The 115,343-nt window shown below is 42.1% G+C and carries 90 protein-coding genes and 1 pseudogene (2 of these 91 cut by a window edge); 62 read left to right on the top strand and 29 right to left on the bottom strand.

The window, feature by feature from the left end; translation table 11 throughout:
• A protein-coding gene (locus R2Q66_RS10370) for a SusC/RagA family TonB-linked outer membrane protein (protein ID WP_316748549.1) crosses the window boundary here: on the top strand, window positions 1-1,675 show its 3' portion. 1,484 nt of this gene lie to the left of the window's left edge; the window shows 1,675 of its 3,159 coding nt (coding positions 1,485-3,159); its start codon lies off the left edge, out of view; its stop codon occupies window positions 1,673-1,675.
• A gap of 18 nt (window positions 1,676-1,693) precedes the next feature.
• On the top strand, window positions 1,694-3,181 hold the full coding sequence (locus tag R2Q66_RS10365; RefSeq protein ID WP_316748548.1) for a RagB/SusD family nutrient uptake outer membrane protein: 1,488 nt from the start codon (window positions 1,694-1,696) through the stop codon (window positions 3,179-3,181).
• Window positions 3,182-3,394: 213 nt separating this feature from the next.
• Here the strand turns inward: R2Q66_RS10365 and R2Q66_RS10360 are convergent, their stop codons facing one another.
• Genes R2Q66_RS10360 through R2Q66_RS10350 form a run of 3 tightly spaced genes read right to left on the bottom strand, consistent with a single transcriptional unit; the run spans window position 3,395 to window position 9,141 of the window.
• A complete protein-coding gene (locus tag R2Q66_RS10360) occupies window positions 3,395-4,786 on the bottom strand; it encodes an efflux transporter outer membrane subunit (RefSeq protein ID WP_316748547.1) in 1,392 nt (463 codons plus the stop codon).
• A gap of 27 nt (window positions 4,787-4,813) precedes the next feature.
• Window positions 4,814-7,975, bottom strand: coding sequence for an efflux RND transporter permease subunit (locus tag R2Q66_RS10355; protein ID WP_316748545.1), 3,162 nt, complete (start codon window positions 7,973-7,975; stop codon window positions 4,814-4,816).
• Window positions 7,976-7,980: 5 nt separating this feature from the next.
• Window positions 7,981-9,141, bottom strand: a complete 1,161-nt coding sequence (locus R2Q66_RS10350; protein ID WP_316748544.1) for an efflux RND transporter periplasmic adaptor subunit — start codon at window positions 9,139-9,141, stop codon at window positions 7,981-7,983.
• 390 nt (window positions 9,142-9,531) lie between these two features.
• On the opposite strand from R2Q66_RS10350, the gene R2Q66_RS10345 reads away from it, so the two are divergent.
• From R2Q66_RS10345 to R2Q66_RS10335, 3 genes are all read left to right on the top strand, one after another.
• The gene (locus R2Q66_RS10345) at window positions 9,532-10,149 is read left to right on the top strand and encodes a metalloregulator ArsR/SmtB family transcription factor (protein WP_316748542.1); all 618 of its coding nucleotides are present in this window, start codon (window positions 9,532-9,534) and stop codon (window positions 10,147-10,149) included.
• Between the two features lie 109 nt (window positions 10,150-10,258).
• Complete coding sequence (locus R2Q66_RS10340) at window positions 10,259-10,537, top strand: hypothetical protein (protein WP_316748540.1); 279 nt, start codon at window positions 10,259-10,261, stop codon at window positions 10,535-10,537.
• A 1-nt stretch (window position 10,538) separates the two neighbouring features.
• Complete coding sequence (locus tag R2Q66_RS10335) at window positions 10,539-10,829, top strand: hypothetical protein (protein WP_316748538.1); 291 nt, start codon at window positions 10,539-10,541, stop codon at window positions 10,827-10,829.
• 15 nt (window positions 10,830-10,844) lie between these two features.
• On the opposite strand, the gene R2Q66_RS10330 is transcribed toward R2Q66_RS10335, so the two are convergent.
• Window positions 10,845-11,858, bottom strand: a complete 1,014-nt coding sequence (locus tag R2Q66_RS10330) for a LacI family DNA-binding transcriptional regulator (RefSeq protein WP_316748536.1) — start codon at window positions 11,856-11,858, stop codon at window positions 10,845-10,847.
• 253 nt (window positions 11,859-12,111) lie between these two features.
• Between R2Q66_RS10330 and R2Q66_RS10325 the strand changes: the two genes are divergently transcribed.
• From R2Q66_RS10325 to R2Q66_RS10235, 19 genes are all read left to right on the top strand, one after another.
• Window positions 12,112-15,342, top strand: a complete 3,231-nt coding sequence (locus R2Q66_RS10325; protein WP_316748535.1) for a TonB-dependent receptor — start codon at window positions 12,112-12,114, stop codon at window positions 15,340-15,342.
• A gap of 18 nt (window positions 15,343-15,360) precedes the next feature.
• Window positions 15,361-17,208: a RagB/SusD family nutrient uptake outer membrane protein gene (locus tag R2Q66_RS10320; protein ID WP_316748533.1), complete on the top strand. Its 1,848-nt coding sequence runs from the start codon at window positions 15,361-15,363 to the stop codon at window positions 17,206-17,208.
• A gap of 12 nt (window positions 17,209-17,220) precedes the next feature.
• Complete coding sequence (locus R2Q66_RS10315) at window positions 17,221-18,828, top strand: DUF4957 domain-containing protein (protein ID WP_316748532.1); 1,608 nt, start codon at window positions 17,221-17,223, stop codon at window positions 18,826-18,828.
• A 9-nt stretch (window positions 18,829-18,837) separates the two neighbouring features.
• On the top strand, window positions 18,838-19,593 hold the full coding sequence (locus tag R2Q66_RS10310) for a rhamnogalacturonan acetylesterase (RefSeq protein WP_316748530.1): 756 nt from the start codon (window positions 18,838-18,840) through the stop codon (window positions 19,591-19,593).
• Window positions 19,594-19,606: 13 nt separating this feature from the next.
• A complete protein-coding gene (locus R2Q66_RS10305) occupies window positions 19,607-20,389 on the top strand; it encodes a rhamnogalacturonan acetylesterase (RefSeq protein WP_316748528.1) in 783 nt (260 codons plus the stop codon).
• Window positions 20,389-21,405, top strand: coding sequence for a pectinesterase family protein (locus R2Q66_RS10300; protein ID WP_316748527.1), 1,017 nt, complete (start codon window positions 20,389-20,391; stop codon window positions 21,403-21,405). The genes R2Q66_RS10305 and R2Q66_RS10300 overlap by 1 nt, the downstream gene beginning before the upstream one ends.
• Window positions 21,384-22,346, top strand: coding sequence for a pectinesterase family protein (locus tag R2Q66_RS10295; RefSeq protein ID WP_316748525.1), 963 nt, complete (start codon window positions 21,384-21,386; stop codon window positions 22,344-22,346). Before R2Q66_RS10300 ends, R2Q66_RS10295 begins: the two co-directional genes overlap by 22 nt.
• Window positions 22,328-24,058 carry a glycoside hydrolase 43 family protein gene (locus tag R2Q66_RS10290; protein ID WP_316748523.1) on the top strand — a complete coding sequence of 577 codons (1,731 nt, stop codon included), beginning with the start codon at window positions 22,328-22,330 and terminating at the stop codon, window positions 24,056-24,058. The genes R2Q66_RS10295 and R2Q66_RS10290 overlap by 19 nt, the downstream gene beginning before the upstream one ends.
• 161 nt (window positions 24,059-24,219) lie before the next feature.
• Window positions 24,220-25,905 (top strand): glycoside hydrolase family 28 protein, encoded by a 1,686-nt coding sequence (locus R2Q66_RS10285; protein WP_316748521.1) that lies wholly within the window; start codon window positions 24,220-24,222, stop codon window positions 25,903-25,905.
• 48 nt (window positions 25,906-25,953) lie between these two features.
• Complete coding sequence (locus tag R2Q66_RS10280; protein ID WP_316748520.1) at window positions 25,954-27,897, top strand: glycoside hydrolase family 88 protein; 1,944 nt, start codon at window positions 25,954-25,956, stop codon at window positions 27,895-27,897.
• Between the two features lie 52 nt (window positions 27,898-27,949).
• Window positions 27,950-28,990 (top strand): pectate lyase, encoded by a 1,041-nt coding sequence (gene pelA / locus R2Q66_RS10275; RefSeq protein WP_316748518.1) that lies wholly within the window; start codon window positions 27,950-27,952, stop codon window positions 28,988-28,990.
• Complete coding sequence (locus R2Q66_RS10270; protein WP_316748517.1) at window positions 28,972-31,002, top strand: alpha/beta hydrolase family protein; 2,031 nt, start codon at window positions 28,972-28,974, stop codon at window positions 31,000-31,002. The genes pelA and R2Q66_RS10270 overlap by 19 nt, the downstream gene beginning before the upstream one ends.
• A gap of 139 nt (window positions 31,003-31,141) precedes the next feature.
• The gene (locus tag R2Q66_RS10265; protein WP_316748516.1) at window positions 31,142-32,674 is read left to right on the top strand and encodes a tagaturonate reductase; all 1,533 of its coding nucleotides are present in this window, start codon (window positions 31,142-31,144) and stop codon (window positions 32,672-32,674) included.
• On the top strand, window positions 32,674-34,326 hold the full coding sequence (locus R2Q66_RS10260) for an altronate dehydratase family protein (RefSeq protein ID WP_316748514.1): 1,653 nt from the start codon (window positions 32,674-32,676) through the stop codon (window positions 34,324-34,326). Before R2Q66_RS10265 ends, R2Q66_RS10260 begins: the two co-directional genes overlap by 1 nt.
• Before the next feature lie 26 nt (window positions 34,327-34,352).
• The gene (gene uxaC, locus R2Q66_RS10255) at window positions 34,353-35,753 is read left to right on the top strand and encodes a glucuronate isomerase (protein WP_316748512.1); all 1,401 of its coding nucleotides are present in this window, start codon (window positions 34,353-34,355) and stop codon (window positions 35,751-35,753) included.
• 5 nt (window positions 35,754-35,758) lie between these two features.
• Window positions 35,759-36,808: a PfkB family carbohydrate kinase gene (locus R2Q66_RS10250; RefSeq protein ID WP_316748510.1), complete on the top strand. Its 1,050-nt coding sequence runs from the start codon at window positions 35,759-35,761 to the stop codon at window positions 36,806-36,808.
• A 46-nt stretch (window positions 36,809-36,854) separates the two neighbouring features.
• Entirely contained in the window at window positions 36,855-37,514 is a 660-nt protein-coding gene (locus R2Q66_RS10245; protein ID WP_316748508.1) for a bifunctional 4-hydroxy-2-oxoglutarate aldolase/2-dehydro-3-deoxy-phosphogluconate aldolase, read from the top strand.
• A gap of 44 nt (window positions 37,515-37,558) precedes the next feature.
• Window positions 37,559-38,926, top strand: coding sequence for an MFS transporter (locus R2Q66_RS10240; protein ID WP_316748506.1), 1,368 nt, complete (start codon window positions 37,559-37,561; stop codon window positions 38,924-38,926).
• Window positions 38,927-38,958: 32 nt separating this feature from the next.
• On the top strand, window positions 38,959-40,584 hold the full coding sequence (locus R2Q66_RS10235; RefSeq protein ID WP_316748504.1) for an NADP-dependent glyceraldehyde-3-phosphate dehydrogenase: 1,626 nt from the start codon (window positions 38,959-38,961) through the stop codon (window positions 40,582-40,584).
• Window positions 40,585-40,653: 69 nt separating this feature from the next.
• Here the strand turns inward: R2Q66_RS10235 and R2Q66_RS10230 are convergent, their stop codons facing one another.
• On the bottom strand, window positions 40,654-41,403 hold the full coding sequence (locus tag R2Q66_RS10230; RefSeq protein WP_316748502.1) for a DeoR/GlpR family DNA-binding transcription regulator: 750 nt from the start codon (window positions 41,401-41,403) through the stop codon (window positions 40,654-40,656).
• Between the two features lie 91 nt (window positions 41,404-41,494).
• Here R2Q66_RS10230 and R2Q66_RS10225 point away from each other — a divergent pair, with 91 nt between their 5' ends.
• Window positions 41,495-42,070, top strand: coding sequence for a 5' nucleotidase, NT5C type (locus R2Q66_RS10225; RefSeq protein WP_316748500.1), 576 nt, complete (start codon window positions 41,495-41,497; stop codon window positions 42,068-42,070).
• A gap of 77 nt (window positions 42,071-42,147) precedes the next feature.
• Here R2Q66_RS10225 and R2Q66_RS10220 read toward each other — a convergent pair whose 3' ends face one another.
• Window positions 42,148-42,543 (bottom strand): hypothetical protein, encoded by a 396-nt coding sequence (locus tag R2Q66_RS10220; protein ID WP_316748498.1) that lies wholly within the window; start codon window positions 42,541-42,543, stop codon window positions 42,148-42,150.
• A 161-nt stretch (window positions 42,544-42,704) separates the two neighbouring features.
• Here R2Q66_RS10220 and R2Q66_RS10215 point away from each other — a divergent pair, with 161 nt between their 5' ends.
• The 7 genes from R2Q66_RS10215 (at window position 42,705) to R2Q66_RS10185 (ending at window position 53,196) form a co-directional block, all read left to right on the top strand.
• Window positions 42,705-43,289, top strand: coding sequence for an O-methyltransferase (locus R2Q66_RS10215; RefSeq protein ID WP_316748496.1), 585 nt, complete (start codon window positions 42,705-42,707; stop codon window positions 43,287-43,289).
• Between the two features lie 47 nt (window positions 43,290-43,336).
• Window positions 43,337-46,699 (top strand): DEAD/DEAH box helicase, encoded by a 3,363-nt coding sequence (locus tag R2Q66_RS10210; protein WP_316748493.1) that lies wholly within the window; start codon window positions 43,337-43,339, stop codon window positions 46,697-46,699.
• Between the two features lie 106 nt (window positions 46,700-46,805).
• A complete protein-coding gene (locus R2Q66_RS10205; protein ID WP_316748491.1) occupies window positions 46,806-48,101 on the top strand; it encodes an FN3 domain-containing metallophosphoesterase family protein in 1,296 nt (431 codons plus the stop codon).
• Between the two features lie 359 nt (window positions 48,102-48,460).
• Window positions 48,461-49,657, top strand: coding sequence for a hypothetical protein (locus R2Q66_RS10200; RefSeq protein WP_316748489.1), 1,197 nt, complete (start codon window positions 48,461-48,463; stop codon window positions 49,655-49,657).
• 37 nt (window positions 49,658-49,694) lie between these two features.
• Complete coding sequence (locus R2Q66_RS10195; protein WP_316748486.1) at window positions 49,695-50,897, top strand: SGNH/GDSL hydrolase family protein; 1,203 nt, start codon at window positions 49,695-49,697, stop codon at window positions 50,895-50,897.
• A 73-nt stretch (window positions 50,898-50,970) separates the two neighbouring features.
• Entirely contained in the window at window positions 50,971-51,468 is a 498-nt protein-coding gene (locus R2Q66_RS10190; protein ID WP_316748484.1) for a gluconate 2-dehydrogenase subunit 3 family protein, read from the top strand.
• A 12-nt stretch (window positions 51,469-51,480) separates the two neighbouring features.
• The gene (locus tag R2Q66_RS10185) at window positions 51,481-53,196 is read left to right on the top strand and encodes a GMC family oxidoreductase (protein ID WP_316748482.1); all 1,716 of its coding nucleotides are present in this window, start codon (window positions 51,481-51,483) and stop codon (window positions 53,194-53,196) included.
• Here R2Q66_RS10185 and R2Q66_RS10180 read toward each other — a convergent pair.
• Window positions 53,141-54,220: an aminoglycoside phosphotransferase family protein gene (locus tag R2Q66_RS10180; RefSeq protein ID WP_316748480.1), complete on the bottom strand. Its 1,080-nt coding sequence runs from the start codon at window positions 54,218-54,220 to the stop codon at window positions 53,141-53,143. The two genes, R2Q66_RS10185 and R2Q66_RS10180, sit on opposite strands and share 56 nt — an antisense overlap.
• A gap of 79 nt (window positions 54,221-54,299) precedes the next feature.
• Window positions 54,300-55,319 carry a LacI family DNA-binding transcriptional regulator gene (locus R2Q66_RS10175; RefSeq protein WP_265843981.1) on the bottom strand — a complete coding sequence of 340 codons (1,020 nt, stop codon included), beginning with the start codon at window positions 55,317-55,319 and terminating at the stop codon, window positions 54,300-54,302.
• 446 nt (window positions 55,320-55,765) lie between these two features.
• Between R2Q66_RS10175 and R2Q66_RS10170 the strand changes: the two genes are divergently transcribed.
• The 7 genes from R2Q66_RS10170 (at window position 55,766) to uxuA (ending at window position 64,421) form a co-directional block, all read left to right on the top strand.
• Window positions 55,766-57,118, top strand: a complete 1,353-nt coding sequence (locus R2Q66_RS10170) for a Gfo/Idh/MocA family protein (RefSeq protein ID WP_316748477.1) — start codon at window positions 55,766-55,768, stop codon at window positions 57,116-57,118.
• 663 nt (window positions 57,119-57,781) lie between these two features.
• Complete coding sequence (locus tag R2Q66_RS10165; RefSeq protein WP_062548871.1) at window positions 57,782-58,120, top strand: helix-turn-helix domain-containing protein; 339 nt, start codon at window positions 57,782-57,784, stop codon at window positions 58,118-58,120.
• A 178-nt stretch (window positions 58,121-58,298) separates the two neighbouring features.
• Window positions 58,299-60,272 carry an LTA synthase family protein gene (locus tag R2Q66_RS10160; protein ID WP_316748473.1) on the top strand — a complete coding sequence of 658 codons (1,974 nt, stop codon included), beginning with the start codon at window positions 58,299-58,301 and terminating at the stop codon, window positions 60,270-60,272.
• A 39-nt stretch (window positions 60,273-60,311) separates the two neighbouring features.
• Window positions 60,312-60,989, top strand: a complete 678-nt coding sequence (locus R2Q66_RS10155; RefSeq protein ID WP_316748471.1) for a response regulator transcription factor — start codon at window positions 60,312-60,314, stop codon at window positions 60,987-60,989.
• Window positions 60,986-62,239 (top strand): HAMP domain-containing sensor histidine kinase, encoded by a 1,254-nt coding sequence (locus tag R2Q66_RS10150; RefSeq protein ID WP_316748469.1) that lies wholly within the window; start codon window positions 60,986-60,988, stop codon window positions 62,237-62,239. The genes R2Q66_RS10155 and R2Q66_RS10150 overlap by 4 nt, the downstream gene beginning before the upstream one ends.
• Window positions 62,240-62,419: 180 nt before the next feature.
• Window positions 62,420-63,241 carry an SDR family oxidoreductase gene (locus R2Q66_RS10145; protein WP_316748467.1) on the top strand — a complete coding sequence of 274 codons (822 nt, stop codon included), beginning with the start codon at window positions 62,420-62,422 and terminating at the stop codon, window positions 63,239-63,241.
• Between the two features lie 4 nt (window positions 63,242-63,245).
• Entirely contained in the window at window positions 63,246-64,421 is a 1,176-nt protein-coding gene (gene uxuA / locus R2Q66_RS10140; RefSeq protein ID WP_316748465.1) for a mannonate dehydratase, read from the top strand.
• Between the two features lie 51 nt (window positions 64,422-64,472).
• Here uxuA and R2Q66_RS10135 read toward each other — a convergent pair whose 3' ends face one another.
• A complete protein-coding gene (locus R2Q66_RS10135; RefSeq protein WP_316748463.1) occupies window positions 64,473-65,516 on the bottom strand; it encodes a LacI family DNA-binding transcriptional regulator in 1,044 nt (347 codons plus the stop codon).
• 185 nt (window positions 65,517-65,701) lie between these two features.
• Between R2Q66_RS10135 and R2Q66_RS10130 the strand changes: the two genes are divergently transcribed.
• The 13 genes from R2Q66_RS10130 to R2Q66_RS10070 all read left to right on the top strand — a co-directional run bounded on the left by R2Q66_RS10130 (window position 65,702) and on the right by R2Q66_RS10070 (window position 84,955).
• On the top strand, window positions 65,702-66,379 hold the full coding sequence (locus tag R2Q66_RS10130; protein WP_316748461.1) for a hypothetical protein: 678 nt from the start codon (window positions 65,702-65,704) through the stop codon (window positions 66,377-66,379).
• 64 nt (window positions 66,380-66,443) lie between these two features.
• Window positions 66,444-68,528 (top strand): hypothetical protein, encoded by a 2,085-nt coding sequence (locus tag R2Q66_RS10125; protein ID WP_316748459.1) that lies wholly within the window; start codon window positions 66,444-66,446, stop codon window positions 68,526-68,528.
• 10 nt (window positions 68,529-68,538) lie between these two features.
• Complete coding sequence (locus R2Q66_RS10120; protein ID WP_316748457.1) at window positions 68,539-69,945, top strand: hypothetical protein; 1,407 nt, start codon at window positions 68,539-68,541, stop codon at window positions 69,943-69,945.
• 226 nt (window positions 69,946-70,171) lie between these two features.
• Window positions 70,172-70,771, top strand: coding sequence for a TetR/AcrR family transcriptional regulator (locus R2Q66_RS10115; RefSeq protein ID WP_316748455.1), 600 nt, complete (start codon window positions 70,172-70,174; stop codon window positions 70,769-70,771).
• Window positions 70,772-71,251: 480 nt separating this feature from the next.
• The gene (locus R2Q66_RS10110; RefSeq protein ID WP_316748453.1) at window positions 71,252-72,388 is read left to right on the top strand and encodes an efflux RND transporter periplasmic adaptor subunit; all 1,137 of its coding nucleotides are present in this window, start codon (window positions 71,252-71,254) and stop codon (window positions 72,386-72,388) included.
• A gap of 8 nt (window positions 72,389-72,396) precedes the next feature.
• Complete coding sequence (locus R2Q66_RS10105) at window positions 72,397-75,588, top strand: efflux RND transporter permease subunit (protein ID WP_316748451.1); 3,192 nt, start codon at window positions 72,397-72,399, stop codon at window positions 75,586-75,588.
• A gap of 23 nt (window positions 75,589-75,611) precedes the next feature.
• Window positions 75,612-77,021 (top strand): efflux transporter outer membrane subunit, encoded by a 1,410-nt coding sequence (locus R2Q66_RS10100; RefSeq protein WP_316748448.1) that lies wholly within the window; start codon window positions 75,612-75,614, stop codon window positions 77,019-77,021.
• Between the two features lie 102 nt (window positions 77,022-77,123).
• Window positions 77,124-77,717 carry an RNA polymerase sigma-70 factor gene (locus tag R2Q66_RS10095; protein WP_316748446.1) on the top strand — a complete coding sequence of 198 codons (594 nt, stop codon included), beginning with the start codon at window positions 77,124-77,126 and terminating at the stop codon, window positions 77,715-77,717.
• Between the two features lie 56 nt (window positions 77,718-77,773).
• Entirely contained in the window at window positions 77,774-78,973 is a 1,200-nt protein-coding gene (locus tag R2Q66_RS10090) for a FecR family protein (RefSeq protein WP_316748444.1), read from the top strand.
• Between the two features lie 7 nt (window positions 78,974-78,980).
• On the top strand, window positions 78,981-80,030 hold the full coding sequence (locus tag R2Q66_RS10085; protein WP_316748442.1) for a PLP-dependent cysteine synthase family protein: 1,050 nt from the start codon (window positions 78,981-78,983) through the stop codon (window positions 80,028-80,030).
• A 75-nt stretch (window positions 80,031-80,105) separates the two neighbouring features.
• Window positions 80,106-80,552: a protein-disulfide reductase DsbD N-terminal domain-containing protein gene (locus R2Q66_RS10080; RefSeq protein ID WP_316748441.1), complete on the top strand. Its 447-nt coding sequence runs from the start codon at window positions 80,106-80,108 to the stop codon at window positions 80,550-80,552.
• 7 nt (window positions 80,553-80,559) lie between these two features.
• A complete protein-coding gene (locus R2Q66_RS10075; protein ID WP_316748440.1) occupies window positions 80,560-82,263 on the top strand; it encodes a protein-disulfide reductase DsbD family protein in 1,704 nt (567 codons plus the stop codon).
• 175 nt (window positions 82,264-82,438) lie between these two features.
• A complete protein-coding gene (locus R2Q66_RS10070) occupies window positions 82,439-84,955 on the top strand; it encodes a zinc-dependent metalloprotease (RefSeq protein ID WP_316748439.1) in 2,517 nt (838 codons plus the stop codon).
• Window positions 84,956-85,081: 126 nt separating this feature from the next.
• Here R2Q66_RS10070 and R2Q66_RS10065 read toward each other — a convergent pair whose 3' ends face one another.
• Window positions 85,082-85,528, bottom strand: a complete 447-nt coding sequence (locus R2Q66_RS10065; protein WP_316748438.1) for a carboxymuconolactone decarboxylase family protein — start codon at window positions 85,526-85,528, stop codon at window positions 85,082-85,084.
• 129 nt (window positions 85,529-85,657) lie between these two features.
• Window positions 85,658-86,467 (bottom strand): murein L,D-transpeptidase catalytic domain family protein, encoded by an 810-nt coding sequence (locus R2Q66_RS10060; protein ID WP_316748436.1) that lies wholly within the window; start codon window positions 86,465-86,467, stop codon window positions 85,658-85,660.
• A gap of 328 nt (window positions 86,468-86,795) precedes the next feature.
• Between R2Q66_RS10060 and R2Q66_RS10055 the strand changes: the two genes are divergently transcribed.
• Window positions 86,796-89,594, top strand: coding sequence for a thiopeptide-type bacteriocin biosynthesis protein (locus tag R2Q66_RS10055; RefSeq protein WP_316748433.1), 2,799 nt, complete (start codon window positions 86,796-86,798; stop codon window positions 89,592-89,594).
• Here R2Q66_RS10055 and R2Q66_RS10050 read toward each other — a convergent pair.
• Window positions 89,580-90,602, bottom strand: coding sequence for a sensor histidine kinase (locus tag R2Q66_RS10050; RefSeq protein WP_316748431.1), 1,023 nt, complete (start codon window positions 90,600-90,602; stop codon window positions 89,580-89,582). The two genes, R2Q66_RS10055 and R2Q66_RS10050, sit on opposite strands and share 15 nt — an antisense overlap.
• A 176-nt stretch (window positions 90,603-90,778) precedes the next feature.
• On the opposite strand from R2Q66_RS10050, the gene R2Q66_RS10045 reads away from it, so the two are divergent.
• The gene (locus tag R2Q66_RS10045; protein WP_316748429.1) at window positions 90,779-90,943 is read left to right on the top strand and encodes a hypothetical protein; all 165 of its coding nucleotides are present in this window, start codon (window positions 90,779-90,781) and stop codon (window positions 90,941-90,943) included.
• Window positions 90,944-90,964: 21 nt separating this feature from the next.
• On the opposite strand, the gene R2Q66_RS10040 is transcribed toward R2Q66_RS10045, so the two are convergent.
• Window positions 90,965-91,711, bottom strand: a complete 747-nt coding sequence (locus R2Q66_RS10040) for a LytTR family DNA-binding domain-containing protein (protein WP_316748427.1) — start codon at window positions 91,709-91,711, stop codon at window positions 90,965-90,967.
• Window positions 91,712-92,214: 503 nt separating this feature from the next.
• Here R2Q66_RS10040 and R2Q66_RS10035 point away from each other — a divergent pair.
• Window positions 92,215-92,556 carry a cupin domain-containing protein gene (locus R2Q66_RS10035; protein WP_410479405.1) on the top strand — a complete coding sequence of 114 codons (342 nt, stop codon included), beginning with the start codon at window positions 92,215-92,217 and terminating at the stop codon, window positions 92,554-92,556.
• Here R2Q66_RS10035 and R2Q66_RS10030 read toward each other — a convergent pair.
• Window positions 92,525-93,766, bottom strand: coding sequence for an MFS transporter (locus R2Q66_RS10030; protein ID WP_316748425.1), 1,242 nt, complete (start codon window positions 93,764-93,766; stop codon window positions 92,525-92,527). The genes R2Q66_RS10035 and R2Q66_RS10030 overlap by 32 nt on opposite strands.
• Before the next feature lie 3 nt (window positions 93,767-93,769).
• Window positions 93,770-94,492 carry a methyltransferase domain-containing protein gene (locus R2Q66_RS10025; protein ID WP_316748423.1) on the bottom strand — a complete coding sequence of 241 codons (723 nt, stop codon included), beginning with the start codon at window positions 94,490-94,492 and terminating at the stop codon, window positions 93,770-93,772.
• A gap of 89 nt (window positions 94,493-94,581) precedes the next feature.
• On the opposite strand from R2Q66_RS10025, the gene R2Q66_RS10020 reads away from it, so the two are divergent.
• Window positions 94,582-95,157, top strand: a complete 576-nt coding sequence (locus R2Q66_RS10020; RefSeq protein ID WP_316748420.1) for a TerD family protein — start codon at window positions 94,582-94,584, stop codon at window positions 95,155-95,157.
• A gap of 15 nt (window positions 95,158-95,172) precedes the next feature.
• On the opposite strand, the gene R2Q66_RS10015 is transcribed toward R2Q66_RS10020, so the two are convergent.
• From R2Q66_RS10015 to R2Q66_RS09970, 10 genes are all read right to left on the bottom strand, one after another.
• Window positions 95,173-97,788 (bottom strand): PAS domain-containing protein, encoded by a 2,616-nt coding sequence (locus R2Q66_RS10015; RefSeq protein ID WP_316748418.1) that lies wholly within the window; start codon window positions 97,786-97,788, stop codon window positions 95,173-95,175.
• Between the two features lie 130 nt (window positions 97,789-97,918).
• Window positions 97,919-98,500, bottom strand: a complete 582-nt coding sequence (locus R2Q66_RS10010; protein WP_316748416.1) for a DUF4136 domain-containing protein — start codon at window positions 98,498-98,500, stop codon at window positions 97,919-97,921.
• A gap of 197 nt (window positions 98,501-98,697) precedes the next feature.
• Window positions 98,698-99,306 carry a hypothetical protein gene (locus R2Q66_RS10005; RefSeq protein WP_316748413.1) on the bottom strand — a complete coding sequence of 203 codons (609 nt, stop codon included), beginning with the start codon at window positions 99,304-99,306 and terminating at the stop codon, window positions 98,698-98,700.
• A complete protein-coding gene (locus tag R2Q66_RS10000; RefSeq protein WP_316748411.1) occupies window positions 99,287-100,087 on the bottom strand; it encodes a metallophosphoesterase in 801 nt (266 codons plus the stop codon). Before R2Q66_RS10000 ends, R2Q66_RS10005 begins: the two co-directional genes overlap by 20 nt.
• 126 nt (window positions 100,088-100,213) lie before the next feature.
• A complete protein-coding gene (locus tag R2Q66_RS09995) occupies window positions 100,214-100,660 on the bottom strand; it encodes a hypothetical protein (protein ID WP_316748409.1) in 447 nt (148 codons plus the stop codon).
• Window positions 100,661-100,772: 112 nt separating this feature from the next.
• Complete coding sequence (locus R2Q66_RS09990; RefSeq protein ID WP_265843941.1) at window positions 100,773-101,084, bottom strand: hypothetical protein; 312 nt, start codon at window positions 101,082-101,084, stop codon at window positions 100,773-100,775.
• Window positions 101,085-101,272: 188 nt separating this feature from the next.
• Window positions 101,273-101,851, bottom strand: a complete 579-nt coding sequence (locus R2Q66_RS09985; protein ID WP_316748404.1) for an NAD(P)H-dependent oxidoreductase — start codon at window positions 101,849-101,851, stop codon at window positions 101,273-101,275.
• A gap of 68 nt (window positions 101,852-101,919) precedes the next feature.
• A complete protein-coding gene (locus tag R2Q66_RS09980) occupies window positions 101,920-102,483 on the bottom strand; it encodes a Crp/Fnr family transcriptional regulator (protein WP_316748402.1) in 564 nt (187 codons plus the stop codon).
• Window positions 102,484-102,674: 191 nt separating this feature from the next.
• Window positions 102,675-102,989 (bottom strand): hypothetical protein, encoded by a 315-nt coding sequence (locus R2Q66_RS09975; protein ID WP_316748401.1) that lies wholly within the window; start codon window positions 102,987-102,989, stop codon window positions 102,675-102,677.
• 540 nt (window positions 102,990-103,529) lie between these two features.
• Complete coding sequence (locus R2Q66_RS09970; RefSeq protein WP_316748399.1) at window positions 103,530-104,111, bottom strand: hypothetical protein; 582 nt, start codon at window positions 104,109-104,111, stop codon at window positions 103,530-103,532.
• 199 nt (window positions 104,112-104,310) lie between these two features.
• Here R2Q66_RS09970 and R2Q66_RS09965 point away from each other — a divergent pair, with 199 nt between their 5' ends.
• The 3 genes and pseudogenes from R2Q66_RS09965 to ribB all read left to right on the top strand — a co-directional run.
• Complete coding sequence (locus R2Q66_RS09965) at window positions 104,311-104,808, top strand: hypothetical protein (RefSeq protein WP_316748398.1); 498 nt, start codon at window positions 104,311-104,313, stop codon at window positions 104,806-104,808.
• A gap of 12 nt (window positions 104,809-104,820) precedes the next feature.
• A complete protein-coding gene (locus R2Q66_RS09960; RefSeq protein ID WP_316748395.1) occupies window positions 104,821-105,681 on the top strand; it encodes a helix-turn-helix transcriptional regulator in 861 nt (286 codons plus the stop codon).
• A gap of 97 nt (window positions 105,682-105,778) precedes the next feature.
• Window positions 105,779-106,381 (top strand): annotated as a pseudogene (ribB, locus tag R2Q66_RS09955) (3,4-dihydroxy-2-butanone-4-phosphate synthase); the annotation flags it as partial.
• Window positions 106,382-106,395: 14 nt separating this feature from the next.
• Here the strand turns inward: ribB and R2Q66_RS09950 are convergent.
• Window positions 106,396-107,667 (bottom strand): prephenate dehydrogenase, encoded by a 1,272-nt coding sequence (locus R2Q66_RS09950; RefSeq protein ID WP_316748393.1) that lies wholly within the window; start codon window positions 107,665-107,667, stop codon window positions 106,396-106,398.
• A 79-nt stretch (window positions 107,668-107,746) separates the two neighbouring features.
• The gene (locus R2Q66_RS09945) at window positions 107,747-110,011 is read right to left on the bottom strand and encodes a family 20 glycosylhydrolase (protein WP_316748391.1); all 2,265 of its coding nucleotides are present in this window, start codon (window positions 110,009-110,011) and stop codon (window positions 107,747-107,749) included.
• Window positions 110,012-110,162: 151 nt separating this feature from the next.
• Between R2Q66_RS09945 and R2Q66_RS09940 the strand changes: the two genes are divergently transcribed.
• Both R2Q66_RS09940 and R2Q66_RS09935 read left to right on the top strand, forming a co-directional pair.
• On the top strand, window positions 110,163-111,050 hold the full coding sequence (locus R2Q66_RS09940; RefSeq protein ID WP_316748389.1) for a DUF2314 domain-containing protein: 888 nt from the start codon (window positions 110,163-110,165) through the stop codon (window positions 111,048-111,050).
• A gap of 381 nt (window positions 111,051-111,431) precedes the next feature.
• On the top strand, window positions 111,432-112,121 hold the full coding sequence (locus R2Q66_RS09935; protein ID WP_316748386.1) for a transporter substrate-binding domain-containing protein: 690 nt from the start codon (window positions 111,432-111,434) through the stop codon (window positions 112,119-112,121).
• Here R2Q66_RS09935 and R2Q66_RS09930 read toward each other — a convergent pair.
• On the bottom strand, window positions 112,118-112,936 hold the full coding sequence (locus tag R2Q66_RS09930; protein WP_316748384.1) for an ion transporter: 819 nt from the start codon (window positions 112,934-112,936) through the stop codon (window positions 112,118-112,120). The two genes, R2Q66_RS09935 and R2Q66_RS09930, sit on opposite strands and share 4 nt — an antisense overlap.
• A 21-nt stretch (window positions 112,937-112,957) precedes the next feature.
• Window positions 112,958-113,662, bottom strand: coding sequence for a FadR/GntR family transcriptional regulator (locus tag R2Q66_RS09925; RefSeq protein ID WP_316748382.1), 705 nt, complete (start codon window positions 113,660-113,662; stop codon window positions 112,958-112,960).
• A gap of 168 nt (window positions 113,663-113,830) precedes the next feature.
• Between R2Q66_RS09925 and R2Q66_RS09920 the strand changes: the two genes are divergently transcribed.
• Window positions 113,831-115,343: the 5' portion of a TonB-dependent receptor gene (locus R2Q66_RS09920; protein ID WP_316748380.1), read on the top strand. 1,814 nt of this gene lie beyond the right edge of the window; 1,513 of the gene's 3,327 nt are visible here — the first part of the coding sequence; the start codon lies at window positions 113,831-113,833; its stop codon lies off the right edge, out of view.

Genomic DNA, 115,343 nt, shown 5'->3' with positions numbered 1-115,343 from the left:
CCTGCAGTTCTTAAATCCTGTACAAGGAGATGGCTATACACCTGGCGGACAGGCCTACAACAATACGGCAAGGCGGAATAACTGGAATCTGATCAATATGCTGCAATTTAACAAGTCCTTTAAGGGGGTTCATCACCTGAATGTAACGCTGGGTTCTGATGTTCAGAAAACAAGAACGGTAAACTGGGGTGCGGTACGTTCCGGACTCGGGGATCCAACTTTCTTTGATCAGTTTCAGGGAACTTATGTCACGAATACACCTGGTGGAAATGGTATCAATCAGATTGCTTTTGAGGCCTATCTGGCCAGTGCAAGTTACAACTACCTAGGGAAATATTTCTTAAGTGGTAACTTTAGAAGAGACGGTAACTCGGGGTTAGCCAGAGGCGGACAGTGGGGTAACTTTGGGGGTGGATCCATTGGATGGTCTATTTCGGAAGAGAATTTCTTCAAAGCTTCGTCATTGGGGAGTTTTGTGAACAGCCTGAGATTAAGGGCAAGTTATGGTAAGGTAGGTAACGGTAATGTGGGTGCTTACAATGAATACACCACTTACGGGCCGGCTTTGTATGGTGCGATTCCTTTTGCCTGGATTTATGCTAATGCAGGGAATAAAGACCTGACCTGGGAAACCAGTACACAAACCGATATCGGATTGAACGTAGGGATGTTTGGAGATCGCTTAACCCTGGAGGCTGATTATTTCTATAAGAATATTGATGGTTTGATTCTGGCCGTTCCTCAGGCACCTTCTAAAGGGATTCCCGGGGGTAGTATTCTGGCCAACGTTGGTGCGATGTATAACAAAGGTTTTGAGTTAGGCATCGGCGGTATTCCGGTAAAAACAGACAAGTTTAGCTGGAAAGTAAATTTTAACCTGACTACGATTAAAAATGAAGTGACCGCATTAGATCCCAATGTGACTCAGATTGTGGGTTCAACAGGGGGATTGGAATCCGCCAATGTGACCAAAGCAGGGTATTCGGTAGCTAGTATTTTTGCGGTTAAAACCAATGGCGTGAATCCTGAAAACGGGAGAAGGATTTTTATCAATGCCGCTGGTCGCGAGGTGCAATATTTACATCAGGGAGGTGCCAATTCCTGGACTTACCTGGATGGAACCAGAGCGCCTGGTCCGGCCGGGGATGCTCAGGTGATTGGAAATACCTTGCCAAAATGGTATGGCGGTTTTAACAATACCTTCAACTATGGCGACTTCGACCTGAATATTCTGTTTACCTATTCCGGAGGAAATTACATCTACAACGGTTCCCGTGCGGGTTTATTAGATCAGCGTTTCTGGAACAACTCTACAGAGGTTTTAGATGCCTGGACTACACCAGGGCAGGTGACCCCGGTTCCAAGAACGGTGTATTCTGATAACGTGTCTAACGGTTCTTCTTTTGCCATCAGCGACAATGTCGAGAAGGGTGATTTCCTGCGTTTGCAATCCGCAACGCTGGGCTATACCTTGCCAAAGAACCTTTTTGCTAAGGCAGGAATCAACCGGATCAGGGTTTACGCTTCGGTAAATAATGCCTTTATCATTACGAACTATTCGGGGGTAGACCCGGAGATTTCTACCAATGGTAACTCCAATCTTGCCAGTGGGGTAGAACGTAATACGATTCCTCAGGGAAGGGCCTTCACCTTTGGTCTTAGTTTAGGATTATAACACTTAACGATAACATTCATGAAAACTTTTCATATAAATACCTCTAAATTGAAGCTAGTCATAGTGGCTATGTTTTTAATTCCTCTGGTGACCAGCATTTCTTCCTGTAAAAAGGATTTCTTAACCGCGGCACCAGAGCTTTCCTTACCCGAAGCGGATGCTTTTACCAATCCGACAAGGGTTCTGGCTCAGGTCAACGGCTTATATGTTTCCGCGAAATCCGGAGCTTTATTTGGCGGCCGTTATTCGATCTACAATGACATCCGGGCAGAAGAATATACCAACCGTACCAGTAATGGCGTGACGGGATATACGGTTTATCAGGGTACAAATGTGGCCTCTGATACTTATGTGAGCAACTTTTGGTCGGTAGGCTATTTAACCATCAACTCGGTTAATCTATTTCTGAAAGGACTGGCGGATAATGGAGGAGCACTCCCGCCTGCGCTCAGTAGCAATTATGCAGGAGAAGCGAAATTCATCAGAGCATTGTGCTATTTCTCCCTGATTCAGATTTTTGCCAGGCCTTATGCCGCAGACAACGGGGCTTCCAGAGGAATGCCTTTACGCCTTGTTCCGGAAACTTCTCTGGCCAATAATGCCTTAAAAAGTAGTACCGTTGCCGCAATTTATGCCCAGGTGTTAAAAGACCTGGATGAAGCCGAAGCAGGCTTGCCCAATGGCTATGAGGGAGCGCTGTCCAATACCACCAGAGCACATAAAAACACCGCGATTGCCTTAAAAGCAAGGGTGTATTTAGTGATGGGTAATTATGCGAAAGCATTGGAAGAAGGAAATAAACTGGTTCCTCAGGCGGCACCTTTTGTCAATACCGCCAGAACTCCACATGCTTTACAAGCAAGTCTGGTGACTGTGTTTGCGGCACCTTATACCACTTCAGAATCTATCTTTTCTTTCCCTTTTGCGGATACAAATTCGCCGGGTACTCAAAATCAGATCGGTTATTATTTTGGTGTTGGTAATGGTAATCTCGAGTATGGATTTAACAGAACTGGTGCCGGAATTTATGCAGATCCTGCATGGCCGGCTACAGACGTCAGGAAATCGGCCTTAACCGGAAGTGCCAGCGTTGGTGGAACCATCTATAGTTTTCCAAAGAAAATGAGCAACGTGGCTCCCTTTATTGATTTCGTGCCGATCATCAGGTATGCCGAAGTGCTGCTGATTGTTGCAGAAGCAGAGGCGATGAGACCTGGAGGTGACCTGGTTCGTTCCAGAACCTTGCTGGATGCAATTCGTCACCGTTCCGATCCGGCATATAATTTTGGTGTCCTTGCCAGTTCGGAAGCATTGCTGGCTGCAATTCTAAAAGAAAGAAGAATTGAGTTGGTCGCAGAAGGTTTCAGGTACAATGACCTGGCGAGAAAAGTAGCGCCACTGCCATCATTTGGCGCAGGAGCTTCTATTCCGGTGTCAGATCCGCGCTATACTTTCCCAATTCCGGTATCAGAATTAAATACCAATTCGGAAGTGAATAACTTTTAGTTTAATTTAGTAACTTGATGCCTTAGTGCTGTGGCTATATTGCGTTTGAGGACAAATGCTATAGTGGTGCTGGTTGATGAAGGCCTGGCGGAGGGTAGATGAGGAGTTGCTCAGGGATATACCCTAACCAAGCCTCCTGAACCCTCCGCCAACTCTTGTTCAACCCTTCATCAACCAGCACTAGTATAGTAGTACTATAGCCTGCTTATCGCATTACTTCCAGCCGCCACCCAAGGCGCGGTACAGATTTACTACGGCATGTAACTTCTGACTCTGGTCGGTAATTCCCTTCAATTCTGCGCTCAGTAGATTTTGTTCCGCAGCCAGTACATCCGTATAATTGGTGTTCTTACTGTTGTTTAACAATTCCTTATTAAACTCCACTGCAAGAGTTAATGCTTTAAGCTGTTTTGCGCGTTTTTCTTCTTTTTGTGCAGCTGCCTGATAACCGGAAAGCGCATCTGATACTTCCTGACTCGCTTTTAAGAGCGATAGCTCAAAACCATGTAACGCTTCCTGTTGCTTAGACAAGGCGATAGCTAAACCCGCTTTGTTTTGTCCCTTGTTAAAGATGGGCTGAGTGATTGCTCCTGCAATATTACCGAATAAACTCCCATGGCTAAACCAGTCTTTCAGACTGAAACTTGAAAACCCGCCCATGGCCGTAATGTTTAATCCCGGATAGAATTGCGTTCTGGCGATATTGCTGTTTTCAAATGATGCACGAAACAGGTATTCTGCCTGCTGTACATCCGGGCGATTTGCCAGTAATTGTGCGGGGATGCCGGGTTTCAAATCATAAACCAATTGCTGTTGCTTCAGGGAGTTTCGTTGGATAGCTCCGGGAGCCCGCGCTAGTAGTAGGGACAACGCATTTTCTTTGGTTCGGATCTCTTGTTCCAGGTCTGGAATGGACAGTTCGGCTTCATAAGCGTTTGCCTCACTCTGTACCACTGCCACACCGTTTAAGATGGAGTTTTCAAACAACAGTTTGATGGTCGCTGCGTCCTGAGCTCTGTTGAGAGCTGTTTTTCTGCTGACCTGTAATTGTTCATCCAGGGTCAGTAAATCGTAGTAATGGTTGGCAATATCAGCAATTAGCTGGGTTTGTATGGCTCTTTTGGCGGCATCACTGGCGAGGAGTTCTGCCATCGCCCCGCGTTTTGCACTGCCTAATTTGCCCCAGATATCTAACTCCCAGTTGCTGCTGATCCCGAAATCGTACTGCGTGGTGCTGCTAAAAAGACCAAATCCCTGTGGGTAGGCTAGTTTAGATTCTTTTAAGCCGATATTTCCCTTCAAATCGGGAAGGTAGGCCGCTTTGCTTCTTCTAAACAAGGCCTTGGACTGGTTGATGCGTTCTACTGCAATTTTCAGATCCAGATTGGCAGCTAATCCTTCGCGGATTAGCTGTTGTAAAATGGGATCCGTAAACACCGCAGACCATTCCATAGCGGCCATATTTAAAGTATCCTTTTGCTGGGCATCGCGGTACGTAGCCTGATTTTCCGTATTGGGTTGCTGGTAAGTTTTTGTGACTTTACAAGAGGTGCTTATTGCTGCCAGAAACAGCAGCAATAAGGTTTTATGTGGAAGTAATTTCATAAGTTTTCAATGAATTGATTTCTGGAATTAAGCGTTGATTTCTGGAATTGGACGCGGAGGGTGATTTGGTGTAGGCGCACCGGAGATCTTCTCCTGTAAGGATTGGAAAATCACAAACAATACAGGGATCACGAATACGCCAAATAAGGTTCCGATCAGCATGCCGCCAACGGCAGCAGTACCAATAGATTTATTGCTCAATGCACCTGCTCCTGTGGCCAGCATCAAGGGAATCAAGCCGAAAATGAAGGCGAAGGACGTCATCAGGATTGGTCGTAATCTTGCTTTTGCACCTAATAAAGCGGCTTGGACGATACTTCTGCCACTTAACCTATGCATCAAGGCGAATTCTACAATCAGGATGGCGTTTTTGGCGAGTAAGCCAATCAACATGATCAGACTGATTTGAAGGAAGATGTTATTGTCGATGCCAAACAGGTTGGCGAAGATAAAGGCACCAGCCAGACCTATTGGTAAGGATAACAATACCGAGAAGGGCAGGATATAACTCTTATACTGGGCACTCAGCAGGAAGTAAATGAAGACCAGACATAGGGCAAAAATCATGACCGTCTGACTGCCGCTGGAAAGTTCTTCTCTGGTTAAGCCTGAAAACTCGTAAGTGTAGCCGCGACTTAAAGTCTGGGCAGCAACTTCTTCAATCGCCTTAATGGCATCACCGGAACTGTATCCTTTATTGGGAACACCAGTCACCATGGTGGAAGTAAACAGATTGAACCTGTTGATGAATTCCGGGCCATAAGTTTTCTTTAAGGTCACAAATTCTGAAATCGGTGCCATCAGGCCTTTGTCGGTTTTAACGAATACCTTGTTCAGGTCGCTTTCTTTTTCTCTGAAATCCGGATGACTTTGCATCATGACCCGGTATTGCTTACCGAACTTGTTGAAATCGGAAGCGTAAACTCCTCCGAAATAACCTTGAAGCGTGTTCAATACCGTGTTTACGGATACGCCTGCATCTTTACAACGGGCCACATTGACATTCACTTCCAGTTCCGGAAAACCAATATTGAATGGACTTGTGGCATACATAATTTCCGGACGCTGGTTGATGCCAGCCATGAATTTCCCGATAGATTTCGCAAAGGCTTCATAATTGCCACCGGTTTTATCCTGTAACTGTACTTCGAAACCATTGCTGTTTCCGAAACCCTGTAAGGTTGGCGCAGCGAAAAAGATAACTTTTGCCCCTTTGATATGTGCGGTTTTCGCGAAGAGTTGGTTTACAATGCTGCCCACGTCCTGTTGTGCTCCTTTGCGTTCGTTCCATGGTTTTAAACGGATAAAAAGGGCGCCATAAGAACCGCCAAAACCATTGATCAGGTCCATTCCTGCTAGTCTGGAAGAAAGTTCTACCTCCGGAATGCTTCTGGCAATACTGTCTACCAGATTGGTGATTTCTTCGGTACGTTCTAAGGTTGCCGCAGGAGGGAGGATGACATCTCCATAAATGGCACCACCATCTTCGTTGGGCACAAAACCGGTAGGCGTAGTTTTCAATAAGGCGTAAAATATCATACCGAAAAGGGCAATGCCCATTACAGAAACCCATTTCCTACGAATCAGAAACCTGACTGCCGACATATATTTACCAGTTAAGGATTCAAATGAAGCATTAAATCCGGCATAGAAGCGCGGCATAAATCCTTGTTTCGGATGGTCTTTGTCGGGGTTATGGGGTTTTAAGAGGATCGCACAGAGTGCCGGACTTAAAGTAAGGGCGTTAACGGCCGAGATCACAATCGCTACCGCCAAGGTTAATCCGAACTGCTTGTAAAATACACCCGCTGATCCGGTGATAAAAGTAACCGGTACAAAGACTGCCGACATGATCAAGGTGATCGAAACAATCGCTCCGCTGATTTCACTCATCGCATGGATGGTTGCTTTTTTCGCAGATTTGGCCCCCTGATCCAGTTTCGCGTGGACGGCCTCGACCACTACAATCGCGTCGTCTACTACAATCCCGATGGCGAGTACCAGCGCAAAAAGTGTCAGTAAGTTAATGGTAAAGCCGAAAAGCTTTAAGAAGAAAAAGGTACCGATGATGGCTACGGGAACGGCAATGGCAGGAATCAAAGTAGACCTGAAATCCTGTAGGAAGATGAACACGACAATAAACACCAGGATAAAAGCTTCTATAATGGTATAGATTACCTTTTCAATAGAAGCATCCAGAAATTCGTTGGCATTTAAGAAGGTTTGATACTCGACTCCCGGCGGGAAATCTTTCGAGGCTTCTTTCAAAATGTTTTCACAGGCAATGATCAATTCCCTGGCATTAGAGCCGGAGGACTGGCTAACGGCGCCGCCAGAGGATACTTTCCCCTGAGTCACCAGACTAGTGGTATAGTCTAATGCGCCAAACTCTACACTGGCCACATCTTTTAAGCGGACCAATCCGCCTTGTTGTGCACTGCGAAGGATGATGTTTTCGAATTGGGCCGGCTCTTCTAAACGGCCGGTATATTTTAAGGCATATTGGACAGATTGCCTGCTGTTTTCTCCGATTTTACCGGGTGCTGCTTCTATGTTTTGTTCTTTTAAAGCGGCGGTAATATCATCCGGCACCAGGTGGTAACTGGCCATGGCATCGGGTTTTAGCCAGATCCTCATCGAGTATTCCTGATTTCCGTAAATGATGGCTTCGCCTACACCTTCCACTCGTTTCATCTGGGGCATGATGTTTATCCGCAGGTAATTGTCGAGAAATTTCTGGTCGTAAGCGCCATCTTTACTGAATAACAGAAAGCTAAAAGCGGTACTACTTAGTTTTTTACTGGTCGTGATTCCGGCTTTAATTACCTCGTTGGGCAATAAGCTGGTGGCTTTGGTGACGCGGTTTTGCACGTTTACCGCGGCCTGATCGGGGTCTGTGCCTTGTTTAAAGAAAATCGTAATGGTGGCACTTCCGTTGTTACTTGCGGTGGAAGTCATGTAAGTCATGTTTTCTACCCCATTGATTTGTTCTTCGAGCGGCACGATGACGCTTTTCATGACCACATCTGCATTGGCACCCTGATAAGCAGCAGAAACGGCCACGGTAGGCGGGGCGATTTCCGGATATTGAGAAATAGGAAGGGAAAGCAGGCCTAAGAGACCAAGTATGACGATAATTACCGATATGACTGTAGACAGTACCGGGTTTTCTATGAATTTTCTTAACATCTCTTTTATAATTGTGCAGCCGCAGTGGATAATTTAGTAACCGGCTTTGCCGCTTTGATTTTCATACCGTCTTTGAGCTTGTCGAGCCCTTCAGTTACGATCTGATCTCCGGACTTTAAGCCCTTGCTTACGATGAAATCTTTCTCTGTTCCGGCATCCATCACTTCAATTGCGGTATGATGAACGGTCTGGTTGGGATCAATGGTAAATACAAAGTGCTTGCCTTGCAGTTCGAAAGTGGCACTTTTAGGCACCATTAAAGCTTGGTTAAGTAGGGTTGGGATGCGCAATTGGGCACTGGAACCGCTCCACAGTTTCCCTTCGGGATTAGGAAATACGGCTTTGAAATTTGCGGCTCCGGTACTGGCATTCAATACGCCACTCAGGGTTTCTATTTTCCCTTTTGTAGGGTAGGTACTGCCATCCGCCAGGATTAAAGAAACCTCCGGCATGTTTTTAAACTTATCAGTAGTCTTGTTGCCAGCATACTTGTTTAAAAAATCAGCGAGTTGTTGCTGACTCAGCGAGAAAAACGCATAAATCTTTGCGGTGTTGGCAATGCTGGTTAGTGGTGTTTCGGAAGTACTGCTGACTAAACTTCCTGTCTTATAAGGAAGGCTACCCACAACGCCATGGATCGGACTTAGAATATGGGTAAAGGCAAGGTTAGAATTGGCGGCAGAAAGATTGGCTTTTGCCTGGAGTAAGGCGGCTTTTTTAACGCGTACAATGTTTTTCGCCGCAGTATGTTCAAAATCGTTGATGATCTTTTTATCGACCAGGGCTTTGGTTCTTTCGGCCTGGATAGTGGCCGTTTCCAGGTCTGCTTCAGCGGCAAGTACCGCAGCTTGCTTACTATTTCTGTCCTGCTGAAAACTGTTGGCATCAATTTTAAAGAGCGGCTGTCCTTTGCTGACGCGACTTCCTTCGGTGACATATACTTTTTCGATATAGCCATCTACTTTAGACCTGATTTCTACGGTTTCCTCGCCCTGGAGGATGGCCGGGTATTCTACGGCAACTGTAGTTTTTGTAGGTTCAATCAGCAGGCCTGTAAATTCAGGAAGATCCTGTGCCTGCTGTTGTTGCCGGGCCGGGGAACAGGCACTGAAAAGTGCGGTTATTAACAGCGGATAAGCGAGTAGTTTTGTAGGGTTAATGTTCATTAGATGATGTTGTTTTTTTGAATGTGTAAAAGGTGTTGTTATAAAAAATTGGGCATAGGGATTCCTGCTCCTGATATCCGGAGGCTCAGAAGTGAATGGTTACGCGGGGACTACCGCGCTAAACAGGAATGTTTTTTTTCTTACTTAAAGAGCACGTTCCAGTAGGGAACGATAGGAACAAGCAGTAAGTCGGCTGTTGTAAAAGGAGCAGTCAGGGTATTTGTTTGTAGCTGAATTGGCATAATCCTGTTGGTTTAATCATTGAATAATTGCTCATCTGCTGCTTACCTGATCGGACAAAGGCCATTATTATCGGGTTTAAGGCTTGATAAGTTCGGCAAAGTTAGTACTTTTGTTAATATAACAAGTAATTACTTGGTTTATTAGATTATGAAGACAAACAGATTTTTAATGTTGCTGAAAACCAGGGGAGCTTTGACTTCAGCTTCGATAGCGAAGGAGCTGGGTATCACCAATGAAGGCGCAAGATTACAGTTGTTGAAATATACAGAAGAGGGTTTGGTGAGTTCATTTAATGAATCTACCGGAGTGGGGAGGCCAAAACAATTTTTCAATCTCACGGATGCTGGTCATGCGAAGTTTCCGGATACGCATGCCGAATTAACGGTAAAGCTGATTGCCGGAATGCGGGATGCTTTGGGAGATGAAGCCTTGCAGAAAGTGATTGATGTAACTGAGCAGGCTGGAAAACAACGTTATTTCGAGGAACTGGAACCGCTTGTGGATTTAGAAGATCGCATTGCGAAATTGGCGGAGATCAGAACCAGAGAAGGGTACATGGCCGAATACAGTAAAGATGAAGCCGGTTACCTGTTGGTAGAAAACCATTGTCCGATTTGTGCGGCAGCTAAAACCTGTCAGGGCTTTTGTACCGCAGAACTGAATGTTTTTAAGCATGTTTTAGGGGAGGGCGTAAGTATCCATCGTCTTGATCACATTGTAAGTGGCGATAGAAGATGTGCTTATCGGATTGCTAAAATCGGGTAATACGCAGCGTGCTTTATGGTGATCTTATTTTACAAATAATTAATAATTATTTATAATAGAAATATATGCGATAATATTTGTTATATTTGAATTGTTAAAAAATATTATCATGAAAAACAAGAAAATCAGAAGGCATCCAAATGTTGAGGATAAAATATATGCTGTATTAAGTAATAAATCATCAAATAGATGGCAATGTATTGTTAAAGTCTCGGCTGATGCTGGCCTGAGATATGAGGATGTAATCCAGGTTCTCAATGAGTCGGGCAAATTCGTATTATCGTATGGAAGAAAACAAATGCCTGTCATTGCCACAAGAGAAAGGTATAGAAAAGAAGAGCCCTTCTTAAGGAAATTGCTTGATGCTTTTAACAACAAAATAGTTTAATATGAACGAAGGTATTATGCTCTCTATCCTGGGAGGGGTTGGAATTCAACTATTTTCTTTAATTGAATTACACAAAACTCCAAAAAAGCAAAGGCCAGATTTTAAAGATATATTTTATTATCTCCCCTGGATTATTAATCCATTCTTTTCCTGGCTAATTGGTTATGCTTATTTTAGTGGACTACAAGATGTTAATAAGTTACTAGCTATTCATATAGGCGCATCTGCACCACTAATATTTAATACACTAACAGCTAGTAGCCCGAAAGAAGTATTAACCAAAATTGAGTAAAGCCAGCCGGGGGCTTTAGGCCCGGATCACCAGCTCGGTATCTAATACGCGGTTCTCAAATTCTGTAACTGGATATTTGCTTTCAATCAGTTTGATCAGCATTTCTGTAGCCATGCATCCCATTTCATAAGCAGGTTGTCTGACGGAGCTTAATGGCGATTTAAATAAGTCCAGCACATCAGAATTACTAAATCCGGAGATTGAGATTTCTTCGGGCACGGAAATATTGAATTTCTTCAACACGGTTAAACAGCCGATGCTCAGGCGGTCTCCGGCAACAAAAATAGCATCAGGTTTATCTGTTAAGGACATCAGTTCCCGGATAGCTTGTTCGGTTTCTTCTTGAAACATGCCACCATGCGGACAGTGTTTAATATATTCGGGCTGTACCGGAATCCCATATTTAGTTAATGCAGCAGTATAACCTGCTAGTCGTTCGATACTGATAGAAAGGTGGTCTGAACTGGTCAGGTGTGCGATTTTACGACGTCCCGATTCCAGCAACTGAATGGTGGCATCATAAGCACCCTGCTCGTTGTTGGCACTGATTTTATGGGTTTCAATGTCTTTAGCTACCCGGTCGAAAAACACCATCGGTAAGCCCCTGTCATGTAAAAGACTCAAATGATTGGTATCACTGGTCTCCGCAGATAGGGAAACCAATAAGCCATCTACACCTCTGGAGGCTAAATGCTGAATATTGATCTTTTCTCTTTCGTAAGATTCGTGGGTTTGTGTAATGATAACATGATAACCTCTGTCGTAAGCAATCGCTTCAATTCCTCCGATGGCCTGAGAGAAGTAATGGTTGGCCACTTCGCTCACCAAAACTCCGATAGATTTTGTGCGTCTTTCTTTTAAGCTTAACGCAATAGGATTCGGTTTGTAATTGATCTTTTCTGCGTAGGCTAATACTATCTTTTTCGTTTCTGAACTGATTTCGTGTGTATCTCTTAAAGCTCTGGAAACTGTGGAGGTGGATAAGCCTAAGGCCTTTGCGATGTCTTTTAAAGTAGTTGGTTCGAACATGAAAAAGAAGGAAAGTTTTAATAATCGGTCTATAAAGCCCAATGTAAGAATTTTCCTCCTAATTAAAAGTATCTGATTTTCAGACCGAGAACGTTGTCGGGAACGATTGCGCAAATTTATCTGGCCATGTCGAATCCTTTATCAAATAAAACAATGTAGAATTGTTAATGGAAGACTGAGCAGTTTCCATACTAACCAAATTAAACCGAAGCACCCCTTATCCCAAAAAAGGGGCGTATTAACCAAACCGAGTATGAAAAGAATTTTACTACTGTTTGCATTGTTGGCTATTGTAGTTTTCCAGGCGGATGCACAGAAGATTCGCCAGGTAACAGGTAAAGTGACCGACAAAGCAAGTAAGGAATCCATTCCTGGCGTAAGTATTTCGATCAAAGGTACCGCCATCGTGGTGAGTACAGATGATAAGGGCCAGTATAAGATTTCTGTTCCTGACCAGGGGGAAACCATTTTAATCGCCAGATATATCGGCTATATGCCTCAGGAAATTCCGGTAGGCAAGCAATCAAAAATCAATTTTGTTTTACAGGAAGATGTTTCTCAACTGAATGAGGTGATGATCAATATTGGTTATGGCTCCGTAAGGAAGGAAATGCTGACCGGTTCCGTATCGGTGTTGTCTGGTAAGGATGTGGCTGATTTTCCGGTAGGAACTTTAGCGCAGGCATTGGCAGGTAAAATGGCTGGTTTATCGGTAACGACTCCGGAGGGTAACCCCGGGGCAGATATCCAGGTTAAAGTGCGTGGTGGAAGTTCGCTAACCGGCGATAATTCTCCCTTATATATTGTAGACGGGATTCCGGTAGACAATGCGCTTTCTATTTTATCTCCGGGTGAGATTGAATCGATCAACTTGTTAAAAGATGTGGCTTCAACCGCTATTTATGGTTCCAGAGGTTCCAATGGCGTGATGATCATTACCACCAAATCGGGGAAATCCGGTAAAACCATCATTTCATTTGATGTTTTTGGAGGTGCCCGCCAGATTGTAAACAAACTCGATGTAATGGGGCCTTACGATTTTGTAACCTATCAATATGAATTGTACAATAACAATACTTCTCAACAGGTAAAAGACGATTTCACTAAAGCTTACGGGACTTTTGAAGATTTAGAGATTTATAAGAACATTGAAAAAGTAGACTGGCAGGATAAAGTTTTCGGTCGCCAGGCCTGGTCGGGAACTCAGATTTTGAATATCTCCGGCGGGACAGATAAAACCACGTTTAACTTCTCTTTGAACAATACCAAAGAAGATGGGATTATGCTGGAGTCTGCTTATAAAAGGACTTTTGCTTCTTTCCGCTTTGACCATAAGATTTCTGATAAATTACGTTTTGGATTAAATGCGAGGTATAGTCGCCAGCGTGTAGACGGTGTAGGAACCAGCAATACGCAATCGCAAAGTGCCAACCGTTTAAGAAATGCCGTGCGTTACCAGCCTTATCTGGGTGGTGGAGAATCCGGAGATTTGTTTGATGCAGATTTTAATGCAACCAACCTGACCAACCCAATCAGTTTAGCACATAATGAATTGAAATATGATTACCGCAATGATTTAATCACCAGTGCTTACCTCAGCTATTCGATTCTAAAGAACCTGACGTTAAAAAGTACGATAGGTTTAAATTACAACGACCGTCATGTAGATACCTTCAATGGTTTGCTGACCAATATCTCCAGGAATAATGCCAACAGACCGGCTATTCAGCTGGAGAACTCTTATGCGACCACTTTCATCAATACCAATACTTTAAATTACAAACCGAATTTAGGTTTAGACCATAGCCTGGATTTGCTTGTGGGACAAGAGTTGCGCAATGACGATGTAAATTCAGACAATATGTTGCTGAAATGGTTCCCTGCAAATATTACTCCGGATGAGGCTTTTGCAAATATTCAGAAAACAGATTTACCGAATGGTGCTGTTCAGGATAAAGCGACTTCTCTGGTAACCGGAACAAGAAACCTTTCTGTATTTGCCCGTGCTGCTTATGCGTACAAAGGAAAATACCTGGCGACTTTTAACTTTAGAAGGGACGGGATTTCTGTATTTGCTGCAGGTAATCGTTATGGTAATTTCCCATCAGGGCAGATTGCCTGGCGTTTGTCGGAAGAGGAATTCTTCAAGCAGGCCAATTTGAAATGGTTAAACAGTGTGAAATTCAGATTGAGTTATGGTGCTGCGGGAAACAGCAGAATCGGACAGGATTTGTTCAGAACGATTTTCCAGGCGAATTCTACCGCAGGGGGCTATGCTGCTAATGATGCCGCAGTAAGCACCGGATTGATCTCTACCAAACTCGCTAACCCGAACATCAAATGGGAAACCAACCTTTCTACCAACTTCGGGATAGATATGGAGCTTTTCAATAACCGCTTAACCGCAAGCATCGATTTGTATGAGAATAAAACCAAGGACTTATTGCTGGATGCCAACATTTCTCCAGTCTCTGGTTATATTTCTCAGCAACAAAATGTAGGTAAAACACAAAATAGAGGAATTGAACTTCAATTGGGCTTCCTTGCGGTGAAAAGCAGAGATTTTACTTACAACACCAGTTTCAATATTTCCTTCAACAGGAATAAAATTCTGGAATTGCAAAGTGGCGTGAGTTCTTACCTGACGCAATCGGGATGGGTAAACAGTCTTGCCGATGTGAAAGTAGAAGTAGGAAAACCAGTAGGTCAGTTCTATGGCTATGTTTCTGATGGCAGATACACGGTAGATGATTTCTTCTATGTGTACAATACCACTAGCGGTGTATATACATACGCGTTGAAATCAAATGTGCCAAACAGCAAATCGTTGATCGGTAACAGAGAGCCACAACCAGGAGATATGAAACTGAAAAAGCTTTCTTCTTCGGATAATATGTTGATCACGGAAGACGACCGTACGGTATTGGGGACTGCACAACCAGCGTTTATCGGTGGATTTAACAACCAGTTTACCTATAAGAATTTCGATATGAGCGTTTTCCTGAACTTCTCTGTAGGAAGCAAAGTGTACAATGCGAATACCTTAGAATTTACTTCTCAGTTTAATGTGAAAGACAACAATTTGTTGCAAACCATGACACAACGCTGGAAGAATTTTGATGCGAATGGCGTTAAAGTAACTGATCCGGCAGCGTTAACGGCATTAAATGAGAACACCACTTTATGGACGCCTACGCCGGGGAATTATGCCCTGACTTCTTATGCCATCGAAGACGGTTCTTTCCTGCGCATTAACAATGTGACCCTGGGTTATACGCTTCCTGAAAAGCTCATGAAACGTACCGGATTTATTTCTAAACTCCGGGTGTATGGTACGGTAAATAATTTATGGACGATTACCGGTTATTCAGGATATGATCCGGAAGCCAATACCCGTAGAAATAACCCTTTAACACCAGGTATAGATTACGCCGCTTATCCGCGTAGCCGATATATCCTTGCAGGTCTTAATCTTGTTTTTTAATCCATTCAGCTAAAAGAAATGAACACGAAAATATTATCAGCTGCCATCCTGGCTTTCGCCATCGGCACTTTAAGCATACTTCCTTCCTGTAAAAAAGCGTTGGAATTTGAATCTCCTTCTGTTTCTTCGCCTTCCACAGTTTTTGAAAGTACGGTATATACCAACACGGCCCTGATTGGGGTGTACAATAGATTGGTTGGCGATGACGGTTATGGAAACCGCCTGGCCACGATTCTGAATCTGAGTGCCGATGATTTTAAAACATCCGGCAGTTACAGTCCTTCGGATCGTAGAGGGGTGAGCATGTATGGCGCTAGTTCCGACAATACGGAACTGATCAAGCCTTTTGCGCAACTGTTCTCCGGTGTAGAACGGGCCAATATCTGTATTAAATATATCCCTTTATCTAACCTTTACACCAGTGGTACTACCGCTCAGAAAGAAGAGATGGGCAGGTATTATGGGGAAGCACTGGCTTTAAGAGCGCAGTTTTACCATGAGCTGATCCGCAACTGGGGTGATGTTCCCGGTACTTTTGTTCCGGCTTCCGATGCACCAACGCTGAATTTCTTCAATACCAACCGCGATGAAACTTATGATCAGTTGCTGAAAGATCTGGAACTGGCGCAGACTTTGGTTCCCTGGAGATCTAAAATTGCTGATTACGGCAGCTTCCGTTTTACTAAAGGAGCTATAAAAGGGTTAAGGGCAAGGATTGCTTTAGCCAGAGGTGGATATGCGTTGCGTACGGATAGCCGTAAAATGGAAAGAAGAGCAGATTTCTTAACTTATTATAAGATCGCTGAAAAAGAATGCGCTGAAATTATCGCAGCAGCAGGAGAACATGATTTAAATCCAAGTTATGAAAACGTGTTTAAAACTTTGCATGGTGCACGGCTGGATGATAAATTTGAATTGATGTTTGAAGTGGGTGCTTTTGGTGGTAACGCTTCTACAGATAGTAAACTGGGTTATTACAATGGTTTAAGGTATTCTGCGAAATCTACTTTCGGTCAGGGTGGTGGCGGTATGAACGCCATTGCGACTTACTTCTACGAATTTGATCCGACTAAGGATAGCCGTAGAGATGTAACGATCGGGGTTTACGAAATCAATGACAACTCTAAAAAGATCCTGAATACGGCGAATAACCTGACTGATGGTAAATTCAGAAAAGCATGGACCGCCTTTAACAATTCTTCTACTTCTCAGAATTTTGCGATTAACTGGCCTATTCTGCGTTTTGCAGATGTCCTGCTGATGTTTGCTGAGGCGGATAATGAAGTAAATGGCGGCCCATCTGCCGCTGCACAAGCCGCGTTGAAAAGGGTGCGTGAACGTGCGTTTGTAGGTTATGCTGCGCCTGAGAGTCCACAGGATAAAGCCGGTTTCTTTGAGGCAATTGTAAAAGAACGTCTGTTAGAATTTGGTGGCGAAGGGATTCGTAAATACGACCTGATCCGCTGGAACCTGATGGAAACTAAGTTTAATGAAACCCGTGCTAAACTAACGGATTTTATGAACGGTGTAGGCGCGTATGCGAATGTGCCGCTTTATATCTATGTGAAAGAGAATGCCTACCTGAAAGGTGGTAGTGTAGCAGAAGTGGCTAATCTGGACTTTTATGGGGGTACGCCTAATACCGTGTTTTATACACCTGGTTTGGGAACATCAGGCGCACCAGCAGGTGGCTATACGGTGAAAGCCTGGCGCTTTGCAGTCAATAATGATCCCACTTCCGGATCTATCTCAGGTACGGCAAACGGTTTCGCTACTTACTTTAAAGCCAATGAGCGTGAACTGTTACCTTACCCTAAAACTGTGCTCATCGAAACTACCAATATGGTTCAAAATAATGGTTATTAAGTCTATACAATCATGAAAAGAAATCTTTTAACGATCGCTTGCCATTGTTTACTATTTGCAAGTATAATCGCGGGTGTTTCCTCCTGCAAAAAGGATGAAACACCAACAGAGGCCCCAAGAATTTTTAAGCCCTCAGGAATTAAAGTAGTCGCCTCGGAAAGCTCCGCATGGTTAAGCTGGAAAGCGCCTTTGTTTACCGGCGACAATCAATATAATTATACCGTAGAGTTTTCTACAGATTCTTTGTTCGCTACCACAGATTTTTCCGGTAAAACCGATTCTGCTGGTTTTACGGTTAAAGAGGGGGAGCTTAAATTAAGGCTTAAATATTTTGCCCGTGTAAAAGCGAATGCAACGGCTACACAGCCGGAATCTAAATATATGTTGAGTCCGGGATTTAAGATTGTGGGTAAACAATTGTTTAGGGGCGAAAAAATAACGGTTAGAGAAAATAGTGTAGATATTGCCTTTTTGGAAGTTCCTGCGGGTTCTAAGGTTGTGCTGACTCCGGAGACTGGAACGGCAATTACGGTAACTTTAAGTCCGGAGGATCTGTTGAAGAAATCGGTAACGATTCCTGGTCTTACTGCCAGTACTAAATATACTGCGGAATTGTTTTCCGGAACCAGTAGCAATGGCTACCTGACTTTTACTACCCCGGCTCCGGTTGTTTATACCGTTAAGATTACTCCAGCCGATAATCTGGCTAGTGTAATTGCTACGGCTGCGGATAATGCGGTGATTGGTTTGGAAGATGGCACGTATGAATTGCCTTCATTAGCGGCAATTACCGGTAAAATGATCACTTTAAGATCAGTAAATGATAACCCGGAAAAGGTGAAAGTAAACCTGAAAGGTTTTACCCTGACGGGAACCGGAGCTGGTCTTTCGGTTTCAGGAATTAACTTTGATGGTACAGCTTATACTGCCGGCTATTTCTGCGATTTGATTAGTTCAGGTACCGGTGTAGCGTCTACCTTTAGAAACATCAGGTTTGAAAACTCCTGGATTCATGGAATCAGCACGGCTGTTCTACGTGCCGATCGGAATACCTTCTTTGTATTGAATGAAATGGAGGTCAACAGGTGTAAAATCTATGACATTTCGGGTACTACTTATTACCTGTTCCATTTAGATAAACTGTCCTTTAAATCATTGAAAATTACGAAGAGCACCATCTATAACAGTTCACCAGGTTTGGTAAATTGTAAAACCACGATGGCTGGCACGGCACCAGAAATTAGCATCAGCGAGTGTTCCATCAATAATATCGGCTTTGCGGGGATGTACACCTTGCTCATTGCTTCGGCAAATCCGGTTACCTTTAGTGTGAGAAACTCAATTATTGCCAATGCTCCACGCTCTGGTACAGTTTTAGGATTGATTTTGGCCAGTTCAGGTGCTGCAACCACCACTTTTGAATACAACAATACTTTTAACCTGAAAACGAGTACCACCAATGGAACTGACCTGCCGTTACCAGCCAATGCTAAATTCGGACTAACAGTAGATCCAGGTTGGAATGCGAATACGACTCAATTCTATTTACCTTCAGGATCTGCATTGCTGAGAAGCAGTAGCGGTGGTGGACAAGTTGGCGATCCAGCCTGGGTTCTTTAATTAAAAGTAATGAGGAGAAAATATAGCTGGTTTGCTTTAATGACTTTGGTGTTGACCTCTTTTGTGTCAACAGCTCCGCCAAAATTGAAGATATATCTGATCGGGGACTCCACGCTTGCTGTTAAATCAGCAGGCGCTTTCCCTGAAACAGGCTGGGGAATGCCTTTTGCTAATTTTTTTAGCGAAGAGGTTTTGGTCGATAACCGTGCGAAGAATGGGCGGAGTACCAAAACCTTTATCTCAGAGAATTTATGGGCACCGGTAGTCACAGGACTTCATAAAGGCGATTATGTAATAATTCAGTTTGGTCATAATGATGAAGTAAGTACCAAAGCGAGTTATACGCCGGAAGCAGAGTTCGTCAGGAATCTGTCCAAATTTGTTCAGGAGAGCCTGGGGAAAGGCGCATTTCCGGTATTGATCACGCCAGTTGCGAGAAGAAGTTTTGACGATTCCGGAAAAGTTAAGGAAACCCATAAGGTATATGCACAGCTGGTTAGAGATCTGGCCAAATCGTTAGGCATACCGCTGATTGACCTGGATTTGAAAAGTCAGGCTTTATTGCAGCAGTATGGTCCGGAGCAAAGCAAATTGCTGTTCAATCATTTAGAACCAGGGGAACATCCGAATTATCCGGCAGGGAAAAAAGACGATACGCATTTTAATGAACTCGGGGCAAGGGAAATGGCGCAATTGGTTTTAAAGGAAATGAGGGTGTTGAAGTTGCCGGTATTGACTTATCTGGCTAAAAATAAAGCCGATTAAATCAAATTAAGATATGATGCAAATCACTCGATTTAGTAAGTTAAAGATAGTTGCAGTTGGCTTAGTGTGTTTATGTACTGCTTTTATAAGCGGGGGAAAGCCGGTTAAGATTTGGATGATTGGTGATTCTACCATGTGTAACTATGAAAGTTCCAGAGCGCCCTTAACAGGCTGGGGAATGCCTTTTGCTAATTTTTTTAGTGATGATGTGCAGGTGAATAACCGCGCTAAAGGAGGCCGTAGCACCAGGACGTTTATCTCGGAGAACCGTTGGTCGAATGTATCGGATAGCTTAAGTAAAGGGGATTATGTGCTGATTCAGTTTGGTCACAACGATGCCGCTAAAGGGGAGAAATATAAAGAGCGCTACACTTCTGTAGCAGATTACAAGACCAACCTCGCCCGCTTTATTCAAGAAAGCAGAGCGAAAAACGCCTTTCCTATACTCATTACGCCGGTATCCAGACTGAGCTTCGATAAGAACGACCATGCGAAAGAAACACATACGGAATATACCGCTGCGGTTTATGAAGTCGCAAAAGCTTATGATGTTTCGCTGATTGATCTTGATAGAGAAAGCAGGGCGCTGTATGAAAAGATGGGCCCCTTAGCCAGTAAGAAGCTGTTTATGCAGTTGGAACCTGGTGTTCACCCGAATTATCCGGAAGGAAAAAAGGACAATACTCATTTTAATGAGTTTGGCGCAAGGAAAATTGCACAGCTGGTGCTTTCAGAAATGAAAAAACAGCAACTGGATTTGTGTAATGATGTGGTACAACCTAAAGTTAAAAAGTAATGAAAGTGATAATATGGTTCGCTGTTTTTGGTTTTAGCAGTCTTTTCGGTCTTTTTGGCCCTGGACAGTTAATCGCAGCCGATAAAGTGCTTAGGGAAGCTGGAAGATCTGCGGTTGCGCAGGATAGAAGGCTTGTGGTTGCTCAGGATGGAAGTGGTGATTTTAAAACCGTTCAGGAGGCAATCAATGCAGTTCCTGATTTTAGAAAAGTGATTACCACGATTTTTATTAAAAACGGAAGGTATAAAGAGAAGTTAAACTTGTCGGCTTCTAAAAAGATGGTGACGCTGATTGGAGAAAGTCTGGATAAGACGATTTTGTGTTACGATGATTATGCGCAAAAGAAAAACCGTTTTGGTGAAGAGATGGGAACCTCCGGATCTTCGGGCTTTTACATTTATGGCGACGACTTTACCGCAAAGAACATCACTTTTGAAAACACTGCTGGTCCGGTTGGTCAGGCCGTGGCCTTATGGGTAGCGGGGGATAAGGCCAGCTTTCTGAATTGCAGGATGCTGGGTTTTCAGGATACGCTGTATACTTATGGCCCTGGAAGTAAGCAATACTTTTACAAGTGTTTCATTAGCGGAACAGTAGATTTTATCTTCGGATCGGCCACTGCGATTTTTGAAGATTGTGAGCTGTTCTGTAAGCAACCGGGTTTCGTTACCGCTTCCTCCGCACCGGATTCTGTAAAACATGGCTATGTGTTTTTGAATTGTAAGATCACCGGAACTGCGCCCGCACAATCTGTTTATCTGGGTAGACCATGGCGGCCATATGCACAGGCAGTTTTTCTGAATTGTGACCTTGGTGCGATGATTAAACCAGAAGGATGGAACAATTGGGGTAAAACCAGCAATGAGCAAACTGCTTTTTATGCGGAGTATAAGAATAAAGGAATTGGCAGCGCAACAGAGAAAAGAGTAGGCTGGGCGAAGCAACTGAGCGATCAGGAAGCTGCAGATTATACCATAGAAAAGATATTTAAAGGATGGATACCAGCAAAAAGTTAATCGTATTTCTGATGTTGCTGGGTTCCTGTTTTCGGACAATAGCTCAGGATACATTTCCGACTTCTTTTACAGTGAGTAAAGATGGAAGTGGTGACTTTGAAACGATTCAGGCTGCAATCAATGCGGTGCGCGATTTTTCGGAGCCGGTAGTTACCATTCACATTAAAAAGGGAGTGTATCACGAGAAATTAGTAGTGCCTTCCTGGAAAACAAAAGTATTCCTTCTTGGAGAAGATAAAGCGCAGACGGTGATCTCTAACGGGGATTATTCGGGTAAAGCAGGTTTCAATACTTACAATTCTTATACCTTATTGGTGCAGGGAAATGATTTCCGTGCAGAAAATCTGAGCATTGAAAATACTGCTGGTTTGGTTGGACAAGCGGTCGCGCTCCATGGAGAAGGAGACCGGATGGTGGTTAAGAATTGTCGGATATTAGGCAATCAGGATACGCTTTTCCCTGCTGTAGATACCAGCAGGCAGTATTATGTAGATTGTTATATCGAAGGAACTACGGATTTTATCTTTGGAGCGGCGACTGTCGTTTTCGAACGTTGCCAGATCTACAGTAAAAAAAACTCCTACATCACAGCCGCTTCAACCTCGCCAGCACAAGCTTATGGCTTTGTGTTTATAGACTGTAAGCTGACCGCCGAACCGGGTTTAGCCAAAGTTTATCTCGGCAGACCATGGAGGCCATACGCCAATATCGTATTTATAAATACAGAAATGGACTCCCATATTTTGCCAGCAGGCTGGTCTGCCTGGAATAAAAATGATAACCATAAGACGAGTTTTTATGCGGAATACGGTTCTAAAGGACCGGGAGGATCGCCTTTGGCAAGAATCCCCTGGTCAAAGCAATTGTCTAAGAAAGAAGTTAAAGCCTATACATTAATCAAGATATTTTCAGGAAAAAGTTTATGGAAGCCGGAACAATAGTAAAACAAACAGGGAACACCCGATTGTGGTTGGGCGCTTTATGGCTGGGCAGTCTATGCTGCTGCGGCGGATATGCAAATGCACAGCTGCAGCGTGATTTAAAAGGGAACTCAACACTTCAAAAGAATATCGTTGATAAAGCCGTGATCAGTAAAGTCTGGGTTGCCGACCTTGGCAATGGGAAATATAAAAACCCGGTATTGAATGCCGATTATTCAGACCCTGACGCGATTCGTGTAGGCGATGATTTTTATATGATTGCCTCTAGTTTTGATGGTGTTCCTGGAATTCCGATTCTACATTCCAAAGATCTGGTCAATTGGTCAATTATCGGCCATGCCTTAACCCGACAAATTCCCGAAGCTCATTTCTCGAAAACTCAGCACGGCAATGGAGTCTGGGCACCAGCGATCCGTTTCCATAAAGGAGAATTCTATATTTATTACCCTGATCCGGATTTCGGAATCTACCTGATTAAAGCCAAAGACCCGCGTGGAAAATGGTCTGCACCGGTTATGGTGGCCGAAGGAAAAGGACTGATTGACCCTTGTCCGTTTTGGGACGAAGATGGTAAAGTTTACCTCGCGTATGCTTATGCAGGCAGCAGAGCCGGAATTAAGAGCGTCATTGCGGTTAAAAGGCTGAATGAAGCCGGAGACCAGGCGATAGATCAGGGGCAATTGGTTTATGACGGACATGAGGAGGATCCAACCATTGAGGGGCCTAAGTTTTACAAGCGAAACGGTTATTATTACCTGTTTGCTCCGGCAGGTGGTGTCGCTACCGGATGGCAACTCGTATTGAGGTCGAAAAATATCTATGGTCCTTATGAAAGAAAAGTAGTGATGGATCAGGGGAAATCCCCGATAAACGGGCCTCATCAAGGTGCCTGGCTGGATACACCGGGTGGTGAAGATTGGTTCCTGCATTTTCAGGATAAAGGTCCTTATGGTCGTGTGGTGCATTTACAGCCGATGAAATGGGTCAATGACTGGCCGGTAATCGGTCTGGATGCTGCCGGAACAGGTGTTGGAACTCCCGTGCTGGAATATAAAAAACCAGCTATGGCGAAGGCTTTTCCAATCCGCACACCAGCAGAAAGCGATGAATTTAATGAAAATAGCCTGGGCCTTCAATGGCAATGGCAAGCCAATCCGGGCGCAACATGGTCGATCATGAACCCTTCAAAAGGAAGTTTAAGGCTTTTTACACAACAAGCTCCTGAAGAGATGAACAGTTATTGGGAGGTTCCAAATCTGTTGTTGCAAAAACTCCCTGCGGAAGAGTTTGTCGCGACCGCTAAAATGAAATTCAGTCCTAATCTGAAGTTGGAAGAGGAAAAAACCGGTTTAATTGTAATGGGTAGAAGTTATGCGAACCTTGCTTTAAAAAGTAAAAACGGACAAGTTTCTTTGGTTTATACCACTTGTATGGGCGCGGCTAAAGGGAAAAAGGAAGAGGAAGTCAATGTTATTGCTTTGCCCGCACCTGTGCAGGAAGTTTATTTGCGTGTTAAAGTAGGCAAGGGCGCGGTTTGTACCTTTAGCTACAGCCTGGATGGATTGAATTATACCGTTATTCCGGGATCGTTTCAGGCAGAAGAAGGCCAGTGGATCGGTGCTAAAATGGGACTGTTTGCCGTTAAAAAAGGAAAAAGCAATGATTCCGGCTATGCCGATGTGGATTGGTTCCGTGTGGAAGCTGCTCAATAACTGTTTCAGATCAGCCTTAGTAATTTTTAGAATAGATACGGGAACGATTGCGCAGTTATTTTGGCCGCTTTTGTTTCATTCTCTCACAAAACTATGTAGAATTGTGTGCCAGCTGGAAACAGCGGTAACCAAATATTATACGATACCTAAACCAGCCTTGTATGAACAAGATTACCCCAATGCTATGGACTTTGTCTTTTTCCTTATTGTTATGGAGCCCTATGGTTTCCAAAGCACAAGGATCAACCAAAGGACAGGAGTATTCATTTGATAACCTACCGAAAGTAAAAGGAACACAGTTTAAAAAAGATACCATCAACATTGTGAGCTATGGTGCCAAAAATGATGGCATTACGCTAAATACTAAAAGCATCAATGCGGCCATTCAGGCGATGAGCAAAAAAGGAGGTGGCGTTGTGCTTGTCCCTGCGGGATTATGGCTGACAGGTCCTGTAGAGCTGAAAAGCAATGTAAACCTACACCTACAGAAAAACTCCCTGTTGCAGTTTAGCAAAGATTTTAAGCAGTATGAACTGGTGAAAGGAAACTGGGAAGGATTTCCGCAGATGCGTAACCAATCGCCAATCTGGGCAAACAATGAGGTAAACATTGCGATTACCGGTTTTGGAATTGTAGACGGTGGCGGTGATGCCTGGAGAATGGTTAAAAGAGACAAGCTGACGGAAAGCCAATGGAAGAAATTACTGGCTTCCGGTGGTTTGGTATCTGAGAACAAGAAAATCTGGTATCCTTCTGCTTTAACGCTGAAAGGATCTCAAATGAAAGACCCCGGGAAAATCAGTCCGGATAAAACACCGGAATTCTATGAAAGCATCAAAGATTTTTTACGACCTAATCTAATGGTCTTGTACCGTTGTAAGCAGATTTTACTGGAAGGGGTAACTTTTCAGAATTCTCCGGCATGGAACCTGCATCCACTAATGAGTGAAGACCTGACCGTGAGAAACATCTATGTTAAAAACCCATGGTATGCACAAAACGGAGACGGTATAGACATCGAGTCCTGCAAAAATGTGCTGATTGAAGGCAGTACTTTCGATGTGGGTGACGATGGGATTTGTATTAAATCCGGTCGCGATGCTGCGGGAAGAGAACGTGGCGTGCCTACAGAAAATGTGATCATCAGAAATAGTACCGTTTACCATGCTCATGGCGGTTTTGTAATCGGCAGTGAAATGTCTGGTGGTGCTAAAAATATCTTCATTTCTGATTGTACTTTCATTGGCACAGATATCGGTCTGCGCTTTAAAACGACCAGAGGAAGAGGTGGTGTGGTCGAAAACATCTACGCCAAAAATATCAATATGAAAGACATTGCCGGTGAAGCCATTCTTTTTGACATGTACTATGCGGCAGTTGATCCGGTTCCTTTAACCGGAGAACAGCGCGAAGCGCCTAAAGTAGAATTGCTGCCTGTTACTGCGAAAACACCGGTTTTCAGGAAGTTTTACATCCAGAATGTAGTTTGTGACGGGGCTGCCAAGGCGGTATTTGTTCGTGGATTGCCGGAAATGAGTATTTCTGATATCTATCTGGATAACCTGGTGATCAAAGCCGATGAATGTGTAGATATTCAGGAAGCGAAAAATATTCATTTGACAAATGCTCACCTGGACATTCCTAATGCCAAACCACTGCTTTATGTGCAAAACGGGAAATCTATCTCTTTTGAAAACATTGATTATACCCATGCAGACCTGTTGATCCGTGTTTCCGGTGATCAGAATAAAGACCTTAAAATCTCTGGTACGCAGACTGGTAAAGCGAAAGTGATTTCGGAATTTACTCATGGTGCAAAGGCTGCGGTATTGGAAATTAAGAAATAAGCCCACACCTGGCTTAAAAGAGAAATTGTACCTGATTAAAGAAACAAAATGAAAATAACCTGGATAAATACTGCAGTAGCATTGCTGATCCTAAAGGCAAGCTGTTCTTCTGTGGCCTATGCGCAGTCAAATGAGCCACTCTCAGCGCGTATGGCGGCTAAAGTGATGGAAATATGGGCAGATTCATTAAACCTCAATCCTGAGCAGCCTAAGCCGGTGAAATGGGCTTATGACCAGGGCGTGATCCTGGAGGGGATTGACGGGCTTTGGAAAAGAACCGGAAAAGGGGAGTATTTCAAATACATGCAGAAAAGCATGGACTTTTTTGTCAGCAAAGAAGGCGTAATTCAACGTTACAAGCCTCAGGACTATAATATCGACAATATTAAAAACGGCCGCTCCTTACTCACTTTATACAAAGTGACCGGTCAGATGAAATATTTTAAAGCTGCTACGGCCTTAAGGGAACAGCTGAAAGGACATCCAAGAACCAAAGAAGGCGGTTTCTGGCATAAAAAGATCTATCCCCACCAGATGTGGCTGGATGGTTTGTACATGGGACAACCTTTTTACGCGGAATATGCCGCATTGGTGAATGATCAGGCCGCTTTTGAGGACATTGCGAATCAGTTCATCCTGATGGAAAAACACAGTAAAGACCCTAAAACGGGTTTGTTATACCATGGTTGGGATGAATCAAAAGAACAAAAATGGGCAAACCCGGTTACGGGACAATCGCCTAATTTCTGGGGACGTGCGATGGGCTGGTATGCGATGGCACTGGTAGACGCACTGGAATATTTCCCTAAAGACCATCCAAAAAGAAAAACACTCCGGGAGATTCTAAACCGGACTGCTGTGGCGATCAAAAAGTACCAGGATCCTAAAACCGGACTATGGTACGACATTCTGGATCAGCCAAATGCGAAAGGGAATTACCCTGAAGCATCTGCTTCTTCTATGTTTGTGTATAGTCTTGCAAAGGGCGTGAGGAATGGTGATTTGCCGGTTTCTTATCTCGCTGTTGCAGAGAAAGGTTATCAGGGGATAAGTAAGGTGTTCATAGAGGCTTTGCCAGATGGGAAAGTAAACCTGAAAGGCACCGTAAGTGTGTCTGGATTGGGTGGTAAGCCCTACCGTGATGGTAGTTTTGCTTACTATATGTCGGAGCCGGTGATCAGCAATGATCCTAAAGGTGTAGGTGCCTTTTTACTGGCGGCAAATGAGATGGAATGGGCAGAAGCAGCAAAACCAGGAAAAGGTAAGAGGGTATTGCTGGACAATTATTTCAACCATGAAATCAAGAAAGACCAAAGCGGAAATGACCTTTCCTGGCATTACAAATGGGCAGAACGTGCCAATGGTGGTTTCTCGATGTGGGCAGGGATTTTTGAAAGCAATGGTTTTAAAACACAGGAACTTAACGCAGGGCCTACCTTGAAAAACCTCAGCAATGCTGCGGTATACATCATCGTAGATCCGGATACGGAAAAAGAAAGTCCAAAGCCAAACTATATCGGAGCTAATCACATCAGAGACCTGAATCTCTGGGTTAAAGCAGGAGGGCTGTTGGTGCTGATGGCAAACGATACCGGCAACACGGAACTGGATCATTTTAACCAGCTGGCAAAGCCTTTCGGTATTCAGTTTAACAAGGATAGCAAGGGTAGGGTGAATAAGAACGAATATGAAACGGCAAGGATTGATGTGCCTGCAAGAAATTCTATCTTCGCAAATACAAAACAGCTGTTTGTGAAGGAGTTTAGTAGCTTGGCGTTAAGTGATCCTGCAACCTCTGTGATCAAAGATAAAGACGGGAATAACGTCATTGCCATTTCAAAATACGGCAAAGGAACGGTCTTTGTTATTGGCGATCCATGGTTGTATAATGAATATGTAGATGGTCGGAAATTACCAGCCGAGTATGATAATTTCAGCGCAGCAACTGATCTGGTACAATGGTTGGTTAAGCAGTTGACATCAAAAAAATAACTACCGGCAAATCACTATTTACCTTAAATAATTAACTACCCGCAAATAAATCATGAAAATATTAACCTTCGCTTTTATGGCTGTGATGCTGAGTTCCTGCGCTGCTGCGCAGAACCTCAGCGAGCGACCTTCAAATTTGGATAGTACAGCAGAGAAAATGTTGGTTTATCAACGTAGTGTGGGCGGATGGCCGAAAGCAGTGGGTAAAGTCGCGATCAATTATGACTGGGAACTTTCTAACTCCGAACGTCTGGCGATTAAAGCAGATTCTTTACATGATGATGCCACTATCGACAACAAAGCAACGACCAGAGAATTGCGTTATCTGGCCACAGCTTTTGCGAAAACAGGAAATCCGGCTTATCTGGCTGCGGTAAAAAAGGGGATTGCTTATCTTTTTAAGGCACAATATGAAAACGGAGGCTGGCCACAGTATTTCCCGGATCATCATTTATACCGTGGTCAGGTCACTTATAACGACAACGCCATGACCAATGTGCTGAATGTATTACAGGACCTGGCAGAAGGAAAGGAAGGCTTTGAAGCTTTGCCGGAGGAGGACCGTAAAAGGGCTTTAAAAGCTATTGGTAAAGGGCTTTCCTGCATTTTGCAGACTCAGGTGTTACAGGATGGGAAGCCAACAGTATGGGCTGCTCAATATGACCAGCATAGCTTAAAACCGGCTCAGGCCCGTGCATTTGAACCTGTTTCCTTGTCGGCCATGGAATCTGTTGCGGTGGTAGAATTCTTAATGCGTCAGAAAAACCCTGGTCCGGAAATCATCAAGGCCGTAAAATCTGCCATTCAATGGTTTGACCAAACTAAAATTACCGGCTATGATTTTGTGTTCATTACTGATTCAGAGCAAGTTGGCGGTAAGGATCGCGTGTTGAAAGCAGACGCATCCAGCACGATCTGGGCTAGATTTTATGACCTGTCCGACAATACAGCAATTTTTATGGGCCGCGAAAGTGTTCCTAAAAAAACAGTAGCAGAGATTGAACTGGAAAGAAGGATTGGTTATGCCTGGTATGGTAAATGGCCGGCAAATCTGATTGATAAGAAATATCCAAAATGGTTAAAACAACTTTAATTGCGGTCTTTTTCCTCTTCTTTAACAGTGTTTTAACTTTCTCTCAGCAGCCTTTTGAGGTGCTGGATTGGAAGGGGGAAGCCAGTTTAAATACCTACCTCATTGGCCAGATGAAAACAGTTTACGATTTGAGGAGAAAGAGCCTGGAAGCCGCCAAAGGCTCCAGAGCAGCAACCTTAGCTTACCAGGCAAAAGTCCGGACTAATATTGCTTTGGTCATGAAAGGAATGCCGGCACAATCTGCCTTAAATCCAAAAATCACAGGAACCTTAACTCAGGATGGTTACCGCATTGAAAAGGTGATTTATCAAAGTTTTAAGAACCATCATGTCACGGCTAATCTTTATATCCCTGCTGGAAATGGCCCTTTTCCTGCCGTAATCCTGTTTTGTGGCCATGAAGATCTCGCTAAGGCAACAGCATCTTATCAGCAAACGGCCATTCTTTTTGCAAAGAATGGTTTTGTTGTTTTTGTGATAGACCCGATTTCGCAAGCAGAAAGACATCAGATACTTGACGCAACAGGAAAGCCGGAAACCAAAGGAGGTACAACAGAGCATACTTTGCTCAATCAATCTGCCAATCTTTTTGGAAATTCTGTAGCGGTATATGAGGTTTTCGATAATATACGCGGGTTAGATTACCTTTCTGGCCGTAAGGAAGTCGATACTACAAGAATCGGCTGTATTGGAAATAGTGGCGGAGGGATGCAACTGATCTATTTTGCAGCGATGGACAACAGGGTTAAACTACTGGCGCCATGTAGTTATCTGGCCAGTAGGGAGCGTACTCTGGAAATGACAGGGCCTGCTGATGGCTGCGCACAAATCCCGGAGGAAGGGAAATACGGACTCGAAATGAGTGATTTCCTGATCGCAGCTGCCCCTAAGCCTATATTGGTTTTGGCCGGTAAATTTGATTTTATCGATTATCAGGGAACCCTGGAGTCTTTTCGGGACCTTACACAGGTTTATACGGATCTGGGAGCCTCAGCTCAATTGGAACTGTTTAGTTACGCAGATGGTCATGGCTTGTCTAAACCTAAAAGGGAAGCCGCAGTGACCTGGTTTCGTAAACATTTTTATAAAGATGCCAGGCCAGTTAAAGAGGAAATCTGGCAAGCAACTGCCGGGAGTTCGCAACTGTTACCAGCGGAAGAATTATGGTGTACTCCGGAGGGAATGCTTCATGGTATGGACGAACAAAGTCTGGTTGATTATCACCGTTCGTTATATCATGAGCTGGCGGCTAAAAGAGCTGATTTTTCTAAACAAAATAATGAATTTAAGCGTAAGAAGATCAGGTTGTTGCTGGGTTTGTCTGATTTAACTATTGAAGTTTCTGTGGAGGAGGTAGGTGCCGGTGTTATAAGTGGTTTAAAGACTGAAGGTTTGATTAAAAAGGAGTTGCGGTATCATAAAATGATCCTTAGAAGTCCAAACGAGATTCCCTTACCTTTTCTGTTGTTGAAGCCGGAATCCGAAATCAAACAGGTGTTGATCTGGACAGATGAATCGGGGAAATCGCAGTTGGCCAAAGACCCGGATAGCCTGAGGAAGTACCTTGATCAGGGGATCGCCCTGATTCTTCCGGATTTGAGAGGAACAGGAGAAACGAAAGATAAAGCGGCTTTCAACGATCCAAAATACCAAAACAAAGAATACCGGAATGCGATGTTCGCGTTACATCTCGGACAACCGCTGGCAGGTCAGCGGGTTTACGATATTCTTTCCCTGGTTCAGTTTGTGAAAAGCGACAAATTGTTAGGGGCGTACAAAATATCCTTACGTAGCAATGGCTTGTTAAATGTTCCTGCGATGCACGCCGCTTTTCTGGAGCCGGAAATCGTTCAACTGGAACTACATCAGGGGATTAGATCTTACCTGAGCAGGTTAGAAAATCCCTTACAAAAAGAGGGGTATTCGGAGCTGATTCCGGGAGTACTCGCTTATTATGACCTTCCTGATTTGATCAGCTGGTTATCTCCAATACCCGTAAATTTCTATAATTAATGGCCTTTCTGACGAAATAGCCCATTAATTGGCGCACGATAACGTTCCCGATAACGATTGCGCAAATAATTTCCCCACAAGCCAGGCATTCCTTATAATTATTATGTAGAATTGTTTCTAACCGAATGTAAATTAAGACATGATACTATCCAAAAACACCTTAAATGGTATGGGATCAGCGAAGCTAACTGTTCCTGATCAAAGGCATTTTGACCTTCCTGAAAAGGTCTTGCAATTTGGAACCGGCGTATTACTACGTGGTCTTCCGGATTATTTCATCAACAAAGCAAACCTGATGGGCAGTTTTAACGGCAGAATTGCTGTGGTGAAATCAACCAGCAAAGGGAATACCAACGCTTTTACCGAACAAGATAGTTTATACACGATCTGCGTGAGGGGAGTAGAAAATGGAGAAAGTATCAAAGAAAACATTGTTTCTTCTGCAATCAGTCGGGTTTTAACGGCAGATGAGGATTGGGACAGTATTCTGGATATTGCAACCAGCAAAGACTTAAGGCTGATCGTTTCTAATACCACTGAAGTGGGTATACAGCTTGTAAAAGAGGCTGTTCAGCAAGGTTCGCCACGCTCATTCCCAGCAAAATTACTAGCCGTATTGTATGCGAGGTTCAAAGCTTTCGCGGCGGGTGATCAGGATGCCGATTTAGTCGTGATAGCGACAGAACTGATCCCTGACAATGGGAAAAGACTGGAAGCAATCGTGTTTGAACTGGCTGAATATCAAGGCTTAGAACTAGAATTTAAAGCATGGCTAAAACAACATATTCATTTTTGCAATTCACTGGTAGACAGGATTGTTCCGGGTAAACCTGATGCTGAAGAACTTGCAGAACTGGAAGCCGAACTGGGTTATACCGATCAATTGTTGATCATGGCCGAACCTTATCGCCTCTGGGCTATTGAAGGTGGAGCAGAAGTAGAGCGCTTGCTTGGGTTAACAGGGGTAGATGATGGGATTATTGTTAAACCCGACATTGAGATTTACAGGGAGCTGAAAGTACGCCTGTTAAACGGCTCACACACCCTTGCAGCAGCTATTGCTTTCCTTTCGGGGATTCCTACGGTAGCAGAAGCAATGGCTGAACAGCCTTTGAAGCGCTATATCACTAAAGTGATGCAGAAAGAAATTGCACCGGCAATTCCTTACGAAATACCTTTTTCATTATCCAGTGCATTTTCAAATACTGTAATCGACCGCTTCTCTAATCCTTTTATCGCCCATTTCTGGATCAATATCACTTTCCAGTATACGATGAAAATCAAGATCAGGGTAATCCCGGTACTGCTCAACTACTATAAAAATTACCACCAGGTTCCGCCACATATTGCCCTTGGTTTTGCCGCTTATCTGGTGTTTATGAGGGTGAGCAGAGCCTCTTCCAATGGTCAGTATTTTGGGGTGTTCAATGGTCAGGAATACCAGATCACAGACGATCAGGCGGGTTATTTCCAGGAGAAAAGTGGATTGCCAGCAGCAGAATATGTACAACAGGTGCTGGCGGATACGGAACTATGGTCTAGTGATTTATCTGTTTTACCGGGGCTAACAGAAACGATAACGGAACAGTATAACCTGATTTTATCAGCAGGGATGCCAGAGGCTTTAAAACAGGCCTTGCAGCAATCAGAAAAACATTTACAAAGTAATTAATGAAGCAAAGAATATTAAAGGTCCATCCAAAAGACAATGTGTTGGTGGCGTTAACGGACCTGTCTAAAGGGGAAGTATTGAGCTATGATGGCGTAGATTACCAGTTACAGGATAATGTAGCGGCAAAACATAAGTTCAATACCCTGGCTATGAAATCTGGTGATGAGCTGATCATGTACGGCGTATTGGTGGGTAAAGCACAACAGGATATTCCTGCTGGTTCGCTGTTGACGACTTCCAACATCAAACATGCGGCAACTAGTTTTGAAACCAATGAAGCCCATTTATCCTGGAATAAACCAGATATAACCGCATGGAAAGACCGTACTTTTGATGGTTTTCATCGCAATGACGGACAGGTAGGAACGGCCAATTATTGGTTGGTGATCCCAATGGTGTTCTGTGAAAACAGGAACCTGGAGGTGATTCAGGAAGCTTTATTGAATAATTTAGGTTATGGGCGCAATGAAACGTATCAGCAACAGGCCAAAGAACTGATCTCTTTATATGAGCAGGGGAAAAGCCTGGAGGAGATCCTGAACGCTCAATTGATCTATACTGAGCAAAAAGAACAAAAGAACCGCTTATTCCCTAATGTGGACGGGATCAAATTCCTGACCCATACTGGCGGTTGCGGGGGCACCAGACAGGATTCGCAGACTTTATGCGGCTTACTGGCTGGTTATATCACACATCCCAATGTTGCAGGAGCAACGATCCTGAGTTTAGGCTGTCAGAATGCCCAGGTGAGCATCCTACAGGAAGAAATCGAGAAGCGTGTACCCAATTTCGACAAGCCTTTATACATCCTGGATCAGCAAACGATTGGCAAAGAATCGGAGTTGTTAAGTATGGCAATTAAGCAAACGTTTGCAGGTTTGATGCAAGCGAATAAAAACGTACGTAAACCAGCTCCATTGAGCAAATTGTGTATCGGATTGGAATGTGGCGGCTCAGATGGTTTCTCCGGAATTTCTGCAAACCCGGCAATTGGCTATACCTCAGACTTATTAGTGGCCTTAGGTGGTTCAGTAATTCTGGCAGAGTTTCCTGAATTGTGTGGTGTAGAGCAGAATCTTAGCGACAGATGCGTGTCTCGTGAAGATGCAAGCCGTTTTTCTGAGCTGATGACTACCTATAGTAGCAGGGCAACTGCCGCAGGATCAGGCTTTGACATGAACCCATCTCCAGGAAACATTAAAGACGGACTGATCACAGATGCCATTAAATCTGCTGGTGCAGCAAAAAAAGGCGGTACATCTCCGGTAGTGGCCGTGTTGGATTATCCTGAAAAAGTGACAAAGCCCGGATTGAACCTGTTATGTACGCCTGGAAACGACGTAGAGTCGACCACAGCAGAGGTTGGATCAGGCGCAAATGTGGTTTTATTTACCACTGGATTAGGAACTCCGACCGGAAATCCAATCGCTCCGGTTCTGAAAATTGCCAGCAATACCCGCTTGTTTAATAAAATGAGGGACATTATTGACCTGGACACCGGATCTATCATCGATGGATCAGAAAGTATTGAAGCTGCAGGTGCCCGTATTTTAGAATATGTGATCGAGGTGGCCAGCGGAAAGGTGGAGGTGAGTGCCTTACGCCATAGGCAAGATGATTTTATTCCCTGGAAAAGGGGCGTTTCTTTATAAAAATTTATACATTTAGAAATATTATTGTGAAAAACTTTTTAGATAGCAACTTCTTACTACAGACAAAGACAGCACAATCGCTGTATCATAATTTTGCAAAACAGATGCCCATTATTGATTATCATAATCATTTAATGCCGGATCAGATTGCAAACGATTTCATATTTGAAAATATTACTCAGGTCTGGTTGTACGGAGATCACTATAAATGGCGTGCCATGCGTGCTAACGGGATTGATGAGTATTACATTACCGGAGGTGCTACAGACCTGGAGAAGTTCAAGAAATGGGCAGAAACAGTGCCTTATACGCTAAGAAACCCATTGTATCACTGGACACACCTGGAATTGCAACGTTACTTTGATATTCATGAAGTGCTTTGTCCGGAAAATGCAGAGCGCATTTATGAAGAATGTACCGCTAAATTGCAAACACCTGAATATTCTGTACAAAACCTCTTGCGTAAAATGAACGTGAAGGCTTTATGTACTACTGATGATCCATTGGATTCTTTAGAGTATCATCAACAAATCAAAAGAGATCAACTGGATATTAAAGTGCTTCCTGCCTTCCGTCCTGATAAAGCGATGAATGCAGATGACATCACGGTGCTAAACAAATATATAGACCAGCTGGCGGCTTTAACAAGGGCTTCACTGGAAGATCTGGATGCTTATGTAGCTGCGCTTAAATCCAGACACGATTATTTCGCAGCAAATGGCTGTTCCGTATCGGATCACGGCTTAGAGCAAATCTATGCTGATGATTACACCGATGAGGAAATTAAAGCAATTTACCTGAAAATCAGAAAGCAATCTGCATTAACACCGGTAGAAATCGGGCAGTTTAAATCAGCTTTGCTGTTTCAATTCGCTTTATGGGATCATGAAAAAGGATGGGTTCAGCAGTATCATTTGGGTGCTTTAAGAAACAACAATGATCGTTTGTTGACTCAATTAGGACCGGATACCGGTTTTGATTCTATCGGTGATTTTAGTCAGGGGAAAGCCTTGTCTAAATTCTTAAACCGATTAGATAGCCAGGACTGCCTGACTAAAACCATTCTGTACAATCTAAACCCTGCCGACAATGAATTGATGGCCACCATGATTGGAAATTACAATGACGGAACAGTTGCAGGAAAAGTGCAATGGGGCTCTGGATGGTGGTTTCTGGATCAGAAAGACGGCATGATCAAGCAGCTGAATACCTTATCAAATATGGGCTTACTGAGCCGCTTTGTAGGGATGCTGACTGACAGCAGAAGTTTCCTTTCTTACCCGCGCCATGAATATTTCAGAAGGATTTTATGTAATCTTTTTGGGGATGACGTGGAGAATGGTGAATTGCCTGATGATCAGGAATGGCTGGGTAAAATCATTCAGGACATCTGTTACAACAACGCAAAAGACTACTTTAAATTTTAATAGATATGGGAAAGGTTTTAAACTTTGGTGAACTGTTATTGAGAATCTCTCCGGATTTGGATGGGAACTGGCTCAAAGAAAACAACCTGTCCTTTTATGTAGGAGGTGCAGAGGCCAATGTAGCGGCTGCACTAGCGCTTTGGGGCGTCCCATCGTCCTACCTTTCGGCAGTGCCAGACAATTTTATGAGTAAACAGGTGGTGAGCTACCTGGATAAACTGAACATCGATACCAGTCCGATGCAATATACAGGCGAAAGAATCGGTTTATATTACCTGCCAAATGGTAAGGATCTTAAGAATGCAGGTGTGATCTATGATCGCAACCATTCTTCTTTCTCGACTTTAAAAACAGGGGTAATCGACTGGGATAAGGTATTTCAGGATGTTTCCTGGTTGCATTTTAGTGCAATTTGTCCGGCATTAAACGAGGATATTGTCGCGGTTTGCGAAGAAGCTTTAATCGCTGCTTCCGAACGTAATATCCAGATTTCCCTGGACCTTAATTTCAGAAGTAAACTGTGGCAGTACGGTAAAAAACCGGTAGAAATCATGCCTGCGCTGGCTAAATATTGTAACCTGATTATGGGGAACATCTGGGCAGCAGAAAACATGTTGGGTATCCCTGTAGCAGAAGGAATCGTAGCAGAAGACCGCAAGGAAGTTTACCTGGATCAGGCTAAAAAGAGCGCGGAAGCCATCATGAAAGCCTATCCAAAATGTACGGCTGTAGCGAACACCTTCCGGTTCGACTTCAAAGAAAGAGGTGTAAAATACTATTGCACCTTACATACCGCAACAGAAAACTTAGTTTCTAAAGAGTACCGTGCGGAAAGGATTATCGGGAAAATTGGCAGTGGCGATTGCTTTATGGCGGGTCTTATTTATGGTTTCTATCATGCACATAGTAAGGAAGAAACCCTTGGATTTGCCACCAGAGCGGCTTTCTCCAAATTGTTTACCCATACCGATTTTACGACAACCAGACTGGAGGAAATCCCTAAGGTTGCTAAAATGTACGAAGTAGCTATTAACAAAGAATATCCTATACACTGAATTACCAATAATACACGAATTGGAACCCTTACAAAACGATAGAGAAATGAAAACGAAAGAAAACTCTTTAAAGGCCATTACAGACCAGGGAATACTTCCTTTGTTCTACTTTGAAGATGCGCAGGTGAGCCTGGAGATCATCAGGACCTTATACAAAGCAGGAATCCGCGTATTAGAATATACCAACCGCGGTCCGGCAGCATTGCCTAATTTTAAACTGCTGGTCGAAGCACTAAAAACAGAAATGCAAGACCTGTATCTGGGTATAGGGACGATTAAAACCGTAGCAGAAGCAGAAGCATTCCTTGATGCCGGTGCACACTTTATCGTTTCTCCGATTGTAAATGAAGCCGTTGGAAATCTGGTTCATGGAAAAGGTATGCTATGGGTTCCGGGTTGTTTTACGCCAACAGAAATCAATACTGCACATCAAATGGGTGCTGGATTGATCAAATTATTTCCTGCAAACATCCTTGGTCCGTCTTATATGGCTGCCATTAAAGACCTTTTTCCGGGTCAGCTTTTCATTCCTACCGGAGGTGTTGAAATTGAGCAAAGCAACATCAGCAACTGGTTCAAATCAGGCGTATGTGCCGTTGGAATGGGTAGCAAACTAATCAGTAAAGACATTTTAGAAAACAAAAACTATAACGAACTAGCGAATCTCACCAGCAAAACGATTGAACTGGTAAAAGCGGGTAGATAATACCCCTACAATCGAGAACCACAACCAACCAAAAACCAAATATAATGAAAGAGAATAAAATGAGTAATTACAGATGGACAATCTGTGCATTACTGTTTTTCGCGACCACAGTCAATTACCTTGATAGACAAGTATTAAGCCTCCTGCATCCCATGCTGGAGAAAGAATTTAACTGGACCAACAGTGATTATGCCAATATAACAGCCGCATTTCAGTTTGTATATGCGATATCGATGCTCTTCGCAGGGCGATTTGTAGACAAATTAGGAACGAAATGGGGCTATATCATCGCCTTGATTATCTGGTCTATCGGTGCCATTATGCATGCCGTAGCCATTCCAATCGGGGAAGGTGCAAACACCATTCTGACTTGGGTAGGACTGGGCGCAATGCCGGTTTCCGTTATCGGGTTTATCATCGCCAGAGCAGTTCTTGCTTTCGGTGAATCAGCGAATTTTCCGGCAGCCATTAAAGCTACAGCAGAGTATTTCCCTAAGAAAGAACGCTCCTTTGCAACGGGTATTTTCAACTCAGGAGCCAACGTAGGCGCTATTTTAGCGCCACTAACCGTGCCCTGGATTGCGACTGTCTGGGGTTGGGAAGCTGCCTTCTTAATCATTGGTGCCGTAGGTTTTATCTGGTTGGCTTTCTGGGGTATTTTCTATGAAAAACCAGAGAATCAGAAGAGAATGTGTGCCGGCGAGCTGGCCTATGTAAATAGTGATCAGCAAGATGCAGCACCTGTGGAAGTGATTGAAGAAGGTGCAAAAGTACCATGGACTAAGTTATTGGGTTATAAACAAACCTGGGCATTCGCTTTTGGTAAATTTATGACTGATGGGGTTTGGTGGTTTTTCCTGTTTTGGTTGCCTTCTTACCTTAAAGTGCAGTACAATTTGCAGGGAACAGACATTATGTTGCCATTAACCGTGTTGTATAGCATGACCATGATTGGGAGTGTTGGCGGAGGCTGGTTCCCGATGTACTTCATCAATAAAGGATATTCTCCATACGACGGCCGTATGCGTGCCATGTTTGTGATCGCTTTGTTCCCATTATTGGTGTTATTAGCGCAACCACTAGGTCATTACAGTTATTGGGTGCCGGTAGTTCTGATCGGTATTGGTGCTTCTGCGCATCAGGCCTGGTCGGCAAATATTTTCACGACAGTTTCAGATATGTTTCCTAAGAAAAGTATTGCTTCGGTGATCGGAATTGGTGGCATGGCAGGTGGATTGGGTGGTGTAGTGATGTCTAAACTTGGGGGTGCGTTATTTGACTATTACAAGGAATTGGGACATACACAGACTGGTTATACCATCATGTTTACAATTTGTGCCGTAGCTTATTTATTAGCCTGGACGGTGATGAAATCATTGGTTCCAAAATACGCGCCGATTACTGACTTATAGTTCGTTTTATTTACCTAACCGACCATATTACTATGAATTTTAATGACCAGCTCCAATCTATTTTTGTAGAGGAGCATCAAATTCCGGAGGAATTTAAACTGGTAGAAGAGGTTCACCAACGCGAGTATTTAAGCAATGGAGAACTGCGTGCATGGGATGGAGAAATATATGAAGTTTTATCACCAATCTGCATCAAAACCCCTGAGGGATTGAAGCGTAAGGTGATTGGAACCTACCCTTTGTGTACTGAAAAGGAAGCTGCTGAGGCTTTAGCGGCAGCAGTAGCAGCGTATAACAATGGCAGAGGAGAATGGCCAACGATGAGTGTTGCAGACCGTATCCAATGCGTGGAGAAATTCACCCACCGGATTGTGGAAAAGAAAGCGATTGTAGTAAAGCTCCTGATGTGGGAAATTGGCAAGTCTTATGCCGATTCTGTGAAGGAATTTGACCGTACGGTAGAATACATTCATGCCACAATTGATGCTTTAAAAGATCTGGACAGACAATCGTCCCGGTTCAGTATTGAGCAGGGGATTGTAGCGCAGATCAGACGTTCTCCATTGGGCGTAGTGTTGTGTATGGGCCCTTTCAATTATCCATTGAATGAGACTTTTACCACTTTGATTCCGGCTTTGATCATGGGGAATACCCTGTTGTTCAAACCACCTAAACATGGAACGCTATTGCATTATCCACTGTTAGAGGCCTTCCGGGATTGTTTCCCTAAAGGGGTAGTCAATACGATTTATGGTCGTGGAAATAAGATCATTCCTGATTTGATGAAATCCGGACAGATCAATGTGCTCACCTTAATCGGATCAAGTAAAGTAGCCAATGAATTAAAAAAACTACATCCAAAAGTAAACCGTTTACGCGCTATTTTAGGATTAGATGCGAAGAATGCAGCAATCATAACCGCCAAAGCAGACGTGAAATTAGCCGTACAGGAAACTGTGTTAGGTTCTTTGTCTTTTAACGGACAACGTTGCACGGCATTGAAAATCATATTTGTACACCGTAGTCTGGCAGACGAGTTTTTAAAAGAACTGACTGTTGCTGTGGAGCAATTAAAGTTCGGCATGCCATGGGAAAGCGGGGTATCGCTAACACCGCTGCCAGAGCCTCATAAACCGGCTTATTTGCAGGAATGTATTGCGGATGCAATCGCTCATGGTGCCCGTGTAATCAACGAAAACGGAGGTGCAGTAAATGAATCGTTCGTCTACCCGGCTATTGTTTATCCGGTGACGAAAGACATGAAACTATACACTGAGGAGCAATTCGGACCGGTGATTCCAGTGGTTCCTTTTGATGATCTGGAAGAAACAATCGAGTATCTGATTGAATCTACGCACGGTCAGCAGGTGAGTATATTTAGCAATGATCACGATGAAATTGCTTCGTTGATTGACCCATTAGTGAACCAGGTGAGTCGTGTAAATATCAATTGTCAGTGTCAGCGTGGACCAGATGTGTTTCCTTTTACGGGGAGAAAAGATAGTGCCGAAGGTACGCTTTCCGTAGTGGATGCTTTGAGGTCGTTTTCTATCCGTTCTCTCGTAGCAACGAAATTAAATGAAAACAACAAGCACCTGATCAATGAAATTGTAGACGGTAACAGCTCTAACTTTTTAAGTACGAAGTACCTGTTTTAGTAGCAGGCAGCTTTAGACTTGAATAGTTGTATTGAAACAACGAATACCCTGAGCCGGAATCAATGGAGTTTATTCCATTTTGATTCCGGCTTCTTTATAAGCCTTCAGGCTTTCATCATTCGGGTCAATATCTGTGATGATCATGTCAATATCGCTGATACTGGTAATATAATAAGGTTCTGTGGTGCCTAGTTTTTCAACGGTGGCCAGTGCTACAATCTGCTTAGAAGTCTCTACCATGGCTTTTTTTACCTGGCAATCTTCATAATTGATTCCGGTGACACCAGAAATCAGGTCTATGCTGCAAATACCCAGAAAACAAAGGTCCGGACGAATGCCACGGATGGTTTGAATCACTTCGAAACCAGTAGTAGAGAAGGAGTTTTTGTTTAATCTGCCACCCAAAAATATCACCTCAATACAAGGATGATCTTCTAAAACGGTAGCTACAGGGAAGCTATTGGTAATGACGGTAATTTGTAAATCACGGGGCAAAAGTGTCGCGATTGCCAATACAGAAGTTCCGGAATCGAACAATACCACCTGACCGTTCTTAATTAGTTTTAATGCTTTTTCAGCAATAATCCCTTTATGACTCACATCATAATGCTCACGTTCCCGAAAATGACGGGGGATAGGAGACCTGGAAATTGCACCACCACGCACGGCTTTTAGTAAGCCCTGGTCGGAAAGCTCCTTGATATCGCGTCTTACCGTATCCTCAGAAACCCCTAATAGTGTACTCAAGTCGCCTAGTAGCACTTTTCGCTCTTTACGAATGTGCTCTATGATGAGTTGTAATCTTTCTTCCTTTATCATCTTGTTGCAAATGTAAGTAAATAATCTGAGCAATATAATGCAATATGTTGCAAAATGTTGCTATATTTGTTGCAGAATATTACAATAACATATGAACAATATAAGAAAGACTATAGGAATTGACATGGATGGGGTTCTGGCAGATATAGAACAACAATTCATGGACTGGTACGAAAATGAATACGGTGTGATAGTGCCAAGGGAAGAGCGTTTAGGTGTTTTAGAGCCAGAAGGCTTCCCTGAAAAAGGTGCAATCAAACGCTATGTAAATACACCAGGATTTTTCAGAACGATCCCGGTAATGGAAGGCGCAGTAGAAGCAGTGAAGAGACTGATGGAAGATTACGACGTTTATATCGTGTCTGCTGCCATGGAATTTCCACAATGTTTGTCAGAAAAACACGAGTGGTTAGCGGAACATTTCCCTTTCATCAGCTGGAGAAACATCATTTTCTGTGGAGATAAGAGTGTAGTTGTCACGGATTACCTGATTGATGACCACTGTAAAAACCTTGATTTCTGTAAAGGAAAGGCGGTTATGTTTGATGCTTCTCACAATGTGAACCAACATCACCACCTGAGAGTGCATAGCTGGACAGAAATACTGGCCTTTTTTGAGCAAGAGAAAGTGAGCGAAGAAAACACAGTAACTGCTGCAACAGCTTAAAGACCTCCTTAATTAATATCCCTCCAAAAAAAACATAGTTGATCAATGAAGAAGATTAATCAACTATGTTTTTTTCATCATGATCCGGAAGGATAATAATATTTTTCTTTATAATATTGCTTGTAATACATTTCTGATAAGGAGTTTAGTTCCTTACTGGTATAATAATCCAAAGCCGAATTGAAGATTGCTTTTGCGCCATTAAAATCCAGAACTATGGATGGTTCAATAGCATTACGGAATTTCTTTCCAATACTATCTGCTATTTTATAATATCTGGTGTTACCTATTAGATCAAAGTTTATAGCGGTAGATATATCTTTACTCATTTTCTTATCCTGCTGTTCAACAGCAGAGATGATTACTGTATTTTTAAATGCGCTGATCCATTCGCGCTTTTCCGAATGCATAGTTCTCCTACCTGCACAGGAACTTAAGGTTAAAATGACTGCGATGAAATAGATTGACTTCATGTATGGTTCTAATGATCAGAGCGTTTGTAGGCTATTGGTTTACGGTAAGTTATTAAAAAAAAGCAAACTCTGGAACTGTTGATTGAAATAAAATGCTCTTTTATGAGGATTGAGACTGCCTTTTATCTATATTTCAAATTCCTAAAGGAACCACAAACTATATGATAGAAGAAATAAGACAAAACTACCCTGAGGCCTATCTGGCCATTGATGAAGCGACAAAAGATGCCGGATTTACCATGGCTTCTGCAACGATGACCTGCTCTTTATTACAAACCCTGGCTGCTTCAAAACCTGGAGGCAACTTTCTTGAACTGGGCACAGGAACAGGCCTTTCTACCGCCTGGATTCTGGAAGGAATGGATCAACAGGCTAACTTAACCTCCATTGATAATGATGCGCAGTTTCTATCTATTGCTGAACGTTTTCTTGGACAGGATAGTCGCTTAAAACTCGAATGTATAGAGGGGGAGGACTGGGTGCTTCAAAACAAAGGCCAGCAGTATGATTATATATTTGCTGATACCTGGCATGGGAAATACCTGATGCTGGATGAAGTACTGGACATGTTAAAGCCCGGTGCATTTTATATCATCGACGACATGCTTCCACAGGAAAACTGGCCGGAAGGACATGCAGAGAAGGCTATTCGTCTGATTGAAGTGCTCGAACAACGAGACGATCTGGTCCTGACCAAACAATGCTGGGCTACAGGAATTGTAATTGCTACAAAAAAAACACCATAGTACATTCAAAATTCGAGTACCTTTAAGGCTTGGAATTGCCGGTACAAATGGAGGTTAGAAAAGAATACATATTAACAGATTTTGATTTCTCAGAATTAACAGATTTATATATACTAAAACACGTCAATGAGCGGGTAGACACGGGGGTAAAAGGGTTTTACGACCTGCTTCCGGAACACCTCGACATTGACGTTGTTTTTTTTACCCAGCCCAATAGCATCATCCCTTTTCCTGGGGTGGGCATTAGCCAGCGGGACCGCCAAACGGTGATTACCTGTGGTTGTACGGATCCCAATCCAAGATTATGCAGCCATCAGGCCCAGGCCCTCCATAATATCCTGAACCGATCTTCTTTAAGGCTTTTCTTTGACCAGAAATTACGCACAGAAAAGATGAAACTGCAAGCCAAAGATTATGGATTGGAAGCGGAAACTAACCTCAATGATTTCTTTGAGCTGGACTATCAGCAAGGTCAGACGCTGATTAAAGCTAAACTCAGGGAGTTATACCCTTTAAACGGAGCGGGTAAACAAGACCTCAAAAAAAGCCTGTTGCCTAAAGAAGGACTGCAATTACCGGTTTCCGGAGGACTAAAACCAAAGCATAAAATGGGGCTGGTGTTTGGTCAGCATCGTTTCTATAGTCACATGACCTTAGAATTGATCGAAGCGCAAACCACCCTGGACGGTAAATTTAAAAACCCTGTTCAAACCATTAGTCCATCAGATTTACTCTGGAAAACGGAAGACAACGCGGCGATCAAATTCTATAGCGGCATCTTAAAGTTTCAGAATAACTATAATGCAGAGCGGAGTGATTATGACCTCGATGCGCTTAGGGCGGTGGCAAAAAATCCGCTTAAAATGGATGTCTTTCTGCATGATGCTAAAATCTCAACCAACCTAACGGCAAACGCGATTATTCCGGTACAGCTCAATATGTTAAGTGTAGATATGGCGCTCCATGTGAGTCAGCGGCACGAATTCTATGAGGTTTCCGGAAAACTAACCCTCAATGGGACTGCTTATGCCCTGGATCAGATCCAGCTGAAATACAACTATTTTATCCAGATGGACCAATGCCTTCATCTGATCGATAATCCTAACTTCTTACGTGTCATAGATTTCTTTAAGCAACATCATGATAAGATGTTGATCCACCATTCTAAATTTGAAGCATTCCAGGAAGAGATCCTTTCCAAACTGGAAAACAAGATTAAGGTGACTTACGATTACCTGAAACCTGCAACAAAGAAACAGCTGGTAGAAAAAGGTTTTGACCTGGATAATGAGCAAATCATTTACCTTTCCGAATCCGAAGATTTTGTACTGCTCACACCGGTAATGCGGTACGGAAGTCTGGAAATACCCGTCTTATCGAGGAAACAAATCCAGTCGAGGGATAGAAACGGTAACTTATTTACCCTGAACAGGGATTCGGAAACCGAGCTTCAATTCATTTCAAACATCATCAGACAACACCCATATTTCGAGGAACAAATGGAAAGTAACGACTGCTTCTACCTGCATAAAACCAGGCTATTAGAAGACCAGTGGTTCCTTCATGCCTTTGAAGCCTGGCGAAATAAAAACATCAGTATCCTTGGTTTTAACCAATTAAAAGACAACAACCTCAATCCCCATAAAGCCAATATTTCCATCAATGTGATGAGCGGAATCGACTGGTTTAAGACCGCGGTGAAGCTCAAATACGGCAATCAGGTGGTTTCTTTAAGACATTTACATAAATCTATCCGCAACAAAAACAAGTTTATAAAGCTCGATGACGGCACGATGGGAATCCTTCCCGATGAGTGGATCGAGAAGTTCAGCAAGTATTTTAATGCCGGAGAAGTGGTCGAAGAACACATTCTGACCCCAACAATCAGTTTTACAGCCATTGAAGAATTGTACGAAACACAACTGCTGGAAGAATCTGTCAAAGACCAGCTGGCGCTATATAAAAGCAAGTTATCCGGTTCTGCGGCCACAGTTACCGATATAAAAGTGCCGGAAGGATTAAATGCCACGCTAAGACAATACCAGAAAGAGGGCTTAAACTGGCTCAGTTTTCTGGATGAGTTTAACTTTGGCGCTTGTCTGGCAGACGATATGGGACTCGGAAAAACCATACAGATCATTGCCTTTATTTTGGCGCAACGCGAAAAAGGACATCACAATACCAATTTAATTGTGGTGCCGGCTTCTTTAATATTTAACTGGCAACAGGAGATTCAAAAGTTTGCACCTTCTATTAAAGTGATGACCATTTACGGTGCCGACCGGATCAAGAGTGCTAAAGATTTCGACCAGTATGAGGTGATTTTAACCTCTTACGGTACTTTGCTTACCGATGTCAGGTTCTTAAAAGATTACCGGTTCAATTACATCTTTTTAGATGAATCACAGACCATTAAGAACCCGGAATCACAGCGTTATAAATCTGTCCGCTTACTACAATCCAGGAATAAAGTGGTGTTAACCGGAACGCCGATAGAGAACAATACGTTTGATCTGTACGGACAATTGTCTTTTGCTTGTCCGGGGTTATTGGGCAGCAAGCAGCATTTCCGCGAGATCTATTCTACACCAATCGACCAGTTTAAAGACCGTAGGGCGGCGATGGAATTACAACAGCGCATCAGTCCGTTTTTATTGCGAAGAACCAAAGAACAGGTCGCTAAAGAATTGCCGGATAAGACAGAAATGGTGATCTATTGTGAGATGGAAGCAGATCAGCGTAAAGTATATGATGGTTATGAAAAGGAAATCCGCGATTACCTGACCAAGCAGACGGACGAAGAAGTGGCGAGCAATACCATGAACGTGTTAAAGGGAATCACCAAGCTACGACAGATTTGTAACTCCCCGGCTTTACTCAGTGAAGATGAATTTTATGGCAGCTCTTCTGCAAAAATGGAAGTCCTCCTGGAACAGATTGAGAACAAATCTTCCAATCACAAGATTCTCGTTTTTTCTCAATTTGTAGGAATGCTGGACCTGATCAGAACAGAGTTGAAAAACCGTGGGATTGCTTTCGCTTACCTGACCGGGCAGACTAAAAACCGGGAATCTGTAGTAGATTCCTTCCAGAATAACCCGGAAATCAGGGTGTTCTTAATCAGCTTAAAAGCTGGTGGAGTAGGGTTAAACCTTACTCAGGCAGATTACGTATTCCTTGTAGATCCCTGGTGGAATCCGGCAGTAGAAAATCAAGCCATCGACCGTACCTATCGCATCGGACAGCAGAAAAATGTAATTGCAGTGCGTTTGATTTGCCCGAATACCATTGAAGAGAAAATCATGAAACTCCAGTCTTCTAAAAAAGACCTGGTCAAAGACCTCATCAAAACGGATACTTCGATCTTTAAATCGTTGTCGAAAAAAGACCTGCTGGCCTTATTCAGCTAAGTATTCCATGCAAACGTTTGTGTGAAAATTGATGGCTTTTGCCGGGTCTCGGTTTAGAATTTCTGGCTAGTTTGTGGAAAGGAGCTCAATTCGCTCTAAACCACACATGAAAAGAAGAAACTTTTTGAAATCCGGCATTACCGCTGCCGCATTTCTTCATATCGTAACACCCGGGGAGGCGCTCGCTGCACCAGGTGGTTCAATAGCTAATACTGCTGCTGAGAACGAAATTAATGCTGAAGATAACGAAGCTAAAATAGCCGGTAATGAGGTTAAATTAGTCGGTTTTCCAACGGTAATGTCTCCTTATGAGGATACCATGGCTATTGTCTGGCAAACGGACCAGCCTTCGGTGGGTTGGGTAGAATACGGTACGGACGAGAATTGTAGTCAGAAGGCGGAAACACAACAGAACGGTCTTGCAGAGTTTTTTCAGGTACATAAAGTAACCCTGACCGGTCTAAAACCCGGAACCACGTATTTTTATAAAACCTGTATTGAAAGTCCCTTAGCGCAGGAGGAAAGGCCGGCGGTAAAAACTGCCGTTCAGCAATTTAAAACCCTGAATACCAATGCTGAAAAGATAAGTTTTGGAATCATCAATGATACCCATGAAAATCAACCGGTACTCGACAAAATACAAGAGATCAACCAGAATTTCAAACCAGATTTCTTATGCTGGAATGGCGATCAGATCAATGATCCTTCTTCCGAAAAACAGATCACTACAGCGATATTAAATCCGACAAAAGCCTCGTTTACGAGCGGAACCCCATTGGTTTATGTTCGTGGAAACCACGACACCAGAGGGAATTGGGCTTCCCAACTCAGCAGATACCTGTCTGTTCCCAAAGGTTCTTATTACTATCATTTTATCCACGGGCCTGTAGCTTTTACGGTATTGGATACCGGGGAGGATAAACCTGATCAGCATAAATATTGCAAAGGCAGAACGCGTTTCGAGCCTTACCGCGATGCACAAGCTATCTGGCTGGACCAGGTCCTGAGCAGAAAGGATATGAAAAATTCTCCTTTCAATGTGGTACTCCTCCACATCCCTTTGTTCAGTAAAAGCGGCTGGGATTCTCCGGATTCCAGAGACAAATGGCTGGAAATCCTTAAAAAGCATAAGGTCGACCTGTTGATCTCCGGACATACGCATACTTACGAATTTGTGAAACCTGGGGAAATGACAGATTCTTCGGAATGGTTAAACTGGGAGAAGAAAACTAAAGTGAAAGCTGTAATTCCACAACTGGTTGGTGGCGGACCAAAACTGGAAGGTGAGGAGTTCGCAACGTATATCAAAGGAGAAGCTACTGCTAAAGAATTGAAGATTTCTGTAGTAAATATGAGCGGTAAATTACTGGATACTTATTCCTTTCCGCGAAGCAAAAAATAACAGGTTCTACGATGCTATTCTAAGGGGCAATTTCCGAAAGGGATTTGCCCCTTTGCTGTACTTACAGGATTCGGTATGCGTTCGGATTGTGTTCGTGTTGTGTCCCAATTTCTTTAATCTCTAATACATCCTTGATTAATGGTTGATTAATCCTTGATAGGTCTAAAGGACCTTTCAAGGACGGTACAAGGACCTATGAAATACGGATTTACCATGAGGTAATTCCGGACACAATACGAACACAATCCGGAGGGATCCCGATACCAGTGACTAAGCTTTCTGAAAGAAAATCTTCCTTAAAATTTACTTTAATTTAACACTAATTTTACGTATATTTAATAGGAAGCAATCCGGTGATTATGGGCCATTTCTTAAAAATATTCGGGACTTTATCTTTACTGTTGACATTAAGCAATACTTACGGTCAGCAGAAGCAAGATGTTTCTTTTGAATTTTACGGGGGAGTGTTTCATGCCAATCTGGATACCTCAATCATCGTTGCTGCTCCGGAGCTTTCTGCGGCTTCCATCAAACAAGCCTACCAGCGTTTAAATTCCGGAGATTACCAACCGATCATTGACTCTCTTTTAGCTTACAAAAAGAAACAGGAACTGAACGATTGGTTATATTATCAGTTGATCCGGAAAACTGCGGAGCAACTGAGCCCGAAAGCCCTCAATTATAGTCGTTACACCCTCTATAAATGGTTTCTGCTGGCTAAATCAGGTTATGATGCCCGATTGGCATTGAGTACTGACAAGATCATTTTCTACGTATTCAATGATGAAGATATCACTGATATCCCATTCTTCATGGTAGATCAAAAGAAATTCATGTGTTTAAACTACCATGATTACCCGAAAGCAGACCTGAACCTTGATCCACCGGTTCCGGTGCAGATTAATGTACCTGAAGCCACCAGATCTTTCTCTTATAAAGTGACCAAATTACCTGATTTCAGACCGGAAAACTACGAGGAAAAGAAACTGGAATTTGTGTACAAACATAAATCCTATCACTTCAATGTGAAACTGAGTAAAGATGTGGAGGCTATCTTTGCCAACTATCCGGGCGTAGATTTTGAAACCTATTTCAACATCCCTTTGAGTAAGGAAACCTATGGTTCATTGATCCCCCTGTTGAAGAAAAATACGCAGGGGATGAACCAGAAGAAAGGGGTGGATTACTTAATGCGCTTTACACGGTATGCGTTTCTATATGAAGATGACGAGGAGAATTTTGGAGGAGAGAAGCGTCTTTCTCCGGAAGAGACTTTATTTGCCAGTCACAGCGATTGCGACGACCGTGTGGCCTTATTTTTCTACCTTGTGAAGGAAATCTACAACCTGCCCATGATCGCGATGCTGTACCCAACACACATTACGATGGGTGTTCAGTTTGATCAGCCGATAGGCGATGCCATTTTGTATAAAGGAAAACTTTACTCGGTATGCGAGCCTACGCCACAAAAGGAAGACCTTCCAATTGGAACCATTTCTGCGCGGCTAAAAAGTATTCCTTACCAGGTTGTTTATCAGTATGATCCAAACCATTAAATTCCTATATTAATAGCGGAAAAATCTATTAATATTTATGCGTAAAGTACTTTTTTGTTTTTGCAGCAGTTTGCTGTGTAGTGTCGTAATCGGATACGCTCAACAGGGAAAACCATTAGATGATCGGAATTATATTCAGCAAAGAGCTGGCCTCCAAAAGGCGGTAAAAGTTTTTAAACAGCAGAAAACTGCGACCGTCGCCTTTTTAGGCGGATCGATAACCTACAATCCCGGCTGGAGGAATAAAGTAGCCGCTGAATTGCAAAGCCGTTTTCCGGCAACCAAGTTTCATTTTATAGCCGCCGGAATCCCCTCATTAGGTAGTTTGCCTCATGCTTTCCGCTTTAAACGCGATGTGCTGGACTCCGGAAAGGTAGATTTGTTATTTATCGAAGCCGCTGTAAACGACGATGCAAACGGTACGGATAGCCTTACGCAGGTTCGTTCCCTGGAAGGCATCATCAGACAGGCTAAAACACAGCAGCCGGATATGGACATTATTATGATGTCCTTTGCAGATCCCGATAAAACAAAAACTTATGATGAAGGAAAAGTTCCGGTGCCGGTCATTAACCATGAGCTGGTAGCCGCACATTACCAGCTGCCTTCCATCAACCTTGCCAAAGCGGTGCACGACCGGATGGCCAATCAGGAGTTTAGCTGGGAAAACGATTTTAAAGATTTGCACCCTTCGCCATTTGGTCAGGAGCTTTATTTTAAGGCCATCCAGCGCTTGCTGGCGGATGCAATAAAGACGCAGGCTGGAAATCAAGCCGATGAAAAAGCAGCAGCCTTACCAGCGCCCTTAAACCCGGCTAGCTTTTCCAATGGTCATTATATTGGTATTGAAAACGCAAAGATTTCCAACCGCTGGTCTTTACCACAGGATTGGAAACCTGAAGATGGCAAAAGTACCAGGAAAGGTTTTGTACACATCCCGATGCTCGTTAGTACTGAGCCCGGATCAGAACTCAGTCTTGATTTTACAGGTAATGCCATTGGTCTTGCCATCGTTTCCGGCCCTGACGCCGGTATCCTGACTTATTCCATTGACAACGGTCCGGAAAAACAACTGGATTTGTATACCAAATGGAGTAGCTCGCTTCATTTACCCTGGTATCTTTTGATGGGTACTGAGCTCAAAGAAGGGCAGCATCAGCTCAAGCTAACCATCAGTTCGGCTAAAAACGAAAAAAGCACAGGGAATGCCTGTCGGATTGCTTATTTTCTGGGGAATTAAAAACCTCGTTAAAAACCACAGCCGGCATAAATTGTCCATATTTTGAATTATTTTAGCGCCACACAAATGAACCATGAATAGACGATTAGCCATAAAACAGGTATTGATATTTGCAGGGGGAATGGCATTATTGCCTTCTTGTTTGAGAGAAGAAGGGAAAGTCTCCATTCAACTTAAAAACCTCGATATTTCTGCCGCTCAGGAAAATCTGCTGGCAGAGATTGCTGAACTGATCATTCCTAAAACCGATACTTCGGGTGCAAAAGACCTGAAGCTCCATCTTTTTGTATTAAAGATGCTGGACGACTGCTATGAACCCGCCGATCAGCAACAATTTATCGCAGGATTGAAAACTTTTGAAAACAAGGAAGGCAAAGCATTGGCCCAATTGGTTTTAGATGCCAACAGCGATAAATCCGGAACTCCGGAAGAAGTTTCGAAGTTTTACAAAATCATGAAATCAAGAACAATTGGCGGATACCTCAACTCAAAATATGTGATGAGTAACCTGCTGGTCTGGGAACTTGTTCCGGGTAGGTATAATGGTTATTTCAGGGTTAAATCAGCTTAATTAACAGCACAAATGTCAAATCTGAATATAGATAGTATAAAAGAACGTACCTATGATGCCATTGTAATTGGCTCGGGAATAAGCGGTGGCTGGGCAGCTAAAGAATTTACAGAAAAAGGGTTAAAAACCCTGGTACTGGAAAGAGGAAGAGACGTGAAACACATTGTCGATTATCCGACAACCAATAAATATCCCTACGAATTTGAACATCGCGGAGAACTGACCCTGGCGATCAAAAAGGAAAACCCGGTGGTGAGTAAATGTTACGCTTTCCGGGAAGATGCGATGCACTTTTTTGTGAAAGACAAGGAGCATCCTTACGTACAGGAGAAGCCATTCGACTGGATTCGCGGCTATCAGGTGGGCGGTAAATCGCTACTTTGGGCCAGACAAACCCAGCGTTGGAGCGACCTTGATTTTGAAGGGCCACAGCGTGATGATTTCGCGGTAGACTGGCCAATCCGGTATAAAGACCTGGATGCCTGGTATACTTATGCAGAGCAATTTGCAGGGATTTCCGGTAATAAAGATGGTTTAGCCGCCTTGCCGGATGGTGATTTCCTGCCAGCTTTTCCACTCAATGCGGTGGAAGATTACTTCAAGAATACCATGCGCGAAAAATATGAAGGCCGCCATGTGATCAGCGCCAGATGCGCGCATTTATCCCAACCTAAACAGGTACATTTTGACCAGGGCAGAGGGAAATGTCAGAACCGTAACTTATGTCAGCGGGGTTGTCCTTTTGGCGGTTATTTCAGTAGCAATTCTTCTACTTTACCCTGGGCACAAAAAACAGGAAACCTGACTTTGAAACCTAATTCGGTTGTAGAATCGGTGATTTATGACGAGAAACTGGGCAAAGCATCCGGTGTTCGTGTGGTAGATACCGCAACTAAAGAAGTGCGAGAATACTATGCAAAGGTGATATTTGTGAATGCAGCGGCGATCAATACCAACCTGATTTTACTGAATTCTACTTCTTCGCGTTTTCCAAACGGTCTGGGAAATGACAGTGGAACACTCGGTAAATATGTGGCTTTCCACAATTACAGCGCAAGAATCGGTGCGGAATATGATGGATTCAAAGAATTTTCTACGGATGGCAGAAATCCTGCCGGAGGGGGTTATATCCCAAGGTTTAGAAATCTCCTAAAACAAGAAACCAACTTTAAACGCGGTTATGCGGCTGGTTTTTCTGCTTACCGCAGTCCGGAGCGGGATACTTCTGGTATGGGTGCAGATCTAAAAGCGCAATTGCTCAACAAGAACCTTGGTCCATGGCAGGTAGGTTCGCACATGATGGGCGAAACGATTCCTAAAGAAAGCAATTATGTGAAATTGGATGCCGATCAAAAAGATGCCTGGGGCATTCCATTGTTAAGGATTTCCGTGGATTATGACGACAATGATGCGAAAATGAAAAAGGATTACCTGGAGCAGATGACTGAAATGTTTACCGAAGCCGGATTCAAAAACATCAAAGCGGATGATGGCTCGCAAGCACCGGGATTAGATATCCATGAAATGGGTGGGGCAAGAATGGGACATGATCCTAAGACTTCTGTACTCAACAAATGGAATCAGTTACACGATTGCAAGAATGTATTCGTTACTGATGGGGCTTGCATGACCTCTACGTCAACACAAAACCCATCATTAACTTATATGGCACTTACAGCACGTGCGGTTGATTATGCGGTGCTTTCGATGAAGAAAGGGGAGTTGTAAACTCTTCTTCCATTTTTAAATATTCTTTTAACAGGGCGATTTGATTAATTGCTCTGTTAAAATTATGGCCTTCATATTTAGCGCCATAATAGATATCATTCTGTAGGTGATCTGCCAGGAAGCGAATCGCCTGCATATAGATGATAAACTTACCTGCATACGTGAAATACTGTTTTTCAGTATCCGTCAATACAGTCGCCATTTCTTCCATATAACCTTCGTAGATTGCTTTAAAGAAGTCTTTTCTGATGCTGATTTTAGTCAGATCAGTTTCTTCTTCTGTGGCAGCACATAGATAAGTTCTCATCATATCACCCACGTCACTGATAAAATAACCCGGCATAACCGTATCCAGGTCAATTACACAGATTCCTTTGTTGTGTGCATCAAAAAGTACGTTGCTGATCTTTGTATCGTGATGAATCACCCTTAAAGGCACTTCATCGTTTGCAACGATATCCAGGAAAGTGTTCACAATGCTTTTATGCTCATTGATGAAATCAACATATTCTTTAGCTTGCTCCAGACGTTCCGGATTGGCATTGGCACAGGCAGTTTTAAACTGCTCATACCTCAGGCTCAGGTTATGGAAATCAGGAATGGTGATGTTTAACGTTGAAGCGTCAAAATCTGCCAGCAGACCAGAGAATTTACCAAATTGTTTGGCTGCTTCATAAGCTTCTTCTCTTTTTGTCAGGGCATTTAAAGAAACGGATCCTTGTACAAATGGCGTCATACGGAAATATCCGGTTGGCGTATTTAACAGAGATTCTCCTGATAAAGCCTTTACAGGCGATACAAACAGATATTCCGGGTCTTTCTTATTTAAGAAGTCTTTTAACAGACTTAGGTTTTTATCAATATTTGATGGTTCTTTAAATACATCAGTATTCACCTTTTGCAGGATATAGCTTTGCTCAGGGGCAGTTACTTTCCAGGTATGGTTTATCAGGCCATCGCCAAATAGGTCAACAGTCGTGTCATCAGAATTCAGGCCATATAATGGTAAGATATTTTCGAACATGCGTCTTTTCAAGATTGGTTACAAATTCAAACGTAATTATTTATGTGATCAAAACCATTGAGCAAACGTTTGCGCAAAATTACTTAGGATTCGGAATAATCAACTCTGATTCCACAACTACGTTAAAATAAGCCTGTTCGGTTCCGGTTTCGTTTTTAGGTCTGTTGATCAGGTCGATCAGAATATCGGCTGCTTTCTTCCCTTGTTTGTATGGAAACTGTTCTACAGAGGCAATCGGCGTGTAATCCATGTAATTTATGATCGGCAGATTCGCGTAGCTGACAAAGTCGATTCCTTCCAGTTCCAGCGAACGGGTATGTCTCATGGCAAATAAAGCAACATAATCATTAAAGGTAACGATGGCAGTTGGTTTACGTCTGTGGTTCAGCATGGTATTCATCACCTCAATTGTACCGCTTTCCGAAAGGTCGCAGCTAACAATTAAAGAAGGGTCGAATTTCAGTCGGTTGGAGATCATGGCCTTGATATAGCCTTCTTTTCGTTCGTGACTGGCTACCAGCGTGGTAGGACCATTGATCATCCCGATGGTACGGTGTCCTTTTTTTAGCAAAAAGTTTACTGCTTCATAGGTTCCGTTTTCCAGGTTAGAGGCCACATAGTGAATGTCTTTAATCGGAGGGATGCGATCGAAAAATACAACAGGGATATTCAGTTTCTTGAATACCTCAAAATGTTCGTAGGTACTGGTTGTCTTAGAGACAGATACCAGCAAGCCGTCTACACGTTGGGTTTTCATTTTCTCTACCAATAGTTTTTCACGGTCGGCATCATCGTGCGATTGCGCAAGTAAAACGGTATAGTTTCTTTTGTAGGCAACATCTTCAATACCACTAATGGCAGTTGAAAAGAAAGATTCAGATAATTCCGGTAAAATCACACCTATAATATGTGACTTTCCCTGAAGGAATTGGATTGCTTTCTGATTTGGCTCATAGTTTAGCTCTGCAGCTAGCTTTTTGACCCTCATCTTTGTTGTTAAACCGATACTGGAATGGTCATTTAAAGCCCTTGAAACGGTGGAAACCGAAATCTTAAGTATTTTGGCTATTTCTTTTATCGTGGTTGGTTTATCAGACATGATGTTCAAATATTGGCATAAACTTTCAATAACCATCCATAATTTTGAAAAAACAATTCGCATAAAACCCAATTGTTTGATGCTTAGGTGCAAAATGTGCGCAAACGTTTGTTTGAAAATATAAGCCTGAATTTAGGTTTCAAGGGCTGTTTTTTGGTGGGAAATCGCATTTCATTGCTTCTAATCGGGGTATTATGTTAATTTATGTAGGTTTTGCCTGGTATAACGATCATAAAATTGTTACAAATGGGCTAAAGGCAGATTTTTATCCTGAATTCTCTTTTTTAAATTATAGAATCTTTAAATATCAAACGTTTGCGTGTATTTTTTGAAGGGCAATTTGCCGGGGTTGTGGATATAGTCTATACCTTGTAATCGATAAATCGTATATGGTATGCCATAAAAGCGATACTTTTGAACCGAACACATATAATGAACTGAATATTATGAATAGAAGAGAATTTGTTAGAAATAGCGGCATCACTGCCGCCGCTATAACTGTTTTACCTGAGCAATCTGTTTTTGCAGGTACTAAAGGTGAAAAGATTAAGGTTGCAATGATTGGAGTGGGAATGAGAGGCCAAAATCACCTTGATCTTTTATTGAAGAGAGATGATGTGGATTTGGTTGCGATCTGTGATGTTGATGACAGAATGTTAAATTCTGCAAAAGCACTGATTGCAAAATCAGGAAAACCAATGCCTAAGATTTATACTGGTGATGAAAATGCCTGGAAAAAACTTTTGGAAACAAAAGGATTGAAAGCCGTTGTAATTTCTACACCCTGGGAATTACACAAGGTAATGATCATTAAATCTATGGAAGCTGGTCTTAAGTACGTAGCTACTGAAGTGATGTTAGGTATTACGCTTCAGGATCACTGGGATGTGGTACAAGCAGCAGAAAAACACAATGCTCATGTGATGATGTTGGAAAACGTTTGTTACAGAAGAGATGTGTTAGCCGCTTTAAATATGGTACGTCAGGGTGTGTTTGGTGAAATCATGCACTTACAAGGTGGTTACCAACATGACCTTAGAGAGGTTAAATTTAACGATGGTAAAGGCCCTTATGGTGGTGGTGTAGAATTTAATGAGAAAGGTTTCTCTGAAGCAAAATGGAGAACTAACCACTCCGTACACCGTAACGGAGATTTATACCCAACACATGGTATTGGTCCGGTTGCACATTGTATCAACATCAACAGAGGTAATAAATTCTTAAAATTGAACTCTTTTGCAACTAAAGCAAGAGGTCTACATAACTATATAGTAGAGAAAGGTGGCGAGAACCATCCAAATGCGAAAGTAAACTTCCGTTTGGGCGATATCGTGACTACTACAATCGACTGTGCAAACGGCGAGACGATCATCTTACAACACGATACCAACCTTCCAAGACCTTATTCTATTGGTTTCAGAGTTCAGGGTACTAAAGGTCTTTGGATGGATGTTAATAAGAGCATCTATGTAGAAGGTGTAAGCAAGCCTCATGCCTGGGATCCGGCAAAAGAGTGGTTAGAGAAATATGATCACCCACTTTGGAAAAAATACGGTAATGACGCGCAAGGTGCAGGTCATGGTGGTATGGACTTCTTCGTGATCCACGCTTTCATTGAAGCAGCAAAAAGAAACGAGCCAACACCAATGGACGTTTATGATGCAGCAGCATGGAGTGCAATTACACCATTGAGTGAGCAATCTATTGAATTAGGAAATGAAACAGTTGATTTCCCTGATTTTACCAGCGGTAACTGGATGACCAGAAAACCAATTTTCGCCTTAAACGACGATTATTAATCTTATTGAATTTTAGCCTTGCTTTCGGGTGATTTTGAAGCTGAATTAATTTAGTCTCAAAATTCTCCGGAATTGCTAAAACCTTAATTTGTATATTTTCATAAAAGGAGCAGTATGATTTTTCATAACTGCTCCTTTTTTTTGACAAAAAAAAAGGAAGAAAACGATTTTCTTAACGTTAACTTAACATTGGAAACGCATCTTTGTATATGTTTTTAACCATTCTTGCTTGTACGTTTTTGTTGTTCGCTTTGATCGCAGCTTTTAAAATGGAGTCCTTTTTACAGGGATTTCTATTTATTGTGGCTTTAGCTGTCGTTGCCGGGGTATTTTATTTATTTATTCTTTTTCCTGGGTTTTCGGGTTTAGCAGTAGCATTAATGCTGGGTGCTTTTATCTTTAGACAGAGCAAAAAGTAATCGGCCGATATGGCTAGTCCACAGCGATTTAACCAGGTGAATCCTGGTCTTTTTCCGATGTTTTTTTGCCCTTTAAAGCGTAAAAAAACAACGGAAAATTAACTGCTTTTTTACTAATATTTTTAGTAACCAAAAATCGATTTGATTATTTATTTCAAAATTTTGTAATAATATGATAATATTATATTTAATATTTCTTAAATTTATTTCAATTAGGGGTTATTAAAAAATAATAATATTCATTATGAAAACATTAGGGGAGAAATTTAGAATTTTACGTCAAAAAAAAGGGGTCAACCAAAAAGCGATGGCCGATCTGTTGGATATCTCAATTCCAGCATACTCAAAATTGGAAACCAGTATTACTGATCCGAACTTTAGCCGCATCAATCAGATCGCTGAAGTACACGGATTAAGTTTAAGAGAGTTTTTGGATGTGGGTGAAGAAGGCGTAAGCGAACACATTCAGATCATCGAACAACTGAAGGAAAAAATCAGTCAGTTAGAGAGTTCTGTGATCCGTTTGCAAAGTAAACTGATTGATTTATATGATAAAGAAGATCAGCGTAATAAAAACGCTTAATCTTTAGCGAATCTGTAAGTGTCAGTGTTTTTTTGTTTCCGTAACCGATTGATTGTTAATGATTTAATTCTTTAATAATCAATTCTTCTGAAGATATTAAAAACGCTGATACTTCCTGTTTTATCTTCAGTTTTACTACAGAATAGGCCGGTATATTTGACTATATATTATAGTTTTTATGAGCCTTTCTGTTTTGTTTAAATCAAGGTACAGTGTACTCTTTTCCTATGTAGCAACATTTATTGCCGGGTCGTTCCTGATTCGTCTTGGATTGATGGTTGCTACATTGGAAAACACTGACTTTTCTTTCTTTGCTATCCTTCGAATTTTCGGTCAGGGTTTAGTGTACGATTTCGGTGTAGCCCTGTTTCTGGTGCTATTTTACGCCCTTTATTTATGTTTCCTGCCACAGCGACTGATCAAGTCCTGGTTTAATATTTTTCTCAGCTATGCCGTTTTATTCCTGATGACGGTAATTGCCATGTTCTCTTTCTTCGCGGAACTTACTTTTTGGGATGAATTTGGAAGTCGCTTTAACTTTATCGCGGTAGATTACCTGGTTTATACTTATGAGGTGATCCACAATATCAATGAATCTTATCCTTTGCCCTTATTGATCGGTGGAGTAGTACTGATCAGCGGCCTGGTATTGCTTGGTTTTGTAAAAACAGGGGCGTTTAAACGTCATTTTCAGTCCAACACTCCTTTTAAGGAAAGAGGACTGATTTCCGGTATGATCTTACTGACCTGTCTTTTCTATGGTTTTTTTGTACCCAACTCCTGGGCAGAACAAGGGGCTAACCGTTACCAGAATGAACTGTCCAAAGCTGGGATATACTCCATCTTTTCTGCCTTCAAAAACAATGAACTCAATTACAATCATTTCTATAAAATGCTGGATCAACCGGAGGCTTTCCGCGTCCTAAGGTCTACTTTACAGGAGGATAACAGCCGGTTTTTAGTCGCAGATGCCAGTATTAAAAGGGACATTACCGGAACCGGAACGGCCTATAAACCGAATGTAATCATGATTACAGTAGAGAGTTTAAGTGCCGATTTTATGGCTCATTTTGGAAATCAGGAGAATTTAACGCCAATCCTGGATTCTTTAGCCAATACTAATTTGTTGTTTACCAATATGTATTCCACCGGAACAAGAACGGTAAGAGGGATGGAAGCATTGTCGCTGGCCATTCCACCAACCCCGGGGAGCAGTATTGTGAGGCGTCCGGGTAACGATAGCCTGACTACTATCGGAAACATTTTTGAAAAAGCAGGATACCAGCGGAGCTTCTATTATGGTGGCGATGGTTATTTCGACAATATGAACCAGTATTTCGGTAGCAATGGTTATGATATTGTTGATCGCGGCAGAAAAGTGATGGCCGGGGATCATTACCTGACTAAACGTACCATCATTACCGATGATCAGGTTCATTTTGAAAATGCCTGGGGAATCAGTGATGGTGATTTATATGAGGCAGTGATCAATGGATCGGACCGTCAGTTTAAAGCAGGAAAACCTTTTTACAGCTTTGTGATGACCACTTCTAATCACCGTCCTTTTACCTATCCTTCCGGAAAAATAGACATTCCTTCCGGAACAGGTAGAAACGGGGCTTTGAGGTATACGGATTATGCGATAGGTAAATTTCTGTCTGAAGCGAGTACAAAACCATGGTTCAAAAACACGGTGGTGATTGTTGTGGCCGACCATTGTGCAAGTAGTGCCGGCAAGAATGAAATTGACATCAGTAAATATCATATCCCATGTATGGTACTGAATTTACCGGCCGGTTTGGCAACTGCGGCAGGTAAGCATGAAATCAATGCTTTGTGCTCCCAGATAGACCTTTATCCAACACTCTTTAACCTGTTTGGATGGAGTTATGAAAGTAATCTTTTTGGTAAAGATGTGTTGGCAAAATCGTATGTGCCCAGAACTTTCCTGGGTACTTATCAAAAGCTGGCCTACCTCAAAAAGGATAGTCTGGTGGTGTTGAGTCCGCAACAAAAGGTGGAAACTTACCTTTATAATCCGCAGAAAAACGAGCAGATTTCCCGTAAATTCTCGGGGCATGTGGTTAAAGAAGCAATTGCAAATTACCAGTCGGCCTATGATCTTTTCAAGAACGGTGGTCTTCATCAATAATAATTATTAACTTAAAAGCCATCTAGCATACCTTATTTAATGAAATTACTATTAATTGAAGACGAGCAATCGCTCCGCGAAAGCATCCTTACTTATTTTAGCGCGGAAGGAAATATCTGTGAACTGGCTGTCGATTTTCAGTCAGCCATGGAGAAAATCAGCCTTTACCAATACGATTGCATTTTGCTGGACCTGACTTTGCCGGGTGGCGAGGGAATGGAAATTCTGCGTGAGCTTAAGAAATTGAATAAGAAAGATGGGGTATTGATCATTTCTGCGAGGCATTCGCTGGATGACAAAGTGGATGGTTTAAACCTCGGTGCAGATGATTATCTGGTGAAACCCTTCCATTTATCTGAGCTGCAAGCCAGGGTTGTTGCGATTGTACGCAGAAAAAGTTTTGATGGGAATAGTACGATTGTCTTTAATGAAATCAGCATTGATACCCTCGCGATGAAAGTGATGGTGAATGACCGGGTGTTGAATCTGACGAGGAAGGAATTTGACCTGCTGGTTTATTTTACCTCGAATCAGCGGAAGGTGGTCACTAAAAATGCCATTGCAGAACATTTATGGGGGGATGAAATAGATTTGTCGGACGATTTCGACTTCATCTATACGCATATTAAAAACCTCCGTAAGAAACTGATTGAAGCGGGGAGTAAGGATTACATCAAATCGATGTATGGTGTGGGGTATAAGTTTGAAAACATATGAAACTTTCCAGTCGGTATAATCGGGTAAATATATTGGTGTCCTTGTTGGTCTTGTTATCAACAGGGGTAATTTACTATGTGGTGATCCACTTTATACTCACAGAGAAATTAGACCGGGATCTCCGGATTGAAGAAGAGGAGATCCGGGCCTATGTAGCAAAATATGATAAGCTACCCCTGGCTGGTGATTTCCATGATCAGCAGGTGATTTATCGGAAGGTACAGCCCTCAGATACCCTGGGTAGGAGCTATAGTAATAGTGTTTACCTGAATGAAAAGGAACATGAAAAGGAGCCGGGAAGACGCCTGACCACCTTTATGAAGGTGAACGATCAGGTGTATGAGGTGAGTGTGCTAAAGTCCAGACTGGAAGCAGAAGACCTGGTTCGCATTATTTTCCTGATCAGTTTGCTGATTATCGTCTTGTTATTGCTGACACTTTTCCTGGTCAACCGGTTCTTGTTAAATAGTTTATGGAAGCCATTTTATCATATTCTTGATCAAATGAAAGCTTTCAACCTGACCGGTAAAAACGAGGTTAAGGTAGAGCAGAGCAATATTGATGAGTTTGTAGAGCTGAATCAGGCGGTTTTGCTGATGTCTAAGCGGGTAAAAGAAGATTATAAAGAGTTGAAATCTTTTACAGATAATGCGGCGCATGAAATGATGACCCCTTTGGCGGTGATCAATTCCAAGCTGGATACGCTGTTGCAAACGGAGGGTTTCAGCGACAAACAAGGGGAGTTGATCGAAGATATTTACCTGGCTGTAGGGCGGTTATCCCGTCTTAATCATTCTTTGCTTTTACTGGCGAAGATTGAGAACAATATGATCAAGAATGAAGAACCAATTCATTTGAAACCCTTGATCGAACAGAAACTGAGGCAGTTTCAGGAACTGTTGCAATCCGCAGAGATTACCGTTGCTACGGATTTAATGGATAAAGAAGTGTTAATGAGTAAGTATCTCGCGGATATTCTACTAAATAACCTGATCAGTAATGCCATTCGTCACAATGTGAAACCTGGCCGTATATCCATTTTATTATCAGACAATCAATTGATATTCAGTAATACGGGGATAGAAATGGCTCTGGATGGCGGCCGGACTTTTGAGCGATTCAACAAAACGGCAGCTTCGGAAGGCATGGGTTTAGGTCTGGCTATTTCCAGACAAATCTGCAACCATTATGGCTTTGCGATGAGCTACGCTTTTGAAGATGGTTTACATACCTTTTCTGTTAATTTTTAAGGGAGGGTTGCTGCCGGGGTTCCCGAATTCTTGCAAGCAGGAAGGCTGACTTGCTCATATTCCTGCACTGATCGTCTAAAAACGCAATCGTTATCGTAAATATTTAAGGCTATCCAGCCGGATTCAATGTTTAATTTCCTTAACATTGGTTATAGTATTTAACCTATATAATCTTAAAGTATGAAGGGCAAAGATCTGTTTTCATTAGAAAACAAGGTGATTGTAATTACCGGGGCAACCGGTGTTTTGGGCGAGTCGTTTGCCATGGCTGTGGCTGCTGCCGGTGCTAAAGTTGCCATTCTGGGTAGAAACGAAGAAAAAGCAAATGAGCGCGTTAAAGCGATCACTATAAACGGTGGGGAGGCGATGGCAGTCATCACTGATGTGCTGGATGAAAAAGCATTGATAGCCGCAAGAACACAAATTCTAAATGCCTGGGGGACCATTGATGGTCTGGTAAACGCTGCCGGAGGTAACATTCCAGGGGCAACTATCGGTCCGGATCAGAATATATTTGATACCAATATCGTGGATACGCAGAAAGCGGTAGAACTGAATCTTTTTGGCACCGTATTACCTACACAGGTATTTGGGAGAGTAATCGCAGAAAAAGGAAAAGGTTCTATTGTGAATATTTCTTCTTTGGCAGCACAACGTCCATTAACCCGGGTGTTAGGCTATACCTTAGGGAAAAACGCGATAGAAGGTTACACGAAATGGATGGCGGTAGAGCTGGCACAACGTTACGGAGATCGTGTCCGTGTAAACGCGCTTGCACCAGGGGTGTTTTTAACGGAGCAAAACCGTTCCCTGCTCACCAATCCGGATGGTTCTTACACAGATCGTGCACAACGCTTTGTAAATCATACCCCTTTTGGTAGATTAGGGAACCCGGAAGAATTAAACGGAACATTGATCTATTTATTGAGCGATGCTTCGGCCTTTGTAAATGGAGAAACGATATTAGTAGACGGTGGATTTAATGCCTATAGCGGCGTATAAAACTATGGATAAAAAGAATCATAAATTAGTACAAACCTGGCGCTGGTACGGGCCAACAGATCCGGTGAGCTTATCCGATGTAAAACAAGCGGGAGCCACAGGAATTGTCTCGGCTTTACACCACATTCCTCATGGTGCAGTTTGGCCGGTAGCAGATATTCTGGAAAGAAAATCAATCATTGAAGCTTCGGGCTTGCATTGGGCAGTGGTAGAAAGTGTACCCGTTCATGAGGCGATAAAAACAAGACGTAAAGATGCGGAGGTATACCTCGCGAACTATAATGAAACCCTGAGAAATCTGGCTTCTTGTGGGATTAAAACGGTATGTTATAACTTTATGCCGGTGTTGGACTGGACGCGTACGCAGTTAGATCTGACGATGACAGATGGTTCAAAAGCGCTTTATTTTAACTGGACTGACCTGGCTGTATTTGATCTTTTCATTTTGAAAAGGGAAGGTGCTGCCGCTGATTATCCGGAGAAAATCAGAGAAAGAGCGGGCTTGAGGCATTCAGAAATGACGGCTGAGGAATTGGATTTACTCCGGATTAATGTCTTGATGGGCATTCCTAATGAAAAAGAAATTGAGCTGGAAGCCTTACAGAATAGTATCGATGAGTATAAAGAGATCGGCACTGCCGGTTTAAAAGAAAATCTGATCTGGTTCCTGAACGGGATTTCGGAAGTATGTGAGTCGGCAGGGATCAAGATGACGATTCATCCGGATGATCCACCGTACCCGATTCTGGGATTACCGCGTATCGCCAGCTCGAAGGAAGATTTGTTATACATTATTAATAGTGTAAATCTGGATTTCAATGGCATCTGTTTTTGTACCGGTTCTTTAGGTGCAGGCTTAAACAACAACCTTCCGGAGATTTTTGAAGCAGTGAAATCTAGGGTGCATTTCCTGCACCTGAGAAATGTAACCAAGGATGAAGAAGGTAATTTCTATGAAGCAGATCACCTGGGTGGTGATGTCAATATGTATGAAGTGATGAAGGCAATTGTGGCGGAAAACGTGACGAGAGCATTGCCGATTCCTTTTCGCCCTGACCATGGTCACCAGATGCTGGACGACCTGGCCAAGCATACAAATCCAGGTTATTCTGCAATTGGCCGTTTACGCGGACTGGCAGAATTACGTGGATTGGAGTTAGGCATCAGCGGCAATTACTAATCTTTTTGATGAAGCTCCGGTTCCTTAGGGGGTATGGAGCTTCATTTTATATTATTTAGCAGCGGTCATTTGGGTAGAAGCGCGAACCAGGATTTTGGTATCCAGTTTGATGGTTTCAAAATCGACTTCTTTGTGTTTTTTCTCGATTAAGGAGATTAACATTTCGGCAGCAAGCTGTCCGATTTCAAAGGCTGGCTGATGTATGGTACTCAATGCAGGGTTCATCGCATCGGCCAATTCTGTATTGGTGAATCCGATTAAGGCAATATCCGTAGGTATTTTATAACCCAGTTTGTTTAACAAAGAAAGACAGCGGGTCGTAATCTGATCTGTAGCGGTGAAAATCGCGTCTGGCGGTTCCGGCAAGCCCATATAATATTGAATGGCCTCTTCCAGATCTTCGTTTAACTTATGGGTATCGGTATAATCGCAGGAGCGGAGATAAGCTGGATTGAAACTTATCTTTTGATCTGAAAGCGCTTGTTTATAGCCGTTTAACCGGTCGGTGGAAATGCTGAGTCTGGTATTGGTGTTGAGGTGTGCAATGCGCTTAAATCCGTTGTCGATCAGGTGCATGGTGGCATCATAAGCGCCTTTAATGTTGTCTGCGCCCACTTTATGGGTGTCGATCTGGTCGGTTAAGCGATCAAATAATACCATCGGCAGACCAGATTCCTGGAGGTTCTTCAGGTAGCTGAAATCGGTAGTTTCGCAAGCAGGGGAAATGAGTAATCCATCTATTCCGCCCGAATACAACAAATCAATACAAGCCATTTCCTGTTTCTGGGATTCCTTGCTTTGCATGATGATGATCTGGTAGGATTTATCGGTACTGATCTTATCAATCCCGTCCAGCATTTGCGCCACAAAATTATTGTCTAAAGAACAAACTACCACACCAATTGATCTGCTTTTTCCTTGTTTCAGGCCTTTTGCCATCCGATTAGGCACGTAATGGTGTTCCGTTGCATAGGCAATTATCTTCTTTTTAGTCTCTTCTCCGATTTCATGGCTGTCGTTTAAAGCTTTGGAAATGGTAGAGGTAGATAGTTTAAGAGCCCTTGCAATATCCCTCAATGTGATACTGTTGTTCATACCGGTTTTGATTATACCGGCTAAAATGCAATTAATAGAGGAGATAAGGGAATATTTTCCATGAAAAATAGGAAGGAGGGGAGAAAATCAGGTGTTCCCTGATCCCATTTGCGGTTATCGTCGGGATTATTGCCAGTAAATTATATCTTTGGGAAATTATATATTTAATTATGCTTGCAGGGGATATGCTAAAGAGAAACGCGGGATACTTTTTATTAATACTGGTTTTATGTGTGTTTTCTTCCTGTTTTCAGATTATTGAAGAGATAAATGTGGCTAACAACGGCTCAGGTACGGTTAACCTAACTGTAAATTTAAGCGCCAGCAAAACTAAAGTGGCCTCAATAATGCTTTTGGACAGTGTAAATGGGTATAAAGTACCCAATAAACAAAAGATCCAGCAAGAAATGGAAGAGGTAGTCGCCTATTTGAAAAACTCTCCGGGGATTAGTAATGTAAAGAAAACACTCGATTTCGAGAATTATATCGCCACAGTGAGCTTTGCTTTCAAAAATATTTCCAATATCAATAATGTAAGTCAGAATGTACTGAAGAAGATGAAAATCAAAGCGATTAACAATTCTTCTTTTAGCTTTAATCCAGAGAACGGTGTTTTTCAACGCCGCTATATCCATACCAAAGAAGCCTTAACGGAATATAATAAGCTGAAGCCGGAAGTTAAAAACGTGTTTAAAGAGGCGAGTTATACCAGTATTTATCGCTTCGAAAAACCAGTCGTAACCAGTACAAACCCATTAGCGAAAGTGTCAAAAACAAAGAAAGCAGTGATGTTAAACGCCGGGATTATGGGATTGATCAATGGGAAAACTAATATTTCAAATCAAATCATCCTTGCGAAGTAAGAATGATTTGGTTTAACCAACATGACACCTACATTATTTTACATACAATACCTATTTAAAACACATGAATTACTATTTTAAATCTGCACTTGCCGGATCCTTCTTATTAGGTACAGTTGCAGTGAATGCCCAGGACCTTTCCCGTAAAATACCGGCTGACGCACTTGCCGTGGCCACAATCAAGGGAGGGAATCTAACACAGTTGATGTCTGTAAGTGAGTTTAACCAGACTTTTCTGGGTAAAAAGCTATTGGATGGACTAGCAAAGGACCACAGTGCCCGTTTCCAGGGTATGGAAGATTTTGGTTTCAACTTGTCTTCGGACTTCTATTATTACAATCAAACAAACGATAGTGTTAGTTACAATTGTTTCCTGCTTCCTGTTAAAGATGCAGCGAAAATAGATCAGTTTTTCACACATCGTGGCAAGCAATTCACGATTAAAGATCAGGTAAGGTCTTATTTTAATGCAGATTCTACGGAAATTGTTCATTGGAACGGGGAAATGTTATTGGCTGTTCTTCCTACTGCAAAAGCGGCTTATTTCAATCGCCCGGAAGTTCGGGAGCGGTTTGGTTTATCAGTACAGGAAGAGATTGGAATCTCGCTTACCAGTGATACTGCAGTTAGTGTTGACGCTGTATATGCGGATTCAGTTGCCGTTGAGGTAGCCGAAAATGTAAACAGCGTGGGTTTTGAGGAGGATACGGTAGTTCAGGAGCCGGTTAAGAAGAAGAAATCAGTACCTGCTAAGAACAGAGGCAAAAAATCAAAGCTGAAAGGAAAGAAAACAGCCGTAAAAAACTATAAGAAAAAGCCTGTAAAGAGGCGTATTGAAGTTGCTAAAGCAGACCCGACTGAGGATGTAATGGAAGCGTCTACAGCTGTTGAGGCAGCAGAAGCTTTCGCTACGGATAGCAGCATGGCGGTCGTAGATACTGCGTATTCGGAAAGCAGTGCAAGTGATGAAGGGATTAGTCCTTTCTTTCAGGATAGGAAATTGAAAGCGGCAGTATTGGCAAAATGGACTGCGAAAATGAGCGAAGATTTTTTCGCAGGAAAGCATCAAGGCTCTATTTTAAGCAATCCTGATTTCACAAAAAGTGTTGATCCTAAGGCAGAAGCAACGATCTGGATTTCCGGAGTTGAACAGTTGAGCAGTGCTTACCTACCTTTAGATTACTTTAAAGGGGTTAATTTCATGGGTGGTTACGGTACGGCCAATGCAAAATTGTATCTGGAAGATACCGCTATTAAGTTGAGTTCGGCGATAACCTTTAATAAGGATATGGGCAGTGTGATGAGGAAAGTCCACCATAGAAAGCTGAACAAGAAATTCCTGAACTATGTAAATGAAGATCAAATGATCGGATACATGGCTTATGCAATGGATACCAAAGCGTATTTGCAGGAATACCCTAAACTGATCAATAAAATCTACGGGTCGGTATATTCGGATGAAATCGGCATGGCTACGGACTTGTTTTCTTTATTATTAGATGAAGAAGCGATTGGAAAAGTGATCAAAGGAGATGGGATGTTCGTTTTCAATGGCTTATCACAAAAAGAGGTTTCTTATAAATCTTATGATTATAATGAGGAGAACTTCGAAACAAAAGAGGTAATGAAGACAAAGAAAGAAACTTTGCCGGATTTCCTGATGATGATTTCTACAGAAGATACCCGTTTGATAGACAAACTGATCGCTTATGGCGTGAAAAAAGAACTGGTAAAAAATAACAACAGCTATTATGAGATTTCTATTCCTAAGAGTCCGATGGCCATGTATTTTACCATTAAAGATGGGATCATCTTTTTAAGTACCAATGCGAAGGAAATGGAGCAGATTGTGAGCAATACTTTCCAGGCAAAGGTGAATACTAAACATAAAAAAGCCTTATTAGGAAATAATTACGCGGCTTATTTCAGCCCTAAAAAACTGGCTGGGAAAATTCCGGCAGAAGAATTAGGTAAACTGGCACAAGCGGAGAAAACCAATAAAACATTGAGTTCATTGGGTGATATTTATATCAGATCATTTCCAATGAAGAACGATACGTTTGCCGGGGAAATCAGTATGGATATTCCTGCCGGTCAGAAGAACGCATTGAAATACTTGTTCACTATCACTGAGGACCTTCAAAAGTAAGGGTATCTACATGAAATTGACATTAAAAATATCAGCAGCAATAATTCTATTGCTGCTGTTTTCTGTTTACGGGTATTTGTATTTCCGGGAATCCCGTTCCTATCATCAGCAAGTTGCCAAAAATGCATCTGTAGTGTATAAATTGAATGTGGATGGTTTACTGAAAACCCTGGCTATTGATTTTGCAGGCAATCCCGGCTATTATTTGAAAACTAATGAAAAAGAAGGGCAGCGGCCGGACTTCTCTTTACCTGCCAACATCTTTGTGTACTCCCTGGAAACATCAGCGCCAGGTACGTTTTATTCCGGTCTCGCTTTATCAGATACGACAGGATTAAATGCCTGGTTGAAAAGGATGCTTAAAGTCAGGGATTTTGAGGGAAGAGGAACAGAAGCGCCCTCCGAAGGCGGGGCCGGACAAGGAGTGGGGAGGACTATTGGAACTTCTGCCGATCGTAAAATCAGGGTTGCTTATGATGGAAAGACCCTTGCTATTGCTTACTCTTTCCGGAAAGAAGCCGTATTGGAAGAGTTGAATGATATTTTAGACCGAAAAAACAGGATGGAAGAGGCAGCTCCATTAATGATTGCCTTAAAAAAAGCGAAAGGTCATTTGAGCTGGACTAGCGAAACATATACAGGGCAGCTGAATTTCAAAGATGGGCTTGCAGTAATTGAAGGTAGCTTTCCGACCAAAGGTCTGGATATTCCTGATCAACCTCAGTCATTCGTTAAATTTGCGGATAATGCTTTAATAAAGGTATGGGTAAATGCAGGTTTTACGAGCTCCTGGATACCTAAAGAGCTGTCTTTAAAAGGTGTTTCTTTGCAAACAGATAGTCTGTTGAAATCCTATCTTGGCTTTGCCAGTCTGGAAATGGGGCCAGCTATTACTCAAATTGACTCCCTGATTGCTTATGAATACAATGATGATTTTGAAAAGGTGGCAACTGTTCAATTGAAAAAGCAGAAGGTGCCGAAGTTAAAATTGAGCCTGGCGGCCAGAACAGTGGATTTGTTGACCTATCTGGAAGCAAAACAGGTAATCGGTTTGGGCAAGGCGGTTAGTCCTGACAAAGGTCTCCATGCAGACAACAGGTTAAATAAGGAACTGTTCCCTCTGTATCAGGTATACAGCCGTACAAAAGGTGACATCTGGCAATTGAGTACGCAGGAAAATGATCCTATAAATAGGAGCGGAAGTGTTGCCCGGCAGCAGTCTGATTTCTTTTCGGCAGCTGCTGATTTAAAAGGAATTAGAGCCACTGAACTGTTTCCCTTATTGAACAGTTGGTTACAACCTTTTTCTCAATTGAAAATTAAGGCAGGAAAAATTGATAGCGGAACTGCCAGGTTAAACGGAACGTTGGAATTTGAGAATAAAAGTGTCAATGCTTTTATGCAATTGATCCGTTAAACAATGCTATTGAAGTTTTGATGAGGGTTGCATATAGCAGAAGAATAGTCTGAAAATTCTCAGTTGAAAAGGGGTGTCTTCAGAAATCATTTAAAATAAACCGGCTTTTAACCTTTGTTAAAGCCGGTTTATTAGTATTTGACAAATTAATGATGGGATTATCAGAACTACTATTTACATTTGCTTAACAGTGTTAAATTATTTACACTATTTTATTTTCTAAAACATGGGCAGTAAAGAACGCATACAACGGTTAAAAGAGGACACAAGACTCAATATATTGGATGCTGCACTGGAAATCGTGAAAGAAGATGGTTGGCAGTCGCTCAGTATGAGAAAGATTGCTGATAAAATTGAATATACCGCACCTATTATTTATGAGTATTTTGCCAATAAAGAGGGGATATTACTCGAATTAACCAGGAAAGGATATATCATTCTGTTTCAGGAGCTAAAAGCCGCAAAGATTCAGCATGAATTGCCTCAGGATCAATTAGAGGCGATGTGGATGGCTTATTGGGACTTTGCTTTTAAATACAAAGAATTGTATCAATTGATGTATGGTGTAGATATGAGCTGTTGCGAGGTGATGAAAGCATTCCCGGAAGCAGAAGCGACAACGAACATCATCTGTGATACGATCAAAGAACTGATGACTGCTGATCCGGTTGATGATGACCTGCTTTGCAGGAAATATTTTACCTTTTGGTCTGTTGTTCATGGCTTGATTTCAATCAACTTTGTGCGCAAGGGAACAGATAATATGACGAATCAACATATTCTTAGAGACGCACTTAAAGGAATTATAAAGTACGTTAACGATTAAAAAACGATTTTTGATAAGCTCAGGAGCTGGTTCGCTAAATAAGCACCATTGCTCAATACCAATACCAACGCTAGCATCCCTCATTAAAAAAAAAACATCAGTACCAATACACTAATAAACAATAATATTCAGGCATACCAGGCGGGTTAACTTCAATCCGTTTTTTTATCTAGTACTACTTAACACTGTTAAATCACTTACATCCGTTATTTGTCCGTTAAATCGGTACATCATGGAATAATTGTCGGCAGTATTTACTGACTTAACACTGTTAAACGACTTATACCCGTTATATAACCTGCTAAATTGAAGAAATATATGAAACATCAACCTGTTACCCAATACTACTTAACACTGTTAAATTACTTACATCTGTTTTTCAAACTCTAAATCAAATACATCATGAAATATTACCCCCCATCCGGCAGCAAGGCCGGAAACCATAGTGAGTCTTTAATAAATAACCCCTCAAATTACCTTATGAAATCAATATTATTACTTTCAACAGCCCTGTTTCTATTCGGATGCGCCAGCGAGCCTGCAACTGAAATTGCCGCTCCTGCGCCGACATTACCTGTAGTTTCTATCAGTCAGACTGCGGAAACTACTTTCCTGGAATACCCTGCATCCTTGCAAGGGGCGGTAGATCTGGAAATCCGCCCACAAGTATCGGGTGCATTGGAACAAGTTTTAGTCAATGAAGGCGCGCTCGTTCATGCCGGACAACCTTTATTCAAAATCAATGCACTTCCTTTTATGGAACAATTGAACAATGCCAAAGCAAACCAGCGTGCCGCAGAAGCAGCCGTATTAAATGCACAACTGGAAGTGGACAAGCTGATCCCTTTAGTACAAAACAAAGTGGTTTCTGATTTTCAATTGAAAACTGCCAAAACAGCGCATCAGATTGCCCTTGCCAATGTAGCACAGGCAAAAGCAAGCGTTGGAACGGCACAAATTAATATGGGATATACGCTGATTAAAGCGCCTGTGAGCGGATACATTGGCCGTTTACCTAAAAAACAAGGCAGTTTAGTATCGCCAACAGATCCAATGCCATTAACCAATTTATCTGATGTACATGAGATACGTGTGTACTTTTCTTTAGGTGAAGCAGATTTTATCAACTTCAAAGCCAAATATCCATCGGCTACTACTGCGGGAAAACTGAAAGACCTGGCTCCGGTATCTCTGATTTTATCTGATAATAGCGTATATGCGCAACTGGGTAAAATCGATATGATCGACGGACAGTTTGATAAGAATACGGGTTCCATCACGCTTAGAGCAAGTTTTACTAATGCCTCGGGTCTGTTGAGATCTGGAAATACCGGGAAAGTAAGGCTAAGTCTGGAACACCAGAATGCCATGCTGGTTCCACAATCTGCTACAGTTGAAGTACAGGATAAGGTTTTCGTATACACGGTTGACCAGCACAATAAAGTAGCGAAACAACCGATTAAAGTGATCGGAACCAGTGGTACAAACTACCTGATTAAAGATGGATTGAAATCCGGTGACCGTATCGTTTCTAAAGGATTTGAAATTCTGAAAGACGGGGATGCTATTGTTCCGGAAGTATCCAATGAAAAAACACCAAAAATTGCCGCTAACTAACCTCAGTCATGTTTAAGATATTCATACAAAGACCGGTCCTCGCCACAGTAATCTCTATTTTATTAGTGATTTTCGGGCTGCTTGGACTTTCAAAATTACCATTACAACAGTTTCCTGACATTGCGCCACCCGCAGTTCAGGTAACCGCCCTATATCCGGGGGCAAATGCGGAGACCGTATTGAGGGCTGTAGCACCTTCGCTGGAAGAGTCTATCAACGGGGTGGAAGGCATGAGTTACATGAGTTCTACCGCCAGTAATGATGGATCATTAGTGATTACGGTTTTCTTTAAACTGGGTACAGACCCGGATCAGGCAGCCGTAAACGTGCAGAACAGAGTAGCTCAGGCCACCAGTCAACTGCCCGCAGAGGTAGTTCAGGCGGGGATTACCACCGCTAAACAGCAGAACAGTTTGATCATGGTACTCGATATGTACACGGAAAACGAAGCCGAATACGATCAGACTTTCTTAGCCAATTATGCCCAGATTAACTTAATTCCGGAGATCAAAAGGATTCCAGGGGTAGGTTCTGCCAGTATTTTCGGTGGAAGTAAAGATTATTCGATGCGTATCTGGTTAAATCCTGCGCAAATGGCCAGTTACAACCTGATGCCTAATGAAGTGATGGCTGCCATCCAGAATAAAAACGTGGAAGCTGCTCCAGGGAAATTCGGCGAAAGCAGTAAAAATGCCTTTGAATATGTAATTAAGTATAAAGGTAAACTGAATCAGCCCAAAGATTATGAAAATATGGTGATCCGTTCTAATGTGGATGGCTCTATTTTGAGATTGAAGGATGTGGCAAGAGTTGAATTTGGCGCATATACTTATGGAAGTATCACCCGTATCAATGGAAAACCCGGCGTTGACATTGGGATTTTGCAATTGGCAGGTTCTAATGCCAATGAAATCCAGATCAAGATTCAGGAATTCCTGAAAAAAGCAGAGAAAGATTTCCCTAAAGGTGTAAAATATGATGTGATGTATAGCACAAAAGTTTCTTTAGATCAGTCTATTGATCAGGTGATTCATACTTTGATTGAAGCTTTTATCCTGGTATTTATCGTGGTGTTTATCTTCTTACAGGATTTCCGCTCTACGTTGATTCCGGCGATTGCTGTTCCGGTGGCAATTATAGGAACGTTTTTCTTTATGCAGTTATTTGGTTTCTCGATCAACTTACTGACTTTATTTGCCTTGATTCTGGCCATTGGTATTGTGGTAGATGATGCGATTGTAGTGGTAGAGGCCGTCCATGCGAAGATGGAGCAACAACATTTGCCTCCAAAAGAAGCAACAGCTTCGGCCATGCAGGAAATTACAGGAGCCATTATTTCGATCACTCTGGTAATGTCGGCTGTGTTTTTACCGGTTGGTTTTATGGAAGGCTCAACGGGTGTATTTTATAGACAGTTCGCTTTTACCCTGGCGATTGCCATTGTGATTTCAGCGGTTAATGCCTTGACTTTAAGTCCGGCTTTATGTGCTTTGTTTTTAAAAGACAACCATGCGAATCAAAAAGGAGCAGTTAAGAAAACCTTTTCAGAACGTTTCTTTTTAGGATTCAATACTGGCTTTAACAGCTTGACTAATAAATATATTGGTAGTCTTAGGTTCCTGATTCGCTTTAAGTGGGTTGGACTACTTGGACTATTGCTGATCACACTTTCTACGGTATGGATGGTGAAGAGAACGCCAACCGGATTTATTCCTTCGGAAGATCAGGGCTTTATTGCCATTGCGTTGTCGATGCCAGCAGGTGCTTCTTTAGAACGTACCACGATCGCCTTAAAAGAGGCAGAAAAAATCCTGATGCCTTTAGAATCTAACCGATTGCTGAATGTGCTTTCTGGTTTCAATATCATGACTCAAAGTACCAGTCCTTCGGCAGGTGTGGCTTTCGTGCTGCTTAAACCTACAGAGGAGCGTGGTAAATTGAAAAATATCAATGATATCATGAATGATATCAGAGCAAAACTGGGTAGTATAAAAGGTGCCAACTTCTTTGTCTTTACTTTCCCAACAGTTCCGGGTTTCAGTAATGTGGACGGATTGGATCTGGTATTACAAGATAAAACCGGTGGAAAGCTGGATAAATTTGCAGGCATCGGCTATAACTTCATCGGTGAATTGATGAAACGTAAGGAGATTGCTATTGCCTTTACCACCTTTAAAGCAGATTACCCACAATTTGAATTGAAAATTGATGAGGAGAAAGCGGAGCAGTTGGGTATCAATGTGAAAGACGTGCTGCAAACGATGCAAGCGTATTTTGGTAGTGCACAGGCTTCAGATTTCAACCGTTTCGGTAAATATTACCGCGTAATGGTGCAGGCAGATATTGCGGATCGTGCGGATGCTTCTGCCATGGATGCGGTTTATGTGAAAAATAAACAAGGAGAAATGGTGCCGATCAATACGGTGGCTACCTTATCCAGGGTGTATGGTCCGGAAACGGCATCAAGGTATAATCTATTTAACTCAATTGGTGTAAATGCCATTGCTAAACCAGGTTATAGTTCCGGCGATGCGATTAAAGCAGTGGAAGAAGTGGCGAAAAAACACCTTCCTTCTGGTTATTCATTTGAGTTCTCAGGTTTAACCAAAGAAGAGATTTCTTCGGGTGGACAATCGACGATCATCTTTATGTTATGTCTGATCTTCGTTTACTTCCTGTTAGCCGCTCAATATGAGAGTTATATCCTGCCTTTAGCAGTGGTGCTTTCTATTCCTGCCGGTGTATTCGGCGTATTTGTGGCGATTGGCCTTACCGGAATTGAGAACAATATTTATGTTCAGGTGGCTTTGGTGATGTTGATTGGCTTGCTGGCAAAGAATGCAATTCTGATTGTAGAATATGCCGTTCAGCGTAGGAAAGCAGGAAAAACCCTGGTTTCAGCTGCTTTAGAAGCCGCTAAACTACGTTTGAGACCGATTATCATGACTTCACTGGCCTTTATCGTAGGATTGATTCCGATGATGAGCGCAACCGGTCCATCTGCAATGGGTAACCATTCGATCAGTATCGGTGCTGCCGGAGGAATGATTTCTGGTGTAATACTAGGGCTATTCATCATTCCGGTATTGTTTGTCATCTTCCAGTACTTACAGGAAAAGGTAAGCGGAAAACCTCCATTGGCCGAAGAAATGAAGTCGGGGGTAAGCGTTAAACCAGATACGGAAATAATTTACTCTTAATCTTTCAGGACAATAGAACTCAAATGAAAACACCTATAAATAAACTCACAGCACTGATGCTCCTGATATTTCTGGGAGGCTGTAAAGTTTCAAAAGACATCATTGTACCTGTTGCAAGCATCCCTCAAACTTTCAGGAATGCTGAGGTAGATAGCGAGAATAGTATCGCTAAACTATCAGTAAAACAGTTTTTTACAGATCCTACCTTAGGTAATCTGATAGATACGGCTTTACTGAGAAATTACGATTTACAAATCGCAATGAAAAACATGACTGCTGCTGAATTATTGTTCCGACAGTCGAAGCTGGGCAACTTGCCAGAGCTTAACCTGAACATTACGGCCAACAGCAGCAGACCTTCTGATAATAGTTTGAATGGCCTGAGTGCTGGTCAGTTTTTAGGCACCAAACACATTGAAGATTTCAATGCAAACCTTGGATTGAGCTGGGAAGCAGACATCTGGGGAAAGATCGGTAGTCAGAAGAAAGCAGCATTAGCGACTTACCTGCAAAGCGCAGAAGCGAGGAAAGCGGTTCAAATGAGACTGATCGCAAACGTGGCGCAAGGATATTACCGCTTATTGATGCTGGACACTCAAATGTCTATTGCTAAAAGAAATGTTGCACTGAACGACAGTACTTTAACGATGATTAAGATGCAGTTTGATGCCGGACAGGTGAGTTCACTGGCCATTCAACAGGCCGAAGCGCAGCAATTGGTTGCCGCTCAGTTGATTCCTTCATTAGAACAAAACATCAACATCCAGGAAAATGCATTGAGCATGCTTGCCGGACAGCTTCCTGCCGCGATTATCCGCCAGGGAAGTCTGGATCAGGCTAGATTCCCAACGCAATTATCGGCAGGAATCCCTGCGGCATTGTTGGCGCAAAGACCGGATGTACGTTCTGCGGAGCTTGCTCTTGATCTGGCGAATGCCCGGGTTGGTGTGGCTAAAGCGAGTATGTATCCATCTTTAAACATCAGCGCAACTGCGGGTTTAAATGCTTTTAAAGCCAGTAACTGGTTCAATATACCGGCTTCCTTGTTTGGTGTAGTGGCAGGTGGTGTAACTCAACCTCTATTTCAGCGCAAACAATTGAGAACCCAATTTGAGCTGGAAAAGATCGAAAGAGAAAAAGCGGTGCTTCAATTCAGACAGTCGGTTTTAACGGCTGTAGGAGAGGTTTCTGATGAGCTGATCGCCATTGAAAAACTAAAACAGCAGGAAGCTATCGCTCAAAGGAGGGTAAATACCTTAAAACAGGCGGTTAAAAATGCAGGTTTACTGTTCAATAACGGCATGGCAAATTATTTAGAGGTGATTACCGCTCAAAGTAATGCTTTACAAAGTGAATTAGAGTTGGCCAGCATTAAAACGGCCGAACTCCATGCTACTGTGGCACTTTACCGTGCTTTAGGGGGTGGTTTTTAAGATCTGAAATGAATTAAGAGATATTTTTTTATAGCAGGGATGATAAGATTAATGTTTTAATTATTTAACATTGGCGCTTATTAACATCTTTTTATAGAGGCTATGTTTCCTAACAAACCCGGAATTTATACCGAACAGGAACTGCTGGAAGAAGTTGCAGGGGGCAACGAATCCGCGTTCAAACTGCTATACGATACGTATGCAGGCAAGGTATATACCATGGGCATGAAGTATCTTAAATCCCCCTTTTTGGCCCAGGATGCTGTTCAGGAGGTTTTTGTGAAAGTTTGGAAGAACCGGGAGCAATTGACCAGCCTGAACAGCTTTCCTGCATGGCTGACGACCATTTCCAGGAACCAACTCATCAATGATCTTCAGCGTCAGTTTCCTATGGATTCTTTGGATTCCATTTCACCGGATCATCAGCATCAGGCAATTACAGGCGATGAGGTAGACTACCGGGAACTGGAAAAAGTGATTAAAATCGGGATCAGTTCTTTTTCTCCGAGGCAGCAACAAATCTACATCCTGAGCAGGGAAGAGGGTTTGAGCCATAAACAAATCGCCGCGCAACTCAATATTTCCTACGATATGGTAAGGGAACACATGAGCCTTGCGCTAAAGAATCTGCGTAAATTTCTTGAAAATCATTATACCCATTTGCTACTCCTGTGGCTGTTTTCGAGGTATAATTAAAAAAAATAAAATAACACCCCCCACAACATTTCATTTTCACTGTCTATCTAATTGTAATGACACCAGAAACATTTAAATCACTTCTATCAGGTTACCGAATGGGCAGTTTAAGTCCAGCGGAGCAACAACAGCTTATGGCTTTGTTGCATGATCCGACCTATCGTGAAGAACTGGAAAGCTTATTTACGGAAGACCTGTCTGCTACAGAATTCCCGGTTATCGCCGGAAAAGAGGAGTTAGATCTGGTTTATGAACAAGTTAAATTACAAACCGCGGAAGCTCAGGTTTTACGTTTCCGGCCAATGCATTGGGCTGCAGCTGCTGTTGCCGTTCTTGCTATCGGAATCGGAGGTTATTATCTGAGTTCTATGCCGGCAAAACTGCAGGGCGATACGGTCCTTACGGCAGCGCAAAAAGGGGAGTATATCCTTCCCGGAGGCAATAAAGCGGTGCTGACCCTATCGGACGGTTCTCATATTGAGCTGGATGAAATGGCCAATGGCGAGATCGCTAAAGAATCAGGCGTAAAGATTACAAAAACTGCCGATGGCAGGTTATTATACACGGTACGTGAGGGTTTAGCGCATGTTAAACCGGCTTTTAATACCATTTCTACGCCTAAAGGGGGACAATATCAGATTGCCCTTCCCGATGGAACGATGGTTTGGCTGAATGCGGCTTCTTCCCTGAAGTTCCCTTCTTCCTTTACTGGGAACGACCGGTTAGTGAGCCTTACCGGTGAAGCTTATTTTGAAGTGGCAAAGGACAAAAAGAAGCCTTTTAAGGTGCAAACGGAGCAGCAGGAAGTGGAAGTTTTAGGTACACATTTCAACATCAATGCGTATGATGATGAAGGTGTGGTGAAAACCACCCTGATTGAAGGGAGTGTGAAAGTAAAATTGCCTTCCAACAAATCGGCTCTGCTTAAACCGGGTGAGCAATCGCTGGTGTCAAATGATATTAAAGTGAATCAGGTCGATGCGAATTCGGCGATAGACTGGAAACAGGGATTGTTCTGGTTTAATGATGAAAGTATATATAGTATTATGCGTCAGTTTTCGAGATGGTATAATATAGAGGTTGAATATAGGGGGGATGTGCGGAATGTTCGTTTTGGTGGACAAGTTTCGCGGATGAAGAATTTAGCCCAGGTACTCCGGATCATGGAGCTTACGAAATCCATTCAGTTTAGGGTGGAAGGAAATAAGATCATTGTGATGCCTTATGAGCAACCTGGCCAAAACCAGACCAAATAAATAATTAATGACAACAGCAGAATTAACCACCGAAGAATGTTTATCTACCGACCTGGCTAGTAAATTCGAGCATTTATGGCACCTGGTAGGCAATACGCCTATGTTGGAGCTACATTACCTGTATAAAGGTAAACCAGGTAAGATTTACGTGAAGTGCGAACACTACAACCTGACGGGCAGTATCAAGGACAGAATGGCCTTGAATATTTTATATGAAGCCTATAATTCCTGCACGATTAAGCCGGGAGATACCATTGTGGAAGCTACTAGTGGCAATACCGGGATCGCTTTTGCGGCTATCGGGCGTACTTTAGGCCATCCGGTGAAAATTATCATGCCGAACTGGTTGAGTAAGGAGCGCATCGACATCATCAGAAGCATGGGTGCTGAGGTAGTTTTAGTGAGCAAGGAAGAAGGTGGGTTTTTAGGAAGCATCAGCATGTGTGAAGAACTGGCTAAAAAGGGCGGTGTATTCTTGCCGAGACAGTTCGAAAACCAACATAATGAAGCTGCACACGAGAAAACCACCGGAATGGAGATCTGGGAGCAATTGAAATTAAAGGGCTTAACACCGGATGCTTTTGTAGCTGGTGTGGGAACGGGTGGTACGGTAATGGGCGTAGGTAAATGCCTGAAAGCAAAACAACCAGCCATTAAGATTCATCCACTGGAACCTGCCGAAAGTCCAACGTTGACTACCGGTTATAAAGTAGGAAGCCATAGAATTCAAGGTATTTCGGATGAGTTTATTCCTGAAATTGTACGTTTAAATGAGCTGGATGAAGTGATTCAGGCAAATGACGGGGATTCGATTATCATGGCGCAGAAGTTAGCGAAAGAACTAGGGCTTGCCGTAGGGATTTCTTCCGGAGCAAATGTGATTGGTGCCATCAAACTGAAAGAACAGATGGGGGATGATGCCGTAGTCGTGACTTTACTTTGTGATAGTAATAAGAAATATTTGAGTACGGATCTGGTGAAAGTGGAGCCGGTTAAAGCGGGTTATATATCTACAGATTTAGAATTCACAGCTTACCACCCGATTTGCCGTTTATAGTAATTTATTAGTTAAATAATTAACCACCCAATACCTATTAATACATAAGTTCGTAACACACATAAAAACAACAATATGAAAAATCTATTCTTATTTGCTGTTGCCTTGCTTTTCAGCATGACAGCGAGCAGCCAGATTCTGAAGCCAGTGAAGTGGAGTTATGCCGCAAAAAGAACCTCTAAAACAGAAGCTACCTTATACATAAAAGCTACAATTGAGGACGGATGGCACCTTTATTCACAAAACATCCCTGATGGCGGACCGGTAAAAACATCTTTTACTTTTGCTCCTTCAAGTACTTATAAGCTGGTTGGAAAAACAATAGAACCAAAGCCGATCACGAAATTTGAGAAAGCATTTGACATGAACGTTGGTTACTTCGAAAACGGAGCCATCTTTCAACAAAAAATTAAATTAACAGGCGCAAGTGCTATTGTTAAAGGAACTTTGGAATTTATGGTTTGTGATGAATCACAATGTCTACCTCCGGAAACTGTTCAATTTTCGATTCCAGTAAAATAAACAAAATATGACTTTTAAATATGATCAGACGAGCCTTAAAACGCTCGTCCTGGGACTCTTATTGCTTTTTTGTTCGGTAACTACCGCCTTTTCACAACAGGCAGATACTGCTATTAACGACCTTGAATTTACTGAAATTAAGGAAGAAGTACCTGTAAAAGATAGCATTACGGCAACCGTTGTAGTTGCTGCAAAGGATTCGCTTAAAGGAAAAGATGGCCTTTTAGCGAAGGATGCTAGTACTGTAGCTCCGGCGCAGGAAGAAAAACAAGGGCTGACGGGGATCTTTATTGCCGGTTTTATCGGTGGTTTAGCGGCCTTATTGATGCCTTGTATTTTTCCGATGTTACCCTTAACGGTGAGTTTCTTTACTAAAGGGAGTCAGACTAAAGGGAAAGCGGTGAGCCGTGCTGCGTTTTATGGCCTTTCGATCATCGTCATTTATGTGGTCCTGGGGCTATTGGTGACGGTTATCTTTGGTGCCGATGCTTTGAACAGCCTTTCTACCAATGGTATTTTCAACTTCCTGTTCTTTATTTTACTATTGATCTTTGCAGTTTCCTTTTTAGGGGCATTTGAAATTACTTTGCCTTCTTCCTGGGTAAATAAAATGGATGCGAATTCTGATAAAGGTGGTCTTGCCGGTTTGTTTTTCATGGCAGGAACCCTTGCACTGGTTTCTTTCTCCTGTACTGGTCCGATTATCGGCACTTTATTAGTTCAGGCGGCAACTAGTGGCGCTTTATTAGGACCTGCAATCGGAATGTTCGGTTTCTCTTTTGCCCTGGCGATTCCTTTTGCCTTATTTGCTTTGTTCCCGTCCTGGTTAAGCGCTTTGCCTAAATCAGGTGGTTGGTTAAACAGTGTGAAAGTAGTGCTGGGTTTCCTGGAACTGGCTTTAGCGATGAAGTTCTTAAGTAATGTAGATCTTGCGTATCATTGGAACTGGTTCGACAGAGAGGTATTCCTGGTCTTATGGATTGTGATTTTCGGACTAATGGGCTTGTATCTGTTGGGGAAATTAAAGTTTTCTCATGATAGTCCGGTTAATTTCATCTCTGTTCCGAGGTTAATGATTTCAGTAGTGGTTTTATCTTTTACTGTTTATATGATCCCTGGTTTATGGGGTGCGCCATTAAAGTCGATCTCGGCCTTTTTGCCTCCGCAAGCTACTCAGGACTTTGATTTGTACACCCCAACTTTAACCGGTGGGAGTACCAGTTCTAATGTAAAACACGAAGAAGGACCTCATAAATATGCTGATATCTTTCATGCGCCATTAAACCTGAATGTTTTCTTTGATTACGCAGAGGGAATGGCCTATGCTAAAAAGGTAAACAAGCCGGTGATGATTGATTTCACAGGTCATGCCTGTGTGAATTGTCGCAAGATGGAAGCCAATGTTTGGCCAGATAAAGCGGTTTACAATCGATTGAGCAATGATTTTGTGATCATACAGTTATATGTAGATGATAAAACAGAATTGGAAGCCAATGAGAAATTTACTTCAACATTTAGCGGCAAAGCCGTAAATACGATAGGAAACAAATGGAGCGACTTTCAGGCCGCGAAGTTTAATTCCAACTCACAACCTTATTATGTGCTACTTGGGCACGACGAAAAGTTGCTGGTGCAGCCTACAGGTGCAAATTATAATGCAGAGGAATACCTTAAATTCCTCAATAGTGGCTTAAATAGTTTCAATGAATAATTGAAATATTAGGTTTAATAGTTAATAGTCGTAAATGATGGCCTGTGGATGCAGGTCATCATTTTAGTAAACGGCCATTTAGTTTCGATGGTAAAAAAACTGTTATTCTTCGTCTCCTATGGAAAGAACATCTATAAAATAGATAATTTAGAAAAATATAAACCAATTACTAAGAATGAAACAATTAAGTTTGATTACACTGGTGCTTCTAGGCGCTGGAGTTCAGGGTTTCTCCCAACAGAAAAACCCTAAAAAAGGAGCTGTAGTACCAGCAGGACCTCCAAGTCCGGTAAACCGACCGGCAGCTACTGGTCCTAAGCCGTATGCAGAAGTGATTACTGCTAAAGCAAAAACGGACAAGGGGCTTTTTAAAGTGCATACGATAGAAGATCGTTATTTCTTCGAAATTCCTGATTCTTTAATGGATAGAGAGATTTTAGTAGTCAATAGAATCAGTAAAGCCGCAGCAGGAAACCGTTCTCAAATGATGGGATATGGTGGTGATCAGATTAACGATAATGTGATTTCCTTCCAGAAAGGCCCGGCCAACAAATTGTTTCTAAAGAGTATTTCTTATGCGGAGCGTTCGCAGGATACCACTGGTTTATATAAATCTGTATTGAATTCAAATTTGCAGCCTTTAGTAGCTTCATTTGACGTTAAAGCCTTATCTAAGGATTCGGTGTCCGGTGCTAAAGGTGTGGTTATTGATGTTACAGAATACATGAATGGCGACAATGAAATTTTCTTCTTTGATCCATCAGTGAAGAAAGCTTTAAACTTAACTGGTTTGATGCCGGACAGGAGTTATATCAAAGAAATCAAGGCTTATCCAATGAACATTGAGATCCGTACCTTGAAAACCTATATGAAGTCTGCACCTGCAACTCCAGGTATGATGGGGCCGCCTGCTGCTACCCCGGCAACTTATGAACTGAACAGTTCGATGGTGTTGCTACCTGGAAAGCAAATGAAAGCCAGGTATTTTGATCCTCGTGTAGGTTATTTTGCCACTCGTTATGTAGATTTTGACTCGAACCCACAAGGTGTTAAAGACCTTTCTTTGATCACCAGATGGAGATTAGAACCAAAAGATGAAGATATTGAGAAATACAAAAGAGGTGAGTTGGTAGAGCCTAAAAAGCAAATCGTTTATTATATCGATCCGGCAACACCAAAAAAATGGGTTCCTTATTTGATGCAAGGTGTAAACGACTGGCAGATTGCTTTCGAAAATGCAGGTTTCAAAAATGCGATTGTGGCTAAAGAAGCCCCTTCAGATCCATCATGGAGCATTGAGGATGCCAGACATAATGTGATTATTTACAAACCTTCTGATATTCCTAATGCCAGCGGACCACACGTTCATGATCCACGTACCGGAGAAATTCTGGAAACGCATGTGAACTGGTATCACAATGTGATGTTAATCCTGAGAAACTGGTACCTGATTCAGGCAGGGGCAGTAGATCCTGAAGCTCGTAAAATGAAGTTTGATGACAAGCTGATGGGGGAATTGATTCGTTTCGTTTCTTCTCATGAGATTGGTCATACGCTTGGATTACGCCATAACTTTGGTTCTTCGGCAACTGTACCGGTAGAGAATCTGAGAAACAAACAATGGGTAGAGAAAAACGGTCACACGCCATCTATCATGGATTACGCACGTTTCAACTATGTTGCGCAACCGGAAGATCACATCAGTTCTAAAGGGATTTTCCCAAGAATCGGTGATTATGACCTTTGGGCAATCGAATGGGGATACAAATGGAAGCCTGAATTTAAAGGCCCTGAAGAAGAACTTCCTGCTTCGAATAAAGAGATCATGAACAGAATTACGGCAAACAAACGTTTGGTTTTTGGTACAGAATCTGACCCTAATGATCCACGTAATCAGAATGAAGATTTAGGGGATAATGCCATGTTAGCTTCTGCTTATGGTATTAAAAACTTAAAACGTATTCTTCCTAATCTGTTAACCTGGACTAAAGAGGCTAATGAAGGTTACGAGAATGCAAGTACATTTTACAGTGAGGTGATTTCTCAATATGGTCGTTACATGGGTCATGTGACTAAAAATGTGGGAGGTATTTATACTACGCCAAAAACAGTAGAACAAGCTGGTGCAGTATATGTTGCCGTTCCATTGGCGACACAAAAGGAAGCGATGACTTTCTTAAATGCCCAGTTGTTTAACAGTCCAACCTGGTTGATCAACAAAGAATTGATAGAGCGTACTGGTTTTAACGCAGTTAATGTGTTTCAAGGTGTTCAAAAGAATACGTTGAGCAGATTAATGAGTGCTGGTACAATTAGCAAACTGATCAATGCGGAAGTGATGAATGGTACTAAGGCTTATACTGCAGACCTTCTTTTTGCTGACCTTAAAACTGGTATCTGGTCTGAATTATACAGCCATAAACCAATTGATGTATACAGAAGAAACCTTCAGAAAGCTTATGTAGATTACTTAAGTAAGCTAATGGTTGCTCCGGCACCGGGTGCTGCCAGCTTCCCCGGGATGAGAGTGTTGGATCCAACAAGCTCTGATGTGTCTAGTATCGGCCGCGCCAAAATGGTGGCCTTAGCTAAGGACATCCGTGCGGCTATTCCTACGGCTACCGGATTGAGTAAATACCATTTACAAGACCTTTTGGTTCGCGTAAATAACGTATTGAATCCAAAGTCTTAACTAACCCATCTGATACCGGATAAAACAACCGGAATATCGGGTACTTAAAAAGGCCATCGCTGACCTTGCTACAAGAGCAAGATCGGGGATGGCCTCTTTTTTTTAAGGGGTATTTGATCTTATAACTTATTTAGGATCCTGCACAGGTTTCAGGTGCGTACTGATGGCGATCCTGTTCCAGGCATTGATGGTTACAATGGCCATGATGATTTCCGTCAGTTGTAATTCCGTGAACAAAGCTGCTGCACGTTCTTGTGTTGCCGCCGAAATACCGCCAGGTATTAGCGTAACTTCTTCAGTAAAAGCGAGTATAGCCATTTCTTCTTCAGTAAAGAAAGAGGTTTCTCTCCATGCACTTAGGGTGTGGATTCTTTGCGGACTTTCGCCGTTTTTCAGCGCATCTTTAATATGCATATCCAGACAAAAGGCACAGCCATTGATTTGTGAGGCACGGATTTTTATCAGTTCTTTATGGGTTTTGCTCAGAGAGCTCTCTGCAAGAAAACCTTCTAAAGCGTACATTGCTTTATAGGATTTTGGGTTGATCTCCTGCATATTGATGGAATTGCTCATGTTTTTAAGGTTTTAATAAGTAGCTATAAACTCGTTATAAGGAAAGCAAAGGTAGCAATCTACCGAAACATAGAAAAAAAAACGGCAGGTAAACCTTAGGTTACCTGCCGTTTCTTATGGTGTTGTATATTAAATACTTAATGAAGTATCTGCTAACTCCGTTTGAGGAACGGTATTGATATCATTGGTTGCATACATTGCAGCAACGTGCGTATTCAGGTATCTGGAAGTATAGTATGGATCGCTCACATTGATGAACAGCACCGTTCCACCTTCAATATCATCGATTACCTGATTGGCGAGTTCTGGTGGTACAGCAGGGCATCCCTGACTGCGACCTAACCTTCCAAGTGCATTTATCGTGCCCTGACTTACATAATCGGCGCCATGAACTACGATAGAACGTTTACGGGCATTAGAGTTAAAACCTTCATCCATTCCGTCTAAGCGCAAGGATTTACCATGTTGTCCGCGGTAAACTTCTGCGGTTAAATAGAAGCCAATACTACTTTGAAAAGAATCATTTGTATTTGAAAAACGGGTCGCTTTATCATTTCCGCTACGCTGGCCATGGGCAACCCAGGTGTTTAGCAATAGTTTTTTCTGGTCCAGGTCAATGATCCATAGTCGCTTTTTAGTGCTGCTCTGGTCGAAATCTGCGATCGTTAAAATGTCTTTGTGTTCAGAAAGTTGTCCTGATTTTTTAAGGTTATAGAAGCCTGTGACTGCTTTCTCAAATACGGATTCTGACAATCCGCTTTCAGCAAGATGTGCTGATTTGTACAACTCAGTAATATGTCTGTTGTAAATACTATCGGGAGTTAGTTTTACAACTGATGTTCCTGAGGCAATTGGGGTACTTATCGACTCCCGGTTTAGCGCGGTGATGGCTAAAGAAATAGTAATCAAACCTGCTCCACCAAAAAGGTATTTCATCATAGATTTGGGTTTTAGTGCTATGAATAATTAATCTGTTATTTAAGTCTGGTTCTTCCTATAAGTGTTTCTTTTTTTTTACAAAGGTATTGATTAGTTGATTGTTAGCTATATTTATTTTTAGTTTTATGTTAAAATGACGATCATGCTACATAGGCTAAAGCGTGTAATGCACTCCTTTTAGCGCTTAATTGACCTTTGCGCCAACAAAAGGTTTAATCTGATTAGTTTTAGTTTGTTAACGTAAACCTAAGGCCATTTGGTGTAATAGATTAGGTTCATTTCTAAATGTACAGGAAATTGTAGCAAGAAAAGATACTAATCGCTCATTATGAACATAAAATTAAACATCAGTCCTGTGGTATTGCTTAGGATTCCGGCCTTTGCTATAACGGATGAACTATCTGAGGTGTGGGAAGAGTTAAAAGAGTCTATCTGTCATTCCTCCAATGACTTCTATGATAAAATAAAAGAATTTAAAGCGGCTGATCTCCAGGATCTGGATTCCAAAATGCAGTTTACGATCTGGAAATATTTCAACCGTTCCAAATACCGGGGCACACCTTTTGGTAGTTTTGCCGGCTTTGCGGTAGCTGGCCTGGGGCAAGGTAAGGAAGGGCTGGTGTTGTCCAGAGCACAGTATTTGCACCGTTTTAAGGACTGGTCGCGGTATCAGGCTCCTGAGCTTAGCGAAGCGCAATTGAGTGCCTCAGATCGCTTCTATTTCTCAAATTCGAGTCATTATATCGCTGCTGATCAAATTCGTTTCATTTCTTTAGGCGGAAAAGTATTTGAATTGTCGGAAATTGCCTGCAGCGAAGTGATTCTGGAGCTACTGAGTTTCTGTGCAGAAAGGGTTGCTTATCCGCAATTACTGGAGTTTGCATTGGAGCAGGAGATTGCCGAAGAAGTGCTGTTGGGGATGCTGAAAGCAATGGTCGATTCGCAGCTGTTATTTACGGATTTGAATGCCAATTTAATTGGTCCGGAGTACTTCGGGCGTACCGGACAAGCTGCAGCGCCCGAGTCCGGAGATTACCTGATTGCAGAAAGAAAATTGATTTCCGGTGAGCTTTCCAGTGCCGGACTTAAACATCTTCCTGCCTGTGTAAACACTTTACTCTCATTAAATCAAACTAAAGTAAATGAAGGACTTAATAGTTTAATTAAAGACTTTAATAAACACTACGAAGGACAGGAAGTACCTTTGATGACCATCCTTGATCCGGAGTTGGGGATTGGCTACGGCGCTTTTGTTTCGGCTGCCGCCGAGGCTGGGTTAGCAGAAGAGCTGAGCGGGTATTCCGGCAAGAAAGGACCTGCTTTAATCCCCTGGACGGGCCTGGCTCATGAGCTGGTTAAAGCGATGTTGAAAGGAAACGGGCGTAAAACTGAGGTCTTGCAACTGAAGGATCTAATGCCTGCTAAACGGGAAGAAGAGGTGTTAAAGCCGGGAAATAGTTTTAGTGTGCTGGCGAGGTTTGCGGGGGATCTGGTGGTCTTAGATGCTATTGGTGGTTGTACCGCAAATTCATTATCAGGGCGCTTTACCCTGGCCAGCGAACCCTTCAGGGAGCATTGTAAAACGATTGCCGCAGGAGAATCGGCAGCAAATCCAGACGTGATTTTCTTTGATATGGCCTATATGGCAGAAGGTAGAGTGGATAATGTGAATCGCAGGGCGCAGATCTATGACCAGGAATTACCCATACTCAATTACTCCTGTACCGAACAATTAATAGGGCTCCATGATATCATGGTTAGCATCAAGGGGGAAGAAGTCATTCTATCCTCAAAAAAATATGGAAAAAGACTTGTTCCCAGACTCGCTTCTGCCTACAATTACAACCGGTCAGACCTTGCGGTATATCGGTTTTTATGCGATCTGCAACATCAGGGAATTCAAACACAGTTCCTTTTTGACGTTCAGCAGTTGCTGCCGGGATTAGATTATTATCCGAGAATTCAATATGAAAACCTGGTGCTGTCTCCGGCAAAATGGCGGCTAAAAGGAGCGGAGCTGAAAGTGGAAGATACCTTAGCGCTGCTGGATAAAACAGGACTTGGTAACTACTTTTCTGTGGGAACAGGTGATCAGACTTTGTGTTTTAATAAAGCCAGTACCAGCGATCTTTTATTCCTGAAACAGTATGCAAATCAATATGACGATTTCGTTCTAACAGAGGTTATTTGTTCAGATTGTCAAGAGGTTGTTGATGAGTATAAGAAGTCTTACTTTACGCAGGTTTTGCTTGCGGTTAGTCATCAGGAGAAAATTTATACAGGTTATATTCCCGGAGATTTCCCTCAGCAGCTGAAGGTTGATCCGGTCATCATGCCCGGAAAAGACTGGCTGTATTATGAGATTTATGGCCACCCGGACCGGAGTAATTTCCTGTTAAGGGAGCGGATTCTAAAGTTCATCAATGCGCATGAGGAAGCTTTTCATACCTGGTTTTTTATCCGGTACAATGACCCCCGTCCACACCTTCGGTTGAGGATTCAACTGAAGGATCAGGAGGCGGGATATTTCTACATGACTCAACTCATGGACTTACTTACCGGAGACCTGCACAGCGGTTTGATCAAAGACGTACAAATGAAAACCTATTACCGGGAGATTGCCCGTTATGGAGCCTTGCAAATGGAACTTACCGAGCAACATTTCAGCATCGATAGTGCTTATGCGCTGGAGGTACTGGACAATGATCTGGATGATTACTCAATTTACGCGAACTGCATCCAGCTAATGAAAGCGATGCTTCCGGTATTGCAGCTGGAAAAGAAAGCGTTGCCGGGATTTATCCGGAGCGTACAAAGGGCTTTTGAAGAGGAACATCACCTTAAAACGGAGGATTTTAAAATGGTGAACCGGGAGTGGGCTGATTTTAAGCCATCTCTGCAAGCTATGGAAAGCGGAGTGAGCTCAGTGTTGGATAATTTGCAAGCGTCTTTCAGGGCTACGCTGATGGCTACTGCTGTTGAAGAAAGGCGGGCCTTGTTCTGCAGCCTGTTTCATATGCACCTCAACCGGCTGTTTTCCGATCATCAAAGGGCTCATGAGCTACTCGTTTATAGTTTTCTCTACAAACAGCTGCAAATGGAACTGCAAAGATTAACAGTGCTTTAAAGCGTATTTTTGCTCCACAGCAGCCAGATTGATTTCCATGGATACGATAAAATGCTCCTCCACAACAGCTGTTTGGAGTGTTGCATGAGTTCCATAGGCTGCTTTTAAACGTTTTTTTACATTGTCGAGGCCAATATGGTGACTTGGATGCATTTGATTTTTGCTGATGAGGTTATTGGTTTCGACTTCTAACAGACCTTCCCTGTACGTCAGGCGTAGGTATGCGGGATGCGCTTCCTGAAGTAAATCGCCATGTTTAAACATGTTTTCTGCCAGGGTCATCATCAATAAGGGAATGATTTCTACTTCTTCTACTTCCGCGTCATACTCCAGACTGATATAGAGTTGTTTATGGGATTTAATCTTATGCAGCTTAATCAGATTCTCTACCTGTTCCAGTTCTCCGATCAGGGGAGTATTGGCCTTACGGGCTTCCTCAATAGAATACCTCATCATTTCCGACAAAGCAAGAATGGCTTCCGCTGCATCAGGGGCCGTTTTTCTGGTGCTGGTATAAATGAAATTCAAAATATTGAAAAGAAAGTGCGGGTTGATTTGCGCTTTCAGATGTGCATGTTGTGATTTAATCAGGTCGGCATGAATCCGCTGGTTTTCAATAATAACCAACAGTCTTTCTTTTTCCTTCTCTTCCGCACGCTTTCTTTCCTCAAAATAGCGGAGGATATAATAGTAGGCGCTGGCAAACAGAATAAAATACACGCCACGGTAGGAGGTGCTCAGGTAAGAATCTAAACTAAAATCCGGGGCATTTTTAAAAATTAAGTAGCCATTTCGGTAAAGGAAATTAGTGATACCGAGATTGATGCAATCGTAAATAAGGACCTCTATAGCGATGAGTAAAGGGAGTCTCCAGAGGGCCTGGATGGTCTTCATCTTTGCCGCAGGCATCACGAAATGCGCATGAACATAAAACTGAATAATATTCAGGAAATAAAAGAAAGCGTATACTCCAAATGGGGCAAATTGTTTTCTTATTAATCCCATCATTACTACCTCGTAAAAAATAAAGATGAACCAGCCAATGAAATGGATCTTGTATTTACGTAAGAAGTTAATTAGGACCGCTGGGATAATATTCATTTTATGTAAGAAAAAAAGGCGTTAACGTAATACTTTTTGAAAGAGCGTCGATCCCCTCTAATTTTCAGAAAAACTTAATCATCATGAAAAAAGAAATGATCTCTTTCGAACTAAAAAAAAGCACTGTATTTGTATTCAAATCAAGAAAAAACAAATCAAGGCTTTTTCCAACAGTTACAGTTACTGATCCAACAAATGGAACTGCAATAACCCATACTTGTAGCATCATTATTTTCGATGCCGGCTAAATTCACATGCTGCGATGAAGTCTATTCGGAGATACTTCGGTTGGATTTCATCGTTTTCTCTGCAAGGAAGGTCAGGAATTGCTTTTTATAGGTAGTTCCCAAAGGAATTTCCATCTTATTGCTTAATACAATCGTATTCCCTTCCACTTTCTGGATATAATTCACGGCAACAATGAAGGAGCGCTGTACCCGCACAAAATTGTTGACGTCTTGTAATTTACATTCCAGCTCTTTCATGGTCAGGTAGGCCACATGCGTTTCCGAACAGGTATGGATTTTCACATAATTGTTCAGGCCTTCAATGGTAATGATGTCTTTGACATTGATTTTCGTATATTTCTGAACCTGATCTGTCTTGATAAAGAAAAAATCATCAACGGGAGCAGGGGCTTTACTGGTATTTTCCAGACTGAGTAACCTTTTGATCATTAAGGCGAATTTACTCATGGAGATCGGCTTCAATAAATACTCATTGGCCTGCACCCCGAAAGCTTCATAGGCGTATTTGGAGTGACCAGTGGTGATGATCAGGTATTTCGTTTTCGCCCTGATGGCTACAGAAAGATCTAATCCGGAGATACCAGGCATATCCATGTCCATAAACACAATATCAATGTTATCTTCTTCAGAAATCTCCATTAATGCCTGTAATGGGTCAGTAAAATACTTTAGCAGTTGCAAATTAGGCATGGCCTCAATGTAGTCTGCCAGGAGTTCTACAGCATGTTTTTCGTCATCAATAATGACGCAGTTTAATTTTTTATCCATTGATCTCCTCCTGTAATTCAAATACTTTTAATAAATCTAATCAAAAAATACATTCGCAACGTCAAAACTACATTTGACGTAATACATTTTTTTGTTGCCTGAAATTTATTAAGGATCTGTAAAGATAAATCAAATTAGGTGATAAAACTAGATTTTCAGTACAGTAATGGAGGATTCCGGACTTGTTGAGTTGCCAAACAGGGTTTTAGAGTGATTAAAGGCGATTATTTCATTAACCACAAATATCAAGTCATTCACCACGCCATATCGCTGTTTCGCGTAAAAGAATTCCTGGAATAGAATGTCTTGATTACTTTTAGAACATCCCCCCTATAAAACAAGATTCCTGGTGCATGGAGGTGCATCAGGGATTTTACTTTAAAAGACATTCATACGCGCTCAATCATAACAAAAAAAGGGGGTCATTCCCCTTTATACTCAGCTAGCCCTCAATTCCCAATCTCTATTCTTAAAGCCCTTGTCGTTTTTACTATATTTGAGCTATGGATATGCAAAGCGAATTATTTCAGATAGAAGCGGAAATGCCTTGGGAAGACCTTGGCGATGGAATACAAAGACAAGTGTTTGGCTATAACGATCAGATTATGCTGGTAAAAGCTAAGTTTGAAGCAGGCGCTATCGGAACCTTACACGAGCACCACCATACCCAGGTGAGTTATGTAGATAGTGGTATCTTTGAAATGACGATCGGAACAGAGAAGAGGATCCTTAACAAAGGAGACGGTTTTTATGTCCCGCCGCATACCATCCACGGTTGTGTGTGTATCGCGGCAGGAACATTGATTGATGCCTTTACTCCGGCAAGGGAGGATTTTTTAAAGTAGGCGCATCTACAGCTTTCATAAATTTGTACAAATAAGCACAGGCCAGTAACAGGCAGGTCAGGACAAACCAAAGGGTATTATAACCATGGTGTTCGGCGATGTAAAATCCGGCCGAAGGGCCTACTACCTGCGCTACAGACCATACCAGCATATAACCGGCGGCATATTGGCCCCTGTTAAATTCGTTTGCCCTGCTCATCACAAAAGTGTTTACAAAGGGGAGGGCAAACATTTCACCAAAGGTGAAAAACACAATGCAAACCACGCCCAGTACCAAGGGAGAGCCAAACGGTAGCATGAGCACCAGGAAGGAAGCTGCAATTAAGAGCACTCCGATGGTGATAAAAAACACCGATGATTTCTTTCCTTCGATCTTATGGATCATGACCATTTCAAAAAGTGCGATAATCACTCCGTTAAGGCCTAAAATCAGCCCGATCATAAACTCATCAATCTTCCAGGTCTCTTTAAAAAACACGGGAACAACCCGGAACATCAGGAAAAAACAGATGATAAAAATGGTGCTCAGCAGCAGAAATTTGATAAATAATACATCTTCCCAGGGTTTTCGAACCACAATACCTTTAACCTTTTCTTTAATTGTCTTTCTGTAACCTTTTATTTTAGGCAGAAACCATAAAATGGCCAGTCCGGCAAAGATGCTTACGGCACCATCCACATAAAATAATAACCTGTAATTATAGGAAGCGATTAATCCACCCATACTGACGCCAAAGGCCCAGCCTATATTTGTGGCGAGACGGTTTAAAGAATAAGACCTGGTTTCAAGCCCTGGTTTGGCATAAGCGGCAATTGCCGCAAAATTGGCCGGACGAAAGGCCTCAGCAAAGAAACTGATCACAACGGCAAGGATGCAAAGCGTATTAAAATGGGTGATACTGGCGAAAAACAAGAAGAAACTACCGCCAATAATGGCCGAAATAATCTGAACCGGTCTAAAACCGATAACATCCGTTAATTTGCCACCCGCGGCAGAGCCCATGATGGAGCCAACACCAAAAAGGGTAATGATCAGTCCGGCATCTGAAGCAGAACGGTGTAAAGCTTGCGTAACATACAAGCCCATAAAAGGCACAGCCATATAACCACTGCGGTTAATGAGCATAACAATGCTTAAAATCCAGGTTTCCCTGCTCAGGCCAGAGAACGACCGTTTGTAGTTCCCTGCAATATCTTGAAGTAATGACATGATTTATTTTATTCCTCCGAAAGCAGCAAAACAAAGGTTTTTATGCAATACCTCTACGTGTTTAAAACCGACTTTCTGCATTAGATTTAGTTGATAATTGATAGATCTTGGTGTGTCTTCATGATCGATATAATCCAGCACTTTCAGACAATATTCGGGCCCGCCCAACTCCTCTAAATAATTCGCATATCTTTGGGTGAAAAGCGAATTCAGGTGTGGTGCATCATGACTAATCAGATCAGAGATCCAAAAACAGCCACCGGGTTTCAATGCACGGTAAATTTTTCTGAAAACCAGGTCCCAGTCCTCATCACCCCGAAGGTGATGTAAAGTTGCGGCAGCAAAGACAATATCATAGGTATCGGCTTCCAGATTCAGCTCCCGCATGTCCAGTTGAATGGTTTTTACAGATCCATTGGTGACCGCGCTTACCCGTTCTTTCGCCCTTTGTAACATTGGAAGACTCAGGTCGTTTAAGGTGCAGTTTAAGTCTTTGATTTTACCCAGCATTTTTAAGGTATAGTTTCCCGCACCACAACCGATATCCAGTAATTCTGTGGCCTCAGGAACCACGTGTTTTGCAGCTTCAGTACACAATTCCATGGTTAAAGCAGCATCAAGCGTTGTCAGTTGGCCGGTATCCAGATTGGAAAACCGTTCTACGTCCAGGTCAAATCTCCTTTCAATTTCCTCATTGCTTGCTTTATTGGAATAGTCCTCTGTCATGATGCATGTAATATTTATGCCAAGATATCAAAATAGAATTGCCATTCGGGCAAAACATACTAACTTTAAAAAGTTCAAATGAAGAAATTATGGCAATTAACTTACGTAAAGGCGAAAAGATTAACATTGGCCTCACAAAAATCAGTGTAGGCTTAGGTTGGGACCCTAATGAAGGAACCGGGCATGACTTTGATTTAGATGCCTCTGCGTTTATGGTGGATGGCAGCAGAATGATTCCTGCGGAAGAGTATTTCGTTTTTTACGGGAATGATAAATCGCCTGATGGCGCGTTGTTTCATACCGGTGATGATCCTACAGGCGGCAATAGTGCTACAGGCGATGATGAAATCGTTAAAGTAGACCTTTCCCTGGTGGATGAGCGTATTCAGGAAATCCTGTTTGTGGTGACCATTCATGAGGCACAAGCGAGAAGACAGAACTTCGGACAAGTGCGCAGTTCTTACATTAGAATTGTAGACGATACCAATGGCGATGAAGTGGCGAAATATGAATTAGATGAAGACTTTTCTATTGAAACAGCCATTGAATTCGGCAGGTTATATAAAAGAAATGGCAGCTGGAAATTCGAGGCTTCGGGTAGGGGATATAAAGAAGATCTGGCCTTTTTTCTGGCTAAATATTATACAGGGGAAATCATTAAGTAATTCCCCCTGGTTTATCTACCTCAAGGTGAGGATTGTAGGTGGGTCATTTATCGGGAGAAGGATATGGAATATACTCCCTTTTCCCGGTTCACTGCTAACCTGAATGGTGCCTCCCAGGTCTTCTACCTGTGTTTTTACCATGAAGAGGCCCATTCCTTTGCCTTCAATATCTACATCAAAACGCTTGTAAAGGCCAAACAGCTGACTTCCATATTTTTTCAGATCAATACCTTTTCCGTTGTCTTCAAATATAATATTCAAATTCTTTCCGGTCAGGTAAGTTTTCAGGATCATCCTTGGGGAAATATCTGGCTGTCGGTATTTGATACTGTTTAGAATCAGGTTGTAAAAGATGCTATATAGGTAGCCACGCACGGTATAAATCTTTTCTTCTTCCAGCTGATATTCAAAAGTCATGTTTTCACTGACGATCAAATTATTGATACTACCCTTGATCTCATCTACCAGCGTTTGTATTTCTACCAGTTCTTTCATACGGTCGGGCGCGTCTTTTTTAACGGTCAGCACGTAGTTCAGATCTTTGATCACGGTATCCAGGTTTTTAATGGACGTGCGCAGTCCGTACATCAGTTCGGTAGCAGTAGCCGGATCATCCATGTCGCTCAGTAAATCGCTAAGTCCCATAATGTTGGCTACCGGTGCACGCAAGTTATGTGAAACCACATAAGTAAACTGCTCCAGGTCTTTATTTCTGCGGATCAGCTCGGAAGTGGTCTCATTCTGTGCTTTGGCAATGTTTTTTTGTTCGGTGATGTCTTTGATGGACAGGATGAAACCCCAATATTGATTTTCATCGTCATTGACCCCAATCCACTTTAAAGCAAACCACTTTTCTGTACCATCTTTCTCAATGACATTCGTTTCATAGGAAATGTTTTTTCCAATGATCACATCATCAATGATCTTTTGAAGTCTTGCCCGTTTATTTTTAGCAAAATAATCGAAAATGCTATTTCCTTCCAGTTCGTTATAATGTCCTCTGAATTCTGCAATTTCTTTTGCCATCTGACTATAAGAAATGATATTCAGCTGCTGATCAACGAGTATATAGGCGGCATCGGTATGGTCTAGTAGCGTGCGCAGATTTGCTTCTGATTTTTTAAGGGTATGCTCTGTTGCTTTGATCGCTGTCACATCCTGCAATGTACCATAGAGGCGGGTAGTGACCCCTTCCGCATTAAATTCTATCCGATTTTCACCTTGCAATATTTTCACTTCTCCTTCCTTGTTCATAATTCGGAAGCTGGTTTTCATATTCTTTCCAAGGCGGATCAATTTATCAACTTCATATTCAACGCGGAGTTTGTCTTCCGGATGAATCAATTGGTCAAAATACTCATTCACAGGAACCAGTGTCTCATCTGCCCAATAGATTTCCTTCAGTCCGTCAGACCAGCTGAGCGTCTGTTTGACGAGGTCGAAATTCCAGTTGCCTATCAGTGCCATTTTCTGTGCTTCCGAAAGGACGGCTTCTGCCTGTTTGATCTGCTCTTCCGTTTCTTTCCATTGGGTAATGTCACTGATGACACCATCTACAGTATGAATTTCGCCGTTTAAAAAATGTGGGACCGCTTTTATTTCAATCCAGCGGATACTTTTGTCTTTACCTATAATCCGGTATTGACTATTTGTTTGCGCACCTTTTCCCAGCAGCACGCCATCCCGTTCTGCAATATGGCGGTCTTCGGGGTGGATTACATCGTACCATAAATCAGGGTTCTCATGAAATTCTGCTAAATTATAGCCGTAAATCCTGGAACAACCCGCCGATAATTTCAGGTACCGGTTGTTCCGGATATCCTTCAGGTAAAAACCTTCATTTACCGCATCCAGCAGTTTTTCAATTTCATAACTTACCTGTTCTTTTTCTTTTCTGTATTGCATTTGCTCCGTTACTTCCAGTCCGGAGAGGAGCAGGCCTTCGATAATTCCTTCCGAATCACGTATAGCCTGAATGGTAAAATTAAAATAAGGCCCTTCTGACAGGGTAACACTTACTTCCTTCACCGTATAGGTTTTTCCGGTTTCATACACCTGGTCTGCCTTTTCCTGCAGAAAACTAAGCTCAGTACCCTGATAGAGGTCTTTTAAAGTCTGGTTTATAATCAGTTTATTTCCAATATTATTTTGAAAATAAGTATTGACAAAAGTAAAGATATGTTGCTTTCCCATGAGGACGGCAATAGCCAAAGGGATTTCCTGAAGCAAACTAAATTTTTGCGACTGATGGCTTAAATCAGGGCTGTTTATGGCTTGTAAAATAGCTTTTGGTAACCTACGTAGACGGTCTTCGAAAAGATAGTCGCTAGCACCTGCAGATAACAATTCAAGGGCTTCTTCCTCATATTCCGGTTTGCTGATACAGATAAAAGGCAGTTGAGAATCAATGTGCTGTAGCAAATATAAGGCTTGATGACCGATGGAGTTTTTACCCCCACAAAATGCAAGTACTACATGTGGAGCAAAGTTTTTTAAGCTGAAATCAAAATCAGCTATAGTAGTTACATTTAGCTGTTTATACGTAAGTTCTGAATGATCTAAGGTGCTGGTTATTAAGTTAATATCATTAGCTGGATCTCCAAAAATAAGGATTCTCAGAATGTTTCTCATTAGTTAAAATTGTTTTTATATGTAGGTAAAGGATAATATAGACAAATTTTTAAAATCCGATACATTATTTTGATAAAAAACAAAAAGCCCCCAATGGAGGCTTCTGTTTTTATTTATCGTTTGGAATAAACTAAGGCAGTTGTTTGAAGATAGATTCTACTACTTTAGGTATTTCATTGATTGCTTTTTGTGGATCTGTCAACTCACCTTCGGCCCAACCTCTCCAGATTACTTTGGAACTACTGCGTTCGATGATGTCGATCATGATATTCCCTTCTTTAATAGGCATTTTACGTTCTCTACTACCTACATATACCGGGAATGGGTTATCATAAACATAGAAGAATCTTGCTTTACCTTTATAATAAGCTACCCTTGGACTTAACATCGGAGGTTGATTATAATACATTGGTTCATCATAAATCTTCATACTATTGTTTACAATCGCAGAGTACCGAATCAAAAGATCTGGATTTTTATTATCCAGTGTTAAACCCTTTTTAGCCAGTTCCGTTTCTGTAGTTTGAACAATTCTATCGGTAACGATATCGTTGTTGTAAATGTTATTGGTCTGTGCATCTTCAGGAGGAAGCCAGGCGTAGGTTTTGAAGTCGGTTCCAACAGGCTTACTACCAACGGCATAGTAATTGTAGGGTGAGCAAGCCGACAGCATTCCTGCTGCTACGAGTAATACTAATAGTTGTTTTTTCATGGTAAACGTTTTTTAGAGTAGGGTAAATTTTTAATGTTGTTTTATTAAAGGTTAATTTAGGCTGTATGTTAGTACAGTACCTTAAAATATTAACCTAATAATAGTAATACAATAAAAGCCTCTAAAATGTTTAGCCAATTTTTAAAAAAGCTAAAAATAAAGAAAATTCATTACTGAAACATCCATAATGGATACTGTTAAAACTTAACACGCATCCCTATCCCCAGTTGAAATACATCGGTAAGGTTTAGAGAAGAAGTATTTTGGAAGTAATTAATAATATAATAATCATTGGTATTGAACTCCGAGTATAAGCTGATGGCTTTAACACCGGAATCTTTCCAGATCTTTTTCATGTCGAATTCAATCTCACTACCAATCGAAAGATTAGGCCTTAAGGCTTCAGACCAGTAATAGTAATTATCCGGATAAAGCTCTTTGTCGAAACCGAAAGAAAGCTCAGGGTGAAAAGTATAGCTCGCAAAGAATCCCGGATTAAAAGGATAGATTTTTCCCCAGTCTTTCAGCTTAATCTCATAAAACTTATAGGCAAATTTTGCGGTCACAATATGAAGTTCACCCCCTTTATTTGCCGGAACATAACCATAATTGAAATCCAGTATTCCCTTTTTATTTTTAAAAAGATCATAGCCGGCACCTACACTGAAATAACCGATGCTTCCGGCAAACTGGACAATGGCATTATCAGGAACTAGAAAATTCAATTTTTGGGCGGATACTGTTCCGGAAAACAGGAAAAGCACTGCTAATAATATATATACGCGTTTAAAATGATATCCGTTCAAAACTTATTTTATGATTAATGATTTCAACTAATAAAAACTCTTGATTGCCAATGGCACTGGTGATGATATAAGGGATTCCGGAATCGTCAGGAAAATAAAGGTCATAAACATGCGTATGGGCATGTAATGAAGCCAGGAAGCCCGGTGTTTCTGAAAAAGCACCCGTATAATCTTTAATTAATTTTGGGTCAAAGTCTGGTGAATTGGTGGGTACATGTGAAACGGCCACATAATTGCTAACCCCATCTTGTGGCTGTAGCTCCGTTTTTAACCAGGGGATATTAGGCACCTGACCATTGAAAGCGTATTCTCTGCTATTGGTATCATGACAGATAAATTTAGTTCCGCCATAAATGAAGGAATAGTTTAAGGCACCAAACATTCTTTCGAAAACTTCCCTGCCGCGATTGGTCAGGTCATGGTTACCAATAACACCCATATAAGGGACATTCAGTTTTTTTAAAGCTCTGCTGATCCATTCCATTTCCTTTAATACTCCAAATTCGGTGAAATCACCTGCAATAAGTACAAAATCAACCTCAGGCAATGAATTTACTTTCTCTACAAGAGTAATGGTCTCATCACGTGATCGTTGGGGGTCTCCGGTTAATACGAAACGAACGACATTGTCATTTTTGCCATCGCCAAGTCGGCTCAGATTGGTTGCATTAACATCTTTGGGGGAATTTCTATCGAAAATCTGGTTTGGGCTATATTCAAATTGATTACAACTCAGCAAACCAACGCTTAAAAGAAGCCCCGTTAGTATAAATTTGTTCATCGAAAATTCTGCTATTTCCACAAAACTAAGCTATAAACAAAGAGTTTAAACATCTAATATGGCGTTATGGCATTCCTATAACCGTTAAATGGCATTAGTTTAACATTTCTGTCAAACTCAGAAAAGCTATAAAATCGTAGAAATACCGGAAAGTAGGCTAACCGCCTGAGCCTCTTCTGCTGAGGCACGGAACTCAGTATCAGTTATAAATTTCCAGGTAATTTGCTGTTCTTCCTGAACTTTGAGAACGGCTATTGGCTGATTCATTAAGTGTTGTTCAAAAAATAATTGTTTACTGGATGCCCAGGCTTTTGGGTCGCCAAGATTGGCTGGCCAGGTGTATAATTTATGGGCTTCAATAGATTTTTCTTCCAGAATATGGGTAGATGTTTTGGAGAGCAGGGGACTGATGTCGAATTCCTGAATGGCAGCATGGAGGCCCGATTCGTTGTTCGTAATTCTTAAGGCGCTGCCAATAAATCCTACAACCAGGACATTCTGGCTTTCCTGTTGGTGTGGTTTTCCAAAAAACAAATACTTTCCTGTGGTCAATTGTGGTAATGCTGCCGCCATAATGATTTTGAGGTAAAGCTACAATTTATAGGATAGATTTACGCAATTACAGTAAAAGGGCCGGAATTTCTCCCAGCCCTTTTTAAACATACACTAATTTTTTTAATTCAGATTATTGAATTACTTTACCATCAGCTCCGATTTTGATAGCCGCAGTTTCTGCGTCTTTCTTAACCTCTACCAGGTAATATGTTGTTTTGTCGGCGTTAGTTACCAGGAATGCTGCTGTTGGCGTCCATGCTTTAACCGGCTCTGATTGTAATGTCGTAGTTACTGCTTCAGGTAAATCTTTCAATTCTACAGGAACTTTTGTAGTGCTATCTTGTTTAACGGTAATAGCTACTGTGTTTTTTACTTCTGATGCGTTTACTGCTGAAATTCCTGCGAAAGCTAAAAATGCTGCTGATAAAATGATCTTTTTCATATCTATTGTGTTTCTGTTAAATATTCTAGTTAATTCTGATTAGACTATGGTTCATAATGATGCCAGAAGGAAATGTTTTTGGCATCAGCTTGATTTACAGTTATTTGTGAAAATCAGATGTATTTTAGCTGTAGAGAAGCTCCACACTTTGTGGCTTAATGAAGCGGTTTGAAATGAATCTTAGCGGATTATTTCTGTTGCTGGCCCAGAAGATGGACTTTATTCAGCCATTGTTGTCGCTGTTTTAGGCTGGCTGTCTTCACAATTCCGATGGTACTTAGCTTTACAGGCTTTACTCCGCAAAATTCCAGCGTGCTTTTTTTCAATTGCCGGATGCTCGGGTTTCCATAAATGAAACGATAATACCAGGCAGGCTGATCCATGGTGGTAATGATTCTCGCCGTTTTACCTTTTAAGAGCTTATCCCATAAAATGGAATTTTCCCGGTATTGGTAAGTGAGTCCGGGAAGAAACAAACGGTCGATAAATCCTTTCATGATGGCGGGCATGCCTCCCCACCAAACGGGATGGATCCAGACGAGGTGATCTGCCGCTTTAATCTTTGCTAAACTGTCGAGGAGATCGGGCTCTAATTCCATTCTTTTGGTATAGCCATAAGTCAGATTGGGGTTAAACTGTAAGGCTGCAATATTGATCTGGCTGATTTGTGCGCCTGTTTTTATTGCGCCAGACAAGTAAGCTGCTGCAAGTGCATGGTTGAAACTATCGGGGTTGGGATGTCCGTTTATAATCAGTATTCTGGTCATTTTCTACTTGTGTAAGATGGTATGCCACAAAAGTAGGAGCAGCAGGGATGCTGTTTCAGGACAAATGTCTAAAAAGAAAGCTCATTTCTTAATCTACTGAGGTGCCTGGGCGTAATTCCTAAATAGGAAGCCAGGTATTGCAGCGGAATTTGCTGTACATAAACCGGTTGGTTTTCCAGCAGGTCCAGGTATCGCTTTTTTGCTTTTTCTTGTTGAAATTGAAATACGCGTTTTTCCAGCTCCAGATATTGCTGCTCAGCAATGATTTTTAAAAACTTGCTCCAGTTGGGATTGGTATTGGATAAATGGTCTATATCAGTTTTTTGAATCACCAGTAATTCAACAGGAACTAAGGCCTGTATATTTTCTATGGTTGGATTGCCGGTAATAAAAGAGGAGTAAGCTGTTGTCAATACGCCAGGAAAATTAATACAATAGGTCGTTTCTACTCCCGTTTCAGCGCGAAAAAATGTTCTCAGGATGCCCCTGTTTAGAAAAGCGACTTCTTTGCAGGTTTTTCCTTCGGCTATAAAGAAATCTCCTTTTTGTAGCTTTTTAGGTTTCATCATCCCAACGACTTCATCGATTTCTGCAGGGCTGAATAGTTGGAATGAAATTAAAAAATCATGCATATTTTAGCTTTTTTTCTTGCTGGATCTTCAAATATATCATAAAAGGGGATAGCCTGAGGAAATAAGGGAAGTTCCACAGCGGGTTGAAAATATAAAGACAAGAAAAAACCGGATTGCTCCGGCTCTTTCTTGTAAAAATATTGCTTCAATTATTATTCAAACAGATGGTATGATGAAGTACCATCCGGTTATTATTGTTTTACTGGTTTACCATCTGCACCTAATTTCACGGCAGCAGTTTCATCACCTTTTTTGATATCGATGTGATAATAAGTAGTTTTGTCTGCATTCGTTACTAAAAATACTGCAGTTGGTGTCCACTGTTTTACAGGTTCTGTCTGTAGGGTTGCTTTAACCGGCTCTGGCAGGTCAGCCAATTCTACAGGAACTTTAGTGGTACTGTCTTGCTTAACTGTAATAGCTAAAGGTGATTTTACTTCTGTTGCGTTTGCTGCTGTTAATCCTGCGAAAGCTAAAAATGCTGCTGATAAAATGATCTTTTTCATATCTCTTGTGTTTCAGTTAATATTCTAATTAATTACGTTTAGGGTATGTTTAATAATGATGCCGTAAACGAGTGTTTTTGGCATTGCTCTGAAAAACAGGGTTTTAGTGTTTTCGTGCTGTAATTATAGTGTTGCGTTATTCCACAGTTTGTGGGGGATATAATCAGATCCTTCAGCAGAAAGCGGTTAAAGCAGTCTATATTTTGTCATAAGCCATCAATAATCATAAAAAGTAGCCGATCCTAAGAACTCCTGAGGATGTGACTTATGTTATGGGTAAATCTATGCTAACATGATACAGGGATATTGCAGCGTTTACAGGCAGTTTTGCCCAGCAAGGCCCTAGAAGATCTGCAGAAAAACTCCTGGTGAACTCACAATAGTAACGCTTCATCCCAAGGTAGGTTACCGCGTTGCAGTTATTTGGGTGCTATTCCCGAGGTAATAAAGTAGCAGGGTAGCAGGTACAAAAAAAGGTTGACCATCTTGTTATCGATGATACAACCTTTTATGGTATTAAATAATTAAGAAAAGTAGTGTTTAATTCATATCTCTCTCCACTTTTTTAGCTGTGCTTTTACCAGGAAGGTAAATTTGGAAACCAACACCAACACTCAGGGTGTGGCTATAGGCACTACTTCCAAAACCCACGATTCCATTGTATTTTAATAAAGCTTCTAAACCGATAGAGCGGGTAACGAAGTAGGTATAACCAGGGCCGAAACTAAATCCAAGACCATTGGTAGAACCACCTGAACCTGCCGGATTAATTCCGTTGATCCCTAAAGTAGCCTCTCCAAAAAATCTGGAGTTTTTAAGCACCTCATTAGCGCCAGAATTACTGTAAAACCTTCCTAAAGCACCAATGCCATAAGAAAGACTGGTTCCTGCACCTTTTGCTGTGGCCAGGCCAAAATTAACATCACCACCCAGTGCCAAACCATCCTGTATAAACCAGGCGGCTTTTGGATTGATGTTTAAACTGAAGATGTTTGGCTTATCGAGCCCAAACTGAATGTCGGAAATGTTGGCACCCATCATCACATTCCCTTTCTGTATCTGCGCAGAGGCTCCATAAAGCAGGCCGATACTTAGACTAATTGTTAAGCATAATTTTTTCATGATATAGGATTTAAATGTAATTAGGTAACAAAATATACAGGGTTTGGTTTTTAAAAACTATTAGCACTTAGTGGGTTAGGGTAGTCTGATTGGCGTAATCAGCTAAAAGAACCCTGCTCATTTATAGCTTTAGGCCCCCTTTAGCGAGCTTCGTAAAATATCTTACTACCTTTGGTGCTAACAGATCAATTATATTTTAATGAAATTATCATTCGGAACGGTCATTCAGGATCAACCAAATTACTTTATTGAAAAGATCTGGAAGGGATTAACGAACCTTTCAGATCATTTGGAAAAGGACTATTACCAGTATTTACAGCGTCATTTGGAGAAATTTAACCGGAGTTGGGATGGCGATCAGTATACTGAATTTCTGGAACCTAAAATACATACCATCCGTAAAGATGCGGGCAACTTATGGCATTCCGGGATGGAAATTTCCATGGTGATTGATATTGATACCCCGGAAGAATTTCAGTTTGCACCTGTTTTAGCTTGTCAGCATATCCAAACCATTGCGATCAGTAAAACAGAAAATAAGCCGGTTCAGCTGAGCATTGATGGTCGCTTTTTACCAGCAGCAGAACTTCATCAATTTGCAGTAAATGATGGTTTTCAGGATGCTGAAGCTTTGTACGCTTACTTTAAGGACGATTTTAAAGGGAAATTGATTCATTGGACTGCCTTTAAATATTAACATACTATAGCTATGATTGTGAGCTATCAGCTGGACGATTTCCGTTCTTCCTGCGCGATTCCAGGACAGTTTATTCTTGATAGATTTGAGCATATTGGCCGGCCATTAAATATGGTATGGCCCCATAAACATCATTTCTATGAGATTTTATGGTTAGAAAAAGGACCCTCCAGACATAGTATAGACCAGCATTCTTTTGAATTGTCGCTGGATGCTATGTTTTTTATTGCCCCCGGACAAATCCATGAATTACAGAAAGCGGAAGATTTAAGTGGATATAGCATCATGTTTACCGCGGAGTTCCTGGCGCTCGGAGATAGCCCTCCGGATATGCCGGCTCAATTGTCCTTCATGGAGAATACTTATGAGAACCCTGCGGTAACCTTGCCTGTAAAAGAACGGGAGGCACTTATGGCCTCTTTAAATGTACTGCATGCAGAAGTCGGCAGAACGGATCGCTCGGTAGATATCATCAGGCATTTGCTGCTGGCATTTCTCTTTCAGGTGAAAAGAATGGTGGTAGAAGCCCCGGTTTCCCGAAAAGACAATCTCCGGGTGATGACCGTTAAGAAGTTTAAAAAGCTGCTGGAAATCCACTATAAACAAGAAACGAGGCTTTCTTTTTTTGCAGAAACCCTGTTCATCACGCCTGCACAGCTCAATGAAGTACTGAAAGCGGTTACCGGAAAAACAGCGGGAGAGACCATTAGGGAAAGGCTGTTGCTGGAAGCGAAAAGAATGCTGATTCATGGTCATTTAACGGTAGGACAAATCGCTGCCGAGCTTGGGTTTGCCGATTTCTCCTATTTCTCCAGACAGTTTAAAAAGCAGGAGGGGCTAAGTCCGGCGGACTTCCGTAAAATGAATACTTAATTTTCGCATAAAGTACCAATAATGCCCTGCTTTATCCTAAAATCAAAAACCGATTCCAGATAACTTTGCTGCCTGGCAATATAAGGAATAAGAGAGCATGCAAATTAAACTAAACACCATCCCTGAGGCAATTGAAGCTTTAAAAAATGGTAAAGTCATTATTGTGGTAGACGATGAAAGCAGGGAAAATGAAGGTGATTTTATTACCACCGCCGAGGCTGCAAGTCCGGAGGTCATTAACTTTATGATCACTCATGGCAGAGGACTGGTTTGTGCACCGCTAACTGCCGCGCGTTGCGAAGAACTTCAACTCCATCAAATGGTACAGCAGAATACTGCGGCTTATGAAACGAGTTTCACCGTTTCTGTAGATTTACTGGGTAGCGGCTGTAGCACCGGGATTTCTGCTTCCGACCGTTCCAAAACGATCCGTTCTTTAATTCATCCGGAAACTAAGGGTGTTGACCTTGGGAAACCCGGGCATATCTTTCCATTACGTGCACATGAAGGAGGGGTATTGGTCAGACCAGGTCATACCGAAGCTACTGTAGACCTGGCGCGTTTGGCAGGAATGGCACCTGCCGGGGTATTGGTAGAAATTCTGAATGAGGATGGTGAAATGGCCCGTTTACCCGATTTAATTAAGATTGCAGCAAAACACCAGTTGAAAATCATTTCTATTGAAGACCTGATCATTTACTTGTGCAAAATAAATTAAGGCAGGTAGGTCTGGTCTGATAACCTTTTGATCATTGCCGAACTCTGTTCGCGGCCATGTTCCAACCGGTCTTTAAAGAATAGTTTAGTCTGATCGAAATGTTGTTTGTAGCCCTCCATATCCCCATAACCAATAATGGAAGTCCATTCCCTTACAGCAGAATGAAACTCCAGATCATCAGCACGGATACTTTTATCGAACAAAGCCGCTGTGATGGATTCTTCCAGGAGCTCTTCGTTGCGAAACAGGTATTCTACAATCCCTAAACGCAAGCGGAAGGGAGGCGTCTGACAAATCAGGTTGTCGTAAGGATTGGTTTGTAAATGGTACCAGGAATCCGCCATGCTCAATAAACTCAGGTGAGAATTTGCTTTTCTAACACCCGGGCTGGCCGACAGTGAAAATTCCTGCATAATCTGATCGTCTAGTAGTAAAGGCTTCCTGCTTTCATGGAAAACAAAATCCCTTACTTTGTAAAGTCGGGCTCTAAACGCCTGCTCTTCTTCCATGATCATCATTTTGAAGAGCTCAGATTCCGATTGTGCGTAACGTTTCACCTGTTGACGGGCAAAAGGATTTAATATGGCCAGACCAGCGTAAATATGTGCTTTGTAACTAAAAATCCTCAAAGTGGTCAGGATTTTAACATTGTCGATCCCACCCAGGTAAGAAGCGTTTTCCCAGGGGAAGAAACCGGCAGATGCCCAGGCCGTGCCCATACTTTCAAAGCCTACATGTGTGGCAGCCTGTGTGTCGGCAACAATGCGGTCGTGGTCTTTATAATCTTTCATTTCGACCATTTCAGAGCCTAAGCAGGAGAGTAAATCAGTCATGCGCTGATAAGCTTCGGTATTGGTTCTATGCGGGATCACGATCATTTTTTGCCCTGCAGGATCAAAGCCCGGACCATGAAGCGAGTGACAGGTGATGATGTGGACATCCTTTGGCAGGTGTTTTTCAAAAGCCATAATTTCAGGGTGCTTCACAGAGGTTTGTCCGCCTACAATGGCGCCATATTTGGTAGAACTGCCGTAACGTTCCAGCACTTCTTCAATGCGTTCAGATTCTACGGCATAAAAAATCACATCGCAAATTCGCGAAACTTCCTTCCCATCGTCAAGGATGGAAATGCCCAAAGGGCTTAATTCTTCTTCCAGTTGTGCCCGTCTTGCCGGGAGATCTGAGCCATAAACGGTGTATCCAGCCTTGGCAAAGCCTTTGGCATACATTTTCCCCATATCGCCCAGACCGATAATTCCTACATTCATGTCTTTATTCTTATTGCAAATTAGCAAAATAACAATGGTCTGAAAAATGACCGGCATCACCTAAAAAGATGCGATAGCCTTAGTAAACGACGACCTCATCTGTAAACATAAACCCTTTTTTATCATTTTTAGCCGTAATCCTCAGGTATCTGGCGGTATTTCCTTTAAGGTCAAAAACGAAGGTTTTAAACCTTAAAGATGCGTCGGTATCCGGTACATCGTTGTCTACCTGCGGCAGCATTTTGAAATTAATTCCATCAGTAGAAAGTGCCACTTTAACATAAGCCGGCATATAAACTCCCGGACCGGTTAACTGCATATACCTCATTTTTAGTTGTTGCAATGCCTCTGGGTTTTCCAGATCAATCGTGATATCAAGGTCGCCAAGGATTCCTTGCCATTGTCCGTCGCCATAAGTTAGGTCGCCGGTTTGTCCGTTTACCAGGGTTAATTCCTTTTGTGCCGGGTAATTGCTGCTGTACTTTTTATGATAGGTAACTTTTTTACCGATTGCTTTATGCAGGTCTATTTCCAGCTCCTGGATTTTTCCTGCAGGTACCTGATCTTTGAAAATTACGGCTTTCACTGTTCCGCTTTGCGTTAAGGAAATTCCAGCTTTATATAAAGAGGAGTTAATTGTTGGCGTACTTCCATCCAGGGTATACCTGATTTCTGGCTCAAATTGCTCCGAATTGATGGTGACCTGTGCCACTTTGCTGGCCATGTCAAAATTAGAAAGTATGCTCAGGTTGTTGGATGGCGGATAATAATTTACATTAAATTGCTGCAATAAGCGGTAATGCTTTTGTAGGCGGGATTGGAAATCGTTCCAGTTTTTTAGGGTTTGGGGAGTCCAGGCAACTTCTGAAAGGGCAATTGCTCTCGGGAAAGCCATATAATCTACCTGATTGGAGGTAGGCATATATTCCGCAAAGAGATTGGCCTGAACGCCTAAGACGTGTTTTTTCTTTGCAGGATCAATTTCCGCAGGAACGGGCTGGTAGCTGTATACTTTTTTTAAGGGAAGGTAACCGCCAATGGCTTCCGGCTGTCCGATTGGATTCGTTTGATAAGAATCCAGGTAAAGATGAGAACCGGGTGTCATGATTACATCATGCCCTGCATTAGCCGCTTCGATACCTCCATTTTCGCCCCGCCAGCTCATGACAGTTGCATCTGGCGCCAGTCCACCTTCTAAAATCTCATCCCAGCCAATCAATTTCCGGCCTTTACTGGTTAAGTAAGCTTCCATTCTTTTGATCGCATAACTTTGTAAACCATGCTCATCCTTCAGGTCATGGTCTTTAATTACCTGCTGACATTTCGGGCATTGTTTCCAGGCGGTTTTATCGGCTTCATCGCCACCGATATGAATATATTTGGAAGGGAAAATGGCTAATACTTCGTCCAGCACGTTTTGAAGAAAGGTAAAGGTGTCTTCATTGCCGATGCAGAATTCCGAATTTTTATAAGGCAGGCCATAACAGGATAAGTTAGGGTAGGCCGCCAGGACTTCTTCACTATGTGCAGGCATTTCAATTTCAGGGATCACAGTTATGCCTCTTTTGGCGGCATAGCTGATGAGTTCTTTGGCCTGTTCAGCGGTATAAAACCCACCGAAAGCAGCAGGGCTTCCCATTTCCGCATATTTACGGCCATTGTTCCACCAGTTTTTCCAGTTGGCATCAGTTCTCCATGCTGCAAATTGAGTCAGTTCCGGGTATTTTTTAATTTCTAAGCGCCATCCTGCACCATCAGTCAGGTGCCAGTGGAAGGTATTCAGCTTATATAAAGATAATAGATCAATGTATTTTTTAAGGAAAGTAAGGGGTAAAAAGTGGCGGGATACATCCAGCATCAAACCACGGTAAGCAAAAGCCGGTTGATCTTCGATCCATACTGCCGGTAGTGATTTGGTATCTTTTCTGGTATAAGCGATTTGACGTAATGTAGAAATGCCATGCAATATTGCCTGCGGCTGATGTGCTGTAATCACAATTCTGTCTGTTGTGATTTCCAGGCGGTAGGCATTTTGTGCAAGGGTATCTTCTTTGGCAGCCATGACCAGCATCAGGCCCTTTTTAGGTAGATTTTTCGCGTTTTTAAGTGTTTTTACCTGATCAAATTTCAGGTAAGGATGTTCCTTAAGTAATGCTGCCGCATCCTTAAAACCGGCACTGGCTAAAACTTCTGTATTCCTTGTATATATATAATATCCGGTTTTAGCGATTTGTATTCTTGGTTTTGGGATAATAAATAAAGAATCCTGGGCAATGGTAATTTGTGGTGTTAAGTATGCTGTTGCAGCAAAAGATAGGGCTGCGACCCATTTAGCGGTATTCATGATTGTTGGTTTCAGATTGTGTATTCAAATTTACACATTATATGGAGAAAAGAAACTATGATTAAATTTTGTTTCCTGATGGATGTGAACAAATAGTTTTATTAATTATAAAATTAATTATTATATTTAGATAACCAATAATTACACGCTCATGAGTTTCTTGTCAAGAATATTTAATAAAATTAGTCCGGAGCAGGGAAAAATCGAAGCCCGAAGAAAGCCAGTGTACAGTAATGAGGAACGCATGGATTGGGCGATAGAAAAAGCCCGGTTAACTTTGTGGTATTTTGAAGAACAAATGAAAAGCCCCGGGGCGGAGGACAAATTCTTTTCTATCAAGGTAAGAATCAAAGAAGGGGAGCTGTCGGAATTCGTTTGGTTATCGACACCGGATTTTGATGAGGAAGGAAATCTTTATGGGGCGGTATGTGATGATCCGGTTTTGGTGACGAACATCAAATTTGGTCAGCTCATCGGCGTTGGCAGATCTGAGATTTTCGATTGGTTGATCGTAGAAAACGATGTGCTCAACGGTGGCTATACGCTGAGATCGGTTCGAGATGGACTTAGTCCGGAAGGAAGGCAAGAATTTGATGAAGCCTTAGGGATTGTGATTGATGCTGGTGAGGATCATTTTGTTGCTGATTTTAACACACCCGAAGGAGCTATAACCAGTTTAGAGCATGCTTATCAGGAAAAGAATATTGAAAAAGTGCTGAACTGTATGGATTTTCAGCTAAAAGCCGAAGGGATATTGATGGATTGCAATCCGGGAGTAATTGATGAATCTGCCATTCAGGAAATGGCTGAAACTCTGGAACAAGCCTATATTGAACTGATGAGACTGGATGGTATGCCTGATTTTACCGGGGTTAAATGTGCCTTTTCAAGGACTCAGCAAGTGGATGAAAACATTTGGATGCTCACAGAATGTATCACTTTTCCTGACGGGAATACCTCGGAGCAACTCATTATCACGGTTAAAACGAGTAATGGCTGGAAGGTAGCCGGGTTGGTGGGAGATGACACCGCTTCCTGAGTATAAGAAATCCGCAGGAAGCGATGTAATAAAAAAATATAATTAGTGTGAATCGCTGGTGTCTACCGGTGGCTTAATGAACGATAAGTAGTAGGCAGAAGCCATTATAATCACACAAAGAGAAAGTAAGGAAACTAACATAGGTATTGATATTTAAAGTTGATAAATAATTATGGTATGAAGGTAATGATTCTTTTTTAGACCGTCCAGATATCGTTACTGTTTTTTTACATTCGAAATAACACACTCTTTCCCATTGTTTTATCTTGATTTTATGGTCTGAATTGAAGGAAAGGCGATCTTCTTTCTGAAGGAAATAGGGGTAAATTGCTTTTACAATCGTAAATTAGCCGCGCCCGGACCCTTAATCCCTAATTGAATATGGCCTTAAAGAGAGTATTAAAAGTTGGCTTAGACTCTGCCGCCCCCTTCCCAATGCACTCAGACTATAATTCTGAACGTTTTGAAGGTTTTGAAGTAGATTTATTGACAGAAATTGCGAAGCATCTTGACTTTGAAATACAATATGAAGTTTCTTTATGGCAGAAAATCCTTGGGAAATTGTTTAAAGGGGAGCTGGACCTGATCTGTTCAGCGGTAACCATGACTTCCACACGTAAACATATCCTGGAATTTACTGAACCCTATCTGCACTTCCGACTTTGTGCGGTGGTAGCCAGCGGCGATACGCTGATTAATGAGGTGAAAGATTTAAAGGAAAAAAGGGTAGGTGTGCGGATTGCAGCAGAAGCAGAACGTCATGTGCATACCAAATTTCCGGAGGCCAATATGGTTCATGCGGATACCAACAAAGAATTGTACCACCAACTGGAGTTGGGCGAGATCGATGTTTTGATTGATGACTCTCCGATTGCCAATGGCTTTTTGCAGAAAAATGATAAGCTAAAGATTGGTATGTTTTTACCAGGTACCGATTCTCAGTATGCAATTGCGATGAAAAAAGGAGATCTGGAATTGAAAAATCAGTTTAATGAAGCATTGAAACTCATCAGAGAAAACGGAACTTATGATATCCTTTATAATAAGTGGTTTTTCGGAATGGATTTCTAAAGTTTAGTTGCGCAATATTTACAGAATTTAGCATCGTCATCGTGGCCTTCGCGGCCACAACCCGGACAAACTTCATGTTTGAAACCTTTCTTTCTGGCTGCAACGGCCATTTCGGTGGTAATGATGCCGGTGGGAACGGCAATAATCGCATAACCAATCAGCATAATTAAGGAGGCTATAAATTTGCCTAATGGGGTAACCGGTGAGATGTCGCCATAACCTACGGTAGTAATGGTTACGATGGCCCAATAAATGCTTTCCGGAATATTTGAAAAGCCATTTTCACGGTTTTCTACGAGGTACATAATCGAACCTAAAACAACCACCAACGCAAGAACGGTGAGCATGAAGATGCTGATTTTACGCATGCTTCCTCTTAAAGCCACCGTCAGGAACTTCATTTCTGAAAGGTAATGACCCAGTTTAAAAATCCGGAATACCCGGAGTAACCTCAATGCACGAAGCGCAAGCAGGGATTGTGCCCCAATAAAAATCACACTCAGGTAAGAAGGAATCAGAGCCAGTAAGTCCACGATGCCCAGCGGACTTTTTACATATTCAATGGGGCGTTTGATAATGATCAGCCGGAGGATGTATTCTATGGTAAACAGGCCGGTGAAAGTCCATTCCATAATCGCGAAGAGCTGACCATATTTTTGATGGTAACTCTGCACGCTATCGAGCATTACAATAAGTATGCTGGCAAAAATGGCGATAAGTAAAGCTACATCAAATGCTTTGCCGGCATAAGTGTTCGACTCATAGATGATTTCATGGAGCTTCGCCCGCCAATCCTGTTTTTTTTCTTGCTCCATGATCAAAACCCTTTCGGGAATTTAGCTGAAAATTCTTAAAAAGTGATTCTCCAGGTGATTCCTCATCGCATTCCTGAACAATTCCGGAGAACCGTTCTCCAGGATATCCACTAAGCCTTTATGAGACACAAACTTTTTAATCGTCGCTTGTTTTTTTAACAACCCACTATTGTGAACGTAATCAAATACCGGAAGCAATAACTTCTGGAACTTCTTTAAAGTTTGATTTCCTGTGATTTCATAAAGTTTCCCATGAAAAGCAATCTCATGATCAATATGGAAAACATAGTTTTCAGAGGTGTCAGGTTCATTTTTAACGATTTCTTTTAATTCCTTAATATGCTCTGCTGTGATATTCTGAAATAGAAAATCGGCCATACCGATTTCTAAGACAAGACGCATTTCAAAGATTTCTTTTAAAGTTTCCTGATCCAGTAAATGGGGATCAAGAGATTTTCCAATGATGCTAAAAATATCAGGGCTGGTGATGACAGAGCCTTTTTTCTTTTTCGTCTCTATCAGACCTCTCATTCTTAACCTTAGCAGTGCTTCACGTGTTACGGTACGGCTTACGCCAAGGTTCTTTGATAAATCTATTTCTGTAGGAATGACATCTCCGATTTTCAACTTCCTGTCTACCAGTAGTTGTACAAGATTGGCCTCCACTTTATCGACCAAACTACTGGTATCCATCTGGACAAATGTATTCGCTGCGCTGCTTTCCATATTATGTATAATAATAACTAATTGAGAGTATACGTCTAAATTAACACTAATAAAGCGATTTATCAAAAACAGCTAAAAAAAAATACAAATAATTCTTGCTTTCAAATAATATTTATCTCAACTTAGTAGTATTATGTATAACATAATGCTAACCAAAATTCTAATAGTATGAAACAGTTTTACCTAAAAACGATTGTTTTAGTGTGCTGCCTATCCTCCTTTATAGGCGCGTTTGCACAAAACAAAAAGGTAACCGGGACGGTTACTGGCGAAGATGACGGACAAGGGATTCCAAGTGTCAGCATTTCAATTAAAGGAACAAAGTCGGGCACACAAACAGATGCGAATGGGAAATTTCTTATCGATGCCAATTCAAACGACATACTCGTGTTTACATATGTTGGGTACTTGACCCAGGAACAAAAAGTAGGCAATAACACCAATTTAAAAATAGTGATGAAACCTTCAGCTGCGAATCTTGATGAGATCGTAGTGGTAGGTTATGGTACGCAAAACCGACGTACTGTAACCAATTCAATTGCCAAGCTGGATAAAGAGGTGTTGGCAAATGCGCCACGTGCCAATGTGGGGAGTGCTTTGCAAGGAACAATTGCTGGTATTCAGGCGATTAGTAAAAGTGGACAACCAGGCGTCGGCCCGACTGTATTTTTAAGGGGAGGGGCATCTATCAACAATCCCGGGGGACCATTGGTGATTGTAGATGGAGTAATCAGAGATTACAATGATATCTCTTCTGAAAATATCCAATCGATAGAAGTGTTAAAAGATGCAGCCTCAACTGCTATCTATGGTGCTAGAGCCAATAATGGGGTGATTTTAATTACCACCAAGACGGGCGCAGCAGGTGTTGCTCAAATCAATTATAAATTTACCGGGGGGTACAATGTAAGAAGAGATGGTTATAACTATTTAGGGGCCAAAGATTATATCTATTATACCCGTTTGGGCTACCTGAATTCAGGTAAACCAATAGCTGATGCTAATAATTCAAGAGGATTAGGCCTGCTCGCTGATGCAGCCAACCTTGCAAGTTTTGACATCAGGAAGTATGTAGAAGGAACTACAGTATTGCCTTCAGGATGGGGTATCGTTGATGATCCTTATGGAGGTCAGATGATGTATAAAGATCATGGAGGTGAAATTGAAGACCTGGTATTCAGAAACACCTATACTAAAGACCATTATGTTAGTGCTTCAGGTGGTAATGATAAAGGTAAATTCTTTGCCGCATTTGATTCATTTAATGAAGACGGTGTGATTGTAGGTTCTAGCTATAAACGTTACACCGCAGATCTTAATGGCTCGTATAAAGTGAGATCTAATATTGAAGTTTCCGGTGGTACTACGCTTTCTACTTCTTCCCAGTTAGGTACCGTTGGTGGTGAGGTAAACTCATTGTATAGAAGTTTGGCTATATGGCCAACATTTAACCCATGGATAGATGAAGCTAAAACAGTACCAAATCCTGGAAATAGTGCAAGTGATGGTAACCCATTATATTGGTTAAGTCGATTGAACCGTCAGAATGAAGTGAATAAAGTTGTGGTTAACGGTGCCGTAAAATGGGATTTATTACCAGGCTTATATTTTAAAGCTACGGCCAATGCTTATTTACTAGATAGAAAAGATGAGTCTTTTCAAAAATCAACACAGACATACG

Source organism: Pedobacter gandavensis (assembly GCF_032677645.1).
Taxonomy (GTDB): Bacteria; Bacteroidota; Bacteroidia; order Sphingobacteriales; family Sphingobacteriaceae; genus Pedobacter; species Pedobacter gandavensis_A.
The sequence above is the reverse complement of the archived record's forward strand: the minus strand, read 5'-3'. Positions and strand labels throughout refer to the sequence as shown.

Excerpts from the sequence above, each read along its gene's own strand:
- R2Q66_RS10315 (WP_316748532.1), top strand. The coding sequence starts at position 17,221 with ATGAAAAGAAATCTTTTAACGATCGCTTGCCATTGTTTACTATTTGCA.
- R2Q66_RS09945 (WP_316748391.1), bottom strand. The coding sequence starts at position 110,011 with ATGAATACCGCTAAATGGGTCGCAGCCCTATCTTTTGCTGCAACAGCA.
- R2Q66_RS10040 (WP_316748427.1), bottom strand. The coding sequence starts at position 91,711 with ATGGATAAAAAATTAAACTGCGTCATTATTGATGACGAAAAACATGCT.
- R2Q66_RS10260 (WP_316748514.1), top strand. The coding sequence starts at position 32,674 with ATGAAGCAAAGAATATTAAAGGTCCATCCAAAAGACAATGTGTTGGTG.
- R2Q66_RS10045 (WP_316748429.1), top strand. The coding sequence starts at position 90,779 with ATGAAAAAAGAAATGATCTCTTTCGAACTAAAAAAAAGCACTGTATTT.
- R2Q66_RS10115 (WP_316748455.1), top strand. The coding sequence starts at position 70,172 with ATGGGCAGTAAAGAACGCATACAACGGTTAAAAGAGGACACAAGACTC.
- R2Q66_RS10295 (WP_316748525.1), top strand. The coding sequence starts at position 21,384 with ATGGATACCAGCAAAAAGTTAATCGTATTTCTGATGTTGCTGGGTTCC.
- R2Q66_RS10000 (WP_316748411.1), bottom strand. The coding sequence starts at position 100,087 with ATGAACAAATTTATACTAACGGGGCTTCTTTTAAGCGTTGGTTTGCTG.
- R2Q66_RS10010 (WP_316748416.1), bottom strand. The coding sequence starts at position 98,500 with ATGAAAAAACAACTATTAGTATTACTCGTAGCAGCAGGAATGCTGTCG.
- R2Q66_RS10330 (WP_316748536.1), bottom strand. The coding sequence starts at position 11,858 with ATGTTCGAACCAACTACTTTAAAAGACATCGCAAAGGCCTTAGGCTTA.
- R2Q66_RS09930 (WP_316748384.1), bottom strand. The coding sequence starts at position 112,936 with ATGGAGCAAGAAAAAAAACAGGATTGGCGGGCGAAGCTCCATGAAATC.
- R2Q66_RS10065 (WP_316748438.1), bottom strand. The coding sequence starts at position 85,528 with ATGAGCAATTCCATCAATATGCAGGAGATCAACCCAAAATCCTATAAA.
- R2Q66_RS10325 (WP_316748535.1), top strand. The coding sequence starts at position 12,112 with ATGAAAAGAATTTTACTACTGTTTGCATTGTTGGCTATTGTAGTTTTC.
- R2Q66_RS10175 (WP_265843981.1), bottom strand. The coding sequence starts at position 55,319 with ATGTCTGATAAACCAACCACGATAAAAGAAATAGCCAAAATACTTAAG.
- R2Q66_RS10160 (WP_316748473.1), top strand. The coding sequence starts at position 58,299 with ATGAGCCTTTCTGTTTTGTTTAAATCAAGGTACAGTGTACTCTTTTCC.
- R2Q66_RS10095 (WP_316748446.1), top strand. The coding sequence starts at position 77,124 with ATGTTTCCTAACAAACCCGGAATTTATACCGAACAGGAACTGCTGGAA.
- R2Q66_RS10020 (WP_316748420.1), top strand. The coding sequence starts at position 94,582 with ATGGCAATTAACTTACGTAAAGGCGAAAAGATTAACATTGGCCTCACA.
- R2Q66_RS10280 (WP_316748520.1), top strand. The coding sequence starts at position 25,954 with ATGAAAATAACCTGGATAAATACTGCAGTAGCATTGCTGATCCTAAAG.
- R2Q66_RS10145 (WP_316748467.1), top strand. The coding sequence starts at position 62,420 with ATGAAGGGCAAAGATCTGTTTTCATTAGAAAACAAGGTGATTGTAATT.
- R2Q66_RS10110 (WP_316748453.1), top strand. The coding sequence starts at position 71,252 with ATGAAATCAATATTATTACTTTCAACAGCCCTGTTTCTATTCGGATGC.
- R2Q66_RS10080 (WP_316748441.1), top strand. The coding sequence starts at position 80,106 with ATGAAAAATCTATTCTTATTTGCTGTTGCCTTGCTTTTCAGCATGACA.
- R2Q66_RS10235 (WP_316748504.1), top strand. The coding sequence starts at position 38,959 with ATGAATTTTAATGACCAGCTCCAATCTATTTTTGTAGAGGAGCATCAA.
- R2Q66_RS10250 (WP_316748510.1), top strand. The coding sequence starts at position 35,759 with ATGGGAAAGGTTTTAAACTTTGGTGAACTGTTATTGAGAATCTCTCCG.
- R2Q66_RS10135 (WP_316748463.1), bottom strand. The coding sequence starts at position 65,516 with ATGAACAACAGTATCACATTGAGGGATATTGCAAGGGCTCTTAAACTA.
- uxuA (WP_316748465.1), top strand. The coding sequence starts at position 63,246 with ATGGATAAAAAGAATCATAAATTAGTACAAACCTGGCGCTGGTACGGG.
- R2Q66_RS10220 (WP_316748498.1), bottom strand. The coding sequence starts at position 42,543 with ATGAAGTCAATCTATTTCATCGCAGTCATTTTAACCTTAAGTTCCTGT.
- R2Q66_RS09965 (WP_316748398.1), top strand. The coding sequence starts at position 104,311 with ATGAAATTATCATTCGGAACGGTCATTCAGGATCAACCAAATTACTTT.
- R2Q66_RS10230 (WP_316748502.1), bottom strand. The coding sequence starts at position 41,403 with ATGATAAAGGAAGAAAGATTACAACTCATCATAGAGCACATTCGTAAA.
- R2Q66_RS10025 (WP_316748423.1), bottom strand. The coding sequence starts at position 94,492 with ATGACAGAGGACTATTCCAATAAAGCAAGCAATGAGGAAATTGAAAGG.
- R2Q66_RS10305 (WP_316748528.1), top strand. The coding sequence starts at position 19,607 with ATGATGCAAATCACTCGATTTAGTAAGTTAAAGATAGTTGCAGTTGGC.
- R2Q66_RS10320 (WP_316748533.1), top strand. The coding sequence starts at position 15,361 with ATGAACACGAAAATATTATCAGCTGCCATCCTGGCTTTCGCCATCGGC.
- R2Q66_RS10170 (WP_316748477.1), top strand. The coding sequence starts at position 55,766 with ATGAATAGAAGAGAATTTGTTAGAAATAGCGGCATCACTGCCGCCGCT.
- R2Q66_RS09985 (WP_316748404.1), bottom strand. The coding sequence starts at position 101,851 with ATGACCAGAATACTGATTATAAACGGACATCCCAACCCCGATAGTTTC.
- R2Q66_RS10335 (WP_316748538.1), top strand. The coding sequence starts at position 10,539 with ATGAACGAAGGTATTATGCTCTCTATCCTGGGAGGGGTTGGAATTCAA.
- R2Q66_RS10195 (WP_316748486.1), top strand. The coding sequence starts at position 49,695 with ATGCGTAAAGTACTTTTTTGTTTTTGCAGCAGTTTGCTGTGTAGTGTC.
- R2Q66_RS10290 (WP_316748523.1), top strand. The coding sequence starts at position 22,328 with ATGGAAGCCGGAACAATAGTAAAACAAACAGGGAACACCCGATTGTGG.
- R2Q66_RS10185 (WP_316748482.1), top strand. The coding sequence starts at position 51,481 with ATGTCAAATCTGAATATAGATAGTATAAAAGAACGTACCTATGATGCC.
- R2Q66_RS10060 (WP_316748436.1), bottom strand. The coding sequence starts at position 86,467 with ATGATGAAATACCTTTTTGGTGGAGCAGGTTTGATTACTATTTCTTTA.
- R2Q66_RS10350 (WP_316748544.1), bottom strand. The coding sequence starts at position 9,141 with ATGAACATTAACCCTACAAAACTACTCGCTTATCCGCTGTTAATAACC.
- R2Q66_RS10365 (WP_316748548.1), top strand. The coding sequence starts at position 1,694 with ATGAAAACTTTTCATATAAATACCTCTAAATTGAAGCTAGTCATAGTG.
- R2Q66_RS10205 (WP_316748491.1), top strand. The coding sequence starts at position 46,806 with ATGAAAAGAAGAAACTTTTTGAAATCCGGCATTACCGCTGCCGCATTT.
- R2Q66_RS10085 (WP_316748442.1), top strand. The coding sequence starts at position 78,981 with ATGACAACAGCAGAATTAACCACCGAAGAATGTTTATCTACCGACCTG.
- R2Q66_RS10120 (WP_316748457.1), top strand. The coding sequence starts at position 68,539 with ATGAAATTGACATTAAAAATATCAGCAGCAATAATTCTATTGCTGCTG.
- R2Q66_RS09940 (WP_316748389.1), top strand. The coding sequence starts at position 110,163 with ATGAGTTTCTTGTCAAGAATATTTAATAAAATTAGTCCGGAGCAGGGA.
- R2Q66_RS10300 (WP_316748527.1), top strand. The coding sequence starts at position 20,389 with ATGAAAGTGATAATATGGTTCGCTGTTTTTGGTTTTAGCAGTCTTTTC.
- R2Q66_RS10285 (WP_316748521.1), top strand. The coding sequence starts at position 24,220 with ATGAACAAGATTACCCCAATGCTATGGACTTTGTCTTTTTCCTTATTG.
- R2Q66_RS10210 (WP_316748493.1), top strand. The coding sequence starts at position 43,337 with ATGGAGGTTAGAAAAGAATACATATTAACAGATTTTGATTTCTCAGAA.
- R2Q66_RS10050 (WP_316748431.1), bottom strand. The coding sequence starts at position 90,602 with ATGATGGGATTAATAAGAAAACAATTTGCCCCATTTGGAGTATACGCT.
- R2Q66_RS10105 (WP_316748451.1), top strand. The coding sequence starts at position 72,397 with ATGTTTAAGATATTCATACAAAGACCGGTCCTCGCCACAGTAATCTCT.
- R2Q66_RS10245 (WP_316748508.1), top strand. The coding sequence starts at position 36,855 with ATGAAAACGAAAGAAAACTCTTTAAAGGCCATTACAGACCAGGGAATA.
- R2Q66_RS10180 (WP_316748480.1), bottom strand. The coding sequence starts at position 54,220 with ATGTTCGAAAATATCTTACCATTATATGGCCTGAATTCTGATGACACG.
- R2Q66_RS10225 (WP_316748500.1), top strand. The coding sequence starts at position 41,495 with ATGAACAATATAAGAAAGACTATAGGAATTGACATGGATGGGGTTCTG.
- R2Q66_RS10265 (WP_316748516.1), top strand. The coding sequence starts at position 31,142 with ATGATACTATCCAAAAACACCTTAAATGGTATGGGATCAGCGAAGCTA.
- R2Q66_RS09995 (WP_316748409.1), bottom strand. The coding sequence starts at position 100,660 with ATGGCGGCAGCATTACCACAATTGACCACAGGAAAGTATTTGTTTTTT.
- R2Q66_RS10270 (WP_316748517.1), top strand. The coding sequence starts at position 28,972 with ATGGTTAAAACAACTTTAATTGCGGTCTTTTTCCTCTTCTTTAACAGT.
- R2Q66_RS10190 (WP_316748484.1), top strand. The coding sequence starts at position 50,971 with ATGAATAGACGATTAGCCATAAAACAGGTATTGATATTTGCAGGGGGA.
- R2Q66_RS10310 (WP_316748530.1), top strand. The coding sequence starts at position 18,838 with ATGAGGAGAAAATATAGCTGGTTTGCTTTAATGACTTTGGTGTTGACC.
- R2Q66_RS10355 (WP_316748545.1), bottom strand. The coding sequence starts at position 7,975 with ATGTTAAGAAAATTCATAGAAAACCCGGTACTGTCTACAGTCATATCG.
- R2Q66_RS10055 (WP_316748433.1), top strand. The coding sequence starts at position 86,796 with ATGAACATAAAATTAAACATCAGTCCTGTGGTATTGCTTAGGATTCCG.
- R2Q66_RS10125 (WP_316748459.1), top strand. The coding sequence starts at position 66,444 with ATGAATTACTATTTTAAATCTGCACTTGCCGGATCCTTCTTATTAGGT.
- R2Q66_RS10150 (WP_316748469.1), top strand. The coding sequence starts at position 60,986 with ATGAAACTTTCCAGTCGGTATAATCGGGTAAATATATTGGTGTCCTTG.
- R2Q66_RS10165 (WP_062548871.1), top strand. The coding sequence starts at position 57,782 with ATGAAAACATTAGGGGAGAAATTTAGAATTTTACGTCAAAAAAAAGGG.
- R2Q66_RS10215 (WP_316748496.1), top strand. The coding sequence starts at position 42,705 with ATGATAGAAGAAATAAGACAAAACTACCCTGAGGCCTATCTGGCCATT.
- R2Q66_RS10240 (WP_316748506.1), top strand. The coding sequence starts at position 37,559 with ATGAAAGAGAATAAAATGAGTAATTACAGATGGACAATCTGTGCATTA.
- R2Q66_RS10155 (WP_316748471.1), top strand. The coding sequence starts at position 60,312 with ATGAAATTACTATTAATTGAAGACGAGCAATCGCTCCGCGAAAGCATC.
- R2Q66_RS09960 (WP_316748395.1), top strand. The coding sequence starts at position 104,821 with ATGATTGTGAGCTATCAGCTGGACGATTTCCGTTCTTCCTGCGCGATT.
- R2Q66_RS10075 (WP_316748440.1), top strand. The coding sequence starts at position 80,560 with ATGACTTTTAAATATGATCAGACGAGCCTTAAAACGCTCGTCCTGGGA.
- R2Q66_RS09970 (WP_316748399.1), bottom strand. The coding sequence starts at position 104,111 with ATGAAAAAATTATGCTTAACAATTAGTCTAAGTATCGGCCTGCTTTAT.
- R2Q66_RS10360 (WP_316748547.1), bottom strand. The coding sequence starts at position 4,786 with ATGAAATTACTTCCACATAAAACCTTATTGCTGCTGTTTCTGGCAGCA.
- R2Q66_RS10100 (WP_316748448.1), top strand. The coding sequence starts at position 75,612 with ATGAAAACACCTATAAATAAACTCACAGCACTGATGCTCCTGATATTT.
- R2Q66_RS10030 (WP_316748425.1), bottom strand. The coding sequence starts at position 93,766 with ATGTCATTACTTCAAGATATTGCAGGGAACTACAAACGGTCGTTCTCT.
- R2Q66_RS10090 (WP_316748444.1), top strand. The coding sequence starts at position 77,774 with ATGACACCAGAAACATTTAAATCACTTCTATCAGGTTACCGAATGGGC.
- R2Q66_RS09950 (WP_316748393.1), bottom strand. The coding sequence starts at position 107,667 with ATGAATGTAGGAATTATCGGTCTGGGCGATATGGGGAAAATGTATGCC.
- R2Q66_RS09935 (WP_316748386.1), top strand. The coding sequence starts at position 111,432 with ATGGCCTTAAAGAGAGTATTAAAAGTTGGCTTAGACTCTGCCGCCCCC.
- pelA (WP_316748518.1), top strand. The coding sequence starts at position 27,950 with ATGAAAATATTAACCTTCGCTTTTATGGCTGTGATGCTGAGTTCCTGC.
- R2Q66_RS10340 (WP_316748540.1), top strand. The coding sequence starts at position 10,259 with ATGAAAAACAAGAAAATCAGAAGGCATCCAAATGTTGAGGATAAAATA.
- R2Q66_RS10070 (WP_316748439.1), top strand. The coding sequence starts at position 82,439 with ATGAAACAATTAAGTTTGATTACACTGGTGCTTCTAGGCGCTGGAGTT.
- R2Q66_RS09980 (WP_316748402.1), bottom strand. The coding sequence starts at position 102,483 with ATGCATGATTTTTTAATTTCATTCCAACTATTCAGCCCTGCAGAAATC.
- R2Q66_RS09990 (WP_265843941.1), bottom strand. The coding sequence starts at position 101,084 with ATGAAAAAGATCATTTTATCAGCAGCATTTTTAGCTTTCGCAGGAATT.
- R2Q66_RS10035 (WP_410479405.1), top strand. The coding sequence starts at position 92,215 with ATGGATATGCAAAGCGAATTATTTCAGATAGAAGCGGAAATGCCTTGG.
- R2Q66_RS10200 (WP_316748489.1), top strand. The coding sequence starts at position 48,461 with ATGGGCCATTTCTTAAAAATATTCGGGACTTTATCTTTACTGTTGACA.
- R2Q66_RS09975 (WP_316748401.1), bottom strand. The coding sequence starts at position 102,989 with ATGAAAAAGATCATTTTATCAGCAGCATTTTTAGCTTTCGCAGGATTA.
- R2Q66_RS10130 (WP_316748461.1), top strand. The coding sequence starts at position 65,702 with ATGCTAAAGAGAAACGCGGGATACTTTTTATTAATACTGGTTTTATGT.
- R2Q66_RS09925 (WP_316748382.1), bottom strand. The coding sequence starts at position 113,662 with ATGGAAAGCAGCGCAGCGAATACATTTGTCCAGATGGATACCAGTAGT.
- R2Q66_RS10345 (WP_316748542.1), top strand. The coding sequence starts at position 9,532 with ATGAAGACAAACAGATTTTTAATGTTGCTGAAAACCAGGGGAGCTTTG.
- R2Q66_RS10015 (WP_316748418.1), bottom strand. The coding sequence starts at position 97,788 with ATGAGAAACATTCTGAGAATCCTTATTTTTGGAGATCCAGCTAATGAT.